We start from the raw sequence: 115,343 nt of genomic DNA on the forward strand, positions 1-115,343 counted from the left end.
GTCACGACAATTCCAGTCCTTGACAGTATCATAATTCTTGAATTACGATACCACGCAGTGTCAAAAATGTGCAAGCCAGGCCCAAACCAACCCCTCATCCACATACGGAGCCCATCACCATGGATGACGTCATCATCATCGGCGGCAGCTTTGCCGGTCTCGCCGCCGCCCTGCAGCTCGGCCGTGCCCGCCGCAAGGTCACCGTTCTCGATACCGGCCTGCCGCGCAACCGCTTCGCCGGCCACTCGCATGGTCTGCTCGGCCACGATCACAAGCCACCGCTGGACATCCTGGCCGAAGCGCGGCAGCAGCTGGCGCGCTATCCCACGATCAGGCTGGTCAATGCCCGGGCCGACAGGGTCTCCGGCGCCATCGACGATTTCTCTGTCCTCACTGGCGCTGGCGAAAGCCTTGGGGCGCTGCGACTGATCCTGAGCTATGGCGTTGCCGACCAGATGCCTGATGTTCCGGGCTTTGCCGAAGGCTGGGGCACGTCCATCGTACCCTGCCCCTATTGCGATGGCTTTGAAGTCGCCGGCCAGCATTGGGGCCTCGTCTGGTCCGGCCCGCCGTCGCACAATTATGTCAGGCTGTACCACGACTGGACCGACACGTTGACGGTCTTCGCCGATGGTCACGACATTGCACCCGATATCCGGGCCGATCTGGCGCGCCGCAACATACCTGTCGTTGATGGCCGGATCACCGAAATCGCCCGCCACAGGGGCCACAATGCCACCGTCAAGCTCGATACCGCCCCCGATGTCGCAGTCGATATCTTGTTCGCGCATCCGCGCAACAAGCCGTCCGCAAGCCTGCATGAATCACTGGGACTCGCCACGGTCAATACGCCCCTCGGCATCGCCCTGAAGGCCGACGAGCGCCGCGAAACCAGCATACCCGGCATGTACGCCGCCGGCGATCTTGCAAACCCAGCCATGGCTTCGGTCACCACAGCAATATCGCAGGGCGCGACGGCGGGTATCTCAGCCCAGCAGTCGATGCTTGTTTGAGAGCACAGATTGGAGATGAGCATGGCCGTCGAACCGGACAGCGCGGGTGTGCGCTTCCCTCCGCCCTTCGTCTATCTAGGAGCGCTGCTGTTGGGGCTGGCGGCGGAGCGGTTCGTCACCCTGCGCTCTTTCGGCATCGACTGGCGGTTGCTGGTCGCGACGGGCGCGCTGCTGTTCGTTGCCGGCGCGGCGATGATGCTTGCGGCGGCGGGGCTGTTCCGGCGGCTGGGCACCAACGTTCCGCCGTCGCAGCCAACGACCCTCATCGCAACGACCGGTCCTTATCGGTGGACCCGCAATCCCATGTATCTCGGCATGGCGCTTATCTATTCCGGCCTTGCGATCGGCTTCGACGGGCCGATCGCCTTCGCCTTGCTCCCGTTGGTGCTGATCGCGATCCAGACGCAGGTGATCGCCCGCGAGGAGCGCTATCTCGAAGCGAAGTTCGGCGACGACTACCGCCGCTACAAGGCCGAGGTTCGCCGCTGGCTCTGACTATTCCGCCGCTGCCGCCTGCGGGGCCTTCTGATAAACCAGCACCGGCTTCCTTGCCGCGAGCTATCATATTCTGAAGGTTGCGGGCCGGTGTCACGGAAACCGACTGCCGGCTGACGCAGTACACCCGGCGCCTGAGGAGACGCACATGTCCAAAACCAGAGACACCGAGGCCAGCATCAGGATCGCTCGTCCGACCGCTCTTGGAGAAGCCTGACACACATGGAGTTCGAACACGTCACCTTCGACCTGCCACACTGCACCTTTCACGCGCTGCAGGGTGGTGATCCCGATGGTCAACCGACGCTCGTCTTGCACGGCTTGCCGCCACAAATGAGCCGTCGACGCACCGCACACCGATGTCTGCTTTCGAGAAGCGGTGACCAAGAGCGGACAGACCGCCACCGGCCCATATTGAGACGTTCAAGCAGTTTTCCTAACCTATCCGCCTCTGACCGCCCACCTCCCCCCACCCTCACGGCACAAATATCAAAAACACATACGTGCAAAACACCACCAGATGCACCAGCCCGGTCAGGAACGTCGTCCTCTCGGTGCTAAAGCTCACATTGCAGATGAAGAGCGCCAGGACCAAAAGCACCACGTCGGTCGCCGGCAGGCCCAGGGTCAGGCCTCTTCCGGTCAGCAGGCTGGCGGCGGCGATGCCCGGTATTGTCAGGCCGATTGTGGCGCAGGCCGAACCCATGGCGACGTTCAGGCCGCGCTGCAGCTCGTTGTTGAGGGCGGCGCGAACCGCCGAGATCGCCTCCGGCATCAAGACCAGCCCGGCGATCATCGCGCCGACAATGGCGTCGGCCTGGGGCACCTGATAGGCGACGAGCGCATCCTCGACGCTGGCGGCGACCTGCTCGGCCAGCATGACGATGCCGATCAGCCCGATCAGCAGGAGCAGAGCACTAGCGGCAATGCTTTCGTGGGCGTCGGCTGGCACTGCGGCGCCATGCGCTTGTCCGTCGATGAAATCATCCCGGTGGCGGACAGTCTGCGCGAACAGAAAACCCGCATAGAGCAGCACTGAAAGCACGCTGACGAAGCCGAGTTGGGCGGCCGAGAAGGTGCCGGGATCGGTGGTTCGCGTGTAGGTCGGCAGAATGAGCGTCGTGACGCTCAGTGCGACCAGCACCGCCAGATAGGCGCTGGTCCCTTGGCGGACGATTGCCTGCTTGCGATGACGCCAGCCGCCAAATGTCAGACACATGCCGACAACGCCGGTCGACGTGATCATCACCGTCGAGAAGACGGATTCGCGTGCAAGCGTCGGGTTGTTGGCTCCGTGCAGCATGATGGAAACGATGATCGACACTTCGATTGCCGTCACGGCGATGGTCAGCACCAACGTGCCGTACGGCTCGCCTACCCGCCGGGCCACCGCCTCGGCGTGGTCGAGCACGACGAAAATGGTGGTGAACATGATCGCGCTCGAAAGCGCGCCGATAAATATCCTGGTGCCAAGCGACCCTTCGTCCACCGACACCCCGCTGGCCCTGACCGCGACAGCCATCGCCAGGGCGGCCAACGGCATGCCGTAGGAAACCGCCGATCTTGCGAAACCACTCATTCCAAGCCCCTTCCGCAAGCCGTGTTGCAGGTCCCTTCTGGGCAAGCCCCTTCTGCGAACCCTGCGAAAGCCTGAAGCGCGCGCTCAAGCCGTCTTCTGCGTCACCAATCCCAGTTCGTCGATCATCGCCTGGCGCATCAGGTATTTCTGCGGCTTGCCGGTCACCGTCATCGGCAATTCGGTGCGGAAGCGGATGTAGCGCGGGATCTTGAAATGGGCGATCTGCCCGGCGCAGAAGGCCTTGATCTCCTGCTCCGTTGTGATCTGGCCGGGCTTCAGCACGATCCAGGCGCACAGCTCCTCGCCATATTTCGGGTCGGGAATGCCGAATACCTGCACCTCCTTGATCTTGGGGTGGCGATAGAGGAATTCCTCGACCTCGCGCGGATAGACGTTCTCGCCGCCGCGGATGACCATGTCCTTGACCCGGCCGACGATGTTGCAATAGCCCTCGGCATCGATTGTGGCGAGGTCGCCGGTGTGCATCCAGCCGTCGGCGTCGACCGCCTCGCGGGTCTTCTGCTCGTCGTCCCAATAGCCCTTCATCACGGAATAGCCGCGCGTGCAGAGCTCGCCCGGCGCGCCGACCACGACGGTGGCGCCTTCGGCGTCGATGGCCTTGACCTCGACATGCGGATGGACGCGGCCGACGGTCGAGACGCGCTTTTCCAGGGGGTCGTCGACGCTGCTCTGGAACGACACCGGGCTGGTCTCGGTCATGCCGTAGGCGATGGTCACCTCGGCCATGTGCATCAGCGACACCACCTTCTTCATCACCTCGATCGGGCATGGCGAGCCGGCCATGATGCCGGTGCGCAGGCTGGTGAGATCGAAGGAGGCGAACTCCGGATGGTCGAGCAGACCGACGAACATGGTCGGCACGCCGTAGAGCGCGGTGCAGCGTTCCGTTGCCACCGCCTTCAGCGTGGCGCCGGCATCGAACCCCTCGCTCGGGAAAACCATGGTCGCGCCCTTGGTGACGCAGCCAATCGTGCCCATCGACATGCCGAAGCAGTGATAGAGCGGCACCGGGATGCACAGCAGGTCGTCGACCGTAAGCCTGATCGCCGCGGTGACGAAATTGCCGTTGTTGACGATGTTGTTGTGGGTCAGCGTCGCGCCCTTGGGCGCACCGGTCGTGCCGCTGGTGAACTGGATGTTGATGGCGTCGTCCGGCTTCAGCCCGTCGGAGATGCGGTCGAGCTTATCATGTTCGTCGCGCCCGGCCATCGCCAGCACGTCGGCGAAATTGAACATGCCCGGCGAATTCTCCTCGTCCATGCGGATGACGATCTTCAGCGCCGGCAGTCTGTTGGCGTCGAGCTTGCCCGGCGCTGCCTTGGCGATCTCCGGCGCCAGCGTCTCGATCATGCCGAGATAGTCGGAGCTCTTGAACTTGGCGGCGGTGACCAGCGCTCGGCAACCGACCTTGTTCAAGGCATATTCCAGCTCGACCAGCCGGTAGGCCGGGTTGATGTTGACCAGGATCAGGCCGATGCGGGCGGTGGCGAATTGCGTCACCAGCCATTCCCAGCGGTTCGGCGACCAGATGCCGACGCGGTCGCCTTTCTCGAGGCCGAGCACCAGGAAGCCGGCGGCGAGCGCATCGACGGTGTCCGACAGTTCCTCCCAGGTAAAGCGCTTGTCCTGCTCGACGAAGACGGCGGCATCGAGCGTGCCGTATCTGCCGACCGTATCGGCAAACAGCGCCGGGATCGTCAGGTTGAGCAGCGGCACGCTGCGCTCGCCCGAGACATGCGCCGTGCCGTCGACCGGCGCAATGAACGAACCGCCATCGCGCTTGCCGCGCAGGCTGGTGGCATTCTTCAGCTCGTCGAGATTGATCGGCATCGCCGTGTCCTCCGCAGACAGGCCGAGCCTATCAGCCCGGCGGGGTGGTGGAAATCCCGTCGATGATAGGGCTGGGGTTGGAACTCGCCCTGTCAGGGCCGAAAACAAAAAAACCGCCTCGACGGGCGGGTCTTCGGGGCCAATTGGCACCACAGGGAGATTGGCACCACAGGGAGATTAGTAGCATAGCTGCCGGCACAAAGCAAGAACAAAATTGCTGTACATCAGGAAAATCGCTTCAGGTCGGTGCCGCGGCTAGACCGCTGGATCCAACGTTAGTGGTTGGCAAAGGCCGAGGCGATATCCGATTTCCCCCCTTGCGGGGGAGATGCCCGGCAGGGCAGAGGGGGGTGCGAAGGATCGCCAAGTTCGACTTCAGCACCCCCAACCGGGAACGGATGAGGCTCCGATTGGCTGACAGGTCGGCGGGACAGCACCCCCCTCTGGCCTGCCGGCCATCTCCCCCGCAAGGAGGGAGATTGGCAGCTTGGCCGACGGCGCCTGCTCCGCGATCGTCAACCCGAGTTCACCGACGCCATCCTGGCCGCGACATCGCGCAACACCGCCTCGTCGGCCGGAGCGCGCATCTTCCGCGACGCCACGAGACAGGCCTGCGAGCGCAGGATCACGCCGTCGGCGAGCACCTTGAGATGGTTGGCGCGCAGCGTCGCGCCTGACGTGGTGATGTCGACGACGATGTCGGCCAATCCGGCTGCCGGCGCGCCTTCGGTGGCACCGAGGCTTTCGACGATGCGGTAGACCTGGATGCCGTGCTTTTGCGAAAAGAACTGCTGGGTCAGGCGCCAGTATTTGGTGGCGATCCTGAGCCGCCTTCCATGGCGCTGGCGAAAATCGGCGGCGACGTCGTCGAGGTCGGCCATGGTGTCGACATCGAGCCAGATGTCGGGCACGGCGACGACGACATCGGCATTGCCGAAACCGAGGCGGGCGATGATTTCGGCGCGTGCCTCGCAGTCGGCGAGGTTTTCGCGCAGCAGGTCCTCGCCGGTGATGCCGAGATCGACCGAGCCCTGGCCGATTTCGCCTGCGATCTCGGAAGCCGACAGGAAGGCTATCTCGACGCTGTCCAGGCCATCGATGCGGGCGCGGTATTTGCGCTCGTCGCCGGGCAGGCTGACGGCAAGCCCGGGCTTGGCCAGCACCTCCAGCGCCTGCTCCTTGAGCCGGCCCTTCGATGGGATCGCCAGCGTGATCATGGCGCTGTCTCCCGCAGCGCCTCGATGCGGTCGAGCCAGACAGAAAAACCGACGCCGGGGATCGGCGTCTTGGCGCCGAGCAGCGTCAGCAGCCGGTCGTAGCGGCCACCACCGGCCAGCGGCCGGTCGCCGCCTTGCGCCGCGACCTCGAAGACGAGGCCAGTGTAATAATCGAGCGGGCGGCCGAAGGCGGCATCGTAGCTGATTTCAGACATCGGCAGACCGAGGCTTTCGATGGCCGCGGCGCGGGCGGCAAAATTCTCCAGCGCAGTTCCCAGCGAAAGCCCGGCATCGGCGGCAAAACTTGCGAGCGCCCCGGCGGCGCTATCTAGCGGCACGTCGATCGCCAGGAAACCCTTCAAAGCCGCAAATGCCTCGTTCGACAGCCGGACGCTGCGCAGTTCGGCTTTCTCGATCAGCCGCCGCGCAATTTCGGACGGCGAACGCCCGGCCGTTGCCGACAGGCCGGCCTCTTCCATGCCGCCGGCGATATGCGCCGAAAGAGCCTCCAGATCGCCGTCGAGGACAAGCGCTGCCACCGCGCCGGCGATCTGGCTGTTGCGCGGCGGATTGGCGAGGTCGGCAAGCGCCGCTTCCAGCATTGGCGCCGAGCCGAAGGCGCGGGCCAGCCGCATGCGCCAGCCGCGCGGCAGGCCAAGCGCTGCCAGCACCGCCTCGAAGATGGTCTGGTCGCCAAGCGTCACCGCCAGCTCCCGTCCGGGCAGCACCAGCGAAAGCAGCGCATGCGCATCGGCCAGCGAACGCGCATCGGCGGCGGCCGTGTCGCGGTCGCCGAGGTCCTCGATGCCGGCCTGGAAGAATTCGTTGCCGCCCTCGCGGCGCTGGCGAAACACCTCGCCGAGATAGGAATAGCGGCGCGGCGTGCCGGCCTGGCTGGCAATGTGGTCGAGGCAGACCGGAATCGTGAATTCCGGCCGCAGGCAAAGCGTCTGCCCGGTCTCGCTTTCGGTGAGGAAAATCCGCCGGCGCAAATCCTCGCCGGCCATGTCGAGGAACGGATCGGCCGGCTGCAGCACGGCGACCTCGACCGCATGGGTGTTGCGCGCGGCGAAGAGCGTCGCGATGTCGGATGCGATGGCGGGGGAGGTCATGGGGATGTGGGGCGCGAGGCACCCCCCTCTGGCCTGCCGGCCATCTCCCCCGCAAGGGGGGAGATTGGATATCGCGCCTGCTTTCGCCAATCTCCAGCGTTGGAAAGAAGACGGTGAGGCTGAAGCTGCCAATCTCCCCCCTTGAGGGGGAGATGGCCGGCAGGCCAGAGGGGGGTGCTCACGCGCCACCTTTCGCCCGGTCGGCCGCCTGCGCCGCCAGTATCTTCTTCACCTCGGCGACCAGATCGCCTTCCGCCACGGTCACCTGCGCCGGCCGTGCGGCGCGCCATTCGGCGTTGTCGGCGATCTCGGCCGACATCTTCGCGCCTTCGATCAGGTCCTTGATCTGCAGCTCGCCCTTGGCGCGCTCGTCGCCGCCCTGGATGACGGCGACCGGGCTGCCGCGGCGGTCGGCATATTTGAGCTGCGCCTTCATGCCGGCGCCGCCGAGATACATTTCCGAGCGGATGCCGGAGGCGCGCAGCTCGGCGACCATCTTCTGGTAGCGGCCGAGACTTTCCGTATCCTTGTCCATCACCAGCACGACGACCGGCGCGATCACATCCGAAATGTCGAGCTTGCCGAGGTTCTTCAGCGCCGTCATCAAGCGGGAGACGCCGATCGAAAAACCGGTCGCCGGCACCGGCTCGCCGCGGAAGCGCGAGACGAGGCCGTCATAGCGGCCGCCACCGCCGACCGAGCCGAAGCGCACGATCTGGCCGTCCTCATTGGGGATCTCGGCCAGCAGCTCGGCCTCGTAGACCGGGCCGGTGTAATATTCGAGGCCGCGGACGACGGAGGGGTCGATGCGGATGCGATCCTCACCGTAGCCGCTTTGTGCGACCATGGTTCTTATCTGTTCCAGCTCTGCAAGGCCCTCGACAAACGACGCATTCGTTATGCCCAGATGTTCGAGTTTCCTTTCCTCGACAAGATTGCTGAGTCCGGGGTTGATGGATCCCAGTGTCTGGACAATTTTTTCGGGATCGTGCTGCGCCATGACTGTGAAATAGCTGATCACAACGTCGATTTGCGCATTATCCAGCCCGGCACCTTTGGTGAAATCACCGCTCTCGTCCTTGCGCCCTGCACCCAAAAGCAGGCGCACGCCCTCGACGCCCAACTTGTCCAGCTTGTCGATCGCGCGCAGCACCTGCAGGCGGCGGCCAGCGTTCTCCTCGCCGCCGAGGCCGATCGCCTCGAGCACGCCGTCGAGCACCTTGCGGTTGTTGACGCGGATGACGTAGTCGCCGCGCTTGATCCCCAGCGCTTCCATCACGTCGGCCATCATCATAGCCATCTCGGCGTCGGCGGCGACGCCCGGCGTGCCAACCGTGTCGGCATCGAACTGCATGAACTGGCGGAATCGGCCGGGACCGGGCTTCTCGTTGCGAAACACCCAGCCGGAGCGATAGCTGCGATAGGGCTTCGGCAGGCGTTCGAAATTTTCGGCGACAAAGCGCGCCATCGGCGCGGTCAGGTCGTAGCGCAGCGACAGCCACTGGTCGTCATCGTCCTGGAACGAGAACACGCCCTCGTTCGGCCGGTCCTGGTCGGGCAGGAATTTGCCGAGCGCATCGGTGTATTCGATCAGCGGCTGGTCGACCGGCTCGAAACCGTAAAGCTCAAAGACCGAGCGGATCGTCGCCATCATCTTCTCGACGGCGCGCAGATCGTCGGCGCCGCGGTCGACAAAGCCGCGCGGAAGCCGCGCTTTCATCTTTTCGGATTTGTCGGCCATGGGATGGGTACTCGGTGGTTTCGTGGCGCTCCGGGGATCGGTTAAATAACCGATTTCCACGGCGCGGGTGTCCTAACCGATGCAGCCGAGAGCGGCAAGGGTTTGCGCTTCTTCCTTCTCTCCTTGTGGGAGAAGGTGGCCGAGCGAAGCTCGGTCGGATGAGAGGTGTTCCAGGGAACGCCTGCGCCTCATTTCTTCCAACACCCCTCAACCGTCTCGGCGCTGCGCGCCGATCCACCTTCTCCCACAAGGGGAGAAGGCAAGAAAAAGAAGCTGAAACAATTGCGCCATGCGCGCGGCATCGTGCCGACACAATCCGGGCCGATAAGCGCGCCGAAACAAGGGGTTCGGGGCCATGGCCACGCTACAGAAGTTCGACATCATCGATAGCGGCGCACGCGACGCCCCGGTCCGGCTGCGGCCGGCCGATGGTTATGGGCCAAAAACGACGAAGCAAATCGCCGGACTGTTCGAGATCGCGGCGCAACAGCGCAGCGGGCCGACCATGCGCGACGTGCTGATGACCGGCCTGCTGGTGATCTATCCGGTGTTCGCCGCGCTGGCGGCCATCCTGGCCGGGTTTTTCCTGGCCGGCGCCGGCGGCGCCTGAGCCGCTATTTCGGCCGCCTGAACGCTTTCCGCTCCGCCTCGACCGGTTCCCGGCAGACGCAGCCCTCGAGATGGTCGTTGACCAGCCCCATCGCCTGCATGAAAGCGTAGACGGTGGTCGGGCCGACAAAGCTCCAGCCGCGCTTCTTCAGCTCCTTCGAAATGCGGACCGAAACGGCCGTCGTCGGATTGGCGCGCAGATGGGCGAGGTCGACGATCTCGGGCCGCTCGTCCGGGCCGGGCTCGAACTTCCAGAACCAGGCGGCCAGCGAGCCGGCCTCGTTGATGAGTTCGCGGGCGCGTTTGGCGTTGTTGATGGTCGAAACGATCTTGCCGCGGTGACGGATGATGCCGGCATTGCCGAGCAGGCGCTCGACATCGGCGTCGGTGAAGGCGGCGATCTTGTCGACATCGAAGCCGGCGAAGGCCTCGCGGAAATTGTCGCGCTTGCGCAATATGGTCAGCCAGGACAGGCCCGACTGAAAGCCTTCGAGGCAGATCTTTTCGAACAGCCGGCGATCGTCGGCGACCGGCCGGCCCCATTCGTGGTCGTGGTAGTGCAGATAATCCGGCAGGTTGCCGTGCCAGAAGCAGCGGGCGATGCCGTCGGGACCAGCAAGCAGACCTGTCTTTTCGTCCATGGCGGAATTCCGTTCGTGTCTTGGCGTTAACGCGTTTTGAAGCGGCCTTTACCGCGGCTTTACCAGATTCCTGAACCGGGCGGTAACCACACCAAAAGGTTTACTGACAGACAGGCATTTTACGCATTCCGATTCATGTTTCGGTTGCCGCTTCGCGCCCAATGTCGCGGAAATCGGGGAGGCTTTGCGCCCCGGCATGTTCGACGATCAAGGTGCGATCCGATGAAGATATTCTTGTTCCCACTGTTCGGCGCCGCGGCCGTGCTTGCCGTCGGCGCCGCCAATGCCAACGACCGCTATGCCGAGAGGCCGCCGGTGGTGGTCAGCCCCGACCTTTCGGCGCCCTGGGTGCTGCAGCTCGGCCATGCGCCGGGCATCGTGCGGCAGAGCCGGCAGGAAGCGCAGCCGCTACGGCGCTACCGGCGGCAAGCTGAACCCGATCAGTTGCGCACCGCAGCGGTGCAGGCGCCGGCCAAACGCATGGTGATGCGGCCGCAGATCGATCCCGTCTATTTGCCGCAGGAAGTCGCCTATGACGGCCCGCAGAAGCCGGGCACGATCGTCATCGATACGAGAGAGAATTTCCTCTATCTGGTCGAGAAGAACGGCAAGGCGCGGCGCTACGGCGTCGGCACCGGCAAGCCGGGCTTCGAATGGTCCGGCACTCACAAGATCACCAACAAGCGGGTCTGGCCGGACTGGCGGCCGCCGGCGGTGATGATCGCCCGCGAAGCCGCAAAGGGCCGTTATCTGCCAACCTATCTCGCCGGCGGCATGGAAAACCCGCTCGGCGCACGCGCGCTCTATCTCGGCTCGACCGAATACCGCATCCACGGCACCAACCAGCCCTGGACCATCGGCGGCGCGGTGTCGTCGGGCTGCATCCGCATGCGCAACGAGGATGTGGTCGATCTTTACGAACGCGTGAATATCGGAACAACGGTGGTGGTGATATAGTTGCCGCGACGAATCATCTGGTCTAGAAAGACATTAGCTTTGGCTTTCTGAGGCCAGATGAATAAACAACGGGGGACGGGCCGTGTGGGGATGCGGCCAGTCACGAAAGGGCAGCGCGGCAAGCCGTGCTGCCCTTTTTGTTTCCGCCAGCGAGAATTGACGAAGATTTCGCCGGCACGTCGCGCGACAGGCATAGCGGTTCGCTTTTCGCGCTGCCTTTTCGCCGTCCCTTTGCTATGTGGCAGCCAAAATTCCAGACAAAGGCCCTATCTCGATGTCCCTCTCCGATGACAGCCGCTATCTCAAGGGCGGCCCGGTTGCCCAACGCATCATCGCCAGCGTGCGCGAGGACGCGGCGATCGCCACCGCCGAAGGCTTTCCGCCCAAGCTGGTGTCGATCACCGTCGGCGACACAGCGGCGGTCGACATCTATGTCCGCAACCAGCGCGCCAAGGCGGGGCTGGCCGGAATCGGCTTCGAGGAGAGGCGCTTTCGCGCCGACATCACTGCCGGCGAACTCGAAGCTGCGATCCACGGCCTCAACGCCGACCCGCGCGTCACCGGCATCATCATCCAGCGACCGGTGCCGGTGCATATCCCGATCAAGACGCTGCAGGCGGCGGTGCATCCACTCAAGGACGTCGAGGGCATGCATCCGGCGTCGATCGGCAACATCGTCTACAACCAGCTCGACCTGGCGCCCTGCACTGCCGCTGCCTCGGTCGAACTGCTCAGGGAAACCGGCCTCGACCTCAAGGGGCTCGAAGTGGTGGTCGTCGGCCACTCCGAGATTGTCGGCAAGCCGATCGCCTTCCTTTTGATGAGCGAAGGCGCGACGGTAACCGTCTGCCATCACATGACACGCTCGGTGGCGGCACACGCACGCCGCGCCGACGCGCTGTTCGTGGCCGTCGGCAAGCCGCGGCTGATCAAGGCCGACATGGTCAAGCCGGGCGCCGCCGTGATTGATATCGGCATCAATTCGGAAATCGGACCGGACGGCGAAAGCCGCATCGTCGGCGACGTCGATGCCGAGAGCGTCAGGCACGTCGCGTCGTGGATCACGCCGGTGCCGGGCGGCGTCGGCCCGATCACCGTGGCGATCCTGCTGCGCAACACCATGGTGGCGCTCAGCCGCCAGCGCGCCCGCTACCAGGCAACCTACGGCACGGCGGACAGACTGGCGGCGGAGTAGGCGCTTTCGTCACGTGCATTGCGGCACATGGCAGGTGATCCGGGACTCGTCATCCCAGAAGACGTAGAGCATGCCGCCGCTGCCCCAGAAGAAACCGGCGAGTGAATCGAACTGGAGAAGAAATTTCATTTGCCGGTCCGTCCCGGGAACGACTGGAAACTGCGGCCCCTGAATCCATGACGGCAGCCCACCAAGCCGAAACAGGTTTTGCCTTGAATTGCTTATCCCGTACGACTGCCTGAGCCACCGTTTAGGGGTCGGTGCCAACCGAACAGTTTTTTTCTCGGCGGCTTTTGCAGGCCTCTCAATGTAGGGCGAATGCAGAGGCGCGATCGGCGTCGGCACACCGGCAGCGTCGTGGGAATAGTAGGTCGGTTCGAGAGAATTCGCACAGGTCTCGATACGGAGTCTGGGAAGAGGCATCGTCAGCTCAAGATCGTCCAGCGTAACCAGATGTATCAGTCGCTCTCGACAGGTCGGGCACACTGCCGATCCTTCGCCGCCGACCGTAAGTGGCCTGCCAGTCGCCGGCAGATGCCAGGTAGGATGATTGCGGTGCGTCGGAAAAGACATGTCGCTCGGAGCGCCCTCCTCAAAGCTGAAATGATGACATGCCGGCGGCGAACGAGGATCATCATGCGTCAGCCAGTCTGCGAAATCGGGAATGTCGCCCAAGGTACTGTCTGGAAACAATTCCGGCGCCTGCAAGGCGACGTGAGCCAGCAGATCCTCCACGTCTATTCCGCGTTTCACTTCCTCTTGCAGGAAAAATGCCAGACGAGCCAAATGCGCGTCGTCGAGAAACGAAACGGCGTCGATAATCAGATTGTCTTGCTGGACGTCGGCTTCTACCGCTGCCTTTATGAGCGCAAACAGGAATTCGGACCCATCCTTGAGATGACGAACGATGATTGTCTGGCATTCGCCATAGCTGGCCTGGAACGTCGCCGGCGATCTGTCCGACAGCAGCCGAACGACGGTTCCAATCTCTTCGGATTTTGGGTTGGGCATCTCGGCAGTCTCATTGGCGGGTGCGCAGCAATCAAACCAATTTTGGCGGCTCGCCGCCATAGGCCCAGTCGAGCAGCTTTATCGTATGCACCACCGGCAGCGTCGCGGCGGAGGCGATCTGGGTGATGCAGCCGATGTTGCCGGTGGCGACGATTTCAGCGCCGGTCGCCTCGATATTCCTGACCTTGCGGTCGCGCAGCGTCGCCGAAATCCCGGGCTGCAGGATGTTGTAGGTGCCGGCAGAACCGCAGCAGAGATGCCCTTCGCGCGGCTCGCGCACGACGAACCCGGCCCGGACCAGAAGCTCCTTCGGCTGGCGGGTGATCTTCTGGCCATGCTGCATCGAGCAGGCCGAGTGATAGGCGACGATAGTGCCCGGTCTACGCACCGGTTCCGGCAGGTCGAGACTCCCGAGATATTCGGTGATGTCCTTGGCCAGCGCCGACACGCGCGCCGCCTTGTCGGCGTAGGCAGGATCGAGGCGCAGCATGAAGCCATAATCCTTGATGGTGGTGCCGCAGCCGGATGCGGTGATGACGATGCCATCGAGCCCACCCTGCTCGATGGCGCGCGTCCAGGCGTCGACGTTCCGTCGGGCCGACGCCAAGGCAGCGTCCTCGCGTCCCATGTGATGCACCAGCGCGCCGCAGCAGCCCTCGCCCTGCGGGACGACGACCTCGACACCAAGCCGGGTCAGCAGCGAAATCGCCGTGTCGTTGATGCCGGGATCGAGCACTGATTGCGCGCAGCCGGTGAGGATGGCGACGCGGCCATTTTTCTTGCCGCCCTGCCCCGCATGGACGCCCGGCGAAGCCATCGGCGAGACTGCCGGGACCGACGCCGGTGCAAGCTTGAGCATGGCGCCCAGCGGCCTCAAGGCCTGGATTTTCTCGAACAGGCCGGCGAATGGCTGGCCGAGCTTCGCCAGCTTGAGCGCCGCGCGAAAGCGCGAGGGATAAGGCAGCACGAACGCCAGCATGGCGCGTGTCAGGCGATCGGCCAGCGGACGCTTGTAGGTCTGCTCGATATGGGCGCGGGCATGGTCGACCAGATGCATATAGTTGACGCCCGACGGGCAGGTGGTCATGCAGGCGAGGCAGGACAGGCAGCGGTCGATATGGGTGACGATCTCCTTGTCTGCGGGACGGCCGTTCTCCAGCATGTCCTTGATCAGGTAAATCCGGCCGCGCGGCGAATCCAGTTCGTTGCCGAGCGTCACATAAGTCGGGCAGGTGGCGGTGCAGAAGCCGCAATGCACGCATTTGCGCAGGATCTTTTCCGATTCCGCGACATGCGGATCGGCAAGCTGGGCAAGCGAGAAGGAGGTCTGCACGTAAACGAATCCTTACCGTTTGAGCATGATCTTTTCCCAAAACCGGTATCCGCTTTTTGGGATCATGCTCATAGTCCGAGGAACCAGCTTTCCGGGTTCTTGACCGCCTCGCCGCGCTGCAGCGCCTGCAGGCCGAGAATGCAGCGGGCAATGAACCAGACGGCGACAGCGACCATCAGCACGACGCCGACGACCACGACCATCAGCAGCGCCGAGATCAGTGCATAGAGCAGGCCGATCCAGAAGGTGCGGATCAGGAATGCGTAATGGCTTTCGACGAAGCCGCCGGCCTTGCCGCGGTTGATATAGGCCAGGACGATGCCGACAATGCCGCTGACGCCGATAACGAGGCCGGCGAGATAGAGGATATAGATGACCAGCGCGTTGGTCGGACCGGGCTCCAGCCAGCGGTCGGTCTGGCGTGACGTACCGTTTTGGCCTGCATCGCTCATTGCGCTCCTCCCTCGGTTGCTGGGGCGAGAGTAGCAGAGCCTGCGCCCGGCGCCATACGCCCGGGATTGAGGATATTCTTCGGGTCGAATTCGGCCTTCAGCCGCGCCGACAGTGCTGCAAGAGGCGGCGCTTGCGGTTCGAACACGGGTATCGCCGCGCGATGCGCAGGGGTTGCGCGAGCCAGCGTGGCATGGCCGCCGCCATGCTTTGTGATCAGCCCGCGCAACAGGCCGGCCTCTGGATCGTCCTGCTGCATGCGCAGCCAGATCAGCCCGCCCTGCCAATCGTAGAAGGCATCGACCGCGGCCTGCATGCGCAGCGCCAGCACCATAAGGTGGCCCTGCGACGGCGCCATCGAGACGCGCCACACCGGCCTTTCGCTGCCATCGGCGAACGGCGCGCAATCGCGGATGTCACGCCAGACAGAATACGAGACCGAACCGGAAATCTCCTGCAGCGGACCGGCGTTTTTCAGCAGGTCTTTCAGCGCCGCGATGCGGTAGGCGACCGACGGGCCGAAACCCTCGATGCGCAGCAGCGTCGCCGCATCGCTGCCGAGACTGCCGCCGGCGACCCGCGCGGCGACCCGTTCAGGGAGATGGGCCGCACTCGACACCTCCGCGCTGGAACCCAGTGCCAGCGCCATGGCGGCGGTGGCATGATCGTCGAGCAGGCCACGGATGGCGAGCGTGACTTCGGTCTCGGCAGCGGGAAGCACCTTGAAGGTGACGTCGGTGAACACCGCCAGCGTGCCCCAGCTGTTGGCCATCAGCTTGGACAGATCATAGCCGGTGACATTCTTGACCACACGGCCGCCCGACTTGAAGGCCTCGCCACGGCCGGAAACGGCCGCGATGCCAAGGATGTGATCGCGCGCAGCCCCGGCCTTCAGCCGCCGCGGGCCGGAAAGGTTCGCGGCCAGCACGCCGCCGATCGTGCCTCGTCCTGGTTCACCGCCGAGCAGCGGGCCGTAGTCCATCGGCTCGAAGGCCAGTTGCTGGCCGTTTTCGGCAAGCAGGCTTTCGATCGCGGCCAGCGGCGTGCCGGCTTTCGCCGACAGCACCAGTTCGGCCGGCTCATAGAGCGTGACGCCGGACAGGTTCGACAGGTCGAGCGTATGCTCGCTCTGCTGCGGCCGGCCGATGCCGCGCTTGGAACCATGGCCGAGGATCTCGAGCGGCGAGTCTTCCGCTGCGGCCCAGGCGATGGTGGAGAGGGTTTCCGCTGATGTGGTCGGGGTGAAGGTGGTCATGCGGCAGAACCACCAGTCGTAAATGACGAGAAGCCGCGATCCTTCCCACCCCCCTCTGTCCTGCCGGACATCTCCCCCGCAAGGGGAGAGATCGGATGTCGCTTAGGCTTTCGCCAACCATCAACGCTTGAAGGCGAGCAGGACGTTGAAGCAGCCAATCTCCCCCCTTGCGGGGGAGATGTCCGGCAGGACAGAGGGGGGTGTCCAAGCGCCAACATACCCCTCAAAACCTCGGAATGTCCGGAAACGCCGTCTGCCCGCGATGCACGTGCATCCTTCCGAGTTCGGCGCATCGCCTCAGCTGCGGAAACACCTTGCCTGGGTTGAGCAGGTGATTGGGGTCGAAGGCGCATTTGACGCGCATCTGCTGGTCGAGATCGATCTGGTTGAACATTTCCGGCATCAGGTCGCGCTTCTCGACGCCGACCCCGTGCTCACCGGTCAGCACGCCGCCGACCTTGACGCAGAGCCGCAATATGTCGGCGCCGAAACTCTCCGCGTTGTCGAGCTCGCCGGGCACGTTGGCGTCGTAGAGGATCAGCGGATGCAGATTGCCGTCGCCGGCGTGGAAGACATTTGCAACGCCGAGCCCGTATTTCTCCGACAGTTCGCGCATGCCGGCGAGGACGCGCGGCAATTCCTTGCGCGGGATGGTGCCGTCCATGCAGTAATAGTCGGGCGAGATGCGGCCGACCGCCGGGAAGGCTGCCTTGCGGCCGGCCCAGAAACTCAGCCGCTCCTGCTCCGATTGCGAAATGCGGCATGTGGTCGAGCCGTTCCTATAGGCAATGGCTTCGACCAGGCCGATCAGATGGTCGACCTCGACACCCGGCCCGTCCAGCTCGACGATCAGCAGCGCCTCGACATCCAGGGGATAGCCGGCCTGGACGAAATCCTCGGCGGCGTGGATGGCCGGGCGGTCCATCATCTCCATGCCGCCCGGGATGATGCCGGCGCCGATGATGTCGGCGACACATTGGCCGGCTTGCTCGCTGGTCGGGAAGCCGATCAGCAGGGCACGCGCCGTCTCGGGCTTCTTCAAAATGCGGACGGTGACCTCGGTGACGACACCGAGCAATCCTTCGGAGCCGGTCATCACGCCGAGCAGGTCGTAGCCTTCCGCGTCGAGATGGCTGCCGCCGAGGCGCACCACCTCGCCATTCATCAGCACCATCTCGATACCAAGCACATTATTGGCGGTGAGACCGTATTTTAGGCAGTGCACGCCGCCGGAATTTTCCGCGACATTGCCGCCGATCGAGCAGGCGATCTGGGAGGATGGATCGGGGGCGTAATAGAAGCCCTCCTGCTCGACGGCGGTGGTGATGCCGAGATTGGTGACGCCGGGCTGAGCGACGACGATGCGGTTCTGGAAATCGATCTCGAGGATGCGGTTGAAGCGGCTCATCACCAGCAGCACCGCGTCTTCCAGCGGCAGCGCGCCGCCGGAGAGCGAGGTGCCGGAGCCGCGCGGCACGACGCGGATATTGCGGTCACTGCAATATTTCAGCACGCGCGAGACCTGCGCCACGGTTTGCGGCAGCACCACGACCAGCGGCAATTGCCGGTAGGCGGTGAGCCCATCGCTCTCGAAGGCGCGCATCGCATTGGCTGCGTCGACGACGCCCTCGCCCGGCACGATGATGCGCATATCGGCGACGATCTCATCGCGCCGGCGCAGCGTGGCGTCGTCTGGTTTCGGCATCGCAAGACCGGACATCGACAGCCTCCTTCGACCGACTGGTAAAAATCTTTTACCAGCGACGGCTATCGGTTGCAAATGCCGCTTTGGCCGGGATCGCGGGCCTATGGCCGGGACAGCCTTTCGCAGCGGCAATCTGCCGCTGCGCGCCCCACACTACTCGCCCGGCTGCTTGCCCGGTTCGGAGTGCATGCGGCGGACACGGCGCACGCCCCACCAGACGAGCAGGACGGCGAGCGGCACCGAGGCGGCGGTGACCATTTCCGGCGCAAAGGCATGGCCGAAGATCGAGGCGCCCTTGGCGACGTAGCCGATGAGGCCGACGACATAGTAGGAAACGGCGGCGACCGAGAGTCCCTCCACCGTCTGCTGCAGGCGCAATTGCAGGCGGGCGCGATTGTTCATCGATGCCAAGAGATCGCGGTTCTGCTTCTCGACCTCGACGTCGACCCAGGTGCGCAGCAGCGTGGTGGCACGGGTCAGCTTGCGCGACAGATTGGCCTGGCGCTCCTCGACCGAACGGCAGGTGCGCATGGCCGGCGCGACGCGCCGCTGCAGGAACCCGCCCCAGGTGTCGTAGCCGGGCACGGCTTCTTCCTCGAGCGCCTCCAGCCGCTCGCCGACGATGCCGTCATAGGCACGGCTGGCGCCGAACCGATAGAGGCTGGAGGCGGCATCCGCCTCCAGTTCGGCGGCAAGTTCGGTCAGGTCGGCCAGCAAGGTCTGGCTGTCGCGGGTTTCGGCGACCTTCATTTCCAGCGTGGTCTGGGCCAGCCTGTCCTCGATGCGGCGGGCACGCCCCGAAAGCATCAGCGCCAGCGGCAGCCCAAGCATGGCCAGCGTGCGGTAGGTCTCGATATCGATCAGCCGCTGCGACAGCGCCCCGGTGCGCGCCGGTGTCAGCCCGCGATCGAGCACCAGCATGCGGGTCAATCCGTCGCCATCCTGGCGGAAATCGGTGACGATGGCCGCGTTGCCGCGCTCGACCAGCGAATAGCACAGGCTGGTCGGGTCGAAGCCGGCGATCAGCCGCTCGTTCGCCGGTGTCCATTTGCGGATTTCGAGCCTGATGCCGGAAATCACCGTGCCCGGCGGCGAAAACCCGTTGCCGAAGGGGGTATCTTCTTGCCCCCTGCCGTTTTCGGCGAGCGGCCCTTCCCAGAGATAGGTCGAGAACTCCGTGTGCCGTTCCCAGCGCAGCGAGCCCTTGCCCCACTTCATCGCGTGATGGCGGGCATGGCGGTCGGGCGCGGCAATACCAAGGCGCTGCGACAGTTCCGAAAGCACTGCCAGATCGACGCTCGATCCGCCTTCGGTCATGAAGGAAAGCTGCACCAGCACGCGCGGCTTTTCGACCAGCGGATGCGGTCGGGCGTGGACCTCGCCGAGCGCGCCGGGCCGACCTTCGTGCGCCGGAAAGCCCATGACGCTGCCGCCCATGGCTTTGGCGCGCAGCTGGAATTCGAGATTGGACGGGTCGGCGTCTGGCACGGCTGGTCCCCCGGGCTTCTCTGAGCCCTTTGGCAATGATGTCCCTCTAGAGCGGTTTTATCGTTTCACGGAAACGCCGAACCGCTCTATCCCTTTGATTCTGCGCAATTCCGGACGGAAAACCGTTTCACACTTTTCCTGGAATTGCTCTAGAGGCAATCGCCAGGGGACGCAAACAGCCAGTTTAGCAGAAGGTGATATGAAGCCGCGGCTGTGAAACCGACCCGGCCGGGCGAATTGGATAAATAATTTGACCAGTTGGCGACGCTGGCTTTATCTTGCGCGACATCGGTTCAACCCCCAGGCACCCCGTTTGAGCGACATTTTCTCCCGGATCGAGCATTCGCGCACCGCCGACGAGGTGGTGCAGCAGATCGAGAGCCTGATCCTCGAAGGCGTGCTGCGCACCGGCGACCGGCTGCCGGGCGAGCGCGAGCTGGCGCGCCAGTTCGAGGTGTCGCGGCCGATCCTGCGCGATGCCTTGAAAGCCTTGGAAGGGCGCGGGCTATTGACGACACGGCCAGGCGGCGGCACCCATGTCGCCGACGTCATCGGCCAGCTGTTCACGAAGCCGGTGGCCGACCTGATCTCGATGCATCGCAAGGCGGTGACCGACTATCTGGAGTACCGCCGCGAGATCGAGGCGGTGGCGGCGGAATATGCGGCGCGGCGCGCCACATCGGACGATCTGGCGCTGCTCGACCGCATCATGGCACGGATGGACGAGGCGCACCGGACCGGCAATTTCGACGACGAGGCGGAAATCGACGTTGAGTTCCATCACGCGATCTGCGAATGCGCGCACAACATCATCCTGCTGCACACGCTGCGCGCCTGTTACCGGCTGCTGTCGGAAGGCGTGTTCCAGAACCGGCGGCTGGTGTTCAGCGTGCCGGGTGCGCGCGAGGCGCTGCTTTCGCAGCACCGGGCAATCTACACCGCGGTCAAGGCCGGCGATCCGGCCGCGGCGCGGCAGGCGGCGATGGACCACATCTCCTATGTCGAACGGTCGATGGCCGAGGCCGAGCGCAGCGGCGACTGGCAGCGCGTGTCGCGGCTGAGGCTCAGGCAGCGCTCCGAGCCCGGTGATGGCGAGCCGGCAAGAAAACAGCCGTAGGCCGCGGCCAGAAAATTCAACGAAGAACCAGCGAAGAACCAGCGGAAAAAGATCCATGAGCAGCATCCTCACCATCGCCGACCTCAAGGACCTGGCGCGCCGCCGTGTGCCGAAGATGTTCTTCGACTACGCCGATTCCGGCGCCTGGACCGAAAGCACCTACCGAGCCAACGAAGAGGATTTCCAAAAGATCAAGTTCCGCCAGCGCGTGCTGGTCGACATGGACAACCGCTCGCTGGAATCGACCATGATCGGCGAGAAGGTGGCGATGCCGGTGGCGCTGGCGCCGACCGGCATGACCGGCATGCAGCATCCGGACGGCGAGATGCTGGCGGCGCAGGCGGCGGAAGAATTCGGCGTGCCGTTCACGCTGTCTACGATGAGCATCTGCTCGATCGAGGATGTCGCGTCGGTGACCAGGAAGCCGTTCTGGTTCCAGCTCTATGTGCTGCGCGACAAGGATTTCGTCTTCGATTTGATCGACCGGGCAAAGGCGGCGAAATGTTCGGCGCTGGTGCTGACGCTCGACCTGCAGATCCTGGGCCAGCGCCACAAGGATATCCGCAACGGGCTTTCGGCGCCGCCGCGGATGACGCCGAAGCACCTCTGGCAGATGGCGACAAGGCCGCGCTGGTGCGTCGGCATGGCCGGGACCAAGCGCCGGAGCTTCCGCAACATCGTCGGCCATGCCAAGGGCGTCGGCGACCTCGCCTCGCTTTCGTCGTGGACGAAGGAGCAGTTCGATCCGCATCTGTCGTGGAAGGACGTCGCCTGGATCAAGGAGCGCTGGGGCGGCAAGCTGATCCTGAAAGGCATTCTCGACAAGGAAGATGCGATGATGGCGGCCAGGTCGGGTGCCGATGCGATCATCGTTTCCAACCATGGCGGCCGCCAGCTCGACGGCGCCTCGTCATCGATCATGGCGCTCGAAGAGATCGCCGATGCCGTCGGCGACACGATCGAGGTGCATATGGACGGCGGCATCCGTTCCGGCCAGGACGTGCTCAAAGCACTGTGCCTCGGCGCCAAGGGCACCTATATCGGCCGGCCTTTCCTGTACGGCCTCGGCGCACTCGGCAAGGAAGGGGTTACCAAGGCGCTGGAAATCATCCGCAAGGAGATGGACATAACGCTGGCACTGTGCGGAAAGCGTCTGGTCACCGACATGGGCAAGGATCAGCTTCGGCGCTAAAGTCCCGTGACGGCATGACCACGGAGGCGACGCAGGCATTGACGGAGCCCGGCATCAATTTTTACGAGGCGCGCGGACCGCAAGGCATGCGCCTTTTTGCGATCGGCGATGTGCACGGCCGGCTCGACCTGCTGGCCGCCATGCACCGGCGGATCGAGGCGGAGCTCGGTCAAAGGCCGTCGGCCGATTGGCGCGTGATCCATCTCGGCGACTATGTCGACCGCGGCCCGGACTCCAAAGGCGTCATCGATTTCCTGATCGACGCGCAAAAACGCGATCCGCGTCACCTGATGCTGGCCGGGAATCATGATCTCGGCTTTCTCGATTTTCTCGATGTCCCCGATCCGGACGGGCTGTTCATGCGCTATGGCGGCATCCAGACGGCGCTGTCGTATGGTGTGTCACTCGGTGGGAGCAGCGCCTGGTTTGGCCGCGCCGATGCGGCATTGCGGCAAGGGCACGCCGCACTGGTCGAGGCGGTGCCGCAGAACCATGTCGAATTCCTGCGCTCGCTGCCCTTTTCAGTGACGTTCGGCGATTTCTTCTTCTGCCATGCCGGCATCCGGCCCGGCATTGCGCTGGAAAGCCAGAGCCCGCAGGACCTGATCTGGATCCGCGAGGTCTTCCACGATCACACCGGTCTTCATCCCAAGATCGTGGTGCACGGCCATACGCCGGTGCCCAAGCCCGAGATCACAGGCAACCGCGTCAATGTCGACACCCTCGCCTGGCAGTCGGGAAACCTCACCGCGCTCGTCGTGGACGGCGCGGACAAGCATATCCTGACAGTCACGGGTGAGCGGGCTTAGGGAAGGCGTGGGGTTATGAGCAGAGGGTCTAGCGAAGCGCGGCGGTGACGCCGTAGCCGTCGACGGCATTGTGGTTGTTGGCTGCGTCGGCGGAATAAATGCCGAGGCCGCACAAGACAATGGCCGACAACATGGCAAAGGACAAAAAGGCTGCTTTCACGGACGTCATCTCTTGTTGAGCTTCCTGCATCTATACACGAGCGGGTTACCAATGCGTTGAAACGCAAAATTCGTCGCAAATGTCTGACGGTTTCGCGCTTCTAGGCATGTTCTGTATCGGCGGTGTGTCGCGCGGGTCACAGGATAGGTTCATCGCGGTTGCACGGAAGATGCAGAGCGGCGCCTTTTAGGCTAGCGGATTGACACAGGCCAAGGATGAAACGCGTTATCCCCGGCGGATTTGGCGCCGCGTGCCAAATATGCAACGTCGCCAAATAGGCAACGTTGGCTGTATGAGTCATCAGATCGTCGCCACCCAGGCGCGGGCGATGGCCAGGCCGGCGGCATCGGCTTGCGGTCCGTTGCGGGCCATTTCATCGTCGAGCCGACCTGCCCATTCAGGATGCCGCTCGGCAATCAGCGGTGCGAAGGAGGTGCTCCAGTCGCGAACCATCGGCCGGTCGGCCTCGAAATGGAACTGGAAGCCATAGACGGCGCGGCCGATGCGGAACGCCTGGTTCTCGGCGACGGCGTTGCCGGCCAGCCGCACGGCCCTCTCAGGCAAGACAAAGGTGTCGTCGTGCCATTCGAAGATCGGGAATTTTTCGGGCAAGGCGGCGAGCACCGGATCGGCGTTCGCGGCCGCGGTGAGCGCGACCTCGTGCCAGCCGAACTCCGAGGCACCGCCGATCTGGTTCTCGCCGCCAAAGGCGCGCGCGACCAACTGGCCGCCAAGGCAGATGCCGAGCACCGCGCGATCCCTCTCGGCAAAATCGCGCGTCAGGTCGAGCAGGCCCGGAAAATAAGGACAGAGCTCGTCGTCCAGTGCATTCTGGGCGCCGCCGAGCACCACCATGGCGTCATGCCCGCCGCTATCTTGCGGCAGCGCGTCGCCGCGATAGGGCCGGCGCAGGTCGATATCGGCGCCGGCCTCGACAAGCGCCGCGCCGATCTGGCCAAGGCCCTCATTGTCGAAGTTCTGGACGACCAAGACCCGCATCGAAACCTGCTGACATGAAATAGATGCAGCGAGCGATATCATGGCGCCAGCATCGCAGCCAACAAGGAACGCCTATGCCACTGCAAAACCGGGTCGATCCGTTCGGCGCCATCCATGCCGTGCCGGAGCGCGGCCTGTTCATGGGCAATCGCGGCATCATTCACGACGCCGAGACGAGAACGCTGTTGAAGAAGCGCTGGGCGCTGCAAGCCTGGATCATCTGCGTCTGCGAATTCCGCAATGTGCGGCGCGAGCCGATGGGGCGCAACCGGCAAAGCGACGACCAATTGGGCGGCAAGGCCGGCTGGACCGAACTGTTTTTCCTCGACGAGGTGACGGCGCTGGCGGCCGGGCACCGGCCGTGCTTTTTCTGCCGGCGCGAGCGAGCCAGGGATTTTGTCCAGCGCTTCGGCGACGCCTTCGGCATTGCCGAGCCGCGCGCGCCGCAACTCGACAAGCGCCTGCACAAGGAGCGCCTGGCATCGGGCGGACCGGCGCCGAGACTGGAACCGGAGGCGCTTGCGGACTTGCCGGACGGCACGATGATCTCGTCAGGAAACAGGGCGTACGCCCTGTTTGACGGCGCCGCGCTGTCCTGGAGTTTCGGCGGCTATCGCGAACCGGTGGGGTTCGGCGGTTTTACCGACGGTCCAATCCACATGCTCACGCCGGCGACAACTGTTTCGGTGCTGCAGCAAGGCTACGAGCCTGTCTGGCATCCTTCCGCCGAGGCTTGACGCCGAGGGTGACGTTGCCGCATTCCTCGGCGATGCGCGCCAATTACAAGATGCAGCGGCTGTTCGTGCCGGACGAGCTTGGACCGGATACCGAGTTCGAGGTCGGCCCGCAGCAGAGCCATTATCTCTCCCATGTGCTGCGGCTCGGCGAAGGCGCCGAGGTTCTGGTGTTCAACGGCCGCGACGGCGAATGGTCGGCGGCGATCGCCGCGAAATCGAAGAAGGCGTTGCGCCTGAAGGTGCTGGAATTGCAGCGGCCGCAGCCGCCACTGCCCGATCTCGTCTATTGCTTCGCGCCGCTGAAGCAAGGACGGCTCGACTACCTCGTGCAAAAGGCGGTGGAGATGGGCGCTGGCACCCTGCAGCCGGTCATCACCCAGCATACGCAAGTGGCAAGACCCGGCATCGAGCGCCTGCGCGCCAATGTCGTCGAGGCGGCCGAACAATGCGGCATATTGGCGGTACCGGATGTGCGCGAAGCGGAAAAATTCGAGCGCCTGCTCGGCAACTGGGATCGTGAGCGGCGGCTGATCTTCTGCGACGAGGATGCCGCCACCAACAATCCCCTGCCGGCATTGCAGGCGGTGCGGGAGAACAAGCTCGCGCTGCTGGTCGGGCCGGAGGGCGGCTTTTCCGACGAGGAACGCGGGATGCTGAGAGCGCTGCCCTTCGTTACCGCCATTCCGCTCGGGCCGCGCATCCTGCGAGCGGATACGGCGGCGGTGGCGGCACTGGCGCTGATCCAGGCGACAATCGGCGATTGGTGATCAATTCCCGTTACCCTCTGGCTCAGGATTTTTCGCTTGATCGGCTACTGACATTTCGTCCATCTAGCGCCGGCGGTCGTCCGGCCGCTCTGCAGCGCAGCGCGTCCTTTCGGGCGCGCAAAGGACGCTGTAGCATATTGATTGGGCACATGATCCTTTCCGAAAATCGAAGCCGATTTTCGGGGTCATGTGCGGAGGGCTGTTATGGCGCGCGATACTACCGATTTCCGGCCGATAGAAAGCGTCGACGAACTCGTCGAGCATCTGGCCGAAGGCAACAAGCCGCGCGACAAATGGCGGATCGGCACCGAGCACGAGAAATTCCCGTTCTACATCGACGGCAATGCGCCGGTGCCCTATGGCGGCGAGCGCGGTATCCGCGCCATCCTCGAAGGCATGCAGGACAAACTCGGCTGGGACCCGATCATGGATGCCGGCCGCATCATCGGCCTGGTCGAGCCGACCGGCCAGGGCGCGATCTCGCTGGAGCCCGGCGGCCAGTTCGAGCTGTCCGGCGCGCCGCTGGAGACGATCCACCAGACCTGCCGCGAAGGCAATGCGCATCTGGCGCAGGTACGCGAGATCGCCGAACCGATGGGCATTCGTTTTCTCGGCCTTGGCGGCAGCCCGAAATGGTCGCTGGCCGAGACGCCGAAAATGCCGAAATCGCGCTACGAGATCATGACCCGCTACATGCCCAAGGTCGGTACCAAGGGCCTCGACATGATGTACCGGACCTGCACCATCCAGGTGAACCTCGACTTCGAGAGCGAAGCCGACATGCGCCGCAAGATGCAGGTGTCGCTGAAATTGCAGCCACTGTCGACGGCGCTGTTTGCCAACTCGCCCTTCACCGAAAGCCGGCCGAACGGCTTGCAGAGCTGGCGCGGTGAGATCTGGCGAGACACCGACAACCAGCGCTCCGGCCTGCTCGAATTCTGTTTCTCTCCCGATTTCGGCTTTGCCGATTACGTCGAATGGGCGCTCGACGTGCCGATGTATTTCGTCATCCGCGACGGCCAGTACCATGACATGACGCACATCACCTTCCGCCAGTTCATGGCAGGTGCTGCCCGTAACGAACTGCCGGACGGGCTGCCGACGATGGGCGACTGGGCGAACCATCTGTCGACGCTGTTCCCCGACGTGCGGCTGAAGCGCTTTCTTGAAATGCGCGGCGCCGATGGCGGGCCGTGGCGGCGCATCTGCGCGCTACCGGCCTTCTGGGTCGGGCTGCTCTACGATGCGGCTGCGCTCGACGCGGCCGAGGCGCTGACCTCGAGCTGGAGCTATGACGAAGTGCTGGCAATGCGCAACGCAGTGCCGGAACAGGGCATTTCGGCGCCCTTCCGTAACACGACGTTGCGCGAGATCGCCCGCGACGTGCTCGTCATCTCGCGCATGGGACTGAAGAACCGCGACCGCAAGAACCGCGACGGCTATGACGAGACCTCGTTCCTCAACACGCTGGACGAGGTCGTCGCGCGCGGCACGACCAGCGCCGAAGAGATGCTGTCGGCCTACCACACACGCTGGGGCGGCTCGATCGAGCCGGTGTTCATGGAATACGCGTATTAACGCTTCGCTATCCGCATGAGCCACGGTCCGGCAAATTCGCTTCAATCAGTGATGGAAACGAACTAGGCTTCTCCAAACGAGGATTTTCCCGGAGGAGAAAACAATGCCTTCCTTGTTCGATATTCTGGCACAGGCCCAGAACGGCAACGGCATGCAGGCGCTGGCCCAGCAGTTCGGGCTTTCGCAGCAGCAGACGCAGGCGGCGGTCGCGGCGCTGCTGCCGGCCTTTTCGCAGGGGCTGAAGCGCAACACAGCGGACCCTTACGGGCTCGGCTCCTTCATGACGGCGATGGCCAGCGGCCAGCACGCCAAATATTTCGAAGATGCAAGCCGGGCCTTCTCACCGCAGGGTCTCGATGAAGGCAACGGAATTCTGGGGCATTTGTTCGGCTCGAAGGATCTGTCACGCGCCGTCGCCAGCCAGGCCGCGCAAGCGAGCGGTGTCAGCCAGCAGGTCCTGCAGCAGATGCTGCCGGCAATCGCCTCGATGATGATGGGCGGGCTGTTCAAGCAGACCACCAACCAGCTAGGCGGACAGATGCATGCGGCAGGGGGTGGGCCCGGCGGCGGCAATCCGCTCGGCGAACTCATCGAGCAGATGATGCGGCAAGCGGGCGGCGGCAGCCAGGCGCCGGCCCCTCAGCCTGCAGGCCCAGCGGACAATCCGCTCGGCAAGGTGCTGCAGGATATGTTCGGCGGCGCACAGCAGCCGCAACAGACGCAGAGCCCTTACGGCGACAACCCGCTCGGCAAGGTATTGCAGGACATGTTCGGCGGCGGGCAGCAGCCGCAAACCCAGCCGCAGCAGACACAGAACCCTTATGGTGACAATCCGCTCGGCAAGGTGCTGCAGGACATGTTCGGCGGCGGCGCGCAACAGCCGCAGCAGCCGCAGAACCAGCCCCAGCAGACACAGAACCCTTATGGTGACAATCCGCTCGGCAAAGTACTGCAGGACATGTTCGGCGGTGGTGCGCAACAACCGCAGCCGCAGGCGCGTCAGGCGCCCCAGCAGCCCCAGGCGCCGCAGCCGCAGGCCAATCCGAGCGGCAGGCCGAGAAATCCGTTCGACGACCTGTTCGGCAAGATGTTCGAGACGGGTGCCCAGCAGCGCGACGACTACCAGAAAGGCATGGAGTCGATCTTCGACCAGTTCAAGCAGGGTATGGGCCGGCGGTAGACTAGACACCGGCATCCAATCATCAGTGCCGCCCAAAAAAGAAAGCCCGGTCCTGGGAGGACCGGGCAGCGCGCAGGCTGGCCGGGGGGATCCGGCAGGGAGTGGGGAGCCTGCGTAACTTGGTGGCTTCGTGCCTCAAAAAGGTTCAATGCGACCAAAATCGCGAATTTGTGCGATCAGGCCACCTTGCGGGCAATATCCTCGATCGTTTCGGCGCGCTCGACCGCGATGACGCGAAGCCTCTCGGTCGGATCGCGGCCAAAGGGCACACCGACAGCGACGTGCAGGTCGGCGCGGGTCAGACCGATGTCGGCGAGCTCGGCATCCGACATCTCGCCGAGGCGATAAAAGGCGCGACGGTTTTTCCAGGCGCGGTAAACATTGGCAGCGGCATTGGCCACGCGCGTCGCAACGGCCGGACGCGAGGTGATGCGCGAGGTCTCGGTAGCGAAATCAAACGTAGCCATGTCGGTCTCCTTCACATTCGAACGAGCGAAACCAGTCGATCGGGCGCTGGCGACAGCGGCCGTTCCGGCTTCGATTCACATGCCTTCATGTGGACAGTCGGAATTTGCCACGGCGCGATTGATTAATCCAACGAATGTTTCTAATCTTTAGCATCAACATCAATGATGGATTAGACCGATGAAAGCGCCGCTCGATCTCGATCAGTTGCAGACCTTCATCTCGATTGTCGACACCGGCAGCTTTACCCGCGCGGCGGAAGCCGTGCATCGCACCCAGTCTGCGGTGTCGATGCAGATGCGGCGGCTCGAAGAGCGGATCGGCAAGCCGCTGTTCGAAAAAGACGGCCGCACCAACCGGCTGACCGAGGAAGGCGACAGACTGCTCTCCTACGCAAGGCGGCTGCTCTATCTCAACAAGGAAACACTGGCCGCCTTCGACGACCGCCGGCTCGAAGGCACCATCCGCATCGGCACGCCGGACGACTATGCCGATCGCTTCCTGCCCGAGATCATGGCGCGGTTTGCCCGTTCCAACCCGCATGTCGAACTGACCGTTATCTGCGAACCGACGCCGGGACTGGTCGAACACATCAAGCGCGGCAATCTCGACCTGGCGCTGGTGACGCACAATGACGCGCGCGGCCAATCGGAAGTGGTGCGGCGCGAACCGCTGCTGTGGGTTACCTCGGCCAATCATGCGACGCATGAGCAGCCGATCCTGCCGATGGCCTTCGGCCGGCCGAACTGCATCTGGCGGCGGGCCGCCGCCGACGTGCTCGACCAGCAGAACCGCGATTACCGCATCCTGTTCACCAGCTTCTCGGCCACCGTTATCGCCGCGGCGGTGCTTTCCGGCCTGGCGATCTCGGTGCTGCCGGAATGCGCGCTGCGGCCCGGCATGCGGGTTCTGGGCGAGGCCGACGGTTTCGGCGCCCTGCCCGATTGCCGCATCGGCATCATGCGCGGCCAGACCTCGCGGCCGGAGATCGTCGACGCGCTCGCCCGCCATATTTCGGAAAGCCTCGACAATATTTCCGTGCCGCTCGGCGAGGAGACCGGCACGTTCGATTTCGCCGCCCTCGCCTTCGCGAAGATGAAGCGGACCAAGCCGAACCAGATCCTGCCGGGCTGGTAGGGCTTCGTGTCTCATAGCGCCATGGGGCCTGCCACCGCGGAGCCGATGCAAGTTAGGGCTCAATGACGACGGAATTCAGTGCGACGAGGATCATCGCCGCGGTACCGGCAGCGGCGAGATAGACGGCCATCCGCACACCCTCAGCGGTAGCGACGCGCAGCGCTTCTCCTGTCAAACCGCCGGTGCCGGCGTTTGCAACGGCTACCAGGACAGCCAGCCCCACCGCGCTACCGACCTGCTGACCCGTGGATGCAATGCCTGAGGCGATGCCTTGCTCATGCGCGGCAACGCCCTTGGCTGCGGCTGCGAACATTGTTGGAAAGGTGATGCCGCCGCCGAGGCTGAAGACAATCAGTCCGGGGACCAGGTCGGCATAAGTGCTGTCCGCCGACATGGCCATGCCCAGGCCCGCCGTACCAATCGCGCCGATCGCAAGGCTGACGACGAGTGTGTTTCGTGTACCCAGACGGGTCGCCATCCGACCGCTCAGCGCATTGCCCGACAAGACGGCCAACATCGGGACCATGAAGGCGAAACCAGTCTGCAGAACGCCGAAGCCCTGCACTGTCTGGAAGTAGAAAGACAGGAAATAGAGCAAAGAACCGAACGTGGCGGTGAACAGGAATGTGGTGACGACGCCGGTGCTGAGGTTGCGGTTGGCCAGCAGCCGCAGCGGCAGCAACGGGTCGCGGCTATGCGCCTCTATGGCCACGAAGAGCGCCAGCAACAGGATCCCAACGGCAGCGCTGACCAGAATACCCTGTGAGGCCCAGCCGTACTCTGGACCCTGGACGAGCGTGAAAACGAGCAGGGTGGTACCGACCGTCGCCGTCAATGCGCCCGGCAGATCGAACTTGCCGCCTGACTGGTACCCGCTGTCTCCTAGAATCACCGGAAAGGCCGCCACGATCGCGATGCCGGCCAAAGGCACGTTGACGAAGAACACCGCCTCCCAGCCGAATGCCTGGGTCAGCACGCCGCCAAGCAACGAGCCCAGAACCATGCCCCCGGCACCAGAGCCGGCCCATACGGACAAAGCGATATTGCGTTCGCGACCTTCGCTGAAGGTGGTGTTGACCAGCGACAGGGTGGCCGGGAAAAAGAAAAGCGCCGCCCAAGCCCTGCACGGCGCGCGCGGCAATCAGGATCTGAGGCGTCGTGGCGAAACCGCCGACCAGCGAAGACACTGCGTAGAGGACAAGCCCGAAAACGAACATTCGCCGCCGCCCAAGCAGGTCGGATGCCCTGCCTCCAAGCAAGAGGAAGCCGCCAAACGCAACCGCATACGCACTCACGACCCATTGCAGGGTCTGCGCCGAGAAGCCGAGGCCCAGGCCGACCTCGGGCAAAGCGACAAAAACGATATTGTAGTCGATCGAAATAACAAGCTGGGCAAAAGCCAGCAATGTCAAAACCAGACCAAACCGTGGTCGGGCCGATACGTCAGCCACGCTCGAGTGGTGGCTCATATTCAACTGGTCGGTCATGCCTATTCCTTTTCCAAATGGAGCCCAGCACCTGCTGATCAGCGCGGCAATTGGCAAGGTAATATCTGGACGAAACAGCCAAAATGGTATAGAATTGGAAGTATCGTCCTCTATTGGCAACGATGTGCGACTGTGCTGGATCTGAACGATCTTTATTATTTTGCGAAGGTGGTCGAGAAACAGAGCTTCACTGCCGCAAGCCACGCGCTTGGACGATCAAAGTCCAACATCAGCCGGCGCATCATCGAGCTCGAGAAGCAGCTGGGCGTCTGTCTTATCCAGCGAACCTCCCGCAGCTTCGCCGTCACTGATATCGGCCAGGAGGTCTATCAGTTTGCTGTGGGAATGCTGGTCGAGGCGGAATCGGCCGAAGGCGCCGCGGCGCGACGACTGGCCGAGCCCAGCGGTACGGTCCGCTTCACCTGCTCGATCGGCATGGCGCAGTCGTTCCTGGCGGAATTGCTACCCCGGTTCCTTTTAAAGTTTCCCAAGGTAAACATCATCCAGCACGCGACCAACAGGTATGTGGATCTTGTCGACGAGGGGTTTGACCTTGCACTTCGCGGCCATGTCGAGCCGCTGCCCGATTCCAGCCTGATCCAGCGTCGGTTCGCGCCGACGCCCTGGCACCTTTTCGCCGCACCCATCTATCTTGCCGGCGCAGGCATACTGACAAGCCCACAGGACCTTGCCGGCCATGGCGGCCTGGCATTGAACGGGCCGACCGGCGGGGCGGTCTGGAATCTGCGCAACACCGGCGGCGAGACTGTGCTGATGCCGTTCACGGCGCGCTTGCGCAGCGACGATCTGGGAACACTGAAACAGGCTGCCATCGCGGGCCTGGGGATCGTGGCGCTGCCGGCCTATTTCTGCCAGGCCGAAACAGGCAATGGCATATTGCAACGCATCCTGCCGCAATGGACGGCGGGAGAGGCTGGGATCACTTTGCTGTCGCCTTCGGGGCGCAGCCTGTTGCCGGCAGTTCGAGCGTTCAGCGATTATCTGGCTGCCGAATTTTTGGCCGTAGCGAGATGATGGGATCGCGTTATGACACGCGGCCGGATACAGGCGCCTTGACGGCGGCCAACAACCGTCCCCCAATCGGCCGATGAGCGACACAGCATCCGAATCACGCACCAACGCCACCGAGTATACGGTGAGCGAGATTTCCGGCGCGCTGAAGCGCACGGTCGAGGACGTCTTCGGCAATGTACGGGTGCGCGGCGAGATTTCCGGCTATCGCGGGCCGCATTCCTCCGGCCATGCCTATTTCTGCCTGAAGGACGATCGCGCGCGGCTCGACGCCGTGGTGTGGAAGACCACGATGAGCCGGCTGAAATTCCGTCCAGAGGAAGGCATGGAGGTGATCGCCACCGGCAGGCTGACCACCTATCCCGGAAAGTCCAACTACCAGATCGTCATCGACAATCTTGAGCCGGCCGGTGCCGGCGCGCTGATGGCGCTGCTGGAAGAGCGCAAGCGCCGGCTGCAGGCCGAAGGCCTGTTCGACGCCGGCCGCAAGCGCCTGCTGCCCTTCATGCCGCGCGTCATCGGCGTCGTCACCTCGCCGACAGGCGCCGTCATCCGCGACATCATCCACCGCATCAAGGACCGCTTTCCGCTGCATGTGCTCGTCTGGCCGGTGCGGGTGCAGGGCGAAATGGCGGGAGCGGAGGTGACCGCTGCTGTCAACGGCTTCAACGCACTGCCATGGGACGGCGCCATCCCGCGGCCCGACCTGTTGATCGTGGCACGCGGCGGCGGCAGCCTGGAGGATCTGTGGGGCTTCAACGACGAAGCGCTCGCCCGGGCCGTCGCCGCTTCGGCCATTCCGTTGATTTCCGCGGTCGGCCACGAGACCGACTGGACGCTGGTCGATCTGGCCGCGGATGTGCGGGCGCCGACGCCGACGGGCGCCGCCGAAATCGCCGTGCCGGTCAAGGTCGACCTCGAAGCGACGCTTGCCGGTCTCAGCGCACGGTTGAACACCGCGGTGTCGCGCAATTTCGAACGCAAGCGGCAAGCGGCGCGCGCGGCCGCCCGTGCGCTGCCCTCGCCCGACCAGTTGCTGGCGCTGCCGCGGCGGCGCTTCGACGAGGCGACGAGCCGGCTTGGCCGGGCGCTGTCGGTCAGCGTCGAGCGCAAGCGGGCCAGGCTTCTGGGGCAGCGGCTGACGACGGCCACCTTGTCGCGGCGCATGAACGAAGCCCGCACGCTGACCCGCCGCGACCTCGCCCGTGCGCAAGCGGCGTTCCTTGCCATCGTGCGCGAGCGTCGGGCGCGGTTTTCGCGCACGGCGGCCAGACTGTCACCGGCGCCGATCGCGAGGCGGCAGAAACTGCAAGGCGATGCCCTGCTGGCCCTGACGCGGCGGCAGGACCACGCGATTTCGAGACGACTGGACCGTCTGCGTGGAAAACTGACGCAGGCCGATCGGTTGCTGGCGACGCTCTCGCACAAGGCCGTGCTGGCGCGGGGCTTCGCACTGGTCAAGGATGTGGACGGCGCGGTGGTCAAGCATGCGACGGACGTGGTGTCGGGAATGGCGCTTTCGCTGGAGTTCGCCGACGGCACCGCGGATGCAGTCGCCATCAGTGGCACGGCGCGGCCGAAGACGGTTGCCAAGCCCGCGGCCAAGCTCAAGGCGCCGGGCGGCCAAGGTTCGCTTTTCTGAGGAAGAAATGACCGACCCTCATCTTGCGACGCCCTCGGGCAAACCGCGCGCCCGCGCCTTCGCGATCCCATTCGATGGCACGCCGGGCCGCTTCAACGCCATCACCGATGTGCCTGGCGTGACGGTCGGCTATACCACGCTGATCTCAGGGGACGGGCCGCCCGTTGTCGGCAAGGGTCCAGTACGCACCGGCGTGACCGCGATCCTGCCACGGCCCAGGGGCGAACTGGCCGTACCGGCGTTCGCCGGCGTGTTCAGCGCCAATGGCAATGGCGAACTGACCGGCTCGCATCTGATAGAGGAACTCGGAGCGTTCAATCTTCCCATCACCATCACCAACACGCATTCCTGCGGCGTCAGCCGCGACGCAACGCTGCGCTGGATGCAGAAGGTGCTGCCGCAATCGCTCGACAGCGCCTGGGCACTGCCGGTAGCGGGCGAGACTTATGACGGCTTTCTAAACGACATCAACGGCCACCATGTGAGCTTCGAGCATGTATTTTCGGCGCTCGAGATGGCTGAAAGCGGGCCGATCGAAGAGGGCAGCGTCGGCGGCGGCACCGGCATGATCACCTTTGGCTTCAAGGCGGGATCGGGCACATCCTCGCGCAGCGTCGACTGGAACGGAGAGCGTTTCACGATCGGCTGCTTCGTCCAGTCGAATTTCGGTGCGCGGCGGAACCTTGTCGTGCGTGGCGTCAGGGCCGGAGCGGAACTCGCCGAACCGGCGATCCGGGACAACACGCCGCGAGCGGAAAAGAGCTCGATCATCGCGATCGTCGCCACCGATGCGCCATTCATGCCGCATCAGTTGAAAAGACTGGCGAAACGCGTGCCGCTCGGCGTCGCGCTGACCGGCGGCTATGGATACAATTCATCCGGCGATATTGTTCTCGCCGTCAGCACGGCCAATGCCGATGCGGCGCGCGGCGCCGCCGGCAAGCTGGTCAGCGCCGGCTACATACCGGATGCCGACATCAACCCGTTCTTCGACGCCGTCGTTCAGAGCGTGGAGGAAGCCATCCTCAACGCGCTGGTCGCCAATGATGACATGACCGGGCGCGACGGCAATTTCGTGCCGGCGTTGCCGAAAGCATGGCTCGAGGAGAGATTTGGCAAGGCTGCGCGGCGATAAGACCGCGCAACTGCATCAGACAGGCAATAATCGCCCGGCAGGTTTTGCCGGGGGCGATCCGTCAGCCGGCAGGCTTGTTGGAATTCTGCTCGTCCTGATCGGCCTCGGCCGCCTCTTCGAGCCTCGAAGCAATGAGCTCCTGAATGTCGCCGACCTCTTCCTGGATATCCTCAAGGGGTATGCCGGCTTCGGCAGCTTTGGCCGCACATTCCCTCGCGAGGGTCTCGGCCTGCTTCTCGATTCTGGCTGGCGAGGGCTGGCAATGGACTTTTTCGCCAATCCACCCGCGCAAGAACTCGATCGCGTGTTCACTCATACTGCTGTTTCCCTAGCGGCTATGCCGATTGGTAATCATAAACGTCGGCATCTTCGAAAAGATGCGTGCTGCCATTCGAGCCGACTCGGCTTCGCCCGGCAAGCCGAACTTGTCCGAGGTCCACAGAGCTGAAGGGAATGGTGGTTCAAGGAGCACGTTCTGGTTCTTGAGGACTGATTCTCTCGACGAAACTCGTTTGACCCGCGCTATTGTTTCTATTTGCTTTTTTTCGGTTTTCAAGCCGTTTTAGATCACAATAGATAACACAATAGCTAGCACATTTACCGCGCACTCGCCGGCACCACGTAAAAGGCGAGCCGTCAAAGCCGCCGCTATATAGTGACAACCATTTGCAATGTCGACTCTGCCCGCGATCCTGCTTCTTTCCGCCGCGCTTGCTGGGAGATATGTGGTGTGGCGGGCCTTGTGGTGCAAACTGCCGAGCGCCTCATGCAAGGCATGCAATAGCGCCTTGTGGAACCCTGAATTGCTTGTCTCAGGGTGGCTCTCTACCGCTGGCGATAAAGGATCATGCCGGCATGGTAGAGAACGCCTTCGACGAACTCACCGTCCGCGGTGAAGCCCGTATCGTCCCAGTATTCTATGTGGTTGCCCTGCACTTCATAGCGTCCCCGATAGGCGCTCTCGCGGTCACCGCGCGCTTCGTCATAACGGCCGTTCGGCAGGAGTTCGTGCCTGATATGGCGATCCTCGGTGACCCACATTCCGACATAGGGGTGATCTTGGCGCGTCATTGATTCCTCCGCAAGGATTGGAGTTGAAGGAAGGGTCAGGCCGGTTGGGGCTACAGAAACGGCAATACCCGTAAGCACTGCGGCCAAAGTGGATCGCATCAATGCGCCGCCTTCGTCGGACGCACGACGATCTCGTTGACGTCGACATCGTCGGGCTGTTCGATGGCGTAGCGCACGGCCCTGGCGATCGCATCGGGCTGTAGCGCAATTGCGCGCCATGTTTTCATGGCGGCGGCAGCGGCTTCGTCCGTGATCGTGTTCGCCAGTTCGCTTTCCACCACACCGGGATGAATGCAGGTTACGCGGATGGCGTCACACTCCTGGCGGAGCCCATCGGAAATCGCGCGGACGGCGTATTTCGTTGCGCAATAAACGGCAGCCGTAGGCGAGACGGCCAGTGCGCCGATGGAACCGATATTGATGATATGCCCGGAGCCGCGTGCCGTCATCTCGGGCAGAACCGCCGCGATGCCGTACAGAACACCTTTGATGTTGACGTCCACCATCAGCTCCCACTCGTCAATTTTCATGGCTGCCATGGCCGAGAGCGGCATGACGCCCGCATTGTTGACGATGACGTCGACCTGGCCCCATTCGGCCCGCGCAGCATCGGCGAATGCTGCGACGTCCGCCCTCCTGGTGACGTCGAGCGCTCGTACGCGAACGATTCCACCAGCTGCCTCGATTTCGGCTGCGAGGACTTCAAGGCGGTCGGTGCGCCGTGCGCCAAGCATCAGCTTTGCACCTGCCGCGCCAAGTTCGCGGGCGATGCCAGCACCGATGCCGCTGGAGGCACCGGTGATCAGAACAACTTTGTTCATGGTCATCGAGATGATCCTTTTGGTTCTGTGATTATTTTCACGATGTGAAGGGATGGCGTGCGGGTGAGCTCCCGCGGTGCGCCAGCCTTATTTGGGGTCACTGGGCGGTGTAGCCGCCATCAACCAGAAGCAAGGCTCCGGTGATGAAGCTGGACGCCGGCGAGGCTAGGAAGGCGATGGCCTCGGCAACTTCTTGCGGCTGGCCGATCCGGCCGATCGGATGCGCGTTGCCAAAGCTGCGCAGCATCTCCCGGCCATTCTCCACCACACCTTCCATGATGTCGGTTTCGATCACGCCAGGGGCAACGGCGTTGCAGCGAATGCCCATGCGCCCGTATTCGATCGCGATCACCTTGGTCAGCTGTGCGACAGCGGCTTTGGAGGATGCATAGGCCGCCTGCGTCTCGAAGGCCGCAACCGCCGAGATCGATGAGACGTTGACGATCGCGCCACCACCGCCGGCGGCCATCAATTCCACCGCGGCACGGGCGGTGACGAAGCTGCCGCGCGCATTGATCTGCAGGATGCGGTCATAGTCGTCGACCGAGGTCTCCGTCAGACGTTTGTTGAGCGTGCGACCGGCGTTGTTCACGACGATGTCCAGTCGTCCGAAGCGCTTCGCCGCGAGTTCGACCGAGCGTCTGGCCAGAGCCTCGTCAGCGACATCACCGACCAGGGTTGCCACATCCTCGGCTTCCAATTCACGTACGGTGTCGCTGAGATCGCTTGCCACGATCCGGGCACCCCTGGCACGCAGCAGCTCCGCCGTGCAGCGGCCGATGCCGCGTGCCGCGCCCGTCACGAGGGCGACTTTTCCATCCAGGTTCCAGGAGGAAGGCAGTGATGTCATGGGTTATCTCCTTGGTCATCCGGCATCGGCTTGATCGGGAGGATCAAGCCTTTCTTGCCATTGCGACAGAGATAGAGCCATGGCATTGTCGCGATAACCCGCCCGCTGGTAACCTCGATGGTAAGTTTAGCTAACCAATGGACATCGATCTCAATGCAATTGCCGTCTTCGTCACAGTGGCCGAGGAACGCAATTTCCGCGCTGCGGCAGACCGCCTGGGCGTGACGCGCTCGGCGGTCAGCTAGAGCGTCCTCAGGCTTGAACAGCGCCTGGGGATCGCATTGCTGCAGCGCACGACACGTAGCGTAAATCTGACCGAGGCGGGCGAGCGCCTGCTGGCGAGCGTCGCACCGGCGATCGCCGACGTGAACGCGGCAATCGAAGCCACCACGGAGTTTCTGGACCGCCCACGCGGCCGGCTGCGGATCGCGGTTTCGTCGATCGCGGAGACGTTTCTGTCAGGGCCGTTGCTGGCGTCCTTTGCAGAAAGATTTCCCGAGGTGCATCTGGATATCGTGGTCACCGACGAGGAATTCGACATCGTTGCCGAAGGTTATGATGCGGGCGTGAGGCTCGGCGAAGTGATCGAGCAGGACATGATTGCCGTGCCGGTATCGGGCGATCAGCGACAGATGGCCGTCTGCGCCCCGCGCTATCTCGAAAAGTTCGGAGCACCCGCCCATCCGCGCGAGCTTGTGGCTCATCGTTGTATCGGCTGGCGGCCGGCGCCGGGAGTTTCGCCCTATCGGTGGGAGTTTGGCGAGGACGGGCGCGAGTTCGACGTGGCGGTTGCGCCCGAGATCACCACTAACGACATGTGGCTGATGATCCGGCTGGCCGTTGCAGGCGCCGGAATCACGTTCGGCATGGCGGACACATTCCGCCCCTGGATCGACCGCGGCGAGCTTGTGCCAATCCTCGACGACTATTTTCCGCCGTTTGCGGGCTTCTATCTTTATTTTCCCAGCCGACGGAATATCGCGCCGAAGCTGAGAGCCCTTGTGGATCACCTGCGCGGTGCGCGTCAGGCGGGATCGCAGGTGACCGCGCCAGGGTCGTAGAGATCGCTTGGCGCTATTGGTCAGAAACCTGGCTGAAAGCTGAATGGTACCGTTGGCTGGGATCGAACCAGCGACCTCCGGATCCACAATCCGGCGCTCTAACCATCTGAGCTACAACGGCACGCTTGCCCGAGCGATATCCAGACGGAACGTTCATTCTCCGGGACCCGCTCTGTCGTTCGGCGATGCGTCCATACGGGCTATCGGAGTTTAATTCAAGGCTTTTGGCAAAGCAAAAGATCGCTCCGGCATCGCGTCATTTTTCGCCGGACAAAGAAAAGGCCGGCGGGAGGAGGTGCCGGCCTTTTCCTGTTACGAGCCAGCGGGAGGAGGTGCTGGCTGGTTATCCCGGTGAGCAGAGGGAGGAGGTTCCACCCGCCGGGTATTCGCTTAAACCGCTATATCGCACATCTATTTGTCTGACGAAATGCGACCTTTTGATGCATCGTCAAACTGTGTGCAAATATTAGGCGATCTTAATTTCTTTCACGGCCTTCTCGAAGGCGGTCTTGATCGGCTTGGATACGTCCTCAGCCGCCTTGGCAGCAACCGCCTGGAAGTCCTTGGCCTGCTCAACGGTCATTTCGACGCGCTTGCGCAGGAACGCAGTCTGCAGCTCGACGACTTCCGACAGCGACTTGGCGCCAATCAGGGCTTCGAAATGCGAGAAGCCGGCCTCGGCATTGGCGCGCAGGGCGGCGATGGTCTTGAGCGACAGGTCGCTGGAAACGGTCTTGGCGGTCTCGTAGGTCGACTCCAGAGCCTTCTGGGTCTCCTCGGCGCCGGTCTTCAGCTTGGCATAGGCCTCTTTCGACTGCTCGACGCCCTTTTCGGCGAAGGCGCGGATCTGATCGGTGGCCTTGGAAGCGTCGAAGCTTGGGAATTCAACGTTTTCGATCGTGTCGGCGGTCTTGGTCCTGGACATTTTCCATCCTTTTCAGCGGCAGCGGCTTTGACAGAAAGCCGTCTCGTTCATCTATCGTGGCAATATAAAGGCAAATTTTGTGCATTGCAACATGTTTGTTGCATCGCACCATTGATTATTTGTTTCGCGACGTTAACCACGCGCCTAGAGATTCCGCTGGTTGCACGCTATGACTTGTGGACCTTCGCGCCGTCGGCTTTTATTAACAAAGCGTTAACCGCAAATTGCCCGCTCTGTGAGGGTCGCCAAGCGCATGCCGGCTGAAAACTACTCCTTCCTCGATGTTGCCGTGCTCGACGCGGTCCGCCTGCGGTTCGCCGCCGGCGACGCGATCGCCATTCTGTCGGCAGATCTCGAGCAGGTGATATGGGCCAACGGCCCCGGCGCGGCGGTATTCGGCTATCCGGACATCGGAGCCGTCATCGGCGCTTCGGCAGGATTGCCGCTGATCGCCAGGCGCCAGATCATGGCAACCAGCGGTTTTCCGCGGATCGGCCGCGACCGTGCCATCACGGTCCGCCTGGCTACCGGGCTGACCAGCCGCGCGGTTGGTTTCCTGGCCAGCGCGGTGACCATGCCCGATGGCGAGGAAGCAATCATGCTGGCGTTGCCGGCGGCGCAGACCGGCTCGCGCAGCGCGGCCGAGATCGCCGATCGCGCCATCAGCGGCTTTACCGAAGACGGCCACTACATCGCCTTTGTCGATGCCAAGGGCAATATCGACGCCGCGTCGGACGGCTTTTCGTCGCTCGGCATCCGGCCTGAGACGCTGGCCGCGCTTGTCGCCGACGTGGCGAACGACAGCGACCGCATCGTCAAGCGCCTGGTTCCCGGCGGATCCAGCTCCTATCCGGCAGGCCTTGCCCGTCTGACAGACGAGCGGCACCTGCTGGTGGTGATCGACGAGGACCGGCTTGACGGCGGGGCCCCTGTTGGCGAGCGCGCCGTCGCGGAACCCGGCAGCGAGGCAGCAGCGGCGCCGAGCGGTCTTCCCCAGCCAACGGACCAGGACAACAAGCAGCCAATCGCCGAGCCGCCAATCACCAACACCGGCGCGGCGGAGATCGACCTTGCCGCGATCGAAGGCAGCTCCGCATCGACGGAGCACGAGCCTGCCGACACAGCCAAGCAGGTTTCGGGGGCCGACAATCAGCACACGGCTGGCGAAACGCCGACGCAGCATGACCATTGGTACTTCAATGCGGGCGACGACACGCAGGTCCCGCCCGGGGCAGGTGTGCCCGGCGAAGTCGAGACACCAGCCAGCCCCGCCGCTTCGCAGGCCGGTCTGGACGCCTCGCAGGAAAGCGCCACACAAGCGATCAAAGCCGCTTCCCCGCCCCAGGGCCGCGGCCGCGTGATCGATCGTACGGCCGCGCCCATGCGTTTCGTCTGGCGTACCGACGCAGAGGGCCGGTTCAGTGCCCTGTCGCCGGAATTTGCCGAACTCGTCGGCAAGCCCGCCGCCGACGTGATCGGCCGCCGCTTCGGCGACGTTTCGGCCGCCTACGGCCTCGATGCTTCAGGCGAGATCGCCGGCCTGCTCGAACGGCGCGACACCTGGTCCGGCCGCTCCGTGCTGTGGCCGGTCGCCGGCACCGATCTGAAGATACCCGTCGATCTGGCGGCGCTCCCGGTTTACAGCCGCAGCCGCGTTTTCGAAGGTTTTCGCGGTTTCGGCGTCGCCCGCAGCAGCGATGCGGTGATCGATCCCGACGCGGCCGGCATGGCCCTTGTCGCCGAGGAGAAGCCTGCCGCGGTCGGGCCCGAAGCCGTTGAACCTGCCCCCGAGACACCGAAAGCCGCCGATCCGTTCCGGGGCGAAGTGCCGGCGTTGACCATCGTGCCAAAGCCCGAGCGGCGCTTTGCCGACAAGGTGATCCGGCTGGCCGAGCACCGGCAGCCGGCCAACGACAAGGGCCTGTCGACGCTGGAACGCAGCGCGTTTCGCGAGATTGGCGAGCGTCTCAAGAAGGACAGCACCCCGGCCGAAAAGCCGGTAGACGAACAGCCCAGCGCCGAGAAGCCAAAGCCGGCTGCGGAGACCGCGACCAAAGTTGAGGCAGCCGGCAAGGCCGACGAACCAAAGCTGAAAAAAGCCGGTCCGACGGACAAGGGTGAAATGCCGGCGCCAAGTCCGGAAAGCGAGGCGGCCGAACCGCCCGAGGCCGATGCCGAGGACCAGAACGATCTTGCCCGGCTCGACGGCGAGCAACCCGACGAGACGGCAGCAGAGGCGCAAGCCGGCGAACCCGTCACACGCCCTGTTTCCGGATCGCTGCTCGACTATGCCGACCGCGAACCCAGCGATGAAGCGCAGGAAGGCGTTGAGCCCAGCACGAAAGGTCGAACGATCGGCGCCGAAGCGCCGCGGGATGGCGAAGACGACGACAGCATGACGGCGGAAGACTTCCGCGACGCCGAGGACAGCGAAGATTGGTCCGATGACAACGAAGCCGCAGCCGGCGATGCCGGCTCGGCGCCGCCCGTCGGGCGGCCGCTGGCACCACCGCTCAAACTCGACGGCTTCGTGCCGTCGGCGTTTGCCGGAGAGGACAACAAGGGGCCGGATACCTCGATCCTCGGCAAGCTGCCAGTGCCGGTGCTTATCCATTCCGGCGACCAGTTGCACTACGCGAACGACGAATTCCTCGGCCTGACCGGCTATGCGACGCTCAATGCCTTGGACGAGGCCGGCGGGCTCGGCGCGCTGTTTGCCGACCCTTATGCCGACGACGGCAGTTCCGACGGCAGCGACCGCGCTCTACGGCTGAAGACGCGCGACGGTCAGGAGTTTCCGATCGACGCGATTTTACGCTCCGTCCCCTGGGGAAACGGCAAGGCGCTGATGCTGGTCGTACGCCGTTCCGGCGACGAAGCAGTAGCCATTCCACATGGCGCCGCCGACGACCAAACGCAGCCGGATGTTTCCGAGCTCAAGGCACGCATTGCCGAAATGCGCACCATCATCGACACCGCCACCGACGGCGTCGTGCTGATCGGCCGTAACGGAACGATCCGTTCAATTAGCCGTCCGGCGGAAGCGCTGTTCGGCTTCGACAGCGACGAGGTGACCGGCAAACCGTTCGTCTCGCTGTTTGCGATCGAAAGCCAGCGCGCGGCGCGTGACTATCTCGAGGGGTTGTCGGAGCCCGGCGTTGCGAGTGTGATGAACGATGGCCGCGAGGTGATCGGACGCGAGGCACAGGGGCGCTTCATTCCGCTGTTCATGACCATCGGCAGGCTGCCCAACGACAGCGGCTTCTGCGCGGTGGTGCGCGACATTACCCAGTGGAAGCGCGCCGAAGAGGACCTGACCCAGGCGCGCGCGGTCGCCGAACGCGCCTCGTCGCAGAAGACCGATTTTCTGGCCCGCATCAGCCACGAGATCCGCACGCCGCTCAACGCCATCATCGGCTTTTCCGAGCTGATGGTGGACGAGAAATTCGGGCCGGTGGCCAATGACCGCTATCGCGACTATCTGCGCGACATCAACCGTTCGGGCAACCACGTGCTCGATCTGGTCAACGACCTGCTCGACATTTCGAAAATCGAGGCCGGTCAGCAGGAGATGGCTTATGAGGCGGTGTCGCTCAACGACACGCTGGCCGAGACCGTGGCGATGATGCAGCCGCAAGCCAACCGGGAACGCGTCATCATCCGCTCCAGCTTCGCCTCGCGGCTGCCGGAAGTGGTGGCCGATCTGCGCAGCGTGCGGCAGATCGCGCTCAATATCCTGTCGAACGCCGTCCGCTACACGCAGGCCGGCGGCCAGGTGATCGTGTCGACGGCCTATGAGCTTTCCGGCGACGTCGTCATGCGCGTGCGCGATACGGGCATCGGCATGAGCCAGTCCGAGATTGAGCAGGCGCTGAAGCCGTTCAAGCAGATCAACGCGCTGAAGCGCGGCCGCGGCGACGGCACCGGTCTCGGGCTGCCGCTGACGAAGGCGATGGTCGAAGCGAACCGTGCCCGGTTCACCATCAACTCGACGCCCGGCGAGGGAACCCTGGTCGAAGTCGCCTTCCCCTCGACCCGCGTGCTGGCCGGTTAGGTCTATGGCTGCGCAAAGAAAAAAGGCGTCCAATGGGACGCCTTGAATGATAGAATTGCTGTCACAACGGGGGCTTGAGCGAATCAGATCCTCTGGGGGCTAAGAGGAACGGGATTTCTCCCTCAAGTTACGCACGACTATCGATGCCGGGCCTTAACAAATCCTTACCGGCACGCCGGAAAATTTACCAATGTGTACCACTCATGAAATCTAGGTAAATTCCGCGGAGACATTTCGTTAACCATGACCCGGTTCCAGCCCGGGCTTCATGCTCAGTCGGCAAGCTGCGGCAGATTGCGGAACAGCTCGAGCGCCTCGGGATTGGCGAGCGCTTCCTTGTTCTTGATGGCGCGGCCATGCACCATGTCGCGGACCGCGAGCTCGGTGATCTTGCCCGATTTGGTGCGCGGAATATCGCTGACGGCGACGATCTTGGCCGGCACATGGCGCGGGCTCGCCCCGGTGCGGATTTTCGCGCGGATGCGTTTTTCCAGCTCGGCATCGAGTTCGACGCCGGCCGCCACCCGTACGAACAGCACGACACGCACGTCATTGTCGAAATCCTGGCCGATGCATAGCGCTTCGAGGATTTCCGGCATCTGCTCGACCTGATTGTAGATCTCCGCCGTGCCGATCCTAACACCGCCCGGATTGAGCGTGGCGTCGGAACGGCCATGGATGATCAGCCCGCCATGGGCGGTCCATTCGGCGAAATCGCCGTGGCACCAGACATTGTCGAAGCGCTCGAAATAGGCGGCCTCGTATTTCTTGCCGTCAGGGTCGTTCCAGAAGCCGATCGGCATTGCCGGAAACGGCTTGGTGCAGACGAGCTCCCCCTTCTCCTTGCGAAGCGGACGGCCATCATCGTCCCAGACGTCGACGGCAAGGCCGAGGCCGGGTCCCTGGATCTCGCCGGGCCATACCGGTTCGATCGGCACGCCGAGCACGAAGCAGGAGACGATATCGGTGCCGCCGGAGATCGAGGCGAGATGCACGTCCTTCTTGATGCCTTCATAGACGAAACGGAAATCTTCCGGCGACAGCGGCGAGCCGGTCGAGGAGATGGTGCGCACACTGGAAAGATCATGCGTGTGGATCGGCTTGAGGCCGGCCTTGCGCACGGAATCGATGAATTTGGCCGAGGTGCCGAAATAGGTCATCTTCTCGGCATCGGCGAAGTCGAACAGCGCATTGCCGTCCGGGTAGAAAGGCGAGCCGTCATAGAGCAGCAAGGTGGCGCCCGACGCCAGGCCCGACACCAGCCAGTTCCACATCATCCAGCCGCAGGTGGTGAAATAGAAGAAGCGATCGCCGTCGAGCAGGCCGGCATGCAGCCGCTCTTCCTTGACGTGCTGGATCAGCGTTCCGCCGGCTGAATGGACGATGCATTTGGGGATGCCGGTCGTGCCTGACGAAAACAGGATGTAGAGCGGATGCGAAAACGGCAGCCTTTCGTAACTGACAGGCCTGGCGGCAAAGGGTGACAGCGCCTCCTCCAGCGCAGCCGCCTTGCCGATGGTTGCCGCGACGTCGGTCGACGTGCCGAGATAATCGACGATCAGGACTTTGCGCACGGTGGCGAGCTTCGCCACCACAGCCGCGATCTTGTCGGCGACTTCGATCGCCTTGCCATTGTACCAGTAGCCGTCCGGCGCGATGAAGACGACAGGCTCGATCTGGCCGAACCGGTCGAGAACACCCTGCTCGCCGAAATCTGGGGAGCAGGACGACCAGACGGCGCCGATCGAGGCGGCAGCCAGCATCGCCGCAACGGTCTCCGGCATGTTCGGCATCATCGCGGCGATGCGGTCGCCCTTCTTCACCTTGAGCGACAGGAAGAGCTGTTGCAGGCGCGAGGTCAGCGCATGCAGCTCGTTCCAGGACAGCCGCCGCTCGACCTTGTCCTCGCCGCGAAAGACGACTGCGTCGCCAAGCCCGGTTTTCTTCAGAAGATTCTCGGCGAAGTTCAGCTTCGCGTCAGGGAAGAAGGTCGCGCCGGGCATCTTGTCGCCATCGACCAGCACGCGTTCGCCCTTGTCGCCGACGATGCCGCAAAAGTCCCAGACCAGGCTCCAGAAGGTCTCGCGGTCATCGATCGACCAGCGATGCAGGTCGGCATAGGAGGAGAAAGCCTTGCCGGCCCTGCTCGCCGCGGCGTTCATGAAGGCGGTCATCGGCGCTGCGTCGATCTGCTCTTGCGTCGGCATCCAGAGCGGTGCGTCGTCGGCCATCATTGTTCCTCCGCAGGCTGCATCGCTTATGCATATCGCGATGCAGCAGAGCAAGATTTTGTTGGACCGCGCCGGTCAGGGTGTGCGCAAATGCCATCGCCGGGCCATAAAGACTTGAAATGCGTCAGCCGTCGGTTACACCCGTCGGGCGATTTTGTCGGAATGGAAGCATACGGGGCGATATGCCATCACCTTTGATCCGACGCGGAATATGGGCGATCGGCGCAGCCGTCACCGTCGTCGCGCTGGTCGTTGCAGCCTTGCCGTTGATCGCCTCGACCCGTATCGTGCGTGACCGCATCGCGTGGGAAATGAGCGCCTGGAGCGGTTTCAGGGTCACCATCGACGGCGCGCCGCGCATCGAGGTCTGGCCGAATTTCCGGGCGATCCTGAGCGACGTGACGCTGTCGCAATGGACAGAGACGGATGCACCGCCTGTGATCGAGGCCGAACGGGTCGAGGTCGACCTCTCGGCCATGGCGGCGCTGCGTGGCGACGTGGTGTTTTCGACGGCGCGGCTGGTGCGACCGACGATCAGGGTTCAGCGTACCGCGAGCGGGTTTTTCCTGCCTGCGATTCCGAGCGGCGGGCGCATTACGCGTTCGATCGATGCTGCCCGCGCGGTGATCAACACAAATCCCGCCAAGCCGGATCTCGGCAAGCTGCCGGCAGATCCGTTCGGCACAGTCGAGTTCAGGGATGGCCGCGTGGTCGCCGCCATCGGCGGCAAGGACCAGGAGATATTGAGCAGCCTGAGCGGCCAGGCGAATTGGGCCGCGATGAACAGCAATGCGACGCTGTCGGCGACCGGGATATGGCGCGGCGAAAGCGTTTCCGTCGACGCCGCATCGCCGAACCCGCTTGTGCTGTTTGGCGGCGGCGCAGCACCGGTCACGCTTTCCTTCAAGGCGGCGCCGGCCAGCTTTTCCTTCGACGGGCTGGCCAGCATGTCGGAGAACGGCTATTTCGACGGCCAGGCAAAATTTGCCGCACCTTCGCTGCGACGCGTGCTCGAATGGTCGCAGGCCGGCATCGCGCCCGGTGCGGCAATCGGCTCGATCTCGGTTTCAAGCAAGATCACGGCTACGGCCGGGCGCATCAAATTCGAAAATACGGCCCTGACCCTCGACAACAACCCCGGAATGGGCGCGCTGGACTTCACCTACGGCGAGGCACTGCCGGTGATCTCCGGCACACTTGCCTTCGATACGCTCGACCTCAGATCGTTTCTCTCCGCCTTTACCCCCGTACCATCCGCCGGCGCCGCCGGCCCGGGCGAGATCGACACAAGCTTCGCCGACCGGATCAATCTCGATCTCAGGCTGTCCGCCGCGCATGCCACGGCAGGTGCAATCCAGCTTGCCGACGTCGCCGCCACCGCCCAGGTCAAGAACGGCCTCGCCGTCTTCGACATCTCCGATGCATCCGCCTTTGGCGGCAACGTCCAAAGCAGCGTCCGTTTCGACCGCAAGCCCGCCGGCACGGAAGTCGAGATCCGGCTGCTTGCTTCCGACATCGACGGCGGCGCTTTCGGCACCGCGGCCGGGATGACGCGGCTGGTGCCGATCGGCACCGGAACCGTTTCGGTCATCCTCAAGGGGCCGGGCAGAACCTGGGACTCCATTTTCGAAAACGCCAATGGCTCGCTGTCCGCGACCTTCGGCGCGGGTGCGCTGAGCCGGCTTAACCTGCCGGCGTTCCTCAAGCACACCGAACAGGGTGGATTCTTTGCGCTTGACGACGTCTCGGACGGAACGCTGCCGATCGACGGGGCCGAGCTCAAGGCGAGCGTTTCGAACGGCGTGGCGCGCATCGACAAGGCCGAGGTGAATTCCGCGCAATACAAGATCTGGCTTTCCGGCATCGCATCCTATGCCGGACGCGGGCTGGCGCTGTCCGGCGGCATCGTCCAGCCGAGCCAGGCTGCCACGCAGACGAACGGCCAAGCGCCCAAGCAGTCGTCGTTCTTCGTCGGCGGCACCTGGAGCACGCCGTTCATCTCGCCGATAAGTCGCGGTGTTTCAGGCGAGTAAGCAGCAGGAACTCAACCTCGCTGCGCCGCCTGCTCGTCGCGCTGGCGCTGCACCTCGCGGCGTTTGTTTGCGAGCGAAGCGATGATCACGCCAACTGCGACGACCGCGATCAGAATGGTGCACGCCGCGTTGATTTCCGGCGTCACGCCAAGGCGGACCTGGCTGTAGATCTTCATCGGCAGCGTCGTGGCGCCGGGCCCCGAGGTGAAGCTGGCAATAACCAGGTCGTCGAGCGAGAGCGTGAAGGCCAGCATCCAGCCAGAGACGATCGCCGGCATGATGACCGGCAGCGTGATCTGGAAGAAGGTCCTTACCGGCGGCGCACCGAGATCCATCGCGGCTTCTTCCAGCGAACGATCGAACGTGATCAGGCGCGATTGGACCACCACAGCGACGAAGCACATGGTCAGCGTGGTGTGGGCAAGCGTCACCGTGAGAAAGCCGCGGTCGAAGCCGACAGCGACGAAGAGCAGCAATAGCGACAGGCCGGTGATGACTTCCGGCATGACCAGCGGCGCAAACACCATGCCGGAAAACAGCAGCCGGCCGCGAAAGCGCGTGTAGCGCGTCAGGGTGAGCGCCGCCAGAGTGCCGAGCACGGTCGCCACGGTGGCCGAGATGACGCCGACGCGCGCCGTCACCCAGGTGGCGTCCATCAGACCCTGATTGTGGAACAGCGACACGTACCATTTCGTCGAGAAGCCGCCCCAGACGGTGACCAGCTTCGACTCGTTGAAAGAGAACACGACGAGCAGGACGATCGGCAGGTAGAGAAAGGCAAAGCCGAGCACGATCGAAACGATGTTGAAGCGGCTCCAGGTAGCGTTCATAGGTCCTGCTCCTGGGCACGCGCCTGGGCTCGCTGGAAGAGCATGATCGGCACGATCAGCAGCAGCAGCAAGATGACGGCAACGGCAGACGACACCGGCCAGTCGCGGTTGCCGAAGAATTCGCTCCACAGCGTCCTGCCGATCATCAGTGTCTGCGAGCCGCCGAGCAGATCGGGGATGACGAACTCGCCGACGGCGGGAATGAACACCAGCAGGCAGCCGGCGATGACGCCGGGCAGCGACAGCGGGAAGGTAATCTTCCAGAAGGCGCTGGTCGGCGGGCAGCCGAGATCCTTGGCGGCCTCGATCAGCGAATTGTCCATCTTCTCCAATGCCGAATAGAGCGGCAGGACCATGAACGGCAGATAGGAGTAGACGATGCCAATGAAGATCGCCGTGTAGGTGTTGAGGATGATCAGCCGATGGCTGATGATGCCAGTGGCGAGCAGCAACTCGTTGAGCAGGCCCTCGGGCTTGAGAATGCCTATCCAGGCGTAGACACGGATCAGGAACGAGGTCCAGAACGGCAGGATCACCAGCATCAGCAAGGTCGGGCGGATCGTCGCCGGAGCGCGTGCCATGCCATAGGCGATGGGATAGCCGATCACCAACGTCAGGACCGTCGAGATGGCGGCGACGATGACGCTCGTCACATAGGCGTTGAAGTAGAGCGCGTCCTGCGTCAGCCAGATGTAGTTGTCAAAATTGAGCGCGCCAAACCACGCGACAACCCCGGAAACGCCGTCGCGGAAATCGAGCACCGGCGTGTAGGGCGGCATGGCTATCGCGGTCTGCGACAGCGAAATCTTAAAGACGATGATAAAGGGGACGAGAAAGAAGAACAGCAGCCAAAGGTAGGGGATGATAATGACGAGACGGCTAACCAAAGCCGCTCCCAGCCTGGCCAAGGCGGATTTGCCGGCAGCGCTTGCCGAGGAGCTTGTTGCGGCGGTGACAGCGGACATGATCAGTCCCTACCGTGTCAGCACGACGCCGGCGTCGGGTCGGAAGGAAACCCAGGCGCGGCCGTTCCAGGTCAGCGGATCCTCGGTGATGCGTGCCGCGTTCATGGTACTCGCCCGCACCACCTGACCGTCATCCAGCCTGACGTGATAGATGGTCATGTCACCGAGATAGGCGATGTCGTAGACCTCGCCCTCGATGGCGTTGACGGCACCAGCCGGTTTCGTGGAGGAAACCTTGATCTTCTCCGGCCTGATAGCAAAGGTAACGGACGTTCCGGCGGCGGCACGGCCGGCATTTTCGGTGCGGATGGTGATGCCGTTGCCGGCGTCGATGCTTGCGCTGCCGGCCTCGCCAGCCGCGATCTTGCCGTCGAACATATTCACATTGCCGACGAAGCCGGCGACGAAGCGGGAACCCGGCGCCTCGTAGACCTCGGCCGGCGTCGCCACCTGCATCACCTCGCCCTTGTCGATGATGGCGATGCGGTCGGCCATCGTCATCGCCTCTTCCTGGTCATGGGTGACGACGACGAAGGTGAGGCCAAGGTTCTGCTGCAGGTCCATCAGCTCGAACTGCGTTTCCTCGCGCAGCTTCTTGTCCAGCGCGCCAAGCGGCTCATCGAGCAGCAGGACTTTCGGCCGCTTGGCCACCGAGCGGGCCAGTGCGACACGCTGGCGCTGGCCGCCCGACAATTGGTGCGGCTTGCGTTTGGCGAACTGCTCGAGCTTGACCAGCTTCAGCATGTCGGCGACGCGCTTGTCGATATCGGCCTTGGCCATGCCTTCCTGCTTGAGGCCGAACGCGATGTTGTTCTCGACCGTCATGTGCGGAAACAAGGCGTAGGACTGGAACATCATGTTGACCGGCCGCCGATATGGCGGGATGCCGCGCAGATCCTGGCCATCGAGCAGGATACGGCCGGCGGTCGGTTCCTCAAAGCCGGCAAGCATCCTGAGCAGCGTCGATTTCCCGCAGCCCGAGGCCCCGAGCAGGGCAAAGAATTCGCGTTCGAAGATGGTCAGCGACAGATTGTTGACGGCAGTGAAGTCGCCGAACTTCTTGGTGACGTTGTCGAACTGAATGTATGGCTTGGCATTCGGATCATTCCATGGCGCGAAATCCCTGCGGATGCTGCCAAGCGATTTCATGTCCCACTCCGTGCCTGATTCCGTCCCTAAAAGACGACCCCGGCAGTCAGCCACCGGGGTCGCGTCAGATCACTATTGTCCCGTGATGACCTTGGTCCACGATCTGGTGACGAGACGTTGCGTCTTGGGGTCATATGGACCGACAGTGAACAGCTTGGCCAGCGTCGAGTCATCCGGATAAATGCCCGGGTCATCAAGGATCTCCTTGCTGACGAGCGGCTGAGAGGCCTTGTTGCCATTGGCGTAGAAGACAAAGTTGGTGGATTTGGCAATAACTTCTGGCCTCATCATGTAGTTCAGAAATTCGTGTGCCTCGGCGACATGCGGTGCATCGGCCGGGATCGCCATTTCGTCGAACCACATTTCCGCACCTTCCTTTGGAATCGTGTAGGCGATGTCGACCCCCTTTTTCGCTTCCGCCGCACGGTCGCGGGCCTGGAAGAGATCCCCCGAAAATCCGACAGCCACGCAGATGTCGCCATTGGCGAGCGCGTTGATGTATTCCGACGAATGGAATTTGCGGATAGATGGCCGGATGCTCAGCATGAGATCTGTGGCCTTGGCAAGGTCGTCAGGAGAGGTCGAGTCAGGCTTGAGGCCAAGATAGTTCAGCACAGTCGGAAAAATGTCTGTAGGCGAATCCAGGAAGTACACACCACAATTGGCGAGCTTGGCGATATTCTCCGGCTTCAGGACCGCATCCCAGCTGTCGATCTTATCGACGCCGAGGGCTTCCTTCACTTTCTCGGTGTTGTAGCCAATGCCTGTGGTCCCCCACATGTAGTTGACCGAATATTCGTTGCCGGGGTCGAACTTCGCAACCCGCTTCATCACCACGTTCCACATATTGGAAAGGTTGGGCAGCTTCGACTTGTCCAGCTTCTGATATACCCCGGCCTGGATTTGACGGGCCAGGAACGGGCTTGCCGTCGGCACCACGACATCGTAGCCGCTACCACCGGCAAGCAGCTTGGTTTCGAGAATTTCGTTGGAATCATAGGTGTCGTAGACGACCTTGATGCCGGTTTCCTTGGTGAAGTCGTCGATGATCGAACTGTCGATATAGTCCGACCAGTTGAAGACATTGACGACACGGTCCTCGGCATGCACGCTCAGGGTAAAAACTGCCAGAAACGCCGAAGTCGCCGAAAGCCAGAGCGCTTTGCGGGTCATGCTATTCTCCTTTGATGAGTGTTCCGTCGCCAGCTCGTCGCGGCGTGCGCCCGGCTGGGCATTTGCTTCAGGGTATTGAGCTTGCAGGCAGGCGACAAGCGCGAATTGCCGGCGCCATTATGGTTCGGCGACGAGGCGACAGTGAAGACTTGGCGTGGCGTTGGTGGTGTTGCGGCGCCGTCAGAAGCTTTCGCTACGGCGCGCGCAGGGAGACGACGATGTTGTCCGGCCTCGATGCAGCCGGCATGGAGACTTGGCAAGATACGCCTGTATTGTTGTTGCCGTGATCGCAGCCTGCCCGCGCGGCTGCGACATTGTCAATGGTCCATCTCGCTTTGGCGCGCGCGCTGCATCAATTAGGCGAAGGCACACCGGTGACGCCCGCCCGTTGCGGCCGCGTCTGGCGCTTGAATTCGAGCCCGATATGGACGAGGAGTGCCGTGACGACAACCGCACCGCCGACGATGGTACGCGCCGACGGCACCTCGGAATGAATGAGCCAGACCCAGATCGGGCCTAGGATCGGCTCGAACGTGCCGAGCAGCGCCGCGACGGCCGCCGGAACAAGCCGGGCGCCGGTGGCGAAGAAGGCGAGGCCGAGCCCCAGATTGACCACGCCGAAGGCAAAGAGGAAGCCCATATCGTGGCTGGAAACGCCGAGTGCCGACGCCTGGGAGGCCGCAAAGGCGGCCGCCAGCATCGTGCCGAGGCAGGTCGCCGGGGTCATACGCACATGGGCAAAGCGGCGCGTGATGACGGTGGCGATCGAGAACATGACGGCAATGAGCAGCGCCAGCCCGTCGCCGATCGGCGATACGGCGCCATCGAGCGATTCCGAAACCATGATGGCGACGCCAGCAATGACGGCGGCGATCGCCAGCCAGGTCGCCACGGCCACCCGCTCGCGAAACAGCGCCCAGGCAAACAACGCCGCCAGAAGCGGCACACCGGCCTGCATCAACAGGATGTTGGCGACGGTGGTATATGCAAGCGCCACGACGAAAGAGGTCGACGCCGTGGCGAAACAAAACGCCACCGCAAGGCCGGCCAGGCCCATGCCGCGAAACAGCTTCAGCGTGCCACGCCAGCCGTCGCGCCAGACCATGAAGCAGAGCAGGAAGGCGGCGGCCCAGACCGAGCGCCAGAACACCACCGTCCAGCTGTCGCCGGCATCGATGAAACGGGCAATGGTACCGCCGAGGCTCCACATCAGGGCCGACAGGAACACCAGCAGGAAACCGATACGCTCCTCATTTCGCGGAGGCGAAACAGCGATCTGCGGTGATGATATGTCGGTCATGAGTCGGACTGTCGGCGATTTCGAGGCGGCACGATGCACAGCGGACGACAGAAACGTGCCTTAATCGCGTAACGCAAAGACGGGGATGGGGAGTGATCCAGCATCGTGTTCCATTTGGCGCACCGACAGGTGCACAGAGATGCCCGATCATCGACAGACGCCCCATGCTCGACGTACGGTGCAAATGTATAGGGCGCCCCCATGGATGAGCCATTCTACAAAACGGCGGCGATTGGCTATGACGAGTTGTTCGCCCGTGCGACGAACTCGTTTATCCCGTCCTTGCTGAAGGCAGCACGGATTGCGCCTGGCCATCGCGTGCTCGACGTCGCAACGGGCACCGGAGCGGCAGCGCAAGCCGCTGCCATCATTGTAGGCCCTTCCGGCGCCGTGATTGGCGGCGACATCTCGCCCGCCATGCTCGAATCCGCCAAACGCAATTTGAAAGACCAGCCAATCACCCTCGCTACGTTCGACGCTCACGCGCTTCCTTATGAGGACCGTCGGTTCGACGCAGTGACCTGTCAGCTTGGGCTCATGTTCTTCTCGGACCAGCTTGGAGCGCTTTCGGAATTTCGCCGGGTTCTGCGCCCCAACGGCTGGACTGCAGTTAGCGTGACAACGACGCCAGAGCGTTCGTTGTTCGCCAGAATAGGTGCGGTAATCGCCCGCCATGCCCCTGAGAAAGCTGAAAAGCTAAATCGCTTCTTCTCCGTCCCCGACGCCACATGCTTGCATGATTTGCTCTATCGCGCCGGGTTTCGAAAGATTGACGTCCAGCTCGAAACGCGGCCCATCAAGTTCTCGTCCTTCGACGACTATTTCAGCGGCATCGCCAAGGGCGCAACATTGAGCGGTCAGGAGTATGTCCAGCTTCCTCCGGATATGAAGCACATCGTGCGCGAGGAGGTCTGGCGCGGGCTAGCTTCGCCGAGCCCTGGAGAGCCGCTGACGATTGAAATGGACGTTCTGATAGGCAGCGGTAGCCGATAGAAGAATGCGCCCGCGGCACGATCCCCGGCAACTCTGTTTGCCGTCACTGAAAATCGAACGCCGACAGTCCCGTCACCATTTCGTCGAGGCCGAGCGGGCGTGTCACCGGTGGCTCGGCGCGGGCGAGGCAGCCGATGCGTTCACACAGCCGGCAGGCAGCGCCGACCGGCGTAGCCGACACAGCGGCGTTCTGTCCGGCCTTGCCGATGGCGGCCGGCCCCGGCAACGCTGCTCCATAGACGATCTCATCGCGAAAACCGATGTCGCAGCCGAGCAGCAGCGCTGTGCGGCGCGGTCGCTCGGCAAACGAGCCCTGCGGGCCTTCGAGCGTGCGGGCGATGCAGAGGAACGCCGCACCATCTGGCATTTCCACGGCCTCGACCAGGATCTGGCCGGGTTGGCCGAAGGTGGTATGGACCGGCAGCTTCGGACAGCCGCCGCCGAAGCGGCTTTGCGGAAAGCCGTGGCTGCCCGCCTTGCGGAAGCGATTGCCGGCACTGTCGACCTCGAGCATGAAGAATGGCACGCCCGACGCACCCGGCCGCTGCAGCGTGGTCAGCCGGTTCGCCGCTTGCTCGAAGGAAACGCCGAAGCGCGACCGCAACATGTCGATGTCATAGCGGGCGCGGACCGCAGCGGCGTGAAAAGGCTGATAGGGCATCATCAGCGCGTGCGCGGCATAGCGGCCGAGCTCGAAACGGGCGAGCCGGCGGGCTTCGTCCGTGGCCAGCTTCAGCGCCTGGATCTCGACAGCGACAGCAACGCTCATGCGGATCAGGCAGGCCTCCATAGCCACCTCGCGCAGCTGATCGAATGGCGACAGGCGCTCGGACAGGAACAGGCGCTGCGAGTGACGGTCATAGCGACGGCGCCAGTTGGGCATGGTGGCGACCGGCAGTACCTTGACGACGACGCCGAATTCACGCCGCAGCCAAGCCTTCAACGCACTGAACAGATCGTCGCCGGGATCGAGCACCGACGTGAATGCCTCGGCTTCCTCTTCGAGCGCGGTAAAATGGTTCGGCCGGCGTTCGAAAATCTCATGCACCTCGTCGATCGGCAGCCGGGCGCCGGAGAGTGCGGTGGCTTTGCCCTCACGCGCGAGCAGCTCGTTGAGATCGGATAGCCGCGCGGCCTGCTCGCGATAGGCGCGAAACAGCTTTATCACAGCGGCGGAAGCGTTGGGCGCCGCCTCGGCAAGCTCGATGAGTTCCTGGTCGCCTGGCAGTTCGCCGGCCAGCAACGGATCTGAAAACACTTCCTTCAAATCGGCGACCGAACCCCTCGCCTCGCCCTGCAATTCATGTGGGTCGACCTTGTAGACGGACGCCAGTCTCAGGATCAGTTGCACCGTCAACGGCCGTTGGTTGCGCTCGATGAGATTGAGATAGGACGGCGAGATGCCGAGCCCTTCGGCCATCGCCGTCTGGGTCAGGCCCTTGGCGTTGCGGATGCGACGAATGCGCGGCCCGGCAAAGATTTTATGGTCGGCCAATCGACTGTCCTTGACAAGAATTTTACATCCGCTGATGGCATGGCGGCGTTTACAATCATGACAAATTTACAGCTCTCATCAGTCAAACACAACACAGGTTTTCTCTTATTTCATGGCCAATTTCGGAGTTTGTCTCGCTTGCCTAGTGCCGACATGTAAATGATGTCACGCACACGGCGCACATATTCCTTCTGTACGGCGTTTCCGAAACCGGCATTAAAGCCAGCCTGGAGTGACCAATGACCGATTTTTACAACCTTGTCCCGTCGGCGCCCCAAGGGCGCTTCGATGGCATCGAACGGCCGTATTCGCCAGAGGACGTGAGACGGCTGCGCGGCTCGGTGCAGATTCGGCAGAGCCTCGCCGAAATGGGGGCAAACCGGCTGTGGCAGCTCATCCATGAAGAGGATTTCGTCAACGCGCTCGGTGCCATGTCGGGCAACCAGGCAATGCAGCAGGTGCGGGCCGGGCTGAAAGCGATCTATCTGTCGGGATGGCAGGTCGCCGCCGATGCCAACACCGCTTCCGCCATGTACCCGGACCAGTCGCTTTATCCCGCAAATGCGGCGCCCGAACTGGTCAAGCGCATAAACCGCACCTTGCAGCGCGCCGACCAGATCGAGACTTCCGAAGGCAAGGGGCTGTCGGTCGACACCTGGTTCGCGCCGATCGTCGCCGATGCCGAAGCCGGCTTCGGCGGGCCGCTCAACGCCTTCGAGATCATGAAGGCATTCATCGAGGCGGGTGCGGCCGGCGTCCATTACGAGGACCAGCTGGCTTCGGAGAAGAAATGCGGCCACCTCGGCGGCAAGGTGCTGATCCCGACCGCTGCACACATCCGCAACCTCAACGCTGCGCGGCTTGCCGCCGACGTCATGGGCACGCCGACGCTGGTCGTGGCCCGCACCGATGCGGAAGCGGCACAGCTCTTGACCTCCGACATCGATGAGCGCGACCAGCCCTTCGTCGATTATGGCGCCGGCCGCACCGCGGAGGGCTTCTATCGTGTCAGCAATGGCATCGAGCCCTGCATCGCCCGCGCCGTCGCCTACGCGCCCTATGCGGACCTGATCTGGTGCGAGACTTCCAAGCCCGATCTGGCGCAGGCCAGGACGTTTGCCGAGGGTGTGCGCAAGCACCATCCCGGCAAGCTGCTTGCCTATAATTGCTCGCCGTCTTTCAACTGGAAGAAGAATCTCGACGACGCGACGATTGCGAAGTTCCAGAAGGAACTCGGCGCCATGGGTTACAAGTTCCAGTTCATTACGCTGGCCGGTTTCCACCAGCTCAACTTCGGCATGTTCGAGCTCGCCCGCGGCTACAAGGAGCGGCAGATGGCGGCCTATTCGGAACTGCAGCAGGCGGAATTCGCCGCGGAAGCCAATGGCTACACCGCCACCAAGCACCAACGCGAGGTCGGCACCGGCTATTTCGACGCTGTCTCGATGGCGATCACCGGTGGCCAGTCTTCGACCACGGCCATGCATGGATCGACCGAGCACGCCCAATTCAGGCCGGCAGCGGAATAGCGGAATAGCAGACAAACAGAGGGAACGCCCAAACGGGCATGACAACACAAGGAGAAGACCAATGGCATCGATAAGCCGCGTCAAGGAACGGGCCGAAGAGCAAGCCACCAGCATGAATGTCGACCAGCAGGCGACCATTCGCATGTTGGCGAACGATCTGCACAGGCTCAATCAGTCGGTGATGAAGGCGGTCGAGGCCGGCGTCTCGGTCGAACTGGTGCGCTCGGCACGTCACCATGGCGGCGATGGCAACTGGGGCGATCTGCTGATCCCGGTCATCGTCACACAGCGGAGCCACGACTAATGAATTCTACCGCACCGCGCCTTTTTGAACGCATGCTATCGCACCTCGCAGGCTGCGGCTCTGCCTAGTCCGGCAGAGCTGCTAATGCAACGATTTCAATGACAAGATCAGACTGAGCAAGCGCTGCAACTCCAATAACTTCCGAGGGCGGCGGGTTGTTGTAGCTGCAGTGCTTCGGGCAGTGCACCGCAAAGAATTCGTCCAAGACGTCCAAGCGGAAATTGGGGGAGCTCAGAACGCCGCCATCGGGAAATGGCCCCTTAACAAAGAAGGTCAGCCGGATGAGATGCTCGAGCGCGCTGCCAAGCTCCTCCAGATCTGATTTGATGTTGGTGAGAACTGCGCGCCACTGTGCTGCCGCGTCGCCAATGGCGCCGCCGCCGCTTTTGCCGATCGGATCGTAGTCCTCGGCCGTCGCGGTATTTCCGGAAAGGTAGACAAACCCCTTTGCGCCGGTAACGACCGTACCCTTTCCCCATGGCATCAACCGGCCGTTTTTAAATTTCTTATGAGTCACGAGTTCCATTGTCATCTCCCGTCGCTCAAAGAGACGTGCTTAGCCAACGAGGAAGGATAGTCCAGCGAGGCGATGCGACAAGCTCGCGACAGACTTGCCTCGCCTTCATCCAACCTGCTTCAATCCGGCTACGGCTGCGAGTTGATGCGTTCGCGCTGCACAGCCAAACTTCGCTGAAGCCTGCCCAGTTGTAATGGCGACTTCTCCTTTCGAGCGGCGGCAAAGAAAAGCACTTAATTTTAATTTTAATGTTTCTTGCGATATTCTCCTGATATGCCATTTCAGCTTGACATGAGCAGCGATCTCACGCCAATTACCTCTCAAGTTTCAACCCTGCATTGAAACACTGAACAACGGCCTGCCCCGCCATGTGCCCAGCGAATCGCGAAATCGAGACTGCAAAGCAGGCGGCGTTCGTTAGCCGGGGCGTGGAGACGCGGATGCTCCCAGATTTCTCGCGGGTGCTGGTGGTCGGAAAATCACCGATCAACCGGGTCGTGGTTTCAAAGATCGTTGAGCGGTCCGGCCTCAAACCGATCTCGGAAACTCCCGAAACCGCGGCAAAGGCCTTGCACGCGCTGATTCCCGGCACTGTCGTTCTCGACGGCGGAGCGGAGAACGGTGACTGCGACGCCTTGCTGTCGGGCATCGATGCGCTGCGAAGGGCGTCAGGCAAATCGCTTCCGTTGGTGATCCTGCTCTCAGTCAAGACCGGCACTCCGGAGACCCTGGGCCTGTCGAGCGTCATCGATGCGGTGGTCGTCAAGCCGATCACCACCGAACGGCTGCAGCCGGTGATCGACCGGCTGGTCGGGCTCGGCCGCAACTGACCTCTACCGCGACGCGTCGACTGCAGACCTGATCAATCAATCTCGCCGATACGCTCGATCAGGCCCGGCAGTTCACCGAGATTGGCTATCTGGCGAAAGCGCGGTGCTGAGACCGGCGGCTCGACATGCTCCAGCACCCAGGTCAGTTCATGCGGCACGTGGATGCCCCAACTGCCGGCTTCGATTGCCGGCACCACGTCCGATTTGAGCGAGTTGCCGACCATCATGCCCTTTTCCGGGCCATCGCCGTAGCGGCTGAAGATCCGGCTATAGGTGGCAGCGCTCTTGTCGCTGACGATTTCGACCGCATGGAACAGCTCGCCCAGTCCGGATTGCGCGAGCTTGCGTTCCTGGTCGAAGAGGTCGCCCTTGGTGATCAGCACCAGGCGGTAGGCGCCGGCCAGCTTTTCCACGGTCTCGCGCGCATAGGGAAGCGGCTCGATCGGATGGCTGAGCATCTCGCGGCCCGCGGCGAGAATTTCGGCAATGGTTGAGGCAGGCACGTGGCCTTCGGTGACCTCGATCGCCGTCTCGATCATTGACAGCGTAAATCCCTTGATGCCGAAGCCGTAGACCGCGAGGTTGCGCTTCTCGACCTCCAGCAATCTTGCCGAAATCCAGTCCTCCTCGGCGTGGTCGGCGAGCAGCGCGGCAAAGCGCTTCTCGGTCATGCGGAAGAACTGTTCGTTCTGCCACAGCGTGTCGTCGGCGTCGAAGCCGATCGTCGTCAGTTTGCGGCTGTGTTGCATTCGGCGTCTTCAATTGCGGCGTTGCGGGACGCCGACCCTAGACCAGGATGTTTTTATCCGGAAGTCGTTGTGTTCCCCCGGTAATCGAGGCGCACGCCAGCCGGCTCCCCTTCCCTTTGGTCGCCGGCAACGGCTATACTCCACAATCTGCAACAAATCTGGTGATTGATGCCGCCTGCAAAAAAGGAAGTCCGTCCGTCGAGCCGCGGAGGACGCGCCCGCACGCCTGCCTTCGTGAAAAACCAACGTGGCGTCAAGAACTGGAAGGAAGTCAGCGCCTGGCTGGAATGGCGCGGCATCGAAGACATCGAATGCATCACGCCCGACCAGGCCGGGGTTGCGCGCGGCAAAATGATGCCGTCGAAGAAGTTCACCTCCAACACCTCGCTTGCCCTGCCTTCGGCGGTGTTCATGACGACGATCTCGGGTGGTTATCCGGAGGACGGCAACGGCTTCCACTATCCGGAGGACGATGGCGACCTCAAGCTGATGCCTGACCTCTCGACGCTGACGGTGGTGCCGTGGGAGGAGGACCCGACGGCGGCGGTCATCTGCGACCTCGTCCACCAGGACGGCCGCTCGGTCGAGTTCACACCGCGCAACGTTCTGAAGCGCGTGCTTGCCGCCTATGACAGACGCGGGCTGAGACCTGTGGTGGCGCCCGAGATCGAGTTCTACCTGGTGCGCAAGAACCCCGATCCGGACTACCCGCTGACCCCGCCAGTCGGGCGCTCCGGACGGCCGATCGGCGGCGGCGCCGGCTATTCGATCGCCGGGGTCAACGAATTCGACGAACTGATCGACGACATCTATCATTTCTCCGAAAGCCAGGGCCTGGAGATCGACACGCTGATCCACGAAGAGGGCGCCGGCCAACTCGAAATCAATCTGCGTCACGGCGATCCGATCGAGCTCGCCGACCAGGTGTTCATGTTCAAGCGAACCATCCGCGAGGCGGCGCTGAAGCACGAGATCTATGCCACGTTCATGGCCAAGCCGATCCAGGGGCAGCCCGGTTCGGCCATGCATATCCATCAGTCAATCATCGACAAGAAGACCGGCAAGAACGTCTTTTCCGCGGAGGACGGCTCGGAGACCGAGGCCTTCTTCCACTTCATCGGCGGCATGCAGAAACATGTGCCGAACGCGCTGGTGATGTTTGCGCCCTACGTCAATTCCTACCGGCGGCTGACGCAGGCGGCCTCGGCGCCGGTCAACAACAAATGGGGCTACGACAACCGCACCACGGCCTTTCGCGTGCCACGCTCCGACCCGGCAGCGCGGCGCGTCGAAAACCGCATTCCTTCCTCCGACGCCAATCCCTATCTGGCGCTGGCCGCATCGCTCGCCTGCGGGCTGATCGGCATGACCAATAAGATCAAGGCCGATCCGCCGGTACTGACGACCGCCAATGAGGATGAGATCGACCTGCCGCGCGGCCTGCTCGAAGCCGTCGACCTGTTCGAGGCCGACGAGGAACTCTGCGCCCTACTCGGCAAATCCTTCGCAGCGACTTATGCGGCGATCAAGCGGGCGGAATTCGAGACCTTCATGGAAGTGATCAGCCCATGGGAGCGGGAGTATTTGCTGCTGAATGTGTAGTAGGAGAGTAGGGCAATATGGCAGTAGGGCAGTTAGGGCAGTAGGGCAGTAGGGCAAGGATGACGGACAAGATCGCATCGTACAGGGATCTGATCGTCTGGCAGCAAGCCATGGACCTAACGGTTGCAATCTCCCAAGTCACAAGGACCTGGCCGAAGGACGAGCTCTACGGGCTGACGGGTCAGGTGCGTCGGGCAGCAACGTCTGTGCCAGCCAACATCGCCGAGGGTTACGGCCGAGAAAGCCGAGCTTCCTACCAGCAGTTTCTCAGGATCGCCCAGGGATCACTCAAGGAACTGGAGACACACCTTCTAATCGCGCAACGGGTTGGAATTACCTCTCGCGAGGCAGTCGAATCATTGATGCCTCACAGCGAGAGCGTAGGAAAGCTCTTGCGGCTTCTCATCCGCAAGCTGTCGGCTGAATAGACACCTACTGCCCTACTGCCCTACTCCCCTACTCCCCTAGCCGAGCATCATGACTTACCAATCCCCAATCTCCCCCGGCCGCTCCTGGTACGAGGACACGGCCGGACCAAGGCCCGAATATCCGGCGCTCGACGGCGACCGGACATGCGACGTGGTGATCGTCGGCGGCGGCTTTACCGGCCTGTCGGCTGCGGCTCATCTCGCCAAGTCAGGCGCGGATGTCGTGCTTATCGAAACGAATCGTTTCGGTGACGGCGCATCGGGCCGCAATGGCGGCCAGCTCGGCACCGGACAGCGGGCCTGGGCAGAGGAGCTGGAAGCGGAATACGGCTTTTCCTGCGCCAAGGCGCTGTTCGACCTGGCCGAAGAGGCCAAGGCGCATCTCCTCGACTTCGCCGCGGTGCACCAGATCGAGATCGACTATATGCCCGGCCAAATGTCGGTGGCGCACAAAAAGCGCTATGTCGACGACTACAAGGCGCATGCCGAGATCATGGCAAGCCGGTTCGGCTATCCGCACATCTCATTCATGGATGCCGCGGAGACAGCCGAGCGGCTCGGCTCGACGCATTATTTCGGCGGCACCCGCGACACGGGCACCGGCCACATCCATCCGCTGAAGCTGGTGATCGGCACCGCAAAAGTCGCGGCACAGGCCGGCGCAAAGCTTTTCGAGCAGACACCGTCGACCGGGATCACCTCCGGCGGCGGCAAAGTGAGGGTGACGACGCCGAAGGGCACGATCATCGCCGGGAAGTGCTTGATCGGGGTCAACGCCTATGGCGGCACGCTCGAGCCGGTGAGTGCTTCGCATATCATGCCGATCGGCTCATTCATCGGCGCAACGGTACCGCTGGGCGCCGATTCCAAAGTGTTGCCGGGTGGCGAGGCGGTCGACGATTCGCGCTTCGTCGTGCGCTATTTCCGCAAATCGAAGGATGGGCGGCTGCTGTTTGGCGGGCGCGAGATCTACGCAGTCAACGATCCCAAGGACATTCACATCCACATCCGCCGGCAGATCGCCGAGATCTATCCGGCACTGAAGGACATTGAGATCACCCATGGCTGGGGCGGCTATGTCGGCATCACCGTACCGAGAAAGCCGTTCGTGCGCGAAGTCATGCCCAATGTGATCTCGGTCGGTGGTTATTCCGGCCACGGCGTCATGCTGTCCAATTTTTTCGGCAAGCTTTATGCCGAGACGGTCGCCGGCAACCGCGACCGGCTGAAGCTGATCGAGGATCTGAAGATTCCGCCTTTCCCCGGCGGCCGGCGTTTCCGCGCGCCACTGCTCTTTCTTGCGCTCAACTGGTACGCGTTGCGGGACAGGATTTAACCAGGCGTTGCAGAATCCTTAACCAGGGCGCAGAATCCCCGCCAAGGGCGCAGTGATGCCACAATCGCGGGCGAAAGATGATGCTCGTGGGCAGCTGAACGGGGAATTTTTGCGGGCCTGCCCGCTTTTGGTTTGGGAACGATGCCGATCGAAATGCCGGCTCTCCGGCATCGGTCGTGAGAACATCGGCCCGCAAATGGAGGTGGCAAGTGTGAGAGAGCCCTTCAGTTTCGGTGCGCCGGAACGACGGCGCCTTGCGATGCAATTCGGTTACGATATGCGGCCGACGTTCTGGCACGGGGTCCGGTCGAACGCGCATCTCGTGATCGCTGCGCTTGGCACGGCAGCACTGCTCGGCGTTGCCGCAGTGGCGCTGTGGCTGGCCTTGCCGGCCAATGAACGACAGGCGGCGGCGAGCCCTGAGCAGACCGTTCCGACCATTCCGGTCAAGACGACGAAGATCATGCCTTCCAAGGTCGCTGCGGCGCCGCGGACGACGGGCAAGGCCGACGCGGTTTCCCCGGCGGTGGCCGCGGCGGAAGCCGACATACCGGCGCTGGCTCCCAACAATCCCCGCTGGACGGGACCAAAGACGGCATCGGCCGCCGCCACAGCAGCATCCGACCAACTGGCAAGCCAGACCGATCAGGCGGCCGATAAATCGTCTGCTTCGGTGGCATTCGCCGATCCGGCAGCGAAACCCGACGCTGCGGCATTGTTTGCCAAGGTGGCGGCTCCCGGCAGCTCGACGAAAAACACAGGGCCCGACGGTGCGCAGACCGCTGCCATCCCCACACCCAAGCCGCAACTGCCGACGCAGTCCGCGAGCGAAGACGACAACAGCACCAAGGCAAAATCCGGAAAAACCAATACTGCCGGTACCGGACGCATCCTGAGATCCGTCACCATGCGCACCGGCCCAAAGAAGAATGCGGCCGCCATTCTCACCGTGCCGGCCAAGACCTCGGTGCAAGTGATGAGTTGCAAGCAGTGGTGCCAGATCGTCTACAACGGCAAGCGCGGCTGGGTCTACAAGAGCTACGTCAAAACCGGGGCGTAGGACAGACAGAGCGATCGCGGCTCGGATCGCTCGCCATCAGCCGCCTGTCGCCGGATGGCCTAGGGGTTCAAATGCAACGGCCGCCGTCGACTTCCAGCGCCACGCCGGTGATGAAAGCTGCTTCATCCGATGCGAGCCAAAGCGCGGCATTGGCCACGTCAAGCGGCGTCGAAAGCCGGCCGAGCGGGATCGATGCGCGGAACTTCTCGCGGATCTCGGGTGTGTCGGCGCCCATGAATTTCTCAAGCATGCCGGTCTCGCCGGCGACCGGGCACAGGCAGTTGACACGGATGTTCTTTGGCGCGAGTTCCACCGCCATCGATTTGGTCGCGGTGATCGCCCAGCCCTTCGATGCGTTGTACCAGGTGAGACCAGGCCGCGGCCTGATACCGGCCGTGGAAGCCGTCGTCAGGATGACGCCGCCGCCTTGCCGCTCCATGGCCGGCACCACGGCAAGTGCTGCGTTGTAGATTGCCTTCATGTTGACTGACGTGATCAGGTCGAAGGTCGCTTCGTCGACTTCCAGCATGTCACCGTTGCGATGGGTGTAACCGGCATTGTTGACCATGATGTCGATGCGACCGAAGGCGCTCATTGCAGCATGGACCATGTCGTCGAATTCGGACCGCAGCGAGACGTCGGTCTGGGTCCAGATCGCCTTTTCGCCGATCTCGCCGGCGACGCGCTCTGCGTCCTTGGCGTTCAGATCGGCGACAACGACCCGCGCGCCCTCCTCGGCAAAGCGCCTGGCCATGCCCTCGCCAAAACCCGAGGCAGCGCCGGTGATGATGGCGACCTTGTTTTGGAGGCGCATGCCTTTCTCACTCATCGTTGAAGACGATCGACGACGCGTTTGGCCATGGCCATCGAAAGATGTGTGTCCATTGCCGATTTCTCCTTTGGCTTTCGCCTTGATCCCGCTCTATGCTGCACCTGCGAACGCTCCCGGAAGCATCGCTTGCCGACAAGCCTCCGGCCAGAGCCGGTGTCAAGAGCACACGCGGATGTGACGCAATGACACTGGCAAGTTTAAATCGATTAGATTATATCAGCCGCGTTATCGCGACCGGCGTCAGAGCGGACAGACCATGACCAGCCAGATCATCCCCGTCGACCCTTTCGACTTTATCATTTTCGGCGGCACCGGCGATCTGTCGGAACGCAAGCTTCTGCCGTCACTGTACCACCGGCAGCGCGACCACCAGTTTTCCGAGCCGACGCGCATAATCGGCACATCACGTTCGAAGATGACCGATGAGGAATTCCAGTCTTTCGCCAGGCAGGCGATTGCCGATCATGTGAAACCGGAAGATATCGACGCCACGGAACTGAAAACGTTCCTCGCACGGCTCTCCTATGTCCCGGCCGACGCAACCACAGGTGCCGGCTTCGACAGGCTGAAGAAGGCGATCGGCGACAGCGAACACATCCGCGCTTTCTATCTGGCGGTGGCGCCGGCGCTATTCGGCGACATCTCGCACAAGCTGAAGGAGCACGGGCTGATCACGCCGAATTCGCGGATCGTGCTGGAAAAGCCGATCGGCCGCGATCTCGCTTCGGCGCGCGCGCTCAACGACCTGGTCGGCGACGACTTCCATGAAAGCCAGATTTTCCGCATCGACCACTATCTCGGCAAGGAGACGGTGCAGAATTTGATGGCGCTGCGCTTCGCCAACGCGCTCTACGAGCCGTTGTGGAATTCCGCCAATGTCGATCATGTGCAGATCACCGTGGCCGAGACGGTCGGCCTGGAAGACCGCGTCACCTATTACGACAAGGCTGGCGCGTTGCGCGACATGGTACAGAACCACATGCTGCAGCTGCTCTGCCTCGTCGCCATGGAGGCGCCGTCGTCGATGGACGCCGATGCCGTCCGTGACGAAAAACTGAAAGTGCTGCGGGCGCTGAAACGCATCAACGGCAACGAAGCGCCCAAGCACACGGTGCGTGGGCAATACCGTGCCGGCGCCTCGGCCGGCGGGCCGGTGAAGGGCTATGTCGAGGAACTCGGCAAGAACAGCAACACCGAGACCTTCGTTGCGCTCAAGGCCGAGATCGGCAACTGGCGCTGGGCCAGCGTGCCGTTCTACCTCCGCACCGGCAAGCGGCTGGCGACCCGCGTTTCGGAGATCGTTATCGAATTCAAGCCAATCCCGCATTCGATCTTCGGCGAGAGCGCCGGGCCGGTCTCCGCCAACCAACTGGTCATCAGGCTGCAGCCCGACGAAGGCGTCAAGCAGTTCATCATGATCAAGGATCCGGGCCCGGGCGGCATGCGGCTGCGCCAGATCCCGCTCGACATGAGTTTTGCGCAATCCTTCGACGGCCGCGCGCCCGATGCCTATGAGCGGCTGATCATGGACGTCATCCGTGGCAACCAGACGCTGTTCATGCGCCGCGACGAGGTCGAGGCTGCGTGGAAATGGATCGACCCGATCCAGGACGCCTGGGAAAGCGGAAGGCAAGAGGCGCAAGGCTACACCGCAGGCACATGGGGCCCCTCGGCCTCGATTGCGCTGATCGAACGCGATGGGCGGACATGGCACGAGAGCAATTAGGCGGCGCCTACAACTGGCACGAATTTGCCGGACGCCAGGAGTTGGCGACAGCGCTTGCCGGCCACGTCGCCGGCCGCCTGTCAAAGGCGATCGCCGAGCGCGGCACGGCACTGCTTGCAGTCTCGGGCGGCACGACGCCGGCGAAATTCTTCGCGGCGCTTTCGACCGTTCCTATCGCCTGGGAAAAGGTGACGATAACATTGGTCGACGAGCGCTTCGTGCCGCCCTCGTCGCCGCGCTCCAATGCCGGTCTGGTTGCCGCCAACCTGCTGCAGAACGCGGCCGCCGCCGCGAATTTCGTGCCGCTCTACCACGCTGCGGCAACTATCGCGGGCGCAGCGGTCTCCGACAGTGAGGCGCTGCAAGTGCTGCCCTGGCCCCTCGATGTTGTTGTGCTCGGCATGGGAACTGATGGCCACACCGCCTCGTTCTTTCCGGATGCCGACAACCTGGCAAGATTGCTCGATCCGTCGTCGCAAAGGATCGTGCTTCCGGTTCACGCGGCAAGCGCCGGCGAGCCGCGGCTGACGCTGTCACTGGCGCGGATCATCAATGCCGGCTTCATCGCGCTGCATATCGAGGGCGCGGAAAAACGCACCGCATTCGAGGCCGCGCTTGGAGTTGGAACACGAAAGCCCATTCGCGCCGTGCTCGATGCAACTCAAAAGCCCGTAGAGGTTTTCTGGGCACCCTGATCTCAACTTGGCTGCAGGTCCCGGCAACAGCCGGAAGGTGTTTGCGGGACCTCGCCTGAAAGGACCGACCGCCATGACCGCAAGACGCGACATCGAAGCCATCACCCAGCGCATCCGTGAGCGCTCCAGGCCCGGTCGCGAGGCTTATCTCGGCCGCATCGCCGAAGCCTCGAACCGCACCGCCAACCGGGCCGTGCTGTCCTGCGGCAACCTGGCCCATGGCTTTGCCGTGTGCAGTCCTTCCGAAAAGGTGGCGCTTGGCGGCGACCGGGTGCCGAACCTCGGCATTATCACCTCCTATAACGACATGCTGTCGGCGCATCAGCCTTTCGAGACGTTTCCGGCACTGATCAAGGACGCGGCCCGCGAGGCCGGCGGCATCGCCCAGGTGGCCGGCGGCGTGCCCGCGATGTGCGACGGCGTAACCCAGGGCCAGCCCGGAATGGAGCTGTCGCTGTTCTCGCGCGACGTGATCGCCATGGCCGCGGCGATCGGCCTGTCGCACAACATGTTCGATGCCGCCGTCTATCTCGGCGTCTGCGACAAGATCGTGCCGGGGCTGGTGATCGCGGCGCTGACCTTCGGTCATCTGCCGGCGGTCTTCATCCCGGCCGGGCCGATGACGACCGGCATTCCGAACGACGAAAAGGCCAAGATCCGCCAGCTCTATGCCGAGGGCAAGGCGGGGCGGGCCGAACTGCTCGAAGCCGAATCCAAATCCTATCACGGGCCGGGAACCTGCACTTTCTACGGCACCGCCAATTCCAACCAGATGCTGATGGAGATCATGGGCCTGCACACGCCTGGCGCCTCGTTCGTCAATCCGGGCACGCCGCTGCGCGACGCGCTGACCAGGGAAGCGACCAAGCGGGCGCTGGCGATCACAGCGCTCGGCAACGCCTACACGCCAGCCGGGCGGATGATCGATGAGCGCTCGATCGTCAACGGTATCGTCGGCCTGCACGCCACCGGCGGTTCGACCAACCACACCATCCATTTGATCGCCATGGCGGCGGCGGCCGGCATCGCCATTACCTGGCAGGATATTTCCGACATCTCGGAAGCGGTGCCGCTGCTGGCGCGGGTCTATCCGAACGGCCTTGCCGATGTGAACCACTTCCACGCCGCCGGCGGGCTCGGCTTCCTGATCCGCGAACTGCTCGACGCAGGCATTTTACATGAGGATGTGCAGACGGTGTGGGGCGAAGGGCTGCGCCCCTACGCGGTCGAGGCCAAGCTCGGCGCCGATGGCGGCGTCGTGCGCGAGGCCTCGCCGCGCCAGAGCGGCGACGAGAAGGTGCTGGCGCCGTTCAAGAAGGCGTTCCAGCCGAGCGGCGGGCTGAAAGTGCTTTCAGGCAATCTCGGCCACGCCGTCATCAAGACATCGGCGGTCAAGCCGGAGCGGCGCATCATCGAGGCACCGGCCAAGGTGTTCGACAGCCAGCAAGGGCTGAACGAGGCGTTCAAGGCGGGGTCGCTGACCGGCGACTTCATCGCCGTCATTCGGTTCCAGGGCCCGAAGGCCAACGGCATGCCGGAATTGCACCGGCTGACCACCGTGCTCGGCATCCTGCAGGACCGCGGCCAGCATGTGGCGCTGGTTACCGACGGGCGCATGTCGGGTGCCTCCGGCAAGGTGCCGGCGGCGATCCACGTGACGCCGGAAGCGGCGGAGGACGGGCCGATCGCCAGGATTCATGACGGCGATATTATCAGGCTCGACGCCGAGGCCGGAACGCTCGAGGTGCTGGTGCCGGCCGGCGATTTCGCACTGCGCCGGCCCGCGGACAGCGACCTCATAGGCAATGAATTCGGCTTCGGCCGGGAGCTCTTCGCCGGGTTCCGGCAGATGGTGGGCCGCGCCGACCATGGCGCGAGCGCCTTCGGCGTGGCGTGACTTTTTCGGCCATGAGGAAGAGCGGCTGGTGGCCGCTCTCCCTTGGATCTATTGAACCGTCAGCTCGGCTCGCGCGCCGGCCCTGACCGTTACCGCGCCTTCCTTCGAGCTGCTGTCCGACTTCTCCGAAACCACCGCGTAGTCGCCAACCGACAAGGTGGCCTGATACTTCTGGTCATAGGCGTAGCCGACCGACTTGCGGGTTCCATCGATGTTCTTCTTGGCCTCGAATATCTCGATCTTCGAGGCCCCTGGCGCGGTGATCGCCAGCACGCCGGCGTTCATGGCGATCTTCAGATCCTGATGTTCGCCAATTTTGACACTGAACGGCTGCTCGGCCACCGCGAGATCGACGGTCGCGACCATTACATAATCGTCGGGCGGCAGATCGAACTTGCTGTCGGGGCCGTAGGCATAGGTCACCTCCTGCCTGGTCCCGCCGATGTCCTTTTTCGCCTGGAACACCTTGAAGCCGACGCCAGAACCCTCGGCCTTGTCGCCACCGGCAGCATAGTAGGCGTTGGCGACGACATGCCCGACGCCGACGATGATATCCTTGTCGATGACCCTGCCGGCGGCAAGCTGGACCGTCTCGGTAACCACGCCCTGGCCGATCGTGACGGTCACCTTCTCGTCGCCGGCCGGCAGCACGACTTTCGTGTCGCCATAGTAGGTCGGCAGGGTGTCGACGCCTGGATAGGCGATCACGACCGCCGCGCCGCCGTCAACGTCCGCCCCTTCGCTTGGCCGCGGGTGGATAACCAGCGTGCCGGCATTCAACGTGAAGAGCGGCTTGGCGACCTGGCCAGGCTCGATCTTGATCTTCTGTTCGGCCTTGGCCTCGCCGGCGCGCGCGACGACGATATAGTCGCCCGCCTCCAGATTGCCCTTGTAGGCGCCGTATTCGGTGGCGACGGGATCGCCGCGCGTGCCGTCGGAATTCGCCTTATAGATCTCCCAGGCATTGCCGTCGGTGACGGGATCGCCACCTTCGGCAAGCACGACGGTGGGCACGAAATTGGACTCCGCCGGCTGGGCAGGCCCCGGCTGGGGAGCAGGCTGCGGGGCGGCAGCCGGTTCAGGAGCGGATGGCGGCGGCGCAACGGTCTCGACGAGGGCGTCCTGCAATGCCTTTTCATCCGATGCTTCGATATATTTGCCGCCGGTGTTATCGGCCAGGCAGGCGACCTGCTTGCCTTCGGCAGCCGTCAGGCCAAAGCCGACGACATCGACGGTGAAGTCGATGCCGGCAGCCTCAAGCTCCTTGCCGAGCGCACAGGGATCGCCGCTGCATGTCTCGATGCCATCGGTGATGAGAACGACCGTCGCCTTGTCCTCGGTGTATTTCAATGCTTCCGCCGCTTGCTTGACAGCGGCGGTCAGCGGCGTCTTGCCCTGAAATTTCAAGCTGTCGGCCGCGGCTGAGATCGCACTTGCCGAGCCTGCCTGCGGCGGCACGATGAGTTCGATGTCGTCGCAACTGGCCTTCTCGCGATGGCCATAGGCCATGAGGCCGATTTCCTCATCGGCCGGGACCGATTGCAGCACGTTCCGCAGCGATTGACGGGCGATTTCGAGCTTGGGCTTGCCGTCGATCTGCGCCCACATCGAGCCGGAGGCATCGAGAATGACGATGACGCGATCGGCGGCGAAACCGAACCCCGTCGTCCAGAGCAACAGGGCCGCCGCAGCGACGCTCCGCACAAATCCCGCCATCAAAAATCTCCCCCGTCAGTCGCCGCCGCTCGGCGCCGGAACGCTATTTGACGCCGCGTCGCGACACAAGCCCGGACGGAGTACGAAGCTGCGTCGCCTCTCTGCCAAACCCTCAATAGGTCGTGCGGCGTTCCTCGGAAGGCGGCCGGCCGAATTGCAGCCGGTAGCTCTGGGCAAAATAGGAATGCGAGGTGAAGCCGGTGGCGATTGCCACGTCGAGGATCGGCATGTTGGTCTGGCGCAGCAATTCGCGCGCCCGCTCGAGCCTGAGCCGCATGTAATAGCGCCCGGGCGTCACACTGAGATGGCGCAGGAACAGGCGCTCGACCTGGCGCACCGACAGGCCCGCCGACTTGGCGAGCTGCACCGCCGACAGCGGCTCGTCGAGATGATCGGCCATCAGCTCGACGATGCGGCGAAGCTTCTCCGACTTGCCGGTCAGGTCGCGTTCCGGGCCGACGCGCTGGCGGTCCCCGGCCGAGCGAATGCGCTCATGCTGGAACTGGTTGGCGACGCCGTTGGCGAGGCTCGAGCCGAAATCACCGCGCACGATCTCCAGCATCAGGTCGATCGAGGTGGTGCCGCCGGCGCAGGTGTAGCGCTTGCGGTCGATCTCGAAGACGTTGCCGGTGCAGTTGATGTCCGGAAAGCGTTCGAGGAACCCGGCGCGGTTTTCCCAATGGATAGTGCAGCGATAGCCATCGAGCTGGCCTGCCTCGGCAAGCAGATAGGAGCCGACCGAAAGCGCGCCGAGCGCATTGCCGCGCCGACCCCAGCTGCGCAGCGCAGCCAGCACCTTGCTCTTGCCGGGAAATTCCGTCGTCAGCCCGACCGAGACGAAAAGGATATCGACCGGCGGCAGATCGACAACGGCGTAGTCGATCTTGAGCGGCAGGCCGTTGGAAGCCATGACGGCATCGCCGTCGGCCGACACCGTCGTCCAGCCATAGAAATCGCGGCCGAGCAGCCGGTTCGCCGACCGGAACGTGTCGATTGCCGCGGCCAGCGAGAACATGGAGAACTTGTCGACCAGCAGAAACCCGAACTGCCGGCCGCCCTGAACGGGATCATTGGTGACCGGCCGTTCTAAGGGAACAATGAGGTTCGGCAAGGACGCTGCTCTCTGGTCAGAAGGAAGGCCGTTTCAACCCGGCTGCGAGGTAGGCGGAAGCTAGCGTGTTGGCCATCAGCATGGCAATGGTCATCGGCCCGACGCCGCCAGGCACCGGCGTGATGGCGCCGGCCGCCTTCGCTGCCTCGGCAAACTCGACATCGCCGACGAGGCGGGCCTTGCCTTCACTCTTTTCAGGTGCGGCGATGCGGTTAATGCCGACGTCGATGACGGTGGCGCCAGGCTTGACCCAGTCGCCGCGGACCATTTCAGGCCGGCCGACGGCTGCGACCAGAATATCGGCGGTGCGGGCAAGCGCCGGCAGGTCCCTGGTGCGGCTGTGTGCGATGGTGACCGTGCAGTTGGCGGCAAGCAGTAGATTCGCCATCGGTTTGCCGACGATGTTCGAGCGCCCGACGACGACCGCATTGAGGCCGGACAGATCCTTGCCGCGCACCCGTTCGATCAGCAGCATCGAGCCGGCCGGCGTGCAAGGCACGAAGGCGGTCTCGAACTCGCCGGTGCCGAGCTTGCCGACATTGATGAAGTGGAAGCCGTCGACATCCTTCTCCGGCGCGATGGTCTGGATGACTTTGCCGGCATCGATATGGCCGGGAAGCGGAAGCTGCACCAGGATGCCGTTGATGGCCGGATCGGCGTTGAGCTGGCCGATGATCTTCAACAGGTCCGGCTCGGAGGTCTCGGCCGGCAGCGTGTGCTGAACCGAATGGAAGCCGCATTCCTTGGCGGTGCGGGATTTGGAGGCGACATAGACCTGGCTCGCCGGATCCTCGCCGACGATGACCACCGCGAGGCCGGGCTGCCGTCCGCCCTTTTCCGCCAGTTCGGCGACCAGGGCCTTGACCCGCCGCACCACGTCTTCGGCGACGCTTTTTCCGTCAATCAACTCAGCCATGAACCACCCTCGACGCCGATCGCCTAAGCCTGCCGCGTTAAAGCATCCCGCGGCGTACTCCAGATACCTTTTATGCATGTCGTTGCCCAGAACCATGCGCAGCCGGGCGGACATGCAGCGCGGCATTTTCACGAAAATCGAGCCGGGCAATCCCGTCAATGCGCCGTCCCATGCCGCTAACTCGAAACCGGCATGTTTTATTCGACGCTTAGAAATAGCGGCGCGTGCGGTTTTCGGTGAGCTCGCGAACCGCTTCGCGGAATTCACGCAGGCTGGCACGGATTTCCTCGATCTGGCTTTGCTGATCGGCGGCTTCCGAAACCTGATTTGCCTCCTTCGACCAGGCCTGAGTATAGGCCGAATGCTGCGGCGTGGGTTGCTGCGGATAAGGTGGCTGTCCGGCATAGAGCGGCTGTAGATCGAAGGCAGGCGGCATCGCTGCGCCGGAATTTGTCGCGGCGGAAGTCTCGCCGGACGCCATCTCCTCCGGCGCTCTGCCGGGCATGAGCCTGCGCAGCGCTGACAACACGGTACCGATCGGACCCCGACGCGCTGCCCGGTACGCTTTGTCCTCAGCGGGACCGGCATCGCGGCCGCCAACGGAGCCAGCGGGGTCGAACAATACATCGGCAGCTGCAGGCTCTTCCGTCAGTATGGTGGCGGCCTCCGGCCCATCAGGATGGAGCTGGCTTGTGCCGGCGGCTGCCAACAGGATCGGACTGGCACGCGCCTCGCGGCGCGACCGGGCGAGACGATGCCGTGTGGCGGCATCCTCGCGCCATGACGCGCCTGCACGGTCCTCTAGCGAAACCAGCGATGCTTCGTCCTCGTCGCGCACTGCCTCGACGAGCGACAGCAAGGACAGCTCGTTCCTCCGGTGTTGACGATTATCCCTGTAAGCCATGGTTCCTGGAGCTTTCCCCTAGGGCTGGGACGTAGCGACCGCCCACTGGTTAAGCGATGCTAAACAGGCATAGGAAATAAAAGGTTAATTTGGTCGGCTGAGAGACCTCGTTTCCCGCCTTAAGACAATGCCATCGAGTTCGTCGCCCGCGATTGGTCGATCACTCGAAAAATGGCGGGATGTCGGTTAGGGTTGGAGGCAGACGTTCCATTGTTCATGAAGTCGCCATCTTGAACACCGTCAGAATTCGGGGGAGGCTATCCGTATGATAACGCCAGACACTCCGTTTGCGCTGATGCTGGAGATGCACGCTGTGCTCTTCGGAGTTCCGTTGCTTAGTCTGCTGGCAGGGACCGCAATCCTTGCTTTGATACGCCCATGGCGCTTTTCTTCAGGGGCCGTGGCGGCTTGCAAGATGGCTATGGGAGTCGGCGTCGTTGCCGTGGCAGTTGTGCTTGGTTGGGGAGGATTTCTTGTCGGCTTTGGTGCGCTGTTGGAGAATCCAGGCTATCGCTCCCACCTCGTCTGCAATCCCTGTTTTTAGTCTGGGATGGGCCGAACCTGGCCGTCCAGAGTGATCGGGTCAGGACTGACCGAGCCCGATCAGGCGGCGAAAGCGGCGACATAACCCGGCCCCTGATCAAGGTCCGAGAGGGGCTTCCCCGTCCGCCCATGAACGTCTATGGCAAAGCCAACCTTTCGAATGGAGAGCTTCGATGACGATCAGGCTTGTTCTCGCCGGTTGCGGCAATATGGGCTACGCCATGCTCTCGGGCTGGCTGAAAGCCGGCAAGCTCGCTCCGGCTGCGGTGTTCGTGGTCGAGCCCAATGCCGAGTTGCGCAAGCGTGCCGAAGCACTGGGCTGCGCTGCTGCCGCGGATGCCGGCGTCATCCCGGCGGACGCCGTGCCGGCCCTCGTCGTCCTTGCGGTCAAGCCACAGGTGATCCGCGACGTGACGGCTGGCTACATCCGCTTCAACGATGGCCGAACCACTTTCCTCAGCATCGCCGCCGGGACGCCGGTCGCCACGTTCGAAGGCATTCTCGGCGACCGCGCGCCGATCGTGCGCTGCATGCCCAACACGCCGGCGGCTATCGGCAAGGGCATGATGGTGGTGTTTTCCAACAGGCTGGTTTCCGAGGACACCAAACGCCTTGTCGCCGACCTGCTTTCGGCAATCGGGCAAGTGGCCGGTATCGATGACGAGGGCCTGATGGATGCGGTGACGGCAGTCTCCGGATCCGGTCCAGCCTATATCTTCCATTTCATCGAAGCGCTGACCGTGGCCGCCGAGAAGGCTGGCCTGCCGACCAGGACTGCCAAGCTCTTGGCCATGCAGACGGTCTACGGCGCCGCATCGCTGGCCGCCGAAAGCGGCGAGGAGCCCGGCGTGCTCAGGCAGCAGGTGACCAGCCCCAACGGCACCACGGCTGCGGCCCTTGCAGTACTGATGGGCGAGGACCGGCTGACACGCCTGCTCACCGAGGCGGTGGAAGCGGCGCGGCTGCGGTCGGTAGAGCTGGGGAAGTAACAGCTGTCGAGGCGTGGGTCGGCCGTGCGTTTCAGGGGCAATAGCAAACGCTCTGTAGCGATCCTTCGCGCCCCCCTCTGTCCTGCCGGACATCTCCCCCACAAGGGGGGAGATTGGCAGTTTGGGCGCTCCGCTCACGAACTGCGATGTTGGAGATTGGCGAACGCCGGCGTGACGTCCGATCTCCCCCCATGTGGGGGAGATGTCCGGCAGGACAGAGAGGGGCGCTGTCCCGCCGACGTCAAAGTTTCTGCACCGCACCTAACCCGCCCCATACAGCATCTCGTCCTGCAGCCGGCGCAAGGCGAATAGCCTGGTCGTCGGGTCGGGCGCGGCATTGTCGGCGGTGAGCAATTCGCCTTTCCTCACCGGTTTCAGCACCTTGCCGCCTTCGAGCAGGCCGACGGGCACGGCGTGGTGGGCGCGAGCCTCCTCGACGGTCATGGTCCAGGAGCGGTAGCAGGTCTCGCCGATCGCGTCGAACGTCTCGCCTGCCGCCAGATCGCGCTTGGCCACGGCGCAGACCTCGGCCACCGGCCTCGGCAGCGGCACCATGTCGGGCTTGCCGTAAAGCGCGATACGGGCGGCCGTCAGCGGCACTTCCAGCGAGGTCAGATGGTAGGGCCTGAAGAAGCTGTAATAGGGGCCGTGGCCGATATGCAGATCGTCCATGCGCTCGATGATCCGCGGATGAGTCGCCTCGACGATGACGAAGACACCGGGCGCCACGCCCTTGCCGACGGTATAGTCGACAACGCCCTTCTTCGACAGGATGCCGCCCTGCTCGCGCGGGATCAGCACCTTGACCAGCTCGTCACGGTCGGCCTTGGGGCCGTGCATGCCGGGAACGTCGGGTACCAGCCCAGTGGCGTTGGCGATGGCGCACATCTCGACCATGGTTTTCGAGCCGTCGACGAACTCGACCAGCATGCGCGGATTCATGTTGCGGCGCAGCGCTTCCGCGCGGTAGTCGTCGGGAACGGCGTCGTGGTTGAGAGGGTTGTTCTTGCCCTTGCCGGCGGAGACGATGGTGTAGCCGAGCGCCGAGGCGAACTCGATCAGCTCCATGCAGCTCGACGGCTCGTCGCCGGCGCCGACCGAATAGACGACGCCGAGCCGGTCGGCCTGCTGCTTGAGGTAGCAGCCAATAGTGACGTCGGCCTCGACATTCATCATCACCAGATGCTTGCCGTGCTGCATCGCCATCAGGTCGAAATCGGCGGCGACGCCGGGCTTGCCGGTGGCATCGATGACAACATCGATGAGCGGATTGGTGACCAGCATCTCGTTCGAGGTGATTGCGATCTTGCCGCTCTCGATCGCCTGGCTGACCTTCGAAGCGCTGTCCGCTTCGGCTGCCATTGCCTCGTCGCCATAGGCGATGCGGATGGCGTCACGCGCTGTATGCGGCCGGCGGGTCGAAATCGCGCAAACCGAAATGCCCGGCATCAGCATGCCTTGTGTCACCAGATCGGTGCCCATCTCGCCCGAACCGATGACACCGATGCGCACCGGGCGGCCTTCCGCCGCGCGCTTGGCAAGATCCCGGGCAAGCCCAGTCAAGGCGACATTGGTCATGCTGGAAACGTCCACTGCTTTTTTGATTTGAAGCGGGAATAGCAGGGAACGGCAACCCTTTGCCAATCGAAACCGGTCGCGGCCACCTTTTCCTGTGCGCTATTGCAATTCGGCCAGCAACGCTTGTGCCTCGGCAAGGTTCTTTGCGGAGCCGGCGGCAAGGTCGTCCATCTTGCCATCCCGAAAGATGACGAGCGCATGCTGGCAGGCGGCTATCGCTTCCTCGGCCATTGCCTTCTGCTTGCGAGCAGCACCCAGATCGGTAAGCTCGTCGCACAGGCTGTCCTCGGTGAACGCAATGCCCGGCACCGAACCGATCTTCTTCTGCACGGCGATGGCCTCGCGCAGGATCGGCACCGCCTCCTCGATTTTGGCGACGTCGTTTTCGGCGCGGCCGGCGAGCGTCAGCTGATAGCCGATCTCGTTTTGCAGGCTCGCCCAGCGCTCGGGGTCGCGGTCGCGGTCGACCTGGTCTGCCAACGCCCGATTGACGGCGACCGCCTCGTGGAACAAAGCCGGCGAAGGCTCTTTCGCGCCGATCATGCCAAGCACATTGGCCAGGCTTGCCTGCGTGCTGGCCCAACGTTCGGGGGCGCGGTCGCGCGTGCGCACGCTCTGGATCGAACGATAGATGCCGGCCGAACGCTTCAGCAGGGCAACGTCGTCGCGCCAGTAGCCCAGCGTCGAAAGCGCGCTGGCCAGATTGGTCTGGTTGCGCAGCCATTCGTCGGCATCCCTGTCGCGGCTTATCACTGTCAGTGCCGCCTCATAGGCCTGGACAGACTTGGCCATGGCGTCCGGGTCGGAACTGGCGTTTGCCTGCATCATGCGGGCATTGCCGAGGTCGCCTTCGACCGAAGCCCAGAGCGAGCGGTCGGGCAGCGTGGCATAGACGGCCAGTGCCTTTTCATGCGCGGCCGCCGCCTTCTGGTAGAGCGACGGGTCATTGGCGCTGCCGGCAAGGTAATAATAGGCGCTGCCGAGTTCGTTCTGCAGCTGGGCGTGATCTTCCGGCACCGTGGCGAGGTCGTAGAAGGGCAGCGCCGCTTCAAGCGCCGTCGCCGACTGGTTGAACGCTTCGCCGTCCTGCGTGCGGTCGCCCAGAACCAGGAGCACATGGCCGAGACCCCATTGCGTTGCCGCCCAAGCGTCGGGGTCGCTGTCACGGCTCTGCATTTCGAGCGCCGCGCGATAGGCCACCGCCGAGCGCTGGAGCGCCTCGTCCGAACCGCCATCGGCCTTGCCGAGCATGGAAAGTGCTGCGCCCAGCCGGTACTGCGTCTTCGCCCAGTCCTTCGGGGCGCTCTCCTTGGTTCGCACGGTGAGCGCTGCATCATAGGCGGCGACCGCTTCTTCAAGGACCGCTTTGTCGCGAGCACGGTCGCCCCAGGTCGACAGCGAGTTGCCGAGACTGTGCTCTATTGAGGCGAATTCGAGCGGCGCGGCGGCGACGGTATAGACCTGCGAGGCCTCGCGATAGGCGGACGCCGACTTCCGGAGATAGTCGATGCCGGTGTCCCGATCGCCAAGCGTCGCATAGACCGAGCCCAGATTCTGGTTCAACGAAGCCCAGTCGAGCGGCAGCTTTTCGCGCGGATATTCAGAAAGTGCGGCCTCATAGGCAGCGACCGCCTTGAGCAGCGCGTCATTGCCGGCCTGCCTGGCGCCGAGACGCTGCAAGGCATTGCCAAGCGTCAACTGGCCGTTTGCCCAGCTGGCCGGCGCATGGTCGCGCGTCCACACCGTCAGTGCGGCCTCTGCCGCCTCCCGAGCACGCTGAAGCGTAGCAATGTCGCCATTGATCTGGCCGATCGATTCCAGCGCCGAACTCAAATTGTTCTGGATCGTCGCCCATTGCGCCGGCGCGCGCTCGCGCGTCATTTCCTCCGTCGCCGCCTGATAGGCGGCAACGGCCTGCTCAAGCGTCGGTACGTCTTGTTCACGCTCCCCGAGGCGGAACAAGGCCGCGCCGAGATTGACCTGGCTCAACGCCCAGTCGAGCGGCCCGCGCTCCCTGCGGTATTCGGTCAGCGCGGCGCGATGCGCTTCGATGGCGGCGCGAAAGCTGTCGCTGGTGGCTTGGCGCTCACCCAGTTCGGAGAGCACGATGCCGAGATTATTCTCAGTCGCCGCCCATTCGAGCGGCAGCTTTTTCGACACTTGCACCTCGAGCGCCGCGCGGAACGAGGCAACGGCATTGTCGAGCAACGTCGTGCCGTTCTCGCGCTGGCCGAGCCGCCAATAGACGGTGCCGAGATTGCCTAGCGTCGAGGCCCAGTCGTCCGGATTGGCGTCGCGCGTGTAGACGCTCAGCGCCTGATCGAAGGCGGCTGCCGCTTTGTCGAGGTCTTCGCGGCCGGCCTCGCGCTCGCCCAGCGTCGACAGTGTGGTGGCGAGATTGTTTTGCGTGGCCGCCCATTGCCGCGGGCTGTTTTCGCGCGACACATAGGTCAGCGCCTTTTCATAGGCAGCGACCGCCTGCACCAGAAAGGCGTTGTCGCCCGAGAAAGAACCATGCGCGGAGAGCGCCTGGGCCTCGGCTGCCTTGTAGAACCAGGCTTCATGGTCGTCCCATTTCTCGACCTGCTCATAGGCCTTGGCATAGTCCTGGGCTGCCGCCTGATAGCTGAAGGAGATTTCGTAGGTTTTGGCGCTGTCGCCGAAAACCTCGGCAAACTCGAAACGACGCGCCTTGAGGTCGGCTTCAGCCTGGTCGACGGTCTTCGACAGTTCGCCAACGCGGGCCTTGGCCTGTTCATGGATTTTCTGCGCTGCTTCCAGCGCGCCTTCCTGCACCGCTTGTTCGGCCAGTTTTGAAAGCCGGACGATTTCCGGATCCTGGCTCTTCAGCGTCGCCTGCTCGGCCAGTACCTGTTTCAGCCGCTCGGTCTGGCCGCGCAGCAATGTGTCGAGTTCGGCTGCATCCCTGGGTGTCTCGGTGCCCAGCGTCTTCAGCATGGCGTAGAGCGCGTCCATCGGTACGCCGCCGTCGCGGGCGATCGTCTCGATCTGGCGGCGTTGCGGGTCGGGCAGCGTCGAGATCGTCAGCAGCAGCCGGCGGCGCTCTGTGAGGATCTCGCCCTCCTCGCCTTTCGGCACCTCGGCGGGCGTGCCGAAATAGAGCAGCCGGCGCAGGCTCTCATTGACCCAGGGCCGCTGCCGGCCGCCGGTCTTGAGATAGACCTCCTCGCCGACCATGCGCAGCACAGTGCCGAATTCCTCGCCGCCCATCGTGTCGATGTGACGCAATATGGCTGCCGCGTAGGGGCTGTTGCCGTCGGCGGGACCGTCGAGCGCCACCTTGCCGGGCTCGGCGGCAAAGCCGATGACTTGGCCCAAGCTGTCGTTGCCAGAACCGCTGTCGTCGGCCGAACCCTTGGCCGGCGCGCTGTCGTTCAGCGCCACGACGCTGCGCGTTTCGCCGAGGCCGCCGGCGCCGATCGGCTTGCCCGCTTCACCCGGCTTGAGTTTCAAAAGCGTGCCCGGCGGAAACGGGTCGTTGCGGCAGGCATCGAGCAGCACGATGGTGACCGGCACCTTGGCCTTCAGTTCGGCCACGATCGACGACAGCGGGACCAGCTTCTCGCCGGCATCCTCGAGCGCCGCAATGTCGGCATCGACGGGCACCAGGAAATTCTCGCCACCGGCTTCGATGCCGTGGCCGGAATAGTAGATAATGGCGACGTCGGCACCCTCGGCATCGTCGACGAAGCCTTCGAGGTCGCGCCGCAATTTGCGTGCGTCGCGATTGGTCGCGACATCGGTTTCGAAGCCGAGCCTGTCGAACATCTCCTCGATGGCGCGGGCGTCGTTTTCCGCATTGGGCAGCTTGCCGACATGCTCATAGTCGGACTGCCCGATGACGAGCGCGACGCCTTTTAGCGCCTTCGGCTCCTCGCCCCGAGCAGGAACCAGCGCGCACAAAGCAGCGCGGCAAACGCCACGCCTATGCGCCCTGTTGCACCTGGAAACAACATCGCCCACCCCAACCCAGCGTGCAATCTTCCACAGCGCCATGGCATCATGATGGCCGGCGCTTGGCAAGTGTTCGGGCAAGAGGTGTTCTTGTCGTGGCCTGTCGTGCCGCTCCGTTGCGATCTTCGCGCCCCTCCCTCGCCCAGCGCTGCGCCGCCGCTACTTGTTTGTTGACAGCATGCGAGGCCCACATGTGGAATTTGGCAGCAGAGAGCTGGAGGCTCCTCAAGCAGAGCGTCCTCGGCTTCATCGATGACAATGCGCTGAGCCATGGGGCGGCGATAGCTTTTTATGCCACGACCTCGCTTGCGCCGATCCTGCTGATCGTCGTCGCTATCGCCGGCATGGCCTTCGGGCACGAGGCGGCACAACTCGCCCTTTCGGCACAGATCGCCGGCCTGATGGGACCGCAAAGTGCCGAGCTGCTGCAGGCGACGATCGAAAACGCTTCGCAGAAGGAAGCGGGAACCCTTGCCAGCATTCTGGGGCTGGTCACGCTGTTCGTCGCCGCATCCGGCGTGTTCGGCGAAATGCAGCTGGCGCTGAACGAAATCTGGAAAGTCAAACCGAGGGCAGCAACGATCTCACGGCTGGTGCGGGCACGCATTGCAAGCCTGGGCCTGGTCGCCGCTCTCGGTTTCCTGCTCCTGGTGTCCTTGGTTGTAAGCGCCGCGATTTCGGCGCTCGGAGACGTCATCAACGCCTATCTGCCGTTCGGCACCATCATCCTGAGCGCGGTCAACGGGATTGTCTCGTTTGCCCTGATCGCGCTGCTGTTTGCCGCGATCTACAAGGTGCTGCCCGACCGCAGTCTGCAATGGCGCGATGTCGGCCTTGGCGCCGTCGTCACCGGGTTTCTGTTCACCATCGGCAAGTCGCTGATTGGCTGGTATATCGGAACCAGCGCTTTCGCATCGTCGTACGGCGCGGCCGGCGCCCTGCTCGTCGTGCTGTTGTGGGTCTACTATTCGGCCGAGATATTTCTGCTGGGCGCCGAATTCACGCGAGCCTATTCGGTTCGGCACGGCAGCCGGTCCGATTTGAAGAACAAGGTGGAATCGCATGACAAATGAGTTCACGCCGAAATTCGACTTGGCCGGCAAGGTGGTGCCTGTCACCGGCGCCTCGCGCGGCATCGGCCGCGCCGGCAGGCGAACTGCATCGGTCAAACCTGGTGTCCAGCTTTCTCATTCATTGCCGGCGAGCCAACGGACCATGTTCGCCATCAGTTTTCCGTAGAACGGCCATCCGAGGAAATTCTGCGAGAGCCAATGCGGGCCGATATCTGTTGCCCAGGCAATCGTGCGGCCGCGGCCATGGCTACCGACGGCAAGGAGCGGCCAGTCGGTGCCGCGGTGGTGGCAGGTCGCCAGAAGCCGGGACGAACCGTCGTGCCTGAATTCCAGCTTGTTCATGCCGAGGATCGGCGGCAACGGCCCCTCCACCCCGGAAAAAATCGGGTGGGATGACTGCAGGATGGAGGTCTGCAGGCCTTGCGGGACCTCCATGCCGTCGCTGTAGGGGAGGCAACGGACCGGCAGCACGTCCTCGACCGGGGTGTCGTGGAAACGCGCCGTCCCGAACATGCCCTGAAAACCCATATAGCCGCCGGCCAGCATCAGCCCGCCCCCACGTTCGACATAGGCCTTGAGCACATCGAGGCGGTTGACGCCGACACGCCCGGCGCGGGCATCCGGCGTCACCAGCAATGTCAGGGCGCCGACGTCGGAGATCACCACCGCCCGATATTGGGCGAGCGCATCGAGGTCATAGGGAAACTCCGCGCCGCAACGCTCGCCGCCGATCTGCGTGACCGCGATGCGCTCATCGGCCAGCGCGGCATTGAAGGCCGTCGCGCCATTTGTCGAGGTCGCACTTGTAAGCACATCGCTACCGATGGCGACCGACGTCGTCGCCGCAAAGGTTTCGCCTGCAAGCAATATCTTCATTGCCGCCCCCGCACTGTTTTGATTCGAGAGGTTCAGGAAGGGCGCCGGATGGACCCGCGCCCCCCCCAGAGTTAGAGCTCTTAAGGATCAGAACTTGAACTCGGCCAGATTTTCAGGGGTCACGATCTTGGCCGGACCAAGGATCAGTTCGCCGCTGGCGCCAATCGTGTATTCGCCGAGCCTGCCTGCCGTGAACTTCTCACCCTCCTTTCCGGTGATCTTGCACTGCGCAAGCGCCTGGGCCGTCTGGTAGGTAAGATAGCCAAGATCGGTGACGTTCCACCAGATATCCTGGGCCGCCCCGTCCTTGATGTATTTCGAGATCAGAGTAGCCGGCGCGAGGCCGGTCAGCTTGACCTTGCCGATCATGCCCGCCTCCTCGAGCGCACGCGCGGCCGCCGGAAGGCCGATGCCTGCCGGGACGATGATCACCTTGAGATCGGGAAACGCCTGGACCAGCGCCAGCGCCTGCTGCTGGTTGATTTGTTCACTTTCTTCGCCATAGGCCACCTGCACCAGCTTCATTTTGGAGAACTTCGGCTCGGCGGCCATCTTCGCCTTCATGAAGTCGATCCAGGCGTTCTGGTTGGTCGCCGTCGGCGTCGACGACAGGATCGCGAATTCGCCTTCACCGCCGCTGAGGGCGAATGCACTTTCCAGCATCATTTCTGCGAGGCTGTCGCCCTTGACCTGATTGACAAATGCCGCGCGAGCATCGGCGGCCACATCGGAGTCATAGGAAATCACCCTGACGCCCTGCTGAACGGCGCGCTTCAGCGCCGGCGCGACGGCATTGGCGTCGTTGCCGGCAATTGCGATGACCCCGACCTTCTGCGACACGAGGCTGTTGATGAATTCGATTTGCGCCTCGGCGGTCGCCTGCGATGGGGCGACCTGGGTAGCGGTGCCGCCAATTTCCTTGGCTGCCTCTTGTGCACCTCCAAAAGCCACTTTGAAGTAGGGGTCTGTGTCGAGCTTGGGCAGGAAACCGACCGTTACGGGTTCCTTGGCGCATTCCTGGCTGAAGGCCAGCGAGGTTGGCGCGAGCAGAACCGCGGATGCGAGCAGGGCTAATCTAAACGCTTTCATTGTGACTCCTCCGTCAAAATTCGGGCTTAAAGGAAGGGGCCCGAGATCACCCCTTTGTCTCGCGCATTGCGCGGGATCTGCTGAGCAGCTCCTGTGTGGAGCGCCAGTAATTGCCGACCAGCAGCGAGCCGATCAGAAGCAGGCCAATGATCATGCCCTGCGCGTCGCCGCCGATCTGGTTCAGCGCCAGCACGTTACGGATGATGGCGATCAGGACCAACGCCAGCATGACGCCGGTCAGGCGGCCCTTGCCGCCAAAGACGCTGACGCCGCCGAGCAGCACGATGGTGATGACGTCGAGCTCCATGCCGAGCGCATTGTTGGCGCGGGCATTGGACAGGCGCGCGGTATAGACGATGCCGGCTATCGCCGCGACGACGCCCGAGACGACGAACAGGTTCAGCACCATCCGGCGCGTGTTTATGCCGGAATAGCGCGCCACCTCGGGGCTGCCGCCGAGCGCGTAGATGCGCTTGCCGGTCGGCGTCTTCTGCAGCACGACCGCAAACACCGGCGCCAGCGCCAGGAAGGGGACGATGGTCCACGGTATCTCGGTGCCCGGCAGATTGTTGATGCCGAAATCCACGACCGCGGGCGGCAGGATGTTGACCGAACCGGTGCCGAGCAGGATGTAGCCAATACCTCGATAGAGCGCCATCGTGCCGAGCGTCACCACCAGCGACTGCAGTCCAAGGCCCGAGACCAGGTAGCCGTTGAAAGCGCCGAGCAGGCCGCCGGCGACGAGCGTCAGCGGGATTGCGGCAAGCGTCGGCACGCCGGCCTGGACCAGCAAGCCAAAGACGACGGACGTCAGCGCCAGCACCGAGGCGATCGACAGGTCGATTTCGCGGGTGATGATGAGCAGCGTCATCGGCAGGATCAGCAATGCCTTTTCCGAGGCGCTGGCGGCCAGTTGCGAGAGATTGAAGCCGGAGACGAAATTCGGCACGAAGATCGCCGCGTAGAGGAAGATGGCCACGCAGGAGGTCGCCAGCAGCAGATCCCAGAAGTCGATCGAACGGAGGAACTTTCTCACCGCGCCCTCGCCTGTCTTGCCTGCTCGGCACGCCGCACGATGAACGTGTCGATGCCGATGGCGACCAGGATCACCAGGCCGTAGACGCCCTGCAGCCACAGCGGGTCGACGCGCACCAGCGTCAGCCCGTTCTTGATGACGAGCAGCGTGAGCGCGCCGAGGATGATGCCGAGCAGCGTGCCCGAACCACCGCGGATGGCGACGCCGCCGACCACCGCCGACGCGATCACGGTGAGTTCGAAACCGAGCGCGACGCGGGCATCGATGGTCGCATAGCGGGATGCCCACAGCGCACCGCACAGGCCGCCGAGCAGGCCGGCCATGCCAAAGGCCAGCAGAATCCGCCGGTCGACGGGGATGCCGATAAGACGTGCGCCGTCGGGATTGGAGCCGGCGGCAAACAGTTCGCGCCCGATGGCGGTGCGATAGAGCAGCACATAACCCAGGCACAGGATGACGATCGCGATAATGACGATCAGCGGCACGCCGGCGATCTTCAGGCCGGTCATGTCGAGCCAGGCTTGCGTGACTTCGTCGGCGCTGATCTGGTCGCCGGCTGCCCAGATCGAGTTGAAGCCGCGGAAGATCGACATCGAGGCCAGCGTGACGACGATCGCCGGGATCTTTCCCCTGGTAACGACAAGGCCGTTGATCAGGCCAGCGACACCACCGACCGCGCATGCGGTCATCAGGCCGATGCCGATGTCGAGCCCTGGATAGGCCTGGACCATGCTCGCCGCCATGTAAGCCGACAAGCCGATCACCGCGGCGATCGAAAGGTCGATGTTGCGGGTGATCAGCACCAGCATCTGCGCGAGCGCTGCAACCACGAGCAGGGCGGCATCCATCGACACGGCGGTCAGGTTTGCCGCGCTCACCATGCGCGGGTTGATGATGGTGACCGGGATAGCGACCGCCAGCATCGCGGCGAGCAGGCCGAACTCCCGCCGCTTCAGTATGTCGAGCGGTCCTTTTCTCTTCTCCTCGCTGGCAGGCTGTGCTGCCGGGTCGGCGCTTTCACCGGCCTTCGTCGCTGCTTCCAGCACCTTTTCCTGGGTGGCTTCGCCCCTGGTAAATTCGGCCGTCCGATGGCCTTCGCGCAGCACGATGATGCGGTCGCACATGCCGATGAGCTCGGGCATTTCGGAGGAGATCAGGATGATGGCCATGCCCTGCGCGGCAAGGTCGGCGATCATCGCATGCACTTCCGCCTTGGTGCCGACATCGATGCCTTGCGTCGGCTCGTCGAGGATGAGGACGCGCGGCTCGGTGCGCAGCCATTTGGCCAACACCACCTTCTGCTGGTTGCCGCCGGACAGTTCCTTCACCGGCTGCGCGTAGCCGGAAAAGCGAAGCTTCATGCGCTTCAGCCAGTCCGAAACCAGATCGATCGCGCGGTCCGTGCCGTAGAAGCCGGAGCGGGCTGCCTTGTCGAGGACGGGCAGCACGGCGTTGTCGAGGATAGAAAAATCCATCACCAGGCTCTGGCCCATGCGGTCTTCCGAGACATAGGCGATGCGCGCATCCATGGCGTCGCGTGCCGATGCAAAGTGCACGGCCTCGCCGTCGATCAGGATTTCGCCGGCATCGGGCTGGTCGATTCCGAACAGCACGCGCGCGATCTCGGTCCGCCCGCTGCCGACCAGGCCGCCGAGCCCGAGCACCTCTCCGGCGTGGAGCTTGAGGTCGATGTTGGAAAAGCCGCCGGCGTGCGAAAGCCCCCTCGCCTCCAGCACCAGCGCGCCGGTTGCGTGGTTTCGTTGCGGATAGAGGTCGGTCACCTCGCGGCCGACCATCATGCCGATGGCGGCGGCGCGGCCAAGCTCGGCCTTCGGCTTGACGCCAATGAGGCGCCCGTCGCGCAACACCGCGATGCGGTCGGCGATGCGGAAGATCTCGTCCATACGGTGGCCGACGAACATCATCGCCACGCCATGCAGCCGCAGGTCGGCAACGACGGTGAACAGCCGCTCGACCTCGCGCTGCGACAGGGCGGCCGTCGGCTCGTCCATGATCAGCACCCGCGCGTCGAGCGACAGGGCGCGGGCGATCTCGACCAGTTGCTGTTCAGAGGTGCGCAACATCCCGAGCCGGGTTTCGGCCGGCACGTCGAGGCCGACTGTCGCCAGGACCTTACGCGCACCGGCAAGCATGGCGGCGTTGTCGATGCCGCCGAAGCGGTCGCGCGGCATATGGCCGAGATAGATGTTTTCCGCCACCGAAAGATCCGGGAAAAGACCGGGGTGCTGGTGCATGACCGAGATGCCGGCAGCCTGGGCGTCGTGCGGCGAATGGAAGACCACAGGCTCGCCATCGACTTCGACATGGCCGCCGGTCGGGAGATACACGCCGGCCAGCAGCTTCACGCAGGTGCTCTTGCCGGCGCCGTTTTCGCCAAGCAGAGCCAGCACCTCGCCTGGGCGCAATTCGAAGGACGCGTCCTTGAGGGCAATCGTGCCGCCGAAGGCCTTTGTCGCCTGAACCAGGGCAACGGGGACAGCCACGTCACTCTTCACCATGGCATCGGCTTCGCCTAATGCGCCCAAGTGCAGCACCCTTCCTCCCTGGTCCTGTTTTTTCAATTTGCTATATTAAATGGCTGGATGCCGCAACTGGAAAATTGACTTCCATGGTTCCGAAGGGCACTGTCGCGTCGCGCATGGGTGCAGTTGAAGTGCTCGACCCCGCGGCAGCCTCAAAGCTGCAGGCGGTTAGAGCAGCTCCGCGGCAATGAAATGGGGAGGCGCCGGTTTTGTCCGGAAAAGGCAGCAATTCGGTCAAGGTTCGGCACTATAACGAGCGCTTCGTGCTCGATGCCATCCGCCGCCTGAAAGAGGCATCCAAGTCCGATCTGGCGCGCGCCGCAAATCTGACGCCGGCCGCGGTCGCCACCATTGTCGACGGGCTGGAATCGTCGGGATTCGTAAAGCAAGTGGGAAAAAGGTTCGGACAACGAGGATCGCCGTCCACTCTCTACCGACTTGCACCGGAGCGTATCTACAGCGTCGGCATCAAGATCGGCCGGCGCGCGCTGGAGGCCGTGCTCGTCGACTTCGCCGGCGAGGTCCGCTCGCGCGAGTCGCACGAATATCGCTTTCCGGACCCCGATCTGGTGCTCAAGGCCGGCAACATGTCGCTGGCCAATTTCGACAAGCTGGTCGAGGGGCTTGGCGATGCCAGCATCGTCGGTGTCGGCATCGCTTCGCCATATTTCCTCGGCGGCTGGAGTGAGGAACTCGGCTTTCCCGATGACCTCGGTAGCCGCTGGGAAGCAATCGATCTGACGACATTCTTCGCCACAAAACCGAAGACCCCGGTCTTCGTGGAAAACGACGCGTCATCGGCCGCACTCGCCGAACTCATCCAGGGGACCGGCGCGCGGTTCCGCGACTTCATGCATATTTCGATCGACACCTTTGTCGGCGGCGGATTGGTGCAAGGCGGCAAGGTCCATACCGGTCCGCACGGCAACAGCGCCGCGCTCGGTCCTTTGCCGGTTTCGCCTTCAAGCCTCGATTCGGTCGCGGCCAAGCCGGCGCGTTACCAAAGTCTGCTGCATCGCGCCTCGATCTATGTGCTGGTCAATCATCTCAAATCGCGCGGCATCGAGATCAATCGTGTGCGCGAACTGGATCCCTTGCCGCCGGGGGCGCGCGAGCCGCTGTCCGAATGGATCGACGATTGTGCCAATGCGCTGGTCGAGGCGATCATCGCCATCACCTCGGTCATCGACATCGAGGCGATCGTCCTCGACAGCATCCTGCCGCGGCCGATCCATCTCGAGCTGCTGGCAAAGGTGCAGACCCAGTTCAACACGATCAGCGCCATCGGCATCGTGGCGCCGGAAATCGTATCGGGACAATTCGGCCCCGAGGCCTCGCCTATCGGCGCCGCGATGCTGCCGTTCTCGGCACTGTTGGCGCCCGACAGCGGCGTGCTGATGATCGGCAAGGACAGAACAATGCTGCTGGGCAGCCTTTTGAGGCTTGCCAGCCAAGGCCACCCAGCGAGAAGCTCAGCGCCTTCAACGGGATAGGATGGCGCTGCGAGAAAGCATCAAGCTCTGGACATCATCAACATCAGCTCGCAGTCCGGCACGGGCACGGCGGGCTTTTTTGCGCCGGCTCCGGAACTTTTAGCGGCCGCTAATCTTCATTCGTCACCGACATCGAAATGCTCGATCGGTCCGCGCTCCGCTTTAGTGCGGGCCCACAACACGCAGGAAGCAAGGAGGAACATATGAACTGGGATCAAATCAAGGGAAAATGGAAGCAGTTCAAAGGCAAGGCGAAAGAACAGTGGGGTGACCTCACCGACGATGATCTTGATCGGATCGAGGGTAACCGAGACCAGCTCTTGGGACGTATCCAGGAGCGATATGGGATCGCCAAGGAAGAGGCGGAGCGCCAGGTAGATGACTGGTCCAGAAGCATCGGCTGAGCCTTGGACGTAACGCTGTCTGCTGCCCACCACCGGGTTAACCTCTGAGTCACCCGCCGTGCCGAATGGTGCGGCGGGCTCTTTCGACAGCGAGGCCCGCGAGGAACCTTTAGCTATATCTAATGTTCTACTTGCGTGGCGGGCTTCGCCTTGGCGTGTGCCCGACCCGGAGGCGAAGGAGCGTAATCATGAACAACATTATCTGGCTGGTCGGCGCCATCGTGATCGTAATAGCCATTTTGAGCTTTTTGGGTCTGCGGTAGCATCTGGGCCTTTTCTTCGACCCGACAGCGCTCCCCGGTCGGCGTGGCCTCACTGACCGCTGCGCCCAACAGATCAGACTTAGGTCCTAAGCAATACCCTCCAGAAATGGACCGAAGCCCCGGCTGAGGAACGTAGCCGGCTGGCTCACGTTGTAGTGAGCTTTGGCGCGACCAAGATGCGTCTGGGCGGAAGAGTTCAAGCCAGAGAGGAGAAGCCCGACGCTCCGAACGAGCGTCGGGTTTGGGCGTAAATGCAAACGATCAGCCGACTATTCGATTCCCATGCCCAGGCAGCACGTGCTGTTGCCAGGCTTCAGGCCGCCGGGATTCGTCGCCGGCAGATCAGCGTGGTCGGATCTTACAATGACAACGATGAACCGATCAGCGTTGCTGGATATTACAACGATGAGATGAGCGCTCTCTGGCAAGGTGCGGGCGCAGGCGCCGCACTTGGCGCGACGGCTGGTCTGCTGGCCGGTTTTAGCGCTTTTGGAGCTCAGGGCATTGATCCCGCGGGGATGACCGGCATGGCTCTGGTCGGTGCGGCGTGGGGCGGCTTTGGCGGCGGGCTTCTCGGAACCTTCGCCAATTTTGCCCAGAAGCCGGGCAAGCCGAAGATCGCAGAGGGTGTCGTTCTGGTGATGGCCCGCGTCGATGAAAAGCAGGCCGGCGCCGCGCAGGCAGTGCTTCGGAGTTCCGTGGAGATGCCGCGGCGCATCTGCCGTTCCGGACAGATGAAGACGAGCGCTTACACAAATTCAAGCCGGCTCCGCGTCCAATCTGGTGCCCGATGAAGTTTGTTTCGCGAAATGGGAATTCAAACCGGAGGCGCCCGACAAAAGTTTGGCAAACCAACACCTTGGAGGCATGCGGGCTGCTTGCCGTCGTGCTGTCCCTTATCCTTACCGTTCTATTGGCAGGTCTCATCCTTGGCTGAAGCCGTGCCCTGCCGCCGGCGACACGGTGCCAAGCTCCGGCAATCGGCAACTGGCGAAAGGTGCGGCCAGTTCGAAGGATTAAACCATTCGTGCTAAGCGTTCACAGCTTGTCGCCATAGGAGAGGACGCCGAGATGGACAAACGGGCTGAAGGAGACGCGGAGAGATTGGCTCGAGGCGAGTTCGAGCTCAAAGCCGAACGATATGGCGTGAACGCCTTTCTTCTCGTTGTCGAACTTATAAATCTGCTGGAAAAGCGCGGAACAATCAGCAGCGACGACGTCGCGAAAATAGCCGAGGCCGCCGCACTTGCCGTTGCCGCATCCAGCGAACCCGACATGAACAGCATCAATCTGTTGCAGGCCATCGCCGCCGCACGCCGGCCCAAATAGGGCAAGTCCGCCAGCAATCGGCGCGAACCGATAACGCTATATTGAAACTGATCTCGATCGAGCGTCCGGAGCCATATTAATGTGCAATGACTACGAGCAGCACATCGCCTGGGCCGAGTATTGCCGGATGATGGCTTTGCTGGCGCTCAATATTCCCAGCCATCAAACCGAACTGGATCTGCCGCAGGCGGATGACATCCACATCAACGACCCCGCGCCTGTAATGCGGGCTGCCGGCAACACAATCGAACTGGCGTCGATGACGTTCGGCTTTCCTCCGGCCGGACCAAAAGGCGGACCTGTATTCAACTTTCGCTCGGAGGGTCGACAATTCGGCAACAGCAAACGCTGCCTCGTCCCGGCGTCGGCATTCTTCGAATTCACGGGAACGAAATATCCGAAAGCCAAGCACAAGTTCACGCTGAATGGCCATTCGTTCATGGCGATTGCCGGGCTTTGGCGCGAGGGGGTCGGCAACAAGCCGCCGACGTTCACGATGCTGACGACCGATCCGGGGCCGGACGTGGCGCCATATCACAACCGCCAAGTGGTTGTGCTGCGGCCATCGGACTGGGCGGCATGGATCCATCTGACGAAGTCCGAGGCTGAACTCATGCGGCCGCTGCCGGAAGGGTCGCTCAGAGCAGAAACAGTTCGCGCAGGTTCCGAGTAGGAACCATCGAATGAGCGTGGAAAAGATTATATGATTGCGCCAACATCGCAGGTAAACTTGTCGACCAAAACTGATGCCGATCTTCTCAGTCCAGCATACGACGGTCTATCGCTATAGCCGGCCGGTGAGGTTCGGCGAGCATCGGCTGATGTTCAGACCGCGCGACAGCTTCGATCAAAGACTCCTGGACCACGCCTTGTCTGTCGATCCCGAGCCGAAAGAGGTTCGCTGGATCCATGACGTTTTCGGAAACTGCGTGGCGGTGATCGATTTCGAGAATCCCGCGAAAGAACTGCGCTTTGCGACAGACATTCGGCTGGACCACACGCCGCAGCATGCGCCCGATTTCCGTATCGACGAAGCTGCGCTTCACTATCCGTTTTCCTACGATCCCGACGAAGCCGCAGATCTCTCCCAGACGATGGAACGTCAATACGAGGATGACAGTGACGAGGTTGGCAAGTGGGCACGACAGTTCCTCAGTGCCGCAGGGCACACGGGGACCGGCAATCTGTTGATGACGCTTTGCTATGCCGTCCACGAGAGCTTTGTGTATTCCCGTCGAAGCGAGCCAGGGACGCAGCCGCCGCTGATGACGTTGCACCTGCGTCGCGGCACATGCCGGGACTTTGCGCTGTTCATGATGGAGGCGGTTCGTTCGCTCGGCTTTGCCGCCCGTTTTGTGACTGGTTACGTCTATGTGCCGAGCCGCGACAGCGCGACGGTTCTTGGCGGCGGGTCGACGCATGCCTGGTGCCAGGTCTACCTGCCGGGTGCCGGCTGGGTCGAGTTCGACCCCACCAATGGCATTGTCGGCAATCGGGATTTGATCAGGGTGGCCGTGGCCCGGCATCCTCGTCAAGCCATTCCGCTTTCCGGGAGTTATTCGGGAAGCGCGTCGAGCTTTCTTGCAATGACCGTCGAGGTGAATGTGGCGAAGGAGATCGGTGCGTAGGAAAATTAGCATCCGCTGATGTTTTCCCGGAACTGTTTGGCCGACGCGGAGTTTGCCCGGTTGCTGAATGACAACAATCGGAGCGTCGATGCGGATCCGCGCAGGTTACACCCTCACCTACGAATGTCCGCAGCCAACGCCGATGCTGTTGGCGCTCGAAATCCATCCATCGCGCCGGGTCGATCTGTTGACGGAACAGGTCATCGATTTCGATCGTCCCGTCGAAGCACGCGGCTACGTCGACGGTTTCGGCAACGCCTGCACGAGGATCGAGGCGCCCTCGGGCCTGACGACGATCTCAACCACCTTCGATATCTACGATAGCGGCGAGCCCGATGCGGTCGCCGAGCAGGCTGTGCAGCACAAGATCAAGGACCTGCCGGACGAAGTGCTCGTCTTTCTTCTCGGCAGCCGCTACTGCGATACCGATCGTCTTGGAGATTTTGCCTGGGCGAAATTCGGCAATACCGCGCCTGGATGCGCGCGTGTCCAGGCGATCTGCGATTTCGTTCACAATCACATCGTCTTCGACTACCAGAAAGCCGACCCGCTGCGGACGGCTCACGACAGCTTCACCGACCAGGCCGGCGTTTGTCGTGACTTTACCCATTTGGCGATCGCGCTATGCCGTTGCATGAATATTCCCGCGCGGTACTGCACCGGCTATCTCGGTGACATCGGGGTACCCCCGGCGCCGTATCCGATGGATTTCAGCGCCTGGTTCCAGGCCTATCTCGCCGGCACCTGGTTCACATTCGATCCTCGCCACAACCGCCCGCGCATCGGGCGGATATTGATGGCAACCGGGCGCGACGCGACCGACGTCGCCATCTCAACCAGTTTCGGTTTTTCGCGGCTTACCCGCTTCGAAGTCGTGACGGAGGAGGTCCAGGCCGAACCTTCCCTGGCGTCTGTCGAAAATTCCGCGTTCTCACCTTGAGCTGCAAGGTTCGTAGAGGTGGGTCGACGATGTCCCGAGGCCCATCTGATCTCGAGGTCAGGGCCGCGCTGCATTCAGGGCGACGCTGGCGCCATGCGAATGCATCCGCCCGCACGATATAAGCGCTTCAGCCCCGCTTGACGTTGCCGGCGGTGACCTCGTCTTTGTGGGCGGCGAAAGCTTCCAAGACTTCGGTTTTCTCAGGCTTCGGAATCTTGAAATGATCCAGGGTCCGCCCGAGTTCCGCTGCGACCTCATCGAATTCCGCAGGGGAAATCCGCAGGTCGCGATGCGCCTCCTCGAGGCCGAGCGGCGTCGTGCCGGGCTTGGTGGCGACGAACTTGAAGGGCCCACCAGAAACGTCGCAGACCCACAGCGTGCGCATGAACTTGAGGCCGGGCAACCTTTCAAGGTTCTTGGTGTGCCACTTGCGCAATTGTGGGTTCTTCGACTTCTTGCCGACGATCGGGTTTTTCACGACGGCGTCGCTAAAATGATCAATCACCGCTGCGATGGCGAACACGCCCCCCAGCCGCTCATACAGACTTTTTTCAGCTGTGGTTTTCTTGGCCTGGGCGAGTGCGTTGTCGGCGGGCAATACCGCCGTCGACGCGGCGGCCAGCGCCAGCGCGGCAACAACACTTCGTCTTGTCAAAGAGGTTGAAACAGCCGTTTTCATCCCTGGTTCCCTTCGAGGTTAGGCCAGAGCAAGCCGCAGCCTGTCTGGCGGGCTTCATGAAGTGACATTCGGACACTTTGCTATATTTTAGCATCGTCTAAGGAACAAACGAGCCCTTCGCCCGAATTATTCCGATGGACGGCATTCTCACGGTCAACATGCGTAAAAAGGGCGAAGGCCGCGCGGATGAGGAAGGCTTAAGCACGCGTCGCTGCACGCGGCAGAGGTCGCGAAGCCACTTCGGCCGCATCGGCCCGATCGATGTTGCGGGCACCGTAGTGTTCCTGGCCTCGCTGGCGGCGGTCGCCTGCGGCCAATAGCCTGTGCTTTTCAAAAATCGCTAGCTTCTGCGGATAGGTGATCCGCACCTTTGCGTTGCACCCGTCGCATTTGAAGTGCGCGATTGTTCTGAGTGCAGAGCCCTTTCTTACCGCCGGATGCGAGCAATCCGGACATTCGAATGTGAGCGCGACATCCGATAAGTCTTTGGCTAAGCCCATTTCCATCCCCTTCGCAAGCTCGGTGGCTACACTCTGGCGATTCTCAATGGGCAATTCAGATGCCAAACGGCTGTGCCAAAGCGGGATTAGACCAATTCACCTCGGAACGCCGCAAAGCTAGTGCGCCTTCTCTCTGCCTTTTGAGCGACGAAGAGACCTAACTTCCTCCAGCAGTTGGCGCTCATTGGTAGTCAAGTTTCGGAAGATTGCGACAATCATCACCGCTAAGGCTTCGGCATCCAGGCTTAAAAGGTCAATGTGTTCATCTGCGCAAACCTGATCAAACACGCGTTCACAAATAGCCAAATCGTGAGGGCTGAGGCGAGTGCTATTGAAACGCCGGCGCGACATTTGCGAGCCTTCGACGCCCGCCGCCCTGTTGCAAAAGAAGCGGGCCCTGGCAAGAAACGCGAGTCGTTGAGTGGTTGTTCCCGGCTGCAAGCTTTGCTAAGCCGCCTGCAGCAGGGGCAGACCAGAAGCCTTTCCCCGCACGCATCATGGCGCATGCGAGCGGAGCTGTGCGCCGACCTTGGCACCTCAGACATTTTCGAGCATCCGCTTGAACGGCTCTGGCTGCCATGCACGGGCCGATTTTGGACGGCTGGACGTTGGACTCACGTCAGACACAGTAGCCTGGGGGCAAGACCGCTTCGAACCCTAAACGGGGCCGTCGGCTACCCATTTGACGACGCGGAGGAGCCACGCGTTCCTCTGCTGGCACTCGTCATCGCAGCCAATGCCACCGCGACGACCTAGTTCCAATACTTGAAAACTCTCCCGAGACGGTTTGGCATCATGAACAGTCTTCTTTGGCGGCAGGCGCACTAGGGTGGCCCGAAATTTGGTCCGCCCCGTAAGGCGGTACATATGCTATAGCTAATATTGGGTCGAGGGGGTGACCATGAAAAGGGAGGACCAACCATGAAGCCGCATTCCCTCAGCGCCCACCGTATTGGCCTGCTTATATTCTCGGTGTGTGCTTTCGGGCTGATGACGTCAGTCTCAATGCCCGCAGACAGCAAATTCGCCGTCGAGCCGGTGGTTGAGAAAAAGGTGACGGAACTGCCCTCCGGACCGTTGTACTGGCGGCTGGATAATCTGCCAACGCTGGCGCAGGCCCAAAGCGCGGCGGGCCCGACCTCGCTTGCGGCGGAGATCGCAGGCAAGGTCTGGCTGTTCACGCTTGGACCGAAGGATGGCTCTACGACCGGCGGAACCAAGGTCGTCGAGATCGGACCGATCCCTCCGATCAGCGCAAGCGAGTATTTGCTGCGCGTCAACCGCGCCGGCGGAGCGCCCGGCGTCAAGACGAAGATCCATACGCATTCGGGACCAGAGGCCTTCTATGTGCTGGCCGGCAAGGTCGGCCAGAGGACGCCCCACGGAGTGGCCTATGCTGAAGCTGGCACGGCCATGATCGGACACGGGGCCAACACGCCGATGGAGGTGTTCAACGCCGGCACAACCGATCTCGACGAGCTGGCAATCTTCGTGGTCGACGCCAATCAGCCGTTCTCGTCGCCGGCCCGCCTCGACTGAGGCGACATTTCCCGGGGTGGCACTTCCGCTCTCCACCTGTTGCAGACAGTCAGTCAACGAGCTGTGAATGTCTGCCCTGGGTCGAACTCGGGTCGTTCAGGGTGTTGGGTTTTAACCCCAACGCCATCGGATTGGGTTCGCCTGACCTGCATAGCCGTCCATTTCCCGCTCGGGGCTCATATTTCCAGCGAGGCCTGACAACGACGGTCTAGGCCCTCATGGGGCGGGAAGTTTCACGATCTTGTCTCTTCTGTAGTCATAGCCGGTCTTCGGAGTTCCGTTGCGATAGTCGTTATAGGTCCAGCGGCCGGTGGCCCAAGCATTGACAAAGTCGGTGCACCACTTCACGCCTCCGGGAGGAGGTCGTCCTCGAACCCATCTCTTTTTCGATGTTACGCCTTTGAGGCAGTGCTGAATTGCAGCGCGCCTCTGTTCCGGACTCTGCAGTTTCGCTCTGCCTGCTTCAAACTGGGTTCTACCATCGCTTTGACAGCCAGCAATCAGCAGTGCTGTTGCGACGATCAATTTGCCGGCGCATTTCAAATGAGGCTCTCCAAATCGGGCATACCGCAATTAATTGGCACATGGACCGTCCCGCCACAATCGCTTGGAACGATCAACCGTGCGTCTTCGGGCACGCCTGCATCAATTGTGTCGAGCCCCGGCATCTATACACGCCACCGCGAGGTCATCGCGGATGCGATGATGCGGCATGAACGGAACTTGAGAGGTGAAACGGCGAGAGGCGCTCACTTCGGTGGTGGCACCGGCGGCTTAATGTCGGTCCGGTAGAACCAATATCTTGTCCACTCAAAGGGTCCTTTACACACCATCTTTAGGGGTCTGTATTTTGGAGTTTCAAGCCAAGTGGTGCAGCGGTACGACTGGTGTTGGTCGTTGATCATTTTATCATATCTGATGACCACGGTATTTATGCCGTCCAACTTCTCTTCACCGACGCGGCTGCAAGTTCGGTTTATCGGCGTCCCGTCCGGATTCAAGTCGCTGCCCGGAGGACGTGCCGTCGCGATCCAGCGCCCAAAAGGCTGGCGTCGTGAGTATACCATATCGCCTATGTAGATCTCTTCTTGATGCAGAAACCCAGGTTGGTCACCATACCTAATTAAGTGGTCCGTAACCTGAATAGCGGGCGTCCTTAATACTCTTTCGTTGGCTTTGTTTAGAGGACTGCACGCCTCGGCCTCCTGCACATCGCGGGATGCTGTGGAGCCTGGAGCCGCTTTGGATTCCAAAGGCAGACAGATCAAGCAGACTGAAAGGGCGAGGATGAATCGAGGAAAAAGGCTCATCATCCTTGTAAAGCACGTCCCATCGAGCACCGTGAGATAGACCCCGACTGAATTTACTCCATATCCGGCACGTCACCGCTGGTGAATAGCACGGTCGGCGGGCCGTAGTCACCAAGCGCCGGGTTCGCGTCACGGCTCCATGCGATTACGCCAACGTGCTTCCCTGCGAGCGTCTTAGCGGTGCGGATGGCGCGTTCCTCGCTTTGCTGATCAGCCGGACCAAAGGTGGGAAACAGTTCGCCATCCTCGCCACGATCGAACGCCACGACGACGATCAGCTTGGGCTGCTTCTGGCCAGGCAGAATATGATCCGACATGGCGGTAAGCTATCACATCACAGAGGATTGAGTCGCGTTCGAGACTCGGGAGGTGAGCGTGCAAGACGATCATTTTTGACAAGCCTGCGCGCGTGGCACTCGGCAGGTCGCGGGGCGCCTATTTTTCGGCAACCTCCCCAACCGTGCACAATCATCATCGAGCAGGTCAAGCGGCCTTGGAAGGTGCGCTAGCGAAAACGATCTGGTGCTGCGAGAGAGGATTGAACTCTAGGTATCCCTAATAAAATCAACTACTTACGATGAGTTTTGTAACGTTGTGACGGGCGACAAAATGGCTGGGAATCACCTCTAGCCTGCGGTTCTGGCCGGATGCCAAAAGACCCGCCTCGCCTTTACTGTTTTCTCTCCAAGGCATTCTAGATTAGCGCGCCGCCAAGCACCAGGAACCGAAATACGTTTACGACGATCCGTATGCGCCGTGATGATAGATCAGCGCCGGGCCGGGCTCTCCACTCACCACATGCCGGACGCTGCCGAGGATCAGCGCGTGGCTGTGGCGAATAATAATATCCTCAACCGTGCAGTCGACCGCCGCAAGCGCCTCGTCGAGTGCCAGTGCGCCGCTTGAAAGGCTGGACCAGCGAGCGCCCTCGTAGCGCGCCGACCCCTTCAGGCCACCGCGCCCGGCAAAGCGGTCGGCAATCGCGATCTGGTCGGCACGCAGCACATTCACGCAGAAATGCCGATGCCGGCTGATGGCTGCCCAGGTAGACGAGTTCAGATTGATGCTGACAACCATCACCTCTGGTTCGACCGATAGGGAATGGGCGGTGGTAACGGTTGCGCCCGTCCGTTCGTCGCCAACACCTGCGGTGACCACGGAGACAGCTCCGGCCAGGTGTCGCATCGCAAATTTCAGGGGAACCCGGCTTTCCACTAAGGTTTCCACTAGGGGAACGCGTTCGGTCAGTGTCATCTGGATAGCCTCATCGTGTTTGCAGCTTCACGACGCCTTGCGACGCAACGCCGTTTGGTATCCCAACCATTTGTGAATTTCGGCGGCGATGCGCTCGGCATGTGCGGTGACTTCGGGAATTCCCATCAGTTCGCCGACGCTGCCTCGCGCCAATGGCCGGCTGACGAAAATGCTGTCGGTCGGGCGCCCGGATGTGCCGACCGCACGGCCTTGGCTGTCGGTCTCCAAACCAAGACCAATCGGGTCGAGCCGGACCAATCCCATCCGCTCGAGCGCCGCAATCGCCGTGTTGGTCCGCAAGATATCGGCGTGCGCCGGTCCGGTCGTCACGACCACACTGTCGAAAGCCTCGACAACGAGGCTGCGTTGGCCACGCAGCCGCTGCCTGACGCAAATGCGTCCGTCGACCTGTTCGGCGCCGACAATCGTTGCGGCGCGATAGGCAAGCCTGCCCTCGGCAACGCCGCGATCAAGCACGGCCGCGATCTGTGGAGCGATGCGGAAGCGATGCACATCCCACAGCGCGCGAAGATGGCGCACCACGCGGCGCTGCTCGGCGAGCGGCAAGGCCTGCCAGATGATTTGCCCCTGTCGCCGGACGGCGTCGAGCACCGGGTGCCAGCCTTCGCCCCGACGCTTGGCATCAAGGATCGTTGCCCGGGTGCGCCTGAACAGTGCCGTTGCGCTGCGTGAAGGCAGGGTCGTGAAATCGCCGATCGGATCGCCACGCGAGGCTGCATGGCTGCGCGAGCGATAGCCGTGACGTGACAGCGCGACGATGTGGCCGCGATGCCCCCTGCGGTCGAGCGTTGCAATCACGTCCGCCGACGTCAGTCCGGTGCCAACGACCAGGACACGGTCGTCGCGGCCAATCGCTTCCAGCCTCTCGAGATCATAGGGATTGGTCACCAGCCCGGCTGTGCCAGCCACGGACTTCAGGGGCATCGGCAAGGCCGGCGGCGGATGCGTCGTCGCAATCACCACGGCGTCGGCAGTGAGCGCCCCGCCATCAGCGAGGATCAGACAGTAGCCCTCGCCGGTGCGCTCGACCGATGCGACGGCGGACCTGACATGGCGGATCGTTTTGCTGAGAAGGAAGGGCCGGAGATGAGATTCCACATAGCGCCCGAAAACGCGGCGCTGCGGGTAGAGTGCTCCGTAGGCGGCAATAGCCTCGGCATCGTCTACAATGGCTCTGGTCTGCTCCAGCCAGTCGGCAAAGTGGCTGTCCTGCCCGGAGATCAGCGTCATTCTCGATGCCGGCACATTGATGCGATGTGCCGGATCGGCCGTGGAATAAGCCAGACCATAGCCGAGCCCCTCGCGGGGCTCGACGACCACGATATCGGATGCACCGGCCGGGAGCAGTCGCGCCAGATGAAACGCAGTCGCCGCACCTGAAAAGCCGCCGCCGACAATCGCTATGATCGGTTCGCTGGCGCTCAAGACTGGCTCGCGCGCAGCGACAACGGGCGATGGTCGCCGGCCACCGTTTCGCCGAAGGGGCCCATGTTAACGGCCGTCGGCCGCGTTGAGATCTCGTGATCGAGCGGCAACAGCGGCAGCACCAGTTCGCCGAAGCGATAGGCTTCCTCTAGATGCGGATAGCCGGATAAGATGAAGGTATCGATGCCGATGCGCCGGTATTCGTCGATGCGCTCCGCCACCATCGCCGCATCGCCGACCAGAGCGGTGCCGGCGCCGCCACGCACCAGGCCGACACCGGCCCACAGATTCGGACTGATTTCGAGTTTGTCGCGACGGCCGCCATGCAGCCGGCTCATGCGCGACTGGCCGACGGAATCCATGCGCGCGAAAACCTTCTGCGCCTCGGCGATCGTCTTGTCGTCCAGGCGGCTGATCAGGCGGTCGGCATCGGCCCAGGCTTCGTCATTGGTTTCGCGAACGATGACATGCAGCCTGATGCCGAAACTCACCTGGCGTCCGGCCTTCTCGGCAAGGCCGCGCACATGGTCGACCTTTGCGGCGACGTCAGCCGGCGGTTCGCCCCAGGTCAGATATTTATCGATCTGCTCGGCGGCGACCGCATTGGCCGCCTCCGACGAGCCACCGAAATATAGCGGCGGATGCGGCGTCTGCACGGGCGGGAACAGCAGCCGGCCGTCCTCGATGCGCAAATGTCTGCCTTCGTAGGCAACGGTCTCGCCGCGCAGCACGGCCTTGTAGATATCGAGGAATTCCCGCGTCACCTCATAGCGCTCGTCATGGCTGAGGAAGATGCCGTCGCCCTTGTTCTCGACCGGGTCGCCGCCGGTGACGACGTTGATGAGCAGGCGCCCGCCCGAAATGCGGTCGAGCGTCGAGGTCATCCGCGCCGCGAGCGTCGGCGACTGCAGCCCGGGACGGACGGCAACAAGAAAGCGCAACCGCTGCGTCAGCGGCGCCAGCGCCGACGCCACCACCCAGCTGTCCTCGCAACTGCGCCCGGTCGGCAGCAACGCGCCGTAGTAGCCGATGGCGTCGGCCGCCTTGGCGACCTGGGTGAGGTAGGGCAAGTCGACCGCCCTGCCCCCCTCGGAGGTGCCGAGATAGCGGCTGTCGCCATGGGTCGGGAGAAACCACAGGACCTTGATCCTGTCGGGAATGGCAATGCTCATGAATAGTCCTCTATGACTTGACGGAGTCTCGCTCAGCTCCAGGCATGGAACGGCGGATTGACCTCGTTCAGATAGTAGTTGCCGAGGATCGCGTATTTCCAGCGCACGGGATCGTGCAGCGTGTGGGTGCGGGCGTTGCGCCAATGCCGGTCGAGATTGTGCTCGGCCAATGTCGAGCGCGTGCCCGCGAGTTCGAAAAGTCTGTTGGTGGCGTTGATGGCGATCTCGGTGGTGAGGATCTTGGATTCGGCAACCGCGATCTGCGCTTCCGCGACGGTCTTATCGTTGGCGTCGAGCACAGCGCGATCGACCGCAAGGCCGGCCTTGTCCAGAACCGCCTCGGCCGCATTGGCCCGCAGGCGGAGGTCGCCGACCGCCTGGATCGTGTAGGGATCCTGCCAGGCATGATCGACGCCGCTGTCGATCCACGCGCGCGACTTGGTGCGCACGAAGCTGACGGTTTCGTCGATCGCCGCGTTGGCGATGCCGAGATCGACAGCAGCCTGGATGATCTGGAAGATGGCGCCGTCGGCCGTCGGCCGGTCATAGCCCTTGTAGCCGGGGACGAGATGCGTCTTCGGCACTTTCACATTGTCGAGCAGGACTGTGCCGGACAGCGTCGTCTTCTGGCCGAAGCTCGACCAGTCGTCGATGACCGTCAGTCCGGGCGCGCCGCGATCGGCGATGGCATACCAGGCCCGGCCCTCGTCATCGAGCGCCACGATCGGCACCAGATGGGCGAGCAGCGCGCCGCTGGAATAAAATTTCTGGCCATTGACCACGACGTGGTCGCCAGCGTCGACGAATTTGGTCTCAAAATCGGCCGCCCGCTTGGAGCCGAATTCCGAGAACGCGTTGCCGAACCGCGTGCCGGACAGAACTTCGGCGAAGAGCAACTGCTTCTGGGCCTCGTCAGAGACGGTGCGGATGGCGGCGACGACGCCGAGATGGTTCTGCGGAATCTGGCCGAGCGACGGATCGGCCGCCGAGATGATGGTGATCACCTTCGACAGCGTCACATAGGAGAGTTCCGGTCCGCCATAGGCCTTCGGCACGTTGATCGACCACAGGCCGCTCTGCGAAAACGCATCGAGCTCTTCCTTCGGCCAGATGCGCTCGCGATCCCGCCTGGAGGCGTCCTTGGCGAAGTCTGCGGCCAGTTTTTCCGCCACAGCGATCGCCTCGGCGTCGGTCTTGATGACATGCGCTCTGGCCGACGGACGCTCAACCGGGGGGACGGCGCTGCGGATATCGGACGGCTGCTTCGATTGGATGGTCATGCTGCGGTCTCCTGGGGAAAATGTTGCGATGGAAGCGGCGTGCCGCCGAGATAGTAGGTCTTGATGTCGTCGCGCTGGCGCAGGTCGGCGGCCGACCCTTCCAGCACGCTCTTTCCGTTTTCGAGCACGGTGGCGCGGTCGGCATATTTCAGCGCCACTGCCGAATTCTGCTCGGCGACAAGGATCGAAAGATCTTCGTCCCGATTGAGCCGCTTCAAAGCGCTGAAAATCTCGTCGACGATCAGCGGCGCCAGCCCCATCGAAGGCTCGTCCAGCACGAAGAGTTTCGGCCGCGACATCAGACCGCGGCCGATCGCCGTCATCTGCTGCTCGCCGCCGGAGGTGAGGCCGGACCGGGTTCGCCGCTTCCCGGTGAGCCTGGGGAAAAGCGCATAGACGCGGTCGAGGTCGGCCTTGACGCCGGTGCGGGAGGACGAACGCCCGAGCGCGCCGGTCAGAAGGTTCTCCTCGACCGTCAGCGAGCGGAAGCAGTGTCGGCCCTCGAGGACCTGGACCAGACCCTTGCGGACGAGGTGAGAGGGGCTTGCCCTGGAGACATCCTCGCCGTCGAAAGTGATCCGGCCAGCGGTAACAGTGCCGCGCTCGGCCGGGAGGAGATTGGATACGGCGCGTAGCAGCGTCGTCTTGCCGGCACCGTTGGAGCCGAGCAGTGCGACGATCTCGCCTTTGCCGACCGACAGGTCGACACCGTGCAGGGCGGCGATGGCGCCGTTGTAGACGGCCTCCACGCGACTGACCGACAGGATCGGATTTTCCGGGCTGGACATCGATGACTCCGCAATAGGCAGGAAATCGCGGCCGGCCCGTGGGCCGCCGCGAGTTGTTGGACTTCAGTTGCTGACCACTGCTTCGGCGTCTTCGGCCGTGCGGATCTTGATGCCCTTTTCCTTGGCATAGGCCTCGGACGACTTCTCGATGATCGGACGCAGCAGCTTCCAGTCGGGCGCAATCCAGTCGGAGACGACGTTCCACTTCTTGCCGTCCCACTGCTGGAAGGTCACGTAGCCGTCACCTTCGTGATTGTCCCAGGAGACGTTGATGGAGTGGAACAGGTCCTTGGCGCCCAGCGCCTCGACGCGTGCCGGATCGAGCTTGAGATGCTCGAAGCCCCAGCGGACTTCGTCGCCGGTGAGCGTGCGGTTGCCGAACTTGGCCTGCGCGATGCGGACCGCCTCGACATTGAGGATGCCGTTGACGATGCCGAGATTGTGGTAGACCGAGCCGATACGGCTCTTTTCCTCGAGATTGCCTTTGCCGGCGCCGTAGACCGTTTTGACGATCTCCTGGACTACCGGATACTGCTCGCCTGACGCCTGGGTGGTGATGGCCGTATAGCCCTTGGCGGCATCGCCGGCGGGGATCACATCCTCTTCCGAATTCGACCAGACATTGCCGACGATTTGATCGGCCGGGAAGCCGGTCTTCTGCGCGGTCTTGAGCGCAACCGGGTTCATCACGCCCCAGCCGCGCAGCACCACATAGTCCGGATGCTCGCGACGGATCGTCAGCCACTGCGCCTGCTGCTCGTTGCCTGGATGCGGAACCTCGATCTGCGACAGCTCGAAGCCGTATTTCTGCGACAGCAGCTCATAGATCGGAATCGTCTCCTTGCCATAGGGCGAGCCGTGATAGAGCACGACGATCTTCTTGCCCTTGAGCTTGTCGAGGCCACCTTCCTTGGAGGCGATATAGTTCACGATGCCCGAGGTCTCGCTGTAGGGATTGAGCAGCAGCGGGAAGACGTAAGGGAACACGCGTCCGTCCGTGGTGTCGGTGCGGCCGTGGTTGATGGTGATCAGCGGCACCTTGTCATCGGTGATGCGGTCGATCATGGCATAGGCGATGCCGACCGAAAGCGGGTTCCAGGCGGCGATGCCGGGATTGCTCTTCAATCGTTCATAGACCTCGACGCCCTTCTCGACCTCATACTGCGTCTCGCCCTCGCTCCAGGTCAGCTTGACGCCGTTGACGCCGCCGTCGCGGATGTTGATCAGGTTGAGATAGTCGATGAAGCCGCCGAAGAAGCCGGTGCCGCCGGCGGCATAAGGGCCGACGCGGTAGCTCTGCAGGGGAAAATACTGCTCGTCGGCGTGGACCGCCGTCGCGCCGAGGACGAAGGCCGTGGCGATCGCCGCTTTCTTGAGGTGACTGAAGAAGGTCATGGATTGCGTCTCCTGAGGTTGTGGTCCGTGAGAGGATGTCGAGCGGCGCTCAGCTGGACCTTGAGCCGATCCGTCGTTTCAGGCGGTCGAAGAGGGCCGACAGCCCGTTCGGTTCCGCGATGAGGAAGATGATGATGAGCGCGCCGAGCACGATGCGCTGGCTCATGTCGAGAACACCCGAATCGAACAGTCCGCCAAACAGGAAGGCGCCAAGCCGCGACAGGATGAGCGGAAAGATGACGATGAACGCCGCTCCCAGAAAGGCGCCGCGTATCGAGGCCAGCCCGCCGATGATGATGATGAACAGGATCTGGAACGAGCGGTCGAGATTGAAGCCGGCCGGCTCGACCGTGCGCAGATAGGTGAAGGCCCACAGCACCCCGGCGACGCCGATGATGAAGGACGAGATGGCGAACGCGAGCAGCTTGGTCTTCAGCACAGGGACGCCGATCACCCGCGCGGCGGTTTCGTTGTCGCGCACGGCGATGAAATTGCGGCCGGTCGCGCTGTTGACCAGGCGCCAGACGAGCGCCGTGAGCACGATGACCGTGGTCACCGAGAGCAGGTAGCGGCCCGTCGCCCTGTCGAGCGAGAAGCCCGCAACGGCAAGGTGCGGCGCCGAGATCACTCCGGATGGGTTGTCGTTGGAGAACCAGCCGAACTTGGTCAGCGCCCACTGCACGAAGAACTGGGCGGCGAGCGTCGAGACGGCGAGATAGAAGCCGCGCAGGCGCAGGCTCGGCAATCCGAACACGACGCCGATGCCGGCGGCCGAAATCCCGGCCAGGATCATGGTCGCAGCCAGCGGCAGTCCTTCGACCCGAAGGTTGAAATTGTAGGCGGCGAAAGCGCCAACCGCCATGAAGGCGGAGGAGCCCAGCGAAAGCTGGCCGCAATAGCCGGTCAAAAGGTTGAGGCCGACCGCCGCCAGGCTGAGCGCAAGGAACGGCAGCAGGATCGCCTCGACGAGATAGCTCGACGCATAGGCGGGGATCAGGCCGTAGGCCACGGCAATCAGGGCGACGGGCAGAGCTAACCTCTGCCAGTCGATGGGAAGCCTTGCGGCATCGAGCGCTTGCACGGCCATCGGTCAGACCCTTTCGACAGTCTTCTGGCCAAACAGGCCGGAGGGGCGCACCAGCAGGACGACCAGCGCCAGCGCATAGGCGAACCAGCCTTCGATGCCGCCACCGACAAAGGGTCCGAGGTAGACCTCGGCGAGCTTCTCGCTGGCGCCGATGATGAGGCCGCCGACGATGGCGCCGAGGATAGAATCGAAGCCGCCAAGCACCAGCACCGGCAGCGCCTTCAGCACGATCAGCGACAGCGAGAACTGGACGCCGAGGCGCGCGCCCCACAAAAGTCCCGCGACCAGTGCCACGAACCCCGCGGCCGTCCACACCGTTCCCCAGATCCGGGGCAGCCGCAGCCCGACGGCAAGCGCGGCGAACTGGTCGTCTGCGACGGCGCGAAACGCCAGGCCGATCCGGGTCCAATAGAAGAATGCGCTCAAGCCGGCGACCATCGCCGCGGCAATGCCTGCAGCAAGAAGATCGAACGACGAGATCAGGATGCCGCCGACCTCGAACGGCGTGTCGTCGATGCCGAGATCGAGCCCGTGCACCTGCGTGCCCCACACCAACTGGGCAGCGCCTTCAATGATGTAAGACAGGCCAAGCGTGGCCATGAACAGCGTCATCGGCGAGCGATTGACCAGCGGCCTCAGCACAGTTCGCTCGATGGTGAAGCCCAGCGCAACCATGACTGCGAGGGTAATGAGCAGCGAAAGCCCAAACGGGATGCCGCGTTCGACAAGGCTGACAAAGGTGAGTGCGGCGAACAGCACCATCGACCCTTGCGCGAAGTTCAGCACGCCCGATGTCTTGTAGATCAGCACGAAACCGATGGCGACGAGCGAATACATGACGCCTGAGAGCAAGCCACCGACCAGCACCTCGATGACGAAGAGGAAATCATAGTAGCTCATCGGATGCCCTCGCCATCTTCGCCTTCGGGGGTGCCGATATAGGCCCGGATCACCGCCGGATTGGCCCTGACCTCGGCCGGTGTCCCGTCGGCGATCTTGCGGCCGTAGTCGAGCACGGCGACGCGGTCGGAGAGTCCCATGACCACGCCGATGTCGTGTTCGATGAGGATGATGGTGACGTCGTGCCGGTCGCGCGCTGCGCGCACGAAACCGGCCATCTCGGCCTTCTCGGTCGCCGTCATGCCGGCCATCGGCTCGTCGAGCAGCAGGATCTTCGGCTCGGCGACGAGGGCGCGCGCCAGTTCGACCCGCTTCTGCAGGCCGTAGGGCAGCGTTGCGACCAGGCGATCGGCGACGGCCTCGAGATGCAGGAAGGCGATTGTCTGGTCGACCTTTTCAGCGATCGCGGCATCTTCGCGCCGGGCGCGCGGTAGACCAGCGATATGTTCGACGAAGCTGGCGCGCCGGGTGTGGACGCGGCCCGACGCGATGTTGTCGCGCACTGAAAGCCCACCGAACAGTGCCAGGTTCTGGAAGGTGCGCGCGACGCCGAGCCGTGCCAGACGGCTTGCCGACACCCGGGAGAAGGACTGGCCATCGATCGCGATCTTGCCCTGATCGGCGTGATAGAGGCCGCTGATGATGTTGATCAGCGAGGATTTGCCGGCGCCATTGGGACCGATCACAGCGCGAATCTCGCGGCTTTTGACCTCGAGGTCGACATCCCGCAGTGCCGTGACGCCACCAAAGGAAATGCTGATCCCGCCCAGCGCCAGGATCGCATCAGCCTTTGGCGACAGGCGCGCCGGGCGCGTGTCCTCGACGGGATCAGCACCAGCAAGAATGCCGGAAATTTCGGGCGAGCGCTCGTATGCGGCGGCTCCCAGCGAAGCACCAATCATGAAACATTCCTAATTTTGAAGGCGTGCGGGCGGCGGCCTGAAGGCCGTGCCTGTCCTATTCCGCGGCGACGAGCTCCCTGTCGCGCGCCGCTTCCAGTTCGCGCACCAGAGGGATGACGCGCTTGCCGAAGAACTCCACCTCTTCCTGGAAATGCAGGAAACCGAGCAGGATCAGATCCGCGCCGGCATCCTTCAGCTTGAGGATGCGTTCGGCAATCTGTTCCGGCGTGCCGATGAGATTGCTGCGGAAGCCGTCATTGTATTGGACAAGATCCTCGAAGGAGGATTTCGCCCAGTTGCCTTCGCCTTCCGGCGAGGCCTTGCCGGCATTCTTGACCTCATCGGCGAAACCCTGCACCGCCTCCGGATTGGCCTTGGCGATGATCTCGTCGAGCACGGTGCGCGCTTCTGCCTCGGTTTCGCGAGCGATGGCAAAGGCGTTTACGCCGATCTTCACCTTGTGGCCATTGGCCTTCGCCTTGGTCTTGATGTCGTCAACCTGCTTCTTGATCTCTTCCGGCGTGTTGCCGTTGGTGAAATACCAGTCGGAAACCCGCGCAGCCATGTCGCGCGCCGCGCGCGATGAGCCGCCTTGGAAGATCTCCGGCTGCGGATCGATCGGCTTCGGCTTCATCGAGTAGTTGGTGAAGCGATAGAAGTCGCCCTTTAGCGTGAAATTATCCTCGGTCCAGATGCCGCGCAGCGCACGGATGAATTCCTCCGAGCGGCGATAGCGCTCGTCATGGTCGAGCCACAGCTCGCCGATGGCGGCGAACTCACCGCGGAACCAGCCGCTCACGACATTGACCGCGACACGGCCATTGGTCAGGTGGTTGATGGTGGCTATCTGCTTGGCCGCCAGCGCTGGATTCCATGGGCCGGGCAGGATCGCCGCGATGACTTTCAGCGTTGTGGTCGCCGCAAGCAAGGCGTGGCTGAACGATACGGATTCGTGCTGGTTGTCGGCGCCATAGCCGGCCGTGAAGCGTATCTGGCTCAGCGCGTAGTCGAAGCCGTTGGCCTCGGCGATCTGAGCAAGCTTTCGGTTATAGTCGATGTCCCAGCCTGTCCGCTGCTCGATGTTGGAGATGACAAGGCCGCCCGAAACGTTCGGGACCCAGTAGGCGAATTTCACGTCGTCGGAATTCGAGGTCATTTCGTTCGTTTCCCCTTTTGATTGGCTTCAACCGACGCGCGTGGCGACGGCAGTGTTTGCATCACTGGAATTAAGCAAGGAGACCGCTTCGGTAGCGGCCCGTGAGATGCGCTCGAAAATCGCTGCGCCGACGATCTTGGCATCGACGAAATCGTCGGGCGCGCCGTAGACGCCGGTCGGGACGGTGACGGCCCCGAAAAACCCGAACAATGGCCGGAGCTGATGTTCGAGAACCAGGCCATGGTATGGACTTCCGCCGGTCGCCGCGAGAAGCACGGTCTTGCCCGTCAGTGCACGATAATCGACGAGGTCGAACAGGTGCTTGAGGGCGCCGGTGTAGGACGCCCTGTAGACCGGCGTTCCGACCACGAGCAGATCGGCCTTCTCGACACGCTGGATGATCGCTTCGCCAGACGCGCCAAGCGCGCCACGAGACAACCCGGCGAAAATCGAAGGCGCCGCCTCGGTGATTTCGATCAAGCCGGTGTCTGCCGGGACGCGCAAGGCGACTGCCTTGACCAGCGCGTTGACCACCGCGGTAGTGCGCGATGGTGTGCTTACGCCGCCGGATATTCCGAGAACCGATAGCCTTGCCAACTCGTCAATCTCCCGGACCCTGCATGCGCATCGGGTCATTTCCAAACCGGGGCAGACGATATTCGACAAAATCTATAGAGATAAGGAACTACGTTCCGATTTTTCGTCCTCGCGGAGAAAAATGCCGTTCTGCTAATGGACGTAGCAATGTCCGTATAGCGAGCAGACCGAAGCTCAGGCCATCAATACGGCTTCGCATTCATCCATCACCATTTTCAAACGCGCCTAAGCCTTGGGCAATTAGGTTCGTTGCCATGACCAGTGAAACGATCGCGCCGGAATTGAAAACGACGACCCACCATTTACCGCCGGACAGGAAGCCGTAGCCGTCGGCGACGGCTAGCCCCCAATCGGCGGAAGGCGGCTGGATGCCGAGGCCCAGAAAACTCAGCGTCGCGATCGAAAAGAACGCGTAGCCCAGCCGAGTGACGAACTCGATGAGGATCGTCTCCCTGATGTTGGGCAATATCTCCAGGAACATGATGGCGAGCGCGCCTTCGCCGCCAAGCCGGGCGGCGCTGACATAGTCGCGCTGCTTCTGCTCGCGCACGGCGGCGCGGACGGTGCGCGCCACCAGCGGCGCATAGGCGATGCCGATCACCAGGACGACGGTCAGGTTCGACGGCCCGATCGCCACCAGCGTCATGGTGACGAGAACGATGAATGGAAACGCCATCAGTGTATCGAGCAGCCGCGCGCCGATGGCATCGGTGAGGCCATCGAAATAGCCGAGCACCAGGCCGATAATGCTGCCGGCGCCAACGCCGACCAGCGTCGCCAGCGGCGCAACCAGCAGGATATCGCGCGATCCGACGATAATGCGGGACAGCACGTCGCGGCCGAGCTGATCGGTCCCGAACCAGTGCGAGGCATCGGGCGGCGTCAGCATCGCCAGAAAATCCTCGGCATAGGGATTATACGGAACGAAAAGATTGCCTGCTACCGCGCATACGACCCAGAACAGTAGCAGCAGCGTTCCGATCACGACCGATGGGGGCAGTCCGGAGAAGGCACTGCCGATCCTGCGCACCGCCGGAAAACCGGCCACGGCGCGCCGTGATGCGGGAAACTCCGTCAGATCCGTCATGGCGAGGTCCGACGGCGTTGCCGCGGATCGAGCAAGGCCAGCACGAAGTCGCCCGCCGCCGCCGAAAGAACAAAGATTGCCGCCATCACCAGCGCCCCCGCTTCAAGCATCGGGAAATCTCGCGCCTTGGCCGCGTTCAGAACCAGATTGCCAAGTCCCTGGATGCCGAACAGCGCTTCGATCACAACCAGCCCGCCAAGCATGTATCCGGTCTGCGTCGCCAGCACCGCGATGGTCGGGGTCAGCGCATTGCGCAGCACGTGCCGAAGGATGATCTCGCGCCGCTCAAGCCCTTTCAGGACGGCGGTGCGTGTGTAGTCGGCGGCAATCGCCTCGATCACGCCGGCCCGCGTCATCCGGGCGATGTAGCCGGCAAGATTGAGCACCAGCGGCAGCGCCGGCAGGATCAGATAATAGCCTTGCGTCCAGAAGCCCGCGCCATCCGGCGCAACGCCTGAGATCGGGAACCAGTTCAGCCAAAGGCCGAAAACGATGAGCAGCATCAGGCCGGACACAAAGTCCGGGACAATGCCGAAGGAAACGCCCGCCATCACGATCAGCCGGTCGATGAAGCGGCTGGCGTTGAGACCGGCGACGACGCCGGCGCCGACGCCCAGCGGAACGAGGAAGACAAGGATGATGCCGGCAAGTGCCGCGGAACGTTTGAGGCTTTCCAGCACGAACGGCGCGACCGGCACGCCCATAGACAGCGAGGTGCCGAAGTCACCAGTGACAGCCTTGCTGAACCAGCGCCAGTATTGGATAAGGACCGGCTGGTCGGCGCCCAGCCGCCTGTTCAGTTCCGCCACCGCTTGCGCATCGGCAAAGGGCCCAAGCATAACGCGGCCGACATCGCCGGGCAGAACCTGCCCGGCAAAAAAGACCAGGATACTGACCAGCCACAGCGTGAGCAGCAGTGTGCCGACGCGCGTTGATAGGATGCGGCCGCTCACCATCGAGTTTTGCCGCTTCGCCCAAAAACCTGTCCCATCCCGATGGAATCGGGATGGGGCTCTATCTCCGTTTTCGAGCATCATGCCTGGACAAAGGAAACGCGGTCGAGCAGCAGATGCGAGATCGCCGTGAAGCGGACGCCCTCAACCTTCGAGCTGACGATCCGGCTATATTGCGAGAAGTAGCCGATGATCAGCGGCGTCTCGTCGAGCAGCAAGGTCTGGATCTTGCCGGCGGCAAGGCGCTGCGCCTGGAGGTCACGCGCCTTGCTGCGAGCAGCAGCGCGTCATAGGCCGGGTTGTTGAAATGCGCGGCATTCCAGGCTCCCGAACTCTTGAGCGTTGCGTTGAGGAAGATGTCGGGGGTGCCGCGATGGCCGAAATCGGTGATGCCGAGATTGGAATCCAGCCAGGGCGAACTGCCGAATTTGGCCGATCCGTAATAGGCGTCCTGCGGCAATACGTTGAGCTTGATATCGATGCCGGCCTTCTTGGCGAAGTTCTGGATCAACACCGCGTAGTCGGGAATGTCATAGGCGCGTTCGGTGGTCAGTGTGACCTCAAATCCGTTCGGCACGCCCGCCTCGCCAAGCAGGCGCTTGGCCTCGGCGATGTCCTGTTTGCGCTGCGGCACCGACGGATCAGCCGAGGGGAAGATCGGCGCGAACGGGGTGTCGTTACCGACGACGGCGCGGCCCTTCAGCAGGCCCCTCACCACCGCCTCGCGATCGAGGGTCAGCGCCAGCGCGCGGCGGACGCCCTTGTCGGTGAACGGCGCCTGGTCGGTTCTGAGATGCACCTGGTCATGCGAGCTTGCCTGCACGCTGAGCAGCTTGAAGTTGGGGTTGCCCTCGATCGCCAGTTCCAACCGCGTCGTGCTGGGGATGACGTCGAGCTGGCCGGCCTGCAGCGCCAGCACCTGCGCCTGCTCGTCGTCGAAGAACTTGATCTCGATGCGGTCGGGCAGCGCCTTGTCGCCCCAGTAATCGTCATTGCGCACGAAGCTCGCGCCTTGCTTGGGACGGAAGGATTCGAGCTTGAACGGGCCAGTGCCGTTGAAAGTCTTCTCGAAATCGCCGGCATAGTCGGCCGGCAGGATGACGGCATTATAGACGTCGGAGGAGACATAGAAGGGAAAGTTGCTGTTGGGACCGTCGAGCTCGAAGGCGACTGTCTGCTCGTCGACCAGTTTGGCGCCACCCTTGGACAAGATGCCCTTGTAGGCTGAGAGCGCCGACGAGCCGCTGGCGGAATCGACCAGCCGCTCGAAGCTCGCCACCACATCCTTGGCGGTGACGGCGCGGCCATCGTGAAACTTCACCCCTGGGCGCAATTTGAAGGTCCAGCGGCTGGCTGTCTCGTTGGCCTCCCAGGACAAGGCGAGCTTCGGCTGGAGCCCGTCCTTCGGATCGTCGAGGATCAAATATTCGCCCACCTGGCTGATCACCCCGATGCTGGCCGGATCCGTGACCGAGACGGGATCGATCGCCTTGGTCGGCTGGCCGAGGCCGACACGAACCGTGCCGCCGGCGGCGGCTGCGGCGCGCGCGCCTCCAAGCCCCTGCGAGGCAGAAAAGCCGGTCAGGCCGAGCAGCGCTGCGTATTTCAGGAGATCGCGGCGTTTGAGAAAACCGCCCTGATATTCGTCGACGGCGACATTCCAGATGTCCCCCGACAGGCTGCGAAGTGCGTCGATATCCCTGCGTTTGGTCATGTTAAACCCTGCTTTGAAATGAAAATTAAAAACCTATGCGACGGGTTCGCCGTCGAGATGGATGCGGTCAACGGCCTGCGGATAGAAGGCGATGAGGCCTTTGATCTTCGGCATTTCGACGATTGGATCCCGGTAGCTCCAGGCGATGTCCGGGCGCACCGTTCCGTCGCTCAGCAGCCCCGACCAGTAGGAGGCAATGCCCTTGTAGGGACATCGCGTCGTTGTAACGGACGCCGTCAGCCGCTCCAGCCGGATGTCTTCCGCCGGCAGGTAGAAACGCGTCGGCAGATGGGTCTCGAACAAAAGCACCGGGCGGTGACTGTCGGCGATCGGCTCGCCGTCGAACCAGACCTGCACATGGCTCGTGCTTTGCAGCACATCAATGCGCGCATAAGGGTCTCGCGCATGGACGAAGACCTCTTCGTCCTCCTCGAACCATTGGTCGACGGCCTTCCAGGTGAAGGCGATGCGGCCAGCCAGGGACGCCAGCGATTCGTCCGGCGGCGAGATGAACGCCCACGCCGCGTTGGCACTGCGCCTGTCGCCGCCGTCGATATCCCAATAGGCCGTTTCGCCACCGACTGGATGCGGTTCGCGATGCAGCGAGGGCTTCAGCACCGACGGGTCTACCGCTGACGGCGGGAAGAAATAGATCGGCAGGAAATGGTTGGAGCGCAGCACCAGCACGTTGCGGCTGTCGGCGATGGTGCGGCCGCCGAATTTGACGCGCACACGCTTGGGACTGTGCAGGACATTGACGAACTGCGGCGCGGTGGCTTCGCGAGGCTGCAATCTTGGCGCGACGGTCATGATCGTTTCTCCCGGTCAGGACACGGCGCGCGCATTGTCGCGCTGCTCGGCGAAGCGGTTGGCGGGCCGCGCCACGCCGAAGCGGTCGCGCAGCGTTCCGGGCGCGTATTCGGTCGGGAAGACGCCACGGCGCTGTAGCTCGGGCACCACCTGTTCGGCGAAATTCACCCAGTCCTCGGGCAGCAGCGGGAACATCAGGTTGAAGCCGTCGGCGGCGCCTGAAACGAACCAGTCCTGCAACTGGTCGGCGATCTGTTTGGGCGTGCCCACGACAGTCGGGACCGAACCGCTGTTGGCGAGCTTGCGGGCGATGTCGCGTAGGCTGAGATTCTGCTTCGACCATTCCTTGACCCGGTTGAGCGATGTCCGTCCGCCATTGAACGTGCTCTCGTCCGGCAGCGGCGGCAGCGGGCCATCCGGCGGATAGACTGAGAGATCCAACCCGCTCCAGCTTGACAGAAGGTCGATGCCGACCTGATCGGGAAGCAGCGTCTGCAGGTATTCCTGCCGTTCCCGGCCCTCCGCCTCAGAGGCAGCGACGATCGGCAGGATCCCCGGCAGTATCTTGAAGCTCTCCGGCTTCCTGCCATAGCGGGCGAGGCGCTCGTTGATGTCCTGCCGGTATTTGATGCCGTCTTCCCTGGTGCTGTAGATGGCGAAATGCACATCGGCATGGGCGGTGGCGAAATTCTTGCCGTCCTCGGAGGAGCCGGCCTGGACGATCAGCGGATGGCCCTGCGGCGGTCGGGAGACGTTGAGCGGTCCCCTCACCTTGAAATGCGGCCCCTTGTGATTGATCGCATGGACCTTGTGCGGATCGGCG

98 protein-coding genes, 1 tRNA gene and 3 pseudogenes (1 of these 102 running past the window's edge) are annotated in these 115,343 nt (G+C 63.0%); 42 read left to right on the top strand and 60 right to left on the bottom strand.

Features of this window, described 5'->3' with window-relative positions:
- The first annotated feature begins 119 nt into the window (after positions 1-119).
- Positions 120-1,013: an NAD(P)/FAD-dependent oxidoreductase gene (locus NKI01_RS06925; RefSeq protein ID WP_023716485.1), complete on the top strand. Its 894-nt coding sequence runs from the start codon at positions 120-122 to the stop codon at positions 1,011-1,013.
- Positions 1,014-1,034: 21 nt separating this feature from the next.
- Positions 1,035-1,508, top strand: a complete 474-nt coding sequence (locus NKI01_RS06930) for a methyltransferase family protein (RefSeq protein WP_023716484.1) — start codon at positions 1,035-1,037, stop codon at positions 1,506-1,508.
- Between the two features lie 475 nt (positions 1,509-1,983).
- Here the strand turns inward: NKI01_RS06930 and NKI01_RS06935 are convergent, their stop codons facing one another.
- The 5 genes from NKI01_RS06935 to hisS form a co-directional block, all read right to left on the bottom strand.
- Entirely contained in the window at positions 1,984-3,087 is a 1,104-nt protein-coding gene (locus NKI01_RS06935; RefSeq protein WP_023716483.1) for a calcium:cation antiporter, read from the bottom strand.
- A gap of 84 nt (positions 3,088-3,171) precedes the next feature.
- A complete protein-coding gene (locus NKI01_RS06940) occupies positions 3,172-4,938 on the bottom strand; it encodes an AMP-binding protein (protein ID WP_023716482.1) in 1,767 nt (588 codons plus the stop codon).
- Between the two features lie 515 nt (positions 4,939-5,453).
- On the bottom strand, positions 5,454-6,155 hold the full coding sequence (gene hisG / locus NKI01_RS06945) for an ATP phosphoribosyltransferase (protein ID WP_352962380.1): 702 nt from the start codon (positions 6,153-6,155) through the stop codon (positions 5,454-5,456).
- Positions 6,152-7,267, bottom strand: a complete 1,116-nt coding sequence (locus tag NKI01_RS06950; RefSeq protein ID WP_023716480.1) for an ATP phosphoribosyltransferase regulatory subunit — start codon at positions 7,265-7,267, stop codon at positions 6,152-6,154. The genes hisG and NKI01_RS06950 overlap by 4 nt, the downstream gene beginning before the upstream one ends.
- 178 nt (positions 7,268-7,445) lie before the next feature.
- Positions 7,446-9,008 carry a histidine--tRNA ligase gene (gene hisS / locus NKI01_RS06955; RefSeq protein ID WP_352592591.1) on the bottom strand — a complete coding sequence of 521 codons (1,563 nt, stop codon included), beginning with the start codon at positions 9,006-9,008 and terminating at the stop codon, positions 7,446-7,448.
- 355 nt (positions 9,009-9,363) lie between these two features.
- Here hisS and NKI01_RS06960 point away from each other — a divergent pair, with 355 nt between their 5' ends.
- Positions 9,364-9,618: a hypothetical protein gene (locus tag NKI01_RS06960; protein ID WP_352482352.1), complete on the top strand. Its 255-nt coding sequence runs from the start codon at positions 9,364-9,366 to the stop codon at positions 9,616-9,618.
- 4 nt (positions 9,619-9,622) lie between these two features.
- Here NKI01_RS06960 and NKI01_RS06965 read toward each other — a convergent pair whose 3' ends face one another.
- On the bottom strand, positions 9,623-10,258 hold the full coding sequence (locus tag NKI01_RS06965; RefSeq protein ID WP_352482353.1) for a DNA-3-methyladenine glycosylase I: 636 nt from the start codon (positions 10,256-10,258) through the stop codon (positions 9,623-9,625).
- A gap of 222 nt (positions 10,259-10,480) precedes the next feature.
- Between NKI01_RS06965 and NKI01_RS06970 the strand changes: the two genes are divergently transcribed.
- Positions 10,481-11,215 carry a L,D-transpeptidase gene (locus tag NKI01_RS06970; protein WP_352482354.1) on the top strand — a complete coding sequence of 245 codons (735 nt, stop codon included), beginning with the start codon at positions 10,481-10,483 and terminating at the stop codon, positions 11,213-11,215.
- A 274-nt stretch (positions 11,216-11,489) separates the two neighbouring features.
- Positions 11,490-12,410 carry a bifunctional 5,10-methylenetetrahydrofolate dehydrogenase/5,10-methenyltetrahydrofolate cyclohydrolase gene (locus NKI01_RS06975; protein ID WP_023716475.1) on the top strand — a complete coding sequence of 307 codons (921 nt, stop codon included), beginning with the start codon at positions 11,490-11,492 and terminating at the stop codon, positions 12,408-12,410.
- A 9-nt stretch (positions 12,411-12,419) separates the two neighbouring features.
- Here the strand turns inward: NKI01_RS06975 and NKI01_RS06980 are convergent, their stop codons facing one another.
- The 6 genes from NKI01_RS06980 to NKI01_RS07005 all read right to left on the bottom strand — a co-directional run bounded on the left by NKI01_RS06980 (position 12,420) and on the right by NKI01_RS07005 (position 19,601).
- The gene (locus NKI01_RS06980) at positions 12,420-13,421 is read right to left on the bottom strand and encodes a hypothetical protein (RefSeq protein ID WP_352482356.1); all 1,002 of its coding nucleotides are present in this window, start codon (positions 13,419-13,421) and stop codon (positions 12,420-12,422) included.
- A 31-nt stretch (positions 13,422-13,452) separates the two neighbouring features.
- Entirely contained in the window at positions 13,453-14,754 is a 1,302-nt protein-coding gene (glcF, locus tag NKI01_RS06985; protein WP_352482357.1) for a glycolate oxidase subunit GlcF, read from the bottom strand.
- Between the two features lie 68 nt (positions 14,755-14,822).
- The gene (locus tag NKI01_RS06990) at positions 14,823-15,206 is read right to left on the bottom strand and encodes a DUF4870 family protein (protein WP_023716473.1); all 384 of its coding nucleotides are present in this window, start codon (positions 15,204-15,206) and stop codon (positions 14,823-14,825) included.
- On the bottom strand, positions 15,203-16,459 hold the full coding sequence (locus NKI01_RS06995) for an FAD-binding protein (RefSeq protein ID WP_352482359.1): 1,257 nt from the start codon (positions 16,457-16,459) through the stop codon (positions 15,203-15,205). The genes NKI01_RS06990 and NKI01_RS06995 overlap by 4 nt, the downstream gene beginning before the upstream one ends.
- Positions 16,460-16,682: 223 nt before the next feature.
- On the bottom strand, positions 16,683-18,179 hold the full coding sequence (locus NKI01_RS07000) for an FAD-linked oxidase C-terminal domain-containing protein (protein ID WP_352962385.1): 1,497 nt from the start codon (positions 18,177-18,179) through the stop codon (positions 16,683-16,685).
- A 138-nt stretch (positions 18,180-18,317) separates the two neighbouring features.
- Complete coding sequence (locus tag NKI01_RS07005; protein ID WP_023716470.1) at positions 18,318-19,601, bottom strand: DUF3422 family protein; 1,284 nt, start codon at positions 19,599-19,601, stop codon at positions 18,318-18,320.
- A 364-nt stretch (positions 19,602-19,965) separates the two neighbouring features.
- Here NKI01_RS07005 and NKI01_RS07010 point away from each other — a divergent pair, with 364 nt between their 5' ends.
- The 3 genes from NKI01_RS07010 to NKI01_RS07020 are packed head-to-tail and all read left to right on the top strand — an operon-like array spanning position 19,966 to position 22,770.
- A complete protein-coding gene (locus tag NKI01_RS07010) occupies positions 19,966-20,769 on the top strand; it encodes a FadR/GntR family transcriptional regulator (protein WP_352482361.1) in 804 nt (267 codons plus the stop codon).
- Between the two features lie 55 nt (positions 20,770-20,824).
- Complete coding sequence (locus tag NKI01_RS07015; RefSeq protein ID WP_023716468.1) at positions 20,825-21,961, top strand: alpha-hydroxy acid oxidase; 1,137 nt, start codon at positions 20,825-20,827, stop codon at positions 21,959-21,961.
- Positions 21,962-21,999: 38 nt separating this feature from the next.
- A complete protein-coding gene (locus NKI01_RS07020) occupies positions 22,000-22,770 on the top strand; it encodes a metallophosphoesterase family protein (protein WP_352791198.1) in 771 nt (256 codons plus the stop codon).
- 28 nt (positions 22,771-22,798) lie between these two features.
- Here the strand turns inward: NKI01_RS07020 and NKI01_RS07025 are convergent, their stop codons facing one another.
- Positions 22,799-22,939, bottom strand: coding sequence for a hypothetical protein (locus tag NKI01_RS07025; protein ID WP_023716466.1), 141 nt, complete (start codon positions 22,937-22,939; stop codon positions 22,799-22,801).
- 291 nt (positions 22,940-23,230) lie between these two features.
- Positions 23,231-23,929 carry a type 1 glutamine amidotransferase gene (locus NKI01_RS07030; RefSeq protein WP_023716464.1) on the bottom strand — a complete coding sequence of 233 codons (699 nt, stop codon included), beginning with the start codon at positions 23,927-23,929 and terminating at the stop codon, positions 23,231-23,233.
- Positions 23,930-24,003: 74 nt separating this feature from the next.
- On the opposite strand from NKI01_RS07030, the gene NKI01_RS07035 reads away from it, so the two are divergent.
- The 4 genes from NKI01_RS07035 to NKI01_RS07050 all read left to right on the top strand — a co-directional run bounded on the left by NKI01_RS07035 (position 24,004) and on the right by NKI01_RS07050 (position 28,191).
- The gene (locus NKI01_RS07035) at positions 24,004-24,666 is read left to right on the top strand and encodes a hypothetical protein (RefSeq protein WP_352482363.1); all 663 of its coding nucleotides are present in this window, start codon (positions 24,004-24,006) and stop codon (positions 24,664-24,666) included.
- A 32-nt stretch (positions 24,667-24,698) separates the two neighbouring features.
- Positions 24,699-25,433: a 16S rRNA (uracil(1498)-N(3))-methyltransferase gene (locus tag NKI01_RS07040; protein WP_352791199.1), complete on the top strand. Its 735-nt coding sequence runs from the start codon at positions 24,699-24,701 to the stop codon at positions 25,431-25,433.
- 204 nt (positions 25,434-25,637) lie between these two features.
- Positions 25,638-27,011, top strand: coding sequence for a glutamate--cysteine ligase (locus NKI01_RS07045; RefSeq protein WP_023716461.1), 1,374 nt, complete (start codon positions 25,638-25,640; stop codon positions 27,009-27,011).
- A 103-nt stretch (positions 27,012-27,114) separates the two neighbouring features.
- Positions 27,115-28,191, top strand: coding sequence for a DUF937 domain-containing protein (locus NKI01_RS07050; protein ID WP_352962388.1), 1,077 nt, complete (start codon positions 27,115-27,117; stop codon positions 28,189-28,191).
- Between the two features lie 176 nt (positions 28,192-28,367).
- Here the strand turns inward: NKI01_RS07050 and NKI01_RS07055 are convergent, their stop codons facing one another.
- The gene (locus tag NKI01_RS07055; protein WP_023716459.1) at positions 28,368-28,658 is read right to left on the bottom strand and encodes a DUF1127 domain-containing protein; all 291 of its coding nucleotides are present in this window, start codon (positions 28,656-28,658) and stop codon (positions 28,368-28,370) included.
- Positions 28,659-28,836: 178 nt separating this feature from the next.
- Between NKI01_RS07055 and NKI01_RS07060 the strand changes: the two genes are divergently transcribed.
- On the top strand, positions 28,837-29,793 hold the full coding sequence (locus NKI01_RS07060) for a LysR substrate-binding domain-containing protein (protein WP_023716458.1): 957 nt from the start codon (positions 28,837-28,839) through the stop codon (positions 29,791-29,793).
- 52 nt (positions 29,794-29,845) lie between these two features.
- Here the strand turns inward: NKI01_RS07060 and NKI01_RS07065 are convergent, their stop codons facing one another.
- Together NKI01_RS07065 and NKI01_RS07070 are read right to left on the bottom strand one after the other, a co-directional pair.
- Complete coding sequence (locus NKI01_RS07065; protein ID WP_352962391.1) at positions 29,846-30,934, bottom strand: MFS transporter; 1,089 nt, start codon at positions 30,932-30,934, stop codon at positions 29,846-29,848.
- Between the two features lie 10 nt (positions 30,935-30,944).
- A pseudogene (locus NKI01_RS07070) lies at positions 30,945-31,280 on the bottom strand (MFS transporter); the annotation flags it as partial.
- A gap of 132 nt (positions 31,281-31,412) precedes the next feature.
- Between NKI01_RS07070 and NKI01_RS07075 the strand changes: the two are divergent.
- From NKI01_RS07075 to NKI01_RS07090, 4 genes are all read left to right on the top strand, one after another.
- Positions 31,413-32,315, top strand: coding sequence for a LysR substrate-binding domain-containing protein (locus NKI01_RS07075; RefSeq protein ID WP_352855325.1), 903 nt, complete (start codon positions 31,413-31,415; stop codon positions 32,313-32,315).
- Between the two features lie 73 nt (positions 32,316-32,388).
- Positions 32,389-33,954: an exodeoxyribonuclease VII large subunit gene (xseA, locus tag NKI01_RS07080; RefSeq protein ID WP_352547833.1), complete on the top strand. Its 1,566-nt coding sequence runs from the start codon at positions 32,389-32,391 to the stop codon at positions 33,952-33,954.
- Positions 33,955-33,961: 7 nt separating this feature from the next.
- Positions 33,962-35,089 (top strand): DmpA family aminopeptidase, encoded by a 1,128-nt coding sequence (locus NKI01_RS07085; protein ID WP_352547835.1) that lies wholly within the window; start codon positions 33,962-33,964, stop codon positions 35,087-35,089.
- Positions 35,067-35,537 carry a hypothetical protein gene (locus NKI01_RS07090; RefSeq protein ID WP_352962394.1) on the top strand — a complete coding sequence of 157 codons (471 nt, stop codon included), beginning with the start codon at positions 35,067-35,069 and terminating at the stop codon, positions 35,535-35,537. The genes NKI01_RS07085 and NKI01_RS07090 overlap by 23 nt, the downstream gene beginning before the upstream one ends.
- A 377-nt stretch (positions 35,538-35,914) precedes the next feature.
- Here the strand turns inward: NKI01_RS07090 and NKI01_RS07095 are convergent, their stop codons facing one another.
- The 3 genes from NKI01_RS07095 to NKI01_RS07105 form a co-directional block, all read right to left on the bottom strand.
- Positions 35,915-36,259, bottom strand: coding sequence for an Atu4866 domain-containing protein (locus tag NKI01_RS07095; protein ID WP_352547836.1), 345 nt, complete (start codon positions 36,257-36,259; stop codon positions 35,915-35,917).
- On the bottom strand, positions 36,259-36,987 hold the full coding sequence (locus NKI01_RS07100; RefSeq protein WP_352547838.1) for an SDR family oxidoreductase: 729 nt from the start codon (positions 36,985-36,987) through the stop codon (positions 36,259-36,261). Before NKI01_RS07100 ends, NKI01_RS07095 begins: the two co-directional genes overlap by 1 nt.
- Before the next feature lie 91 nt (positions 36,988-37,078).
- The gene (locus tag NKI01_RS07105) at positions 37,079-37,831 is read right to left on the bottom strand and encodes an SDR family NAD(P)-dependent oxidoreductase (RefSeq protein WP_352547840.1); all 753 of its coding nucleotides are present in this window, start codon (positions 37,829-37,831) and stop codon (positions 37,079-37,081) included.
- Between the two features lie 137 nt (positions 37,832-37,968).
- Between NKI01_RS07105 and NKI01_RS07110 the strand changes: the two are divergent.
- A pseudogene (locus NKI01_RS07110) lies at positions 37,969-38,892 on the top strand (LysR family transcriptional regulator).
- Positions 38,893-38,936: 44 nt separating this feature from the next.
- Here NKI01_RS07110 and NKI01_RS07115 read toward each other — a convergent pair.
- Positions 38,937-39,013: transfer RNA gene (locus tag NKI01_RS07115), tRNA-His, on the bottom strand.
- A 345-nt stretch (positions 39,014-39,358) separates the two neighbouring features.
- The gene (locus NKI01_RS07120; RefSeq protein ID WP_352482378.1) at positions 39,359-39,817 is read right to left on the bottom strand and encodes a phasin; all 459 of its coding nucleotides are present in this window, start codon (positions 39,815-39,817) and stop codon (positions 39,359-39,361) included.
- Positions 39,818-40,070: 253 nt separating this feature from the next.
- Between NKI01_RS07120 and NKI01_RS07125 the strand changes: the two genes are divergently transcribed.
- The gene (locus NKI01_RS07125; RefSeq protein WP_352547843.1) at positions 40,071-43,871 is read left to right on the top strand and encodes a PAS domain S-box protein; all 3,801 of its coding nucleotides are present in this window, start codon (positions 40,071-40,073) and stop codon (positions 43,869-43,871) included.
- A 272-nt stretch (positions 43,872-44,143) separates the two neighbouring features.
- On the opposite strand, the gene NKI01_RS07130 is transcribed toward NKI01_RS07125, so the two are convergent.
- Positions 44,144-46,102 carry an acetoacetate--CoA ligase gene (locus tag NKI01_RS07130; RefSeq protein WP_352547845.1) on the bottom strand — a complete coding sequence of 653 codons (1,959 nt, stop codon included), beginning with the start codon at positions 46,100-46,102 and terminating at the stop codon, positions 44,144-44,146.
- Between the two features lie 182 nt (positions 46,103-46,284).
- Here NKI01_RS07130 and NKI01_RS07135 point away from each other — a divergent pair, with 182 nt between their 5' ends.
- Complete coding sequence (locus tag NKI01_RS07135; RefSeq protein WP_023719392.1) at positions 46,285-48,135, top strand: AsmA family protein; 1,851 nt, start codon at positions 46,285-46,287, stop codon at positions 48,133-48,135.
- Positions 48,136-48,146: 11 nt separating this feature from the next.
- Here NKI01_RS07135 and NKI01_RS07140 read toward each other — a convergent pair whose 3' ends face one another.
- The 5 genes from NKI01_RS07140 to NKI01_RS07160 form a co-directional block, all read right to left on the bottom strand.
- Positions 48,147-48,965: an ABC transporter permease gene (locus NKI01_RS07140; protein ID WP_352791192.1), complete on the bottom strand. Its 819-nt coding sequence runs from the start codon at positions 48,963-48,965 to the stop codon at positions 48,147-48,149.
- Positions 48,962-49,930, bottom strand: a complete 969-nt coding sequence (locus tag NKI01_RS07145; protein WP_031194151.1) for an ABC transporter permease subunit — start codon at positions 49,928-49,930, stop codon at positions 48,962-48,964. Before NKI01_RS07145 ends, NKI01_RS07140 begins: the two co-directional genes overlap by 4 nt.
- 9 nt (positions 49,931-49,939) lie before the next feature.
- Positions 49,940-51,079 carry an ABC transporter ATP-binding protein gene (locus NKI01_RS07150; RefSeq protein WP_352962399.1) on the bottom strand — a complete coding sequence of 380 codons (1,140 nt, stop codon included), beginning with the start codon at positions 51,077-51,079 and terminating at the stop codon, positions 49,940-49,942.
- Between the two features lie 72 nt (positions 51,080-51,151).
- Positions 51,152-52,252, bottom strand: a complete 1,101-nt coding sequence (locus tag NKI01_RS07155) for a polyamine ABC transporter substrate-binding protein (RefSeq protein ID WP_352962402.1) — start codon at positions 52,250-52,252, stop codon at positions 51,152-51,154.
- A 352-nt stretch (positions 52,253-52,604) separates the two neighbouring features.
- Positions 52,605-53,552: a DMT family transporter gene (locus NKI01_RS07160; RefSeq protein WP_352885458.1), complete on the bottom strand. Its 948-nt coding sequence runs from the start codon at positions 53,550-53,552 to the stop codon at positions 52,605-52,607.
- A 201-nt stretch (positions 53,553-53,753) separates the two neighbouring features.
- Between NKI01_RS07160 and NKI01_RS07165 the strand changes: the two genes are divergently transcribed.
- The gene (locus NKI01_RS07165) at positions 53,754-54,545 is read left to right on the top strand and encodes a class I SAM-dependent methyltransferase (protein ID WP_352962405.1); all 792 of its coding nucleotides are present in this window, start codon (positions 53,754-53,756) and stop codon (positions 54,543-54,545) included.
- A 43-nt stretch (positions 54,546-54,588) separates the two neighbouring features.
- Here the strand turns inward: NKI01_RS07165 and NKI01_RS07170 are convergent, their stop codons facing one another.
- Positions 54,589-56,040, bottom strand: coding sequence for a helix-turn-helix domain-containing protein (locus NKI01_RS07170; protein ID WP_023719400.1), 1,452 nt, complete (start codon positions 56,038-56,040; stop codon positions 54,589-54,591).
- Positions 56,041-56,279: 239 nt separating this feature from the next.
- Here NKI01_RS07170 and aceA point away from each other — a divergent pair, with 239 nt between their 5' ends.
- Both aceA and NKI01_RS07180 read left to right on the top strand, forming a co-directional pair.
- Entirely contained in the window at positions 56,280-57,569 is a 1,290-nt protein-coding gene (gene aceA, locus NKI01_RS07175) for an isocitrate lyase (RefSeq protein WP_023719401.1), read from the top strand.
- A gap of 61 nt (positions 57,570-57,630) precedes the next feature.
- Positions 57,631-57,873: an SMc00767 family acetate metabolism repressor gene (locus NKI01_RS07180; RefSeq protein ID WP_023719402.1), complete on the top strand. Its 243-nt coding sequence runs from the start codon at positions 57,631-57,633 to the stop codon at positions 57,871-57,873.
- A gap of 64 nt (positions 57,874-57,937) precedes the next feature.
- Here the strand turns inward: NKI01_RS07180 and NKI01_RS07185 are convergent, their stop codons facing one another.
- The gene (locus tag NKI01_RS07185; protein WP_023719403.1) at positions 57,938-58,399 is read right to left on the bottom strand and encodes a RidA family protein; all 462 of its coding nucleotides are present in this window, start codon (positions 58,397-58,399) and stop codon (positions 57,938-57,940) included.
- 431 nt (positions 58,400-58,830) lie between these two features.
- On the opposite strand from NKI01_RS07185, the gene NKI01_RS07190 reads away from it, so the two are divergent.
- Positions 58,831-59,220, top strand: coding sequence for an ANTAR domain-containing protein (locus tag NKI01_RS07190; RefSeq protein ID WP_156948085.1), 390 nt, complete (start codon positions 58,831-58,833; stop codon positions 59,218-59,220).
- Positions 59,221-59,252: 32 nt separating this feature from the next.
- Here the strand turns inward: NKI01_RS07190 and NKI01_RS07195 are convergent, their stop codons facing one another.
- Positions 59,253-59,969, bottom strand: coding sequence for an HAD family hydrolase (locus NKI01_RS07195; protein ID WP_352493833.1), 717 nt, complete (start codon positions 59,967-59,969; stop codon positions 59,253-59,255).
- A 168-nt stretch (positions 59,970-60,137) separates the two neighbouring features.
- On the opposite strand from NKI01_RS07195, the gene NKI01_RS07200 reads away from it, so the two are divergent.
- From NKI01_RS07200 to NKI01_RS07215, 4 genes are all read left to right on the top strand, one after another.
- Positions 60,138-61,571, top strand: a complete 1,434-nt coding sequence (locus NKI01_RS07200; protein ID WP_023719406.1) for a glutamine synthetase family protein — start codon at positions 60,138-60,140, stop codon at positions 61,569-61,571.
- 59 nt (positions 61,572-61,630) lie between these two features.
- Positions 61,631-61,999, top strand: coding sequence for a four helix bundle protein (locus NKI01_RS07205; protein WP_023719407.1), 369 nt, complete (start codon positions 61,631-61,633; stop codon positions 61,997-61,999).
- Positions 62,000-62,048: 49 nt separating this feature from the next.
- Positions 62,049-63,335, top strand: coding sequence for an NAD(P)/FAD-dependent oxidoreductase (locus NKI01_RS07210; RefSeq protein WP_352962408.1), 1,287 nt, complete (start codon positions 62,049-62,051; stop codon positions 63,333-63,335).
- A 259-nt stretch (positions 63,336-63,594) separates the two neighbouring features.
- Positions 63,595-64,395, top strand: coding sequence for an SH3 domain-containing protein (locus NKI01_RS07215; protein WP_352919759.1), 801 nt, complete (start codon positions 63,595-63,597; stop codon positions 64,393-64,395).
- A 67-nt stretch (positions 64,396-64,462) separates the two neighbouring features.
- Here the strand turns inward: NKI01_RS07215 and NKI01_RS07220 are convergent, their stop codons facing one another.
- On the bottom strand, positions 64,463-65,209 hold the full coding sequence (locus NKI01_RS07220; protein ID WP_023719410.1) for an SDR family oxidoreductase: 747 nt from the start codon (positions 65,207-65,209) through the stop codon (positions 64,463-64,465).
- 274 nt (positions 65,210-65,483) lie between these two features.
- Here NKI01_RS07220 and zwf point away from each other — a divergent pair, with 274 nt between their 5' ends.
- The 3 genes from zwf to edd all read left to right on the top strand — a co-directional run bounded on the left by zwf (position 65,484) and on the right by edd (position 69,545).
- The gene (gene zwf / locus NKI01_RS07225; protein WP_023719411.1) at positions 65,484-66,953 is read left to right on the top strand and encodes a glucose-6-phosphate dehydrogenase; all 1,470 of its coding nucleotides are present in this window, start codon (positions 65,484-65,486) and stop codon (positions 66,951-66,953) included.
- The gene (gene pgl, locus NKI01_RS07230; protein ID WP_352482394.1) at positions 66,935-67,648 is read left to right on the top strand and encodes a 6-phosphogluconolactonase; all 714 of its coding nucleotides are present in this window, start codon (positions 66,935-66,937) and stop codon (positions 67,646-67,648) included. The genes zwf and pgl overlap by 19 nt, the downstream gene beginning before the upstream one ends.
- Positions 67,649-67,721: 73 nt before the next feature.
- Positions 67,722-69,545 carry a phosphogluconate dehydratase gene (edd, locus tag NKI01_RS07235; RefSeq protein ID WP_352482395.1) on the top strand — a complete coding sequence of 608 codons (1,824 nt, stop codon included), beginning with the start codon at positions 67,722-67,724 and terminating at the stop codon, positions 69,543-69,545.
- 48 nt (positions 69,546-69,593) lie between these two features.
- Here edd and NKI01_RS07240 read toward each other — a convergent pair whose 3' ends face one another.
- The 4 genes from NKI01_RS07240 to NKI01_RS07255 form a co-directional block, all read right to left on the bottom strand.
- Positions 69,594-71,261 (bottom strand): vWA domain-containing protein, encoded by a 1,668-nt coding sequence (locus tag NKI01_RS07240; protein WP_352962411.1) that lies wholly within the window; start codon positions 71,259-71,261, stop codon positions 69,594-69,596.
- Positions 71,262-71,373: 112 nt separating this feature from the next.
- On the bottom strand, positions 71,374-72,372 hold the full coding sequence (locus tag NKI01_RS07245) for a GlxA family transcriptional regulator (RefSeq protein ID WP_352962414.1): 999 nt from the start codon (positions 72,370-72,372) through the stop codon (positions 71,374-71,376).
- Between the two features lie 16 nt (positions 72,373-72,388).
- Positions 72,389-73,288 carry a bifunctional methylenetetrahydrofolate dehydrogenase/methenyltetrahydrofolate cyclohydrolase FolD gene (gene folD / locus NKI01_RS07250; protein ID WP_352962417.1) on the bottom strand — a complete coding sequence of 300 codons (900 nt, stop codon included), beginning with the start codon at positions 73,286-73,288 and terminating at the stop codon, positions 72,389-72,391.
- A 208-nt stretch (positions 73,289-73,496) separates the two neighbouring features.
- Entirely contained in the window at positions 73,497-74,147 is a 651-nt protein-coding gene (locus tag NKI01_RS07255) for a hypothetical protein (RefSeq protein WP_352592534.1), read from the bottom strand.
- A 761-nt stretch (positions 74,148-74,908) separates the two neighbouring features.
- Here NKI01_RS07255 and proC point away from each other — a divergent pair.
- Positions 74,909-75,724 (top strand): pyrroline-5-carboxylate reductase, encoded by an 816-nt coding sequence (gene proC / locus NKI01_RS07260; RefSeq protein ID WP_352962420.1) that lies wholly within the window; start codon positions 74,909-74,911, stop codon positions 75,722-75,724.
- Positions 75,725-75,985: 261 nt separating this feature from the next.
- On the opposite strand, the gene NKI01_RS07265 is transcribed toward proC, so the two are convergent.
- The gene (locus tag NKI01_RS07265) at positions 75,986-77,302 is read right to left on the bottom strand and encodes an NAD(P)H-dependent oxidoreductase (RefSeq protein ID WP_352791931.1); all 1,317 of its coding nucleotides are present in this window, start codon (positions 77,300-77,302) and stop codon (positions 75,986-75,988) included.
- A gap of 99 nt (positions 77,303-77,401) precedes the next feature.
- On the bottom strand, positions 77,402-81,226 hold the full coding sequence (locus NKI01_RS07270; protein ID WP_352962423.1) for a caspase family protein: 3,825 nt from the start codon (positions 81,224-81,226) through the stop codon (positions 77,402-77,404).
- A gap of 242 nt (positions 81,227-81,468) precedes the next feature.
- Here NKI01_RS07270 and NKI01_RS07275 point away from each other — a divergent pair, with 242 nt between their 5' ends.
- A complete protein-coding gene (locus NKI01_RS07275; RefSeq protein WP_352493821.1) occupies positions 81,469-82,350 on the top strand; it encodes a YihY/virulence factor BrkB family protein in 882 nt (293 codons plus the stop codon).
- A 114-nt stretch (positions 82,351-82,464) separates the two neighbouring features.
- Here the strand turns inward: NKI01_RS07275 and NKI01_RS07280 are convergent, their stop codons facing one another.
- The 4 genes from NKI01_RS07280 to NKI01_RS07295 form a co-directional block, all read right to left on the bottom strand.
- Positions 82,465-83,226, bottom strand: a complete 762-nt coding sequence (locus NKI01_RS07280) for a glutamine amidotransferase (protein WP_352860784.1) — start codon at positions 83,224-83,226, stop codon at positions 82,465-82,467.
- Between the two features lie 87 nt (positions 83,227-83,313).
- Complete coding sequence (locus NKI01_RS07285) at positions 83,314-84,315, bottom strand: rhamnose ABC transporter substrate-binding protein (protein WP_352547863.1); 1,002 nt, start codon at positions 84,313-84,315, stop codon at positions 83,314-83,316.
- A gap of 46 nt (positions 84,316-84,361) precedes the next feature.
- Positions 84,362-85,351 carry an ABC transporter permease gene (locus NKI01_RS07290; protein ID WP_023719426.1) on the bottom strand — a complete coding sequence of 330 codons (990 nt, stop codon included), beginning with the start codon at positions 85,349-85,351 and terminating at the stop codon, positions 84,362-84,364.
- Positions 85,348-87,906 carry an ATP-binding cassette domain-containing protein gene (locus NKI01_RS07295; protein ID WP_502899423.1) on the bottom strand — a complete coding sequence of 853 codons (2,559 nt, stop codon included), beginning with the start codon at positions 87,904-87,906 and terminating at the stop codon, positions 85,348-85,350. Before NKI01_RS07295 ends, NKI01_RS07290 begins: the two co-directional genes overlap by 4 nt.
- A gap of 197 nt (positions 87,907-88,103) precedes the next feature.
- On the opposite strand from NKI01_RS07295, the gene NKI01_RS07300 reads away from it, so the two are divergent.
- The 7 genes from NKI01_RS07300 to NKI01_RS07330 all read left to right on the top strand — a co-directional run bounded on the left by NKI01_RS07300 (position 88,104) and on the right by NKI01_RS07330 (position 93,951).
- Positions 88,104-89,387, top strand: coding sequence for an ROK family transcriptional regulator (locus NKI01_RS07300; RefSeq protein ID WP_352962433.1), 1,284 nt, complete (start codon positions 88,104-88,106; stop codon positions 89,385-89,387).
- Positions 89,388-89,590: 203 nt separating this feature from the next.
- Positions 89,591-89,791, top strand: a complete 201-nt coding sequence (locus NKI01_RS07305; RefSeq protein ID WP_352962436.1) for a CsbD family protein — start codon at positions 89,591-89,593, stop codon at positions 89,789-89,791.
- A gap of 673 nt (positions 89,792-90,464) precedes the next feature.
- Complete coding sequence (locus NKI01_RS07310) at positions 90,465-90,848, top strand: hypothetical protein (protein WP_352962439.1); 384 nt, start codon at positions 90,465-90,467, stop codon at positions 90,846-90,848.
- Positions 90,849-91,125: 277 nt separating this feature from the next.
- A complete protein-coding gene (locus tag NKI01_RS07315) occupies positions 91,126-91,383 on the top strand; it encodes a hypothetical protein (RefSeq protein WP_023719431.1) in 258 nt (85 codons plus the stop codon).
- Positions 91,384-91,462: 79 nt separating this feature from the next.
- Positions 91,463-92,056, top strand: a complete 594-nt coding sequence (locus NKI01_RS07320) for an SOS response-associated peptidase (RefSeq protein ID WP_352852428.1) — start codon at positions 91,463-91,465, stop codon at positions 92,054-92,056.
- 73 nt (positions 92,057-92,129) lie between these two features.
- Entirely contained in the window at positions 92,130-93,011 is an 882-nt protein-coding gene (locus NKI01_RS07325) for a transglutaminase family protein (RefSeq protein WP_352962442.1), read from the top strand.
- Between the two features lie 88 nt (positions 93,012-93,099).
- Entirely contained in the window at positions 93,100-93,951 is an 852-nt protein-coding gene (locus NKI01_RS07330) for a transglutaminase-like domain-containing protein (RefSeq protein ID WP_352547875.1), read from the top strand.
- Positions 93,952-94,078: 127 nt separating this feature from the next.
- Here NKI01_RS07330 and NKI01_RS07335 read toward each other — a convergent pair whose 3' ends face one another.
- The gene (locus tag NKI01_RS07335) at positions 94,079-94,630 is read right to left on the bottom strand and encodes a group I truncated hemoglobin (protein ID WP_352848019.1); all 552 of its coding nucleotides are present in this window, start codon (positions 94,628-94,630) and stop codon (positions 94,079-94,081) included.
- Positions 94,631-94,764: 134 nt separating this feature from the next.
- Here NKI01_RS07335 and NKI01_RS07340 point away from each other — a divergent pair, with 134 nt between their 5' ends.
- Complete coding sequence (locus tag NKI01_RS07340; protein ID WP_352482421.1) at positions 94,765-94,950, top strand: hypothetical protein; 186 nt, start codon at positions 94,765-94,767, stop codon at positions 94,948-94,950.
- Between the two features lie 1,101 nt (positions 94,951-96,051).
- Entirely contained in the window at positions 96,052-96,669 is a 618-nt protein-coding gene (locus NKI01_RS07345; RefSeq protein WP_352962446.1) for a cupin domain-containing protein, read from the top strand.
- 1,363 nt (positions 96,670-98,032) lie between these two features.
- Here NKI01_RS07345 and NKI01_RS07350 read toward each other — a convergent pair.
- The 17 genes and pseudogenes from NKI01_RS07350 to NKI01_RS07435 form a co-directional block, all read right to left on the bottom strand.
- Positions 98,033-98,296, bottom strand: coding sequence for a hypothetical protein (locus tag NKI01_RS07350; RefSeq protein ID WP_023719439.1), 264 nt, complete (start codon positions 98,294-98,296; stop codon positions 98,033-98,035).
- Between the two features lie 418 nt (positions 98,297-98,714).
- Complete coding sequence (locus NKI01_RS07355; protein WP_352754276.1) at positions 98,715-99,233, bottom strand: flavin reductase family protein; 519 nt, start codon at positions 99,231-99,233, stop codon at positions 98,715-98,717.
- A 27-nt stretch (positions 99,234-99,260) separates the two neighbouring features.
- A complete protein-coding gene (locus NKI01_RS07360; RefSeq protein ID WP_352962449.1) occupies positions 99,261-100,679 on the bottom strand; it encodes an FAD/NAD(P)-binding protein in 1,419 nt (472 codons plus the stop codon).
- On the bottom strand, positions 100,676-101,851 hold the full coding sequence (gene ssuD / locus NKI01_RS07365) for an FMNH2-dependent alkanesulfonate monooxygenase (protein ID WP_352754274.1): 1,176 nt from the start codon (positions 101,849-101,851) through the stop codon (positions 100,676-100,678). The genes NKI01_RS07360 and ssuD overlap by 4 nt, the downstream gene beginning before the upstream one ends.
- Before the next feature lie 32 nt (positions 101,852-101,883).
- Entirely contained in the window at positions 101,884-103,131 is a 1,248-nt protein-coding gene (locus NKI01_RS07370) for an SfnB family sulfur acquisition oxidoreductase (RefSeq protein ID WP_352920375.1), read from the bottom strand.
- Positions 103,128-103,919 carry an ABC transporter ATP-binding protein gene (locus tag NKI01_RS07375; protein ID WP_352920378.1) on the bottom strand — a complete coding sequence of 264 codons (792 nt, stop codon included), beginning with the start codon at positions 103,917-103,919 and terminating at the stop codon, positions 103,128-103,130. Before NKI01_RS07375 ends, NKI01_RS07370 begins: the two co-directional genes overlap by 4 nt.
- A gap of 63 nt (positions 103,920-103,982) precedes the next feature.
- Positions 103,983-105,314, bottom strand: a complete 1,332-nt coding sequence (locus NKI01_RS07380; RefSeq protein ID WP_352962452.1) for an ABC transporter substrate-binding protein — start codon at positions 105,312-105,314, stop codon at positions 103,983-103,985.
- 49 nt (positions 105,315-105,363) lie between these two features.
- The gene (locus NKI01_RS07385) at positions 105,364-106,401 is read right to left on the bottom strand and encodes a branched-chain amino acid ABC transporter permease (protein WP_023722896.1); all 1,038 of its coding nucleotides are present in this window, start codon (positions 106,399-106,401) and stop codon (positions 105,364-105,366) included.
- Between the two features lie 3 nt (positions 106,402-106,404).
- On the bottom strand, positions 106,405-107,301 hold the full coding sequence (locus NKI01_RS07390; RefSeq protein ID WP_352919949.1) for a branched-chain amino acid ABC transporter permease: 897 nt from the start codon (positions 107,299-107,301) through the stop codon (positions 106,405-106,407).
- Positions 107,298-108,203: an ABC transporter ATP-binding protein gene (locus NKI01_RS07395; RefSeq protein ID WP_352962456.1), complete on the bottom strand. Its 906-nt coding sequence runs from the start codon at positions 108,201-108,203 to the stop codon at positions 107,298-107,300. Before NKI01_RS07395 ends, NKI01_RS07390 begins: the two co-directional genes overlap by 4 nt.
- Before the next feature lie 55 nt (positions 108,204-108,258).
- Positions 108,259-109,359 carry a dimethylsulfone monooxygenase SfnG gene (gene sfnG / locus NKI01_RS07400; protein ID WP_352516268.1) on the bottom strand — a complete coding sequence of 367 codons (1,101 nt, stop codon included), beginning with the start codon at positions 109,357-109,359 and terminating at the stop codon, positions 108,259-108,261.
- 27 nt (positions 109,360-109,386) lie between these two features.
- The gene (gene msuE, locus NKI01_RS07405; protein ID WP_352962460.1) at positions 109,387-109,956 is read right to left on the bottom strand and encodes an FMN reductase; all 570 of its coding nucleotides are present in this window, start codon (positions 109,954-109,956) and stop codon (positions 109,387-109,389) included.
- A 199-nt stretch (positions 109,957-110,155) separates the two neighbouring features.
- Complete coding sequence (locus NKI01_RS07410; protein ID WP_352754413.1) at positions 110,156-111,043, bottom strand: ABC transporter permease; 888 nt, start codon at positions 111,041-111,043, stop codon at positions 110,156-110,158.
- Positions 111,040-111,999 carry an ABC transporter permease gene (locus tag NKI01_RS07415; protein WP_352754415.1) on the bottom strand — a complete coding sequence of 320 codons (960 nt, stop codon included), beginning with the start codon at positions 111,997-111,999 and terminating at the stop codon, positions 111,040-111,042. The genes NKI01_RS07410 and NKI01_RS07415 overlap by 4 nt, the downstream gene beginning before the upstream one ends.
- Positions 112,000-112,076: 77 nt before the next feature.
- A pseudogene (locus tag NKI01_RS07425) lies at positions 112,077-113,710 on the bottom strand (ABC transporter substrate-binding protein).
- Between the two features lie 33 nt (positions 113,711-113,743).
- Positions 113,744-114,520 (bottom strand): DUF427 domain-containing protein, encoded by a 777-nt coding sequence (locus NKI01_RS07430; protein WP_352962469.1) that lies wholly within the window; start codon positions 114,518-114,520, stop codon positions 113,744-113,746.
- A gap of 15 nt (positions 114,521-114,535) precedes the next feature.
- A protein-coding gene (locus tag NKI01_RS07435; RefSeq protein WP_352962472.1) for an LLM class flavin-dependent oxidoreductase crosses the window boundary here: on the bottom strand, positions 114,536-115,343 show its 3' portion. Its footprint extends 551 nt past the window's final position; only the last 808 of its 1,359 coding nucleotides appear in the window; its start codon lies beyond the right edge, outside the window; it ends in the stop codon at positions 114,536-114,538.

This window comes from Mesorhizobium sp. M0815 (assembly GCF_040319995.1).
Taxonomy (GTDB): domain Bacteria; phylum Pseudomonadota; class Alphaproteobacteria; order Rhizobiales; family Rhizobiaceae; genus Mesorhizobium.

Bases quoted from the DNA above. Each gene is read 5' to 3' on its own strand.
- NKI01_RS06925 (WP_023716485.1), top strand. From the start codon at position 120: ATGGATGACGTCATCATCATCGGCGGCAGCTTTGCCGGTCTCGCCGCC.
- NKI01_RS06930 (WP_023716484.1), top strand. From the start codon at position 1,035: ATGGCCGTCGAACCGGACAGCGCGGGTGTGCGCTTCCCTCCGCCCTTC.
- NKI01_RS06935 (WP_023716483.1), bottom strand. From the start codon at position 3,087: ATGAGTGGTTTCGCAAGATCGGCGGTTTCCTACGGCATGCCGTTGGCC.
- NKI01_RS06940 (WP_023716482.1), bottom strand. From the start codon at position 4,938: ATGCCGATCAATCTCGACGAGCTGAAGAATGCCACCAGCCTGCGCGGC.
- hisG (WP_352962380.1), bottom strand. From the start codon at position 6,155: ATGATCACGCTGGCGATCCCATCGAAGGGCCGGCTCAAGGAGCAGGCG.
- NKI01_RS06950 (WP_023716480.1), bottom strand. From the start codon at position 7,267: ATGACCTCCCCCGCCATCGCATCCGACATCGCGACGCTCTTCGCCGCG.
- hisS (WP_352592591.1), bottom strand. From the start codon at position 9,008: ATGGCCGACAAATCCGAAAAGATGAAAGCGCGGCTTCCGCGCGGCTTT.
- NKI01_RS06960 (WP_352482352.1), top strand. From the start codon at position 9,364: ATGGCCACGCTACAGAAGTTCGACATCATCGATAGCGGCGCACGCGAC.
- NKI01_RS06965 (WP_352482353.1), bottom strand. From the start codon at position 10,258: ATGGACGAAAAGACAGGTCTGCTTGCTGGTCCCGACGGCATCGCCCGC.
- NKI01_RS06970 (WP_352482354.1), top strand. From the start codon at position 10,481: ATGAAGATATTCTTGTTCCCACTGTTCGGCGCCGCGGCCGTGCTTGCC.
- NKI01_RS06975 (WP_023716475.1), top strand. From the start codon at position 11,490: ATGTCCCTCTCCGATGACAGCCGCTATCTCAAGGGCGGCCCGGTTGCC.
- NKI01_RS06980 (WP_352482356.1), bottom strand. From the start codon at position 13,421: ATGCCCAACCCAAAATCCGAAGAGATTGGAACCGTCGTTCGGCTGCTG.
- NKI01_RS06990 (WP_023716473.1), bottom strand. From the start codon at position 15,206: ATGAGCGATGCAGGCCAAAACGGTACGTCACGCCAGACCGACCGCTGG.
- NKI01_RS06995 (WP_352482359.1), bottom strand. From the start codon at position 16,459: ATGACCACCTTCACCCCGACCACATCAGCGGAAACCCTCTCCACCATC.
- NKI01_RS07000 (WP_352962385.1), bottom strand. From the start codon at position 18,179: ATGTCCGGTCTTGCGATGCCGAAACCAGACGACGCCACGCTGCGCCGG.
- NKI01_RS07005 (WP_023716470.1), bottom strand. From the start codon at position 19,601: ATGGGCGGCAGCGTCATGGGCTTTCCGGCGCACGAAGGTCGGCCCGGC.
- NKI01_RS07015 (WP_023716468.1), top strand. From the start codon at position 20,825: ATGAGCAGCATCCTCACCATCGCCGACCTCAAGGACCTGGCGCGCCGC.
- NKI01_RS07025 (WP_023716466.1), bottom strand. From the start codon at position 22,939: ATGACGTCCGTGAAAGCAGCCTTTTTGTCCTTTGCCATGTTGTCGGCC.
- NKI01_RS07030 (WP_023716464.1), bottom strand. From the start codon at position 23,929: ATGCGGGTCTTGGTCGTCCAGAACTTCGACAATGAGGGCCTTGGCCAG.
- NKI01_RS07035 (WP_352482363.1), top strand. From the start codon at position 24,004: ATGCCACTGCAAAACCGGGTCGATCCGTTCGGCGCCATCCATGCCGTG.
- NKI01_RS07040 (WP_352791199.1), top strand. From the start codon at position 24,699: ATGCGCGCCAATTACAAGATGCAGCGGCTGTTCGTGCCGGACGAGCTT.
- NKI01_RS07045 (WP_023716461.1), top strand. From the start codon at position 25,638: ATGGCGCGCGATACTACCGATTTCCGGCCGATAGAAAGCGTCGACGAA.
- NKI01_RS07050 (WP_352962388.1), top strand. From the start codon at position 27,115: ATGCCTTCCTTGTTCGATATTCTGGCACAGGCCCAGAACGGCAACGGC.
- NKI01_RS07055 (WP_023716459.1), bottom strand. From the start codon at position 28,658: ATGGCTACGTTTGATTTCGCTACCGAGACCTCGCGCATCACCTCGCGT.
- NKI01_RS07060 (WP_023716458.1), top strand. From the start codon at position 28,837: ATGAAAGCGCCGCTCGATCTCGATCAGTTGCAGACCTTCATCTCGATT.
- xseA (WP_352547833.1), top strand. From the start codon at position 32,389: ATGAGCGACACAGCATCCGAATCACGCACCAACGCCACCGAGTATACG.
- NKI01_RS07085 (WP_352547835.1), top strand. From the start codon at position 33,962: ATGACCGACCCTCATCTTGCGACGCCCTCGGGCAAACCGCGCGCCCGC.
- NKI01_RS07095 (WP_352547836.1), bottom strand. From the start codon at position 36,259: ATGCGATCCACTTTGGCCGCAGTGCTTACGGGTATTGCCGTTTCTGTA.
- NKI01_RS07100 (WP_352547838.1), bottom strand. From the start codon at position 36,987: ATGACCATGAACAAAGTTGTTCTGATCACCGGTGCCTCCAGCGGCATC.
- NKI01_RS07105 (WP_352547840.1), bottom strand. From the start codon at position 37,831: ATGACATCACTGCCTTCCTCCTGGAACCTGGATGGAAAAGTCGCCCTC.
- NKI01_RS07120 (WP_352482378.1), bottom strand. From the start codon at position 39,817: ATGTCCAGGACCAAGACCGCCGACACGATCGAAAACGTTGAATTCCCA.
- NKI01_RS07125 (WP_352547843.1), top strand. From the start codon at position 40,071: ATGCCGGCTGAAAACTACTCCTTCCTCGATGTTGCCGTGCTCGACGCG.
- NKI01_RS07130 (WP_352547845.1), bottom strand. From the start codon at position 46,102: ATGGCCGACGACGCACCGCTCTGGATGCCGACGCAAGAGCAGATCGAC.
- NKI01_RS07135 (WP_023719392.1), top strand. From the start codon at position 46,285: ATGCCATCACCTTTGATCCGACGCGGAATATGGGCGATCGGCGCAGCC.
- NKI01_RS07140 (WP_352791192.1), bottom strand. From the start codon at position 48,965: ATGAACGCTACCTGGAGCCGCTTCAACATCGTTTCGATCGTGCTCGGC.
- NKI01_RS07145 (WP_031194151.1), bottom strand. From the start codon at position 49,930: ATGTCCGCTGTCACCGCCGCAACAAGCTCCTCGGCAAGCGCTGCCGGC.
- NKI01_RS07150 (WP_352962399.1), bottom strand. From the start codon at position 51,079: ATGAAATCGCTTGGCAGCATCCGCAGGGATTTCGCGCCATGGAATGAT.
- NKI01_RS07155 (WP_352962402.1), bottom strand. From the start codon at position 52,252: ATGACCCGCAAAGCGCTCTGGCTTTCGGCGACTTCGGCGTTTCTGGCA.
- NKI01_RS07160 (WP_352885458.1), bottom strand. From the start codon at position 53,552: ATGACCGACATATCATCACCGCAGATCGCTGTTTCGCCTCCGCGAAAT.
- NKI01_RS07165 (WP_352962405.1), top strand. From the start codon at position 53,754: ATGGATGAGCCATTCTACAAAACGGCGGCGATTGGCTATGACGAGTTG.
- aceA (WP_023719401.1), top strand. From the start codon at position 56,280: ATGACCGATTTTTACAACCTTGTCCCGTCGGCGCCCCAAGGGCGCTTC.
- NKI01_RS07180 (WP_023719402.1), top strand. From the start codon at position 57,631: ATGGCATCGATAAGCCGCGTCAAGGAACGGGCCGAAGAGCAAGCCACC.
- NKI01_RS07185 (WP_023719403.1), bottom strand. From the start codon at position 58,399: ATGGAACTCGTGACTCATAAGAAATTTAAAAACGGCCGGTTGATGCCA.
- NKI01_RS07190 (WP_156948085.1), top strand. From the start codon at position 58,831: ATGCTCCCAGATTTCTCGCGGGTGCTGGTGGTCGGAAAATCACCGATC.
- NKI01_RS07195 (WP_352493833.1), bottom strand. From the start codon at position 59,969: ATGCAACACAGCCGCAAACTGACGACGATCGGCTTCGACGCCGACGAC.
- NKI01_RS07200 (WP_023719406.1), top strand. From the start codon at position 60,138: ATGCCGCCTGCAAAAAAGGAAGTCCGTCCGTCGAGCCGCGGAGGACGC.
- NKI01_RS07205 (WP_023719407.1), top strand. From the start codon at position 61,631: ATGACGGACAAGATCGCATCGTACAGGGATCTGATCGTCTGGCAGCAA.
- NKI01_RS07210 (WP_352962408.1), top strand. From the start codon at position 62,049: ATGACTTACCAATCCCCAATCTCCCCCGGCCGCTCCTGGTACGAGGAC.
- NKI01_RS07215 (WP_352919759.1), top strand. From the start codon at position 63,595: ATGCAATTCGGTTACGATATGCGGCCGACGTTCTGGCACGGGGTCCGG.
- NKI01_RS07220 (WP_023719410.1), bottom strand. From the start codon at position 65,209: ATGCGCCTCCAAAACAAGGTCGCCATCATCACCGGCGCTGCCTCGGGT.
- zwf (WP_023719411.1), top strand. From the start codon at position 65,484: ATGACCAGCCAGATCATCCCCGTCGACCCTTTCGACTTTATCATTTTC.
- pgl (WP_352482394.1), top strand. From the start codon at position 66,935: ATGGCACGAGAGCAATTAGGCGGCGCCTACAACTGGCACGAATTTGCC.
- edd (WP_352482395.1), top strand. From the start codon at position 67,722: ATGACCGCAAGACGCGACATCGAAGCCATCACCCAGCGCATCCGTGAG.
- NKI01_RS07240 (WP_352962411.1), bottom strand. From the start codon at position 71,261: ATGGCGGGATTTGTGCGGAGCGTCGCTGCGGCGGCCCTGTTGCTCTGG.
- folD (WP_352962417.1), bottom strand. From the start codon at position 73,288: ATGGCTGAGTTGATTGACGGAAAAAGCGTCGCCGAAGACGTGGTGCGG.
- proC (WP_352962420.1), top strand. From the start codon at position 74,909: ATGACGATCAGGCTTGTTCTCGCCGGTTGCGGCAATATGGGCTACGCC.
- NKI01_RS07265 (WP_352791931.1), bottom strand. From the start codon at position 77,302: ATGACCAATGTCGCCTTGACTGGGCTTGCCCGGGATCTTGCCAAGCGC.
- NKI01_RS07275 (WP_352493821.1), top strand. From the start codon at position 81,469: ATGTGGAATTTGGCAGCAGAGAGCTGGAGGCTCCTCAAGCAGAGCGTC.
- NKI01_RS07280 (WP_352860784.1), bottom strand. From the start codon at position 83,226: ATGAAGATATTGCTTGCAGGCGAAACCTTTGCGGCGACGACGTCGGTC.
- NKI01_RS07285 (WP_352547863.1), bottom strand. From the start codon at position 84,315: ATGAAAGCGTTTAGATTAGCCCTGCTCGCATCCGCGGTTCTGCTCGCG.
- NKI01_RS07305 (WP_352962436.1), top strand. From the start codon at position 89,591: ATGAACTGGGATCAAATCAAGGGAAAATGGAAGCAGTTCAAAGGCAAG.
- NKI01_RS07310 (WP_352962439.1), top strand. From the start codon at position 90,465: ATGAGCGCTCTCTGGCAAGGTGCGGGCGCAGGCGCCGCACTTGGCGCG.
- NKI01_RS07315 (WP_023719431.1), top strand. From the start codon at position 91,126: ATGGACAAACGGGCTGAAGGAGACGCGGAGAGATTGGCTCGAGGCGAG.
- NKI01_RS07320 (WP_352852428.1), top strand. From the start codon at position 91,463: ATGTGCAATGACTACGAGCAGCACATCGCCTGGGCCGAGTATTGCCGG.
- NKI01_RS07325 (WP_352962442.1), top strand. From the start codon at position 92,130: ATGCCGATCTTCTCAGTCCAGCATACGACGGTCTATCGCTATAGCCGG.
- NKI01_RS07330 (WP_352547875.1), top strand. From the start codon at position 93,100: ATGCGGATCCGCGCAGGTTACACCCTCACCTACGAATGTCCGCAGCCA.
- NKI01_RS07335 (WP_352848019.1), bottom strand. From the start codon at position 94,630: ATGAAAACGGCTGTTTCAACCTCTTTGACAAGACGAAGTGTTGTTGCC.
- NKI01_RS07340 (WP_352482421.1), top strand. From the start codon at position 94,765: ATGGACGGCATTCTCACGGTCAACATGCGTAAAAAGGGCGAAGGCCGC.
- NKI01_RS07345 (WP_352962446.1), top strand. From the start codon at position 96,052: ATGAAGCCGCATTCCCTCAGCGCCCACCGTATTGGCCTGCTTATATTC.
- NKI01_RS07350 (WP_023719439.1), bottom strand. From the start codon at position 98,296: ATGTCGGATCATATTCTGCCTGGCCAGAAGCAGCCCAAGCTGATCGTC.
- NKI01_RS07355 (WP_352754276.1), bottom strand. From the start codon at position 99,233: ATGACACTGACCGAACGCGTTCCCCTAGTGGAAACCTTAGTGGAAAGC.
- ssuD (WP_352754274.1), bottom strand. From the start codon at position 101,851: ATGAGCATTGCCATTCCCGACAGGATCAAGGTCCTGTGGTTTCTCCCG.
- NKI01_RS07370 (WP_352920375.1), bottom strand. From the start codon at position 103,131: ATGACCATCCAATCGAAGCAGCCGTCCGATATCCGCAGCGCCGTCCCC.
- NKI01_RS07375 (WP_352920378.1), bottom strand. From the start codon at position 103,919: ATGTCCAGCCCGGAAAATCCGATCCTGTCGGTCAGTCGCGTGGAGGCC.
- NKI01_RS07380 (WP_352962452.1), bottom strand. From the start codon at position 105,314: ATGACCTTCTTCAGTCACCTCAAGAAAGCGGCGATCGCCACGGCCTTC.
- NKI01_RS07385 (WP_023722896.1), bottom strand. From the start codon at position 106,401: ATGGCCGTGCAAGCGCTCGATGCCGCAAGGCTTCCCATCGACTGGCAG.
- NKI01_RS07390 (WP_352919949.1), bottom strand. From the start codon at position 107,301: ATGAGCTACTATGATTTCCTCTTCGTCATCGAGGTGCTGGTCGGTGGC.
- NKI01_RS07395 (WP_352962456.1), bottom strand. From the start codon at position 108,203: ATGATTGGTGCTTCGCTGGGAGCCGCCGCATACGAGCGCTCGCCCGAA.
- sfnG (WP_352516268.1), bottom strand. From the start codon at position 109,359: ATGACCTCGAATTCCGACGACGTGAAATTCGCCTACTGGGTCCCGAAC.
- NKI01_RS07410 (WP_352754413.1), bottom strand. From the start codon at position 111,043: ATGACGGATCTGACGGAGTTTCCCGCATCACGGCGCGCCGTGGCCGGT.
- NKI01_RS07415 (WP_352754415.1), bottom strand. From the start codon at position 111,999: ATGGTGAGCGGCCGCATCCTATCAACGCGCGTCGGCACACTGCTGCTC.
- NKI01_RS07430 (WP_352962469.1), bottom strand. From the start codon at position 114,520: ATGACCGTCGCGCCAAGATTGCAGCCTCGCGAAGCCACCGCGCCGCAG.